Here is a 115,343-nt window from a genome sequence, read left to right on the forward strand (position 1 = left end):
AACGGCGTACCGCCGGGAGGCAGCGGCGTCGGGGGCGCAATTAACCTGGAGCCGAAACACGCCGGCGACGACCCGCTGGTGCGTCTGGGAACGGACTACAGCACCAAATCACGCATCGGGACATCGGTGGATGCCGGGCGCCGCTTTGGCGATAACAACCAGTTTGGCGTACGCGCCAACGTCCTGCAGCGCGAAGGGGAAACGGCGGTGCACGACGCGAAGGAACGCACCACCCTGGCCTCGGTCGGCCTGGATTACCGCGGCGATCGTTTTCGCGCGTCGCTGGACGGGGGTTACCAGAAACAGACCGACCACGGCGGCCGGATGGGATTGAAGCTTGGGCCCAACATGACGGACCTGCCCGCCCTGCCGGATGCTTCCACCAATTACAGCCCGCAGTGGGCCTATTCCGATCTGAAGACCCAATTCGGCATGCTGCGCGGCGAATATGACATCACTGAGAACTGGACGTTTTATTCCGCCATCGGCGCCAGCCGTAACGATGAATTGGGCTCCTATACCGCTGCGACGGTGCTTAACAGCCAGGGCGACGCGAGCATAAGCCGTCTGTCAACCGGTTACAGCAGCGATAATTTCTCCGGCATGACCGGCATCCGCGGGACGTTTCATACCGGCGTGATCAAGCATAACGTGAACGTCGGCTATTCGGGTGTCAATACCCAAACCCGCGCCGGCTATACCCTATCGGGCTCGACATCGCGGACTAACATATACGATCCGGTGCAGGTTGATAATCCGCCGACGCTGTATTCCGCCAGTTCACTGCATCATCCGGTGACCCGCAGCCGCACCAATACCACCGGCGCGTCCGTATCCGATACGCTCTCGGCGCTGGACGATCGGGTACTGCTAACGCTTGGGGCGCGGCGCCAGGAAATTCGCATCCGCAATTACAGCTACACCGGCGTCGAAGACGGCGCCAGTGCCTTTGACGCGATGAAAATCACGCCCGCATATGGCCTGGTGGTCAAACCCTGGGAACATATTTCCCTTTACGCCAACCATATCGAAGCGCTGCAGCCGGGCAAGACCGCGCCTTCGAGAACGGCTAACGCCGGTTATGTTACCGGCACGGTGTTATCCAAACAGAATGAAATGGGGATTAAAGCCGATTTCGGCCGCGTCGCCGGTTCGGTGGCGTTGTTTGAAATTAAACGGCCCAACGGCTTTACCGATCCGACCAGCAATATTTACGGCCTGAACGGCGAACAAAAAAATCGCGGCATAGAGCTCAATGTGTTCGGCGAGCCGCTATACGGCGTGCGCCTGCTTGGCAGCGTCACCTGGATAGACAGCGAACTGTCCCGAACCCTTAATGGGGTCAATGATGGCAACGATGCCGTCGGCGTGCCGAAATACCAAGCGGTGCTGAACGGGGAATGGGATATCCCGGGCGTTGAAGGACTGACCGCCACCGGCACCGTGACTCACGCCGGCTCGCAATATATGAACGAGGCTAATACGGTAAAGCTTGATTCCTGGACCCGCCTGGACCTGGCCGCGCGCTACACCACCAGCCTTAAGGAGCATAACGTGGTCTGGCGCGCCGGTGTCGAAAACGTCACTAATGAAAATTACTGGTCATCGGTGGAAGAAACCGGCACCTATGTTTTCCAGGGCGACCCGCGTGAATTGAAGCTTTCCATGAGCGTCGACTTCTAATAGGTCGACCGCGTGCGGCCAACGCTGCACGCGTGACGCATCTAACGGCGGACATGTCGTCAAAGGCGGCGCAAATACCAGAAAAAAAACCGCAACGGCCGGGGCCGGTGCGGTTTTTTTATGCCCGGCGCGTTATCAGAAGTCGACCGTCATGGACACTTTCGCTTGGCGCGGGTCGCCCTGGGTCAGGTAACCGCCGGTGGCCGAAGCCCAATACTTCTCGTTGGTGACGTTTTCCACGCCGGCACGCCAGATAATATTGTTTTTCGGCAGGTTCATATTGTAGCGCAGGCCCAGGTCCAGGCGGTTCCAGCTATCCACCTTCAGGTTGTTGGCCGAATCGGCATACTGCGAGCCGGTATGAATCACCTTGCCGGTGGCGGTAATGCCGGTCAGGCCGGGAATATCCCATTCGCCGCCCAGCACCATCTGGTAGCGCGGGATACCGATGGCGTCATTGCCGTCGTAAGTGCCGTCCTGGGTCTTGGTCATTTCCGGGTCCATCCAGGCCATGCTGCCGTTTAAGCGCACGCCGTAGATCGGTTCGCCAAAGACGTTCAGCTCCAGGCCGCGGTTACGCACCTCGCCGCTGTTGTTGAACGAATAGCTGTCGGCGCCGTTGCGGGTATACACGCCGACCGGTTTCTTGATTTCAAACAGCGCCACCGAACCGGCGACGCGGCCATAGTCCGCCTTGATCCCCACTTCGTTTTGCTTGGAGGTCTGGATGCCGGCCACCTGCCCGCCGTTGGTTACCAGATCGCCGTTATAGGTCAGGCCCGCGCTATCACCGGCCTGCAACGCTTCGATATGGTTGGCGTACAGCGAAATATGATCCCAGGGTTTAACCACCAGGCCGAAGGCCGGGGTCACCTTGGTTTCATCGAACTGGCTGCTTTGCTCGCCGGTGTAGGCGTAATTGGCCACCACTACGTTTTGGCGCCGGGCGCCGGCGGTCAGCTGCACTTTGTCATCCAGTACCGACATGGTGTCGGCGATGGCGATACCGTTGTTGCGCACCCGGTTGAAGACGCCCGGATCGCCCATATGACCGCCGGTATAGAGGTTTTCCTCCGGCCTGTCGGAATAGTGCGGATCGTAGATATTATTGGTTATCGTCGCGCCTGACATGGTGTAGGCGGTGCTCACCTTACGGTTGAGGGTGGAGAAGCCGACATTGACGTTGTGTTTCACGAAGCCGGTATTGAATTTACCGCGAATCCCCGCCTGGCTGGCAAAACTGTCGGAAAAATACGGTACTGTCAGCCGGCTCATGGTGCCGTTGCCGTTATCATCGCTCAACGTCGGCGACGAGTAATCGCCGTTCTCATGATCGTGATTGGCGCCGACCGCGCCATAGAGGGTCCAGGAATCCGTCAGGTCATATTCTCCGCGCAGCATGCCGAACTCGTTTTCCGTATCGGTATAAGCCCATTTCTGGCTGTAGTTATTCGTCGCGGAAGGCGCGTCGGGAATCTTGGTGGCGTTGCCCAGGTAGACCACCGAACGGCCGCCATGTACCGTCTGTTTACTGGCGCCCAGATCAAGCGAGGTGCGAAAACGATCGCCCCGGTAATCCAGGCCGATGGAGGCCATGGTCAGGCGGCGTTTTTCATCATCAATGGCGCTGCCGCCTTCGCGGTGCGCCGCGTTGATGCGCACGCCGAACTGGTTGTTATCGCCATAACGACGGGCGATATCGACCCCGCCGCCCACCTGGGATTTGGAGGTATAATCCAGGGAAACGCGGTTAAGCGGTTCATCGCCGGCGCGTTTGGGCTCGACGTTTACCGTACCGCCGACCCCGGTGCCGCCGGGCGGCACGCCGTTGAGGAATGCGCTGGATCCCTTCAGTAATTCGATACGTTCGGCAAACTCGGTGGGCAATATCTGGCGCGGCAATATGCCGTACAAACCGCCGTAGGAGATATCGTCGCCATTAAGGGTAAATCCCCGCACCACGAAGTTTTCCGCATAGTTGCCGTACCCGTAGCCGCGTTGCACCGAGGCATCGTTATTCAGCACATCCGCCAGCGTGCGCGCCTGCTGATCCTGGATAAGCTTCGACGTGAACCCGACGACGCTGAAGGGCACATTACTGGCGTCCTGCTGCCCCAAAAATCCCACCCGGCCGCCGTTGGCGATCTGGCCATCCATATACGCCGGCACCAGTTGATCGCCGCCCGGACGGAAGTTGGTCTCCGGCGCGGCCACCACGGTAATGGTATCACCCTTGCCCGCGGCCGTATTGGCGGCAGGCGTGGCGGCGGTAGACGCGGCGGCGTTAGCAGCGCTGGATGCGGCGGCGGCGTTGGCGGGTAACGCCATCGCGCCGCAGCACGCGCCGATAACCACGGCCAGCAGACGTGGAGAGGACGTGATTCGCCCTACGGGAGAAAAATCGGCAGTACGCATGTGCAGAAAACCCTTGCTGAATAATAATGAGAATGATTCTTATGAGAGTTCAGGATTATGCAAGAGGATGCATTATTTGCAAGACAATATTTTAGATATTAGTAATTCTTTTGTCTTAAATTAACAAATCTCATGCGTCGACGGGTATTTGCCCGGTATTCCCCTGTAACACGCGGGGGAATACCGGGCTATGAACCGTTCCGAGGCCAGGCGCACCGGTCTGTTAACCGGTCCGCCGGCGCGGTGTGTAAATAGATTAGCGCGCCTGATGCCAGGGTAATACATCAGCCGGCCTGCCGGCGCAGTAAATAGATAAAATAGGGCGCGCCGAAGAAGGTGGCCAATAGCCCGGCGGGAATTTGATAAGGGAAAATAATAAATCGGCCGCACCAATCGGCGATCATCATCAGCACGCCGCCCAGCAGGCAGGCCGCCAGCATCTGTGGCATGGGACGGCGAAATCCGGTCAGCCGGGCCATATGCGGCGCCATCAGGCCGATAAAACTGAGCGGGCCAACGTTCAGGGTGGCGGTGGCAATCAACCCGGCGGCCAGCAATAGAATGGCCATACGCGCCGGTTTTAACGCCACGCCCGCCGCGCGCGCGGTGGCGCCGCCCAGCGGCAGCAGGTCCAGCCAGCGGCGCAACAGGGGCGCCGCCGCCAGCAGTACCACGGCGATAACGGCGGTGCGTATGGCCTGGGCGCCGCTGACCTTGTAGGTGGAGCCGGATAGCCAGGTCAGCACCGATGACATGCGCGGATCGCCGCTGACCAGCAGCAGGGTAAGCAAGGTGGTGAACAGCGTGCTCAGCGCTATGCCCACCAGCAGCAAACGCCCGCTGGAAAACCCGCCGCGCTGCGAGAGCACTATAATCAGCAGCAGCGTCAGGGCCGCCCCCAGGCTACCGGCCGGCAGCAGCCAGGCAAACGCGTCGTCCGGCACCAGCAGCAACAGCAGCACCACGCCAAAGGCCGCGCCGGAACTGATGCCCAGCACTTCCGGGCTGGCCATCGGGTTGCCGGTCATTTTCTGAATCAGGGTGCCCGCCGCCGCCAGCATCGCGCCGGCCGCGCCGGCCGCCAGCACGCGCGGCCAGCGCCAGCGCCACATCTCCTGTAGCGACCAATACCAGCCGTAATTATCGCGTCCCAGCGTCAGCGCCACGACGGCGACCAGTATCAGCAGCGCAACCCCTGCCAGTACGGCCGGCGGCGTCATCCGCCGCTCCGGCCTGAGCGTCTGGGCGTTATCCGCGGCCATGGCGCGGGTCTCCCTGAGCTTGGGCAACAGCCATAGCAACAGGGGGGCGCCGATCAGGGCGGTGGCGGCGCCGGTGGGGATTTCCCGCCACAGCCGAGCCAGCAGGATCATCAGTTGATCGCTGAGCAACAGCAGCAGCGCGCCCAGCAGGCAGGAAAACCCTAAACGGGGCAGCAGGCGCCGGGCCCCGAGCATACGCGCCAGCAGCGGCGCGAACAGGCCGATAAAACCAATAATGCCGGCGGCGTTGACCAGAAAGGCGCTTAACACGATCGCCACGCCGATGCCGCCGACGCGCGCGGCGATAAGGCCCAGGCCCAGGTTGCGCGCCACGCCGTCATCCAATCCCATCAGCATCAGCGGTCGCAGCATCAGCAATATCAGCAGCAGGCCGACGGCCAGCCGGGGCAGCAGGAACTGTACCCTGCTCCAATCCTGCTGGTTGAGCATGCCGCTGCTCCAGAGAAAAAGGGTTTGCAGCCGCTCATAGTTAAGCAGCGCCAGCAGGCTTTTGGCCGCCCCGCAGTAAAGCCCCAGGACCAATCCCGCCAGAATCAGGGTGACCGGCGACAACCGGCGCCCCCAGGAAACGCCGAACACCAGGCCGCCCACCGCCAGCGCGCCGGCTATCGTCGCCAGTTGGCGGGTCGCCTCGTCGCCCGGCAACGCCAGGAGGGTCGCCACCGTGAGCCCCAGTTGCGCGCCCGCCGACACCCCGAGCGTGGTGGGTTCGGCCAGCGGATTGCGCAGTATTTGCTGGAACACCACCCCCACCAGCCCCAGCCCGGCGCCCACCAGCAGCGAGAGCGCGGTGCGCGGCAGCAGGCTGTAGTGAAACAGCATTTGATCAATACTGCCGGTATCGGGATGGCACGCCGCCCGCCACCATAAACCGGGCGCGAGCTGAAGGGTTAAATTAAATACCGCAAGCGACAGCGCGGCAAGCGACAACGCCAGGACCAATGCGGCGGATAAGCGCGGAACGCGTTTACTCATGCCCGTGGCTCCATCGCCTGCCCGAGCATCCGGCAAAAGCGCATGGCGGCAAGGGTGGCGCCGAAAAACCACACCGCGGGCAGCACCCGCAGCTGTTTTTGCCGGACAAAAGGCAGCGTTTGCCAAAGCGTGGAACCGGCCACTTCCGCCAGGGGATCCTGGGCGCCGCGATGAAAACACAGCGCCCTGACGCCCCGGAACTGCGCCAGCCGCTCAAGGCCCACCGTTGCGCTGCCCCAGACATTTTCCTCGCCGTCCCAGGCGTTCGCCACCCCCACCCGATCCAGCACATCCTGGAGCAGGCTGTTTTTGCCGATAACCATGATGCGGCGGCTGTCGATAAAGGAAAACAGCAAGACGGGGGGAAGCGGAAGGGATCCAGACGCCAGCCGCTGCCGGGTCTGGTCCAGTTGCCGGTCGAGATCGGCCATATGTCGTTGCGCCCGATCCGGCATCCCCAGGCGCCCGGCCAGGGCGACGATATCCTGGCTGGCCACGGCCAAAGGCCGATCGCCTTGCCGGCTAAAACGGAAGGTCATGGTGGGCGCAATGGACGCGACGCTTGCAGGCGCCGGGCCAAAACCCTCCGATAGCAGGATCAGCGAGGGCGCCAGGCGCTGCATCGCTTCCATATTCGGTTCGTTGCGCAGCCCCACGTCCAGCACCGACGGCGGCAGCGCCGGCTCCGCCACCCAGCTGCGGTAATTCGGCGCGTCGGCAATGGCCATCGGCGTCACGCCAAGGGCCAGCAGCAGCTCCGCCGGGCGCCACTCCAGCGCGATAATACGTGCCGCATCGGGTATGGGCGCGGCGGCGGCGCGGCGGGAAAACCACCAGGGCAACACGGCCATCGCCTGTAAAAGACGTCGGCGATAGGCATCATGAGTCTGCATAAATTTTAAATATTAATAGTTATCATTCTGATTTTGATCGCCTATTATGCGCATTCGGAGAGAGACCGCAAGCCGCCCGCCTGCCGGAAGCTCTTTGCCTTGTCCTTAATCAATAGTCCCGATCGATACAGGAAGCGTATGAAGCCTGACGCAGCAGCACCCACCCCCGGATGCGCCATTGATATCAACGGCAGTTTTCTCTTCTCCGTTCCCAGCGGCGGAACGGGCTATTCGGCGGCGGATTTATGCGCGCCGGAAACGGCGCTGGCGCTACTGGAGCCGTTCCTGCGGCTGAACGAAGGGGGCGACCGGGCGGCGGTGATCTCCATGTGGTCGCAGTGGTATTTTGCCCTGCTGCTGGCGCCCTGGACAAGGATCGCGCTGCTGCATGACTGGCGGCTGCCGGCGGATCCGCGCGCGATTCAATTTACCCAGGGAGCGCAATCCGCCGTGCCGGAAAAATTTATCCTGGCCGATCGCGGCGCAAAAATCGCCGGCGGCGTCGCCATCCCCGCGCTGTTCGGGCAGTTGGTGGAGACGCATGTGCTGCCGGTTTGCCGGACCTTCGGCCAGTTGGCCGGCATCAGGCCGGGCCTGTTCTGGAACAACGCCGCCATCCGCGTCGCCCACGGCATCGATATGGCCGCGGAACAAGGCGCCGATACCGGGGAAGCCAGGGCGTTTCTCGCCACCAAAACCCTGACGGACGGCGCGCCCAACCGGCTGTATCAGCCGGTACGGGTGGTGGAGCACGACGCCGGCCCGAAAATCATCCGCCGGCTGTGCTGCCTGCGCTATAAGCTCAGCGGCCTGGAATATTGCCCGAGCTGCCCGCTGTTGGTGGCGCAAGAGCGTAAATGCCGGCATCGGGAACAGCAGGGCTAAGCGTTCGCCACTGCGGGCATGACGCCGGGCAAGACGTATTTCTCCGCGCCCCAGGCCTCGCACCGGCGGCCGCTCGCGCCGCGGGTACTCCCGCCGCATAAACGGCTCCCCGCACGGTGCCTTGCCCGGGCGGCGATCAGAGCAGTTCCATCACGCGCCGGGTTTCTTCGACACCCACCTGCCAGAGGGCCAGCATCTCCTCGTCGGCGCGCTGATAATACCCGCCGTAGTTGCCGTCGCCCAGCATCGCGCGGGCCTTGGCCGGATTGAGCTTGCGAAAGCCGACCAGATCGAGCATCGGTTTTTGCCGGTCCGGCTGGGCGACGCCCGCCAGCCGGGTCCAGGGGAAATTTTCCATCCATGAGGCATGCGAGGCCACCGGATCGGTTTGCTGTACCTTTGCCCAGGTGAGCGGCGCGCACCACCAGTTATGCAGCTGTACCATCACCTCGGGATTGGCCACCATCCATTCGCTGATAATATGCTGCGCCGGCATATTACCGCCGTGGCCGTTAACCAGCAGAACGCGCTTAAAGCCCTGCCGTTTCAGATTATCGAGAATATCGTACAGCAGCCGGAGGTAAGTGCCGACCCGCAGGCTGATGGTGCCGGGAAAATCGCTGAACGCCGGCGTCATGCCGAACGGCATTACCGGGAATACCGGTATGCCCAGCGGCTCGGCCGCCTCGACGGCGACCTTTTCGGCCAGGATGGAATCCACCGACAGGCTGAGAAACGCATGCTGCTCCGTACTGCCCAGCGGCACCACCACCCGATCGTCCCGGCCCAGGTATTCTTCCAACTGCTGCCAATTCATTTCACTGATTTTCATGATATTTCCTTCAATCCGGTCACGGAGGGCACATCCGGCGTCAGCAGCGGCATCACCACACGCCTGATATCGCCGCTGTCAGGAATATGCCGGTATTCAAACGCCTGTTGGCCAGGAGATAAGGCGTCCTGTAACGCCTCGGCGCCGGTGGCGTAGACCAGCACATCGGCATGCGCCAGATAGCGGTTCAGTTCAGGGTCGTCCCGATGCACCACGGTAATGGACTGCACATGCGGGGCGAAGCGCTGCACCCCGGTTTTCATCAGCGCGGTAAACTCCGGGAAGATCGACACCACCAGCACCCTGGCAAGGGGATCAAGCGACGCCAGCGCCCGCCGGGTCTGCTCGGAGGGGATAAAGCTGATATTAATAACCCGCATACCGGGCAGCAGGCTCATCACCTCGCGCCGGCGGTGGGCAAAGGTCAGGATCAGATCGGCGCTGTGCGCCTGCTCGCGCGCGCGGTTATCGGCGGTCAGTATCGACAGCGTCGTCGCGTCCAGCTGCGCGCCGTCGCCCAGGGTGCCGGCGATAATCTGCGCATAATCGCGGGCGGACTCGATAAAATTACCCACCACCAGCACCGTTTTGGTCCTGGCGCGCCGCTGGCGGTGATGGAACCGGTTGGTGACCAGGGCGGCGAGGTCGGCCGCCGATAAAGACAGGTCCTGCGCCCGATCGATCAGGGCGTCGATGTGCTGATGCAGATCGGTCAACCGCTTGTCGCTGTGGCGCAGGACCTGGGCGGCGTCGGCGATAAAGGTACCGGAGCCGGGCTTGCTGTAGATCAGTTCAGCCTGTTTCAACTCGCGATAAACCTGCGCCACGGTCATCGGCGCCACGCCGACCCGCTCGGCCATGTCGCGCACCGAGGGCAATTTATCCCCCGGCTTCAGCGCGCCGAAGGTGATGGCATACTCCACCAGCCCCCGCAACTGCATCCCCAACGGGAGCGACAATGTTCTATCAAGTTGGAAGTCCACAAACCGCCCATTAATGCGTGCTAATTTACTAATACACTATCGTTATAAGCTTAGCTAACGCAAGCACAGCGGGCATATTTTCCTATTCAACGGGCTATAGCATTTTCCTATGACAAAATAATGCCTTTTTTACTGCCTTTTATTGACATTAAACGATCATTGCTTCAAATATCGTACTACTGCATTAGAACAGTGACGCGGGATTTTCCGGCGGGGATCATTTTCCAAGCGATAAGGGGATGGGCACAATGAAGGTTATGCATCGGATAACGTTAATCGCCTTGCTGACGGCGGGCGCGCTACCACTGGCCCACGCCTGGGCGGCGGATACCGTGCAGCGCGGCGGCACGCTGGTCTATGGCCGCTATAGCGATAGTTCGTTCCTGGAACCGGTATTGAATGAAAACAATACCGATATCTGGATCCTGTCGAATCTGTATGACACGCTCCTGTTTCCCACCGCCGACGGCAAAGGCATCGAACCGGGCCTGGCGGACAAATGGAATATCGCCGCCGACGGCAAAAGCGTCAGCCTGACCCTGCGCGATAATATCAAGTTCTCCGATGGATCGCCGATTACCGCAGAAGATGTTAAATGGTCGCTGGAACGCGCCAGCAAGCCCGGCAACGGGGTATGGCAATTTATGGTCGATTCCATCGCCAGCGTCTCCATTGACGGCGCCAACGCCATTACCCTGCATCTGAAACACCCGGACCCGGCCATCCTCAGCGCCCTGACGGCGTTTAATACCTCCATCATGCCGAAAAAGCAGTTCGAGGCGACGCCGGGCGCCACCGACCAGCAAAAAGCGGAAGCTTTCGCCGAGCATCCGGTGGGGTCCGGCCCCTATGTGCTGAAATCCTGGCAGCATAACGCCACCATGACACTGGTGCGCAACCCGTATTACTGGCGCAACGGCGCCGACGGCAAGCCGCTGCCCTATCTCGACGGCATTACCTTCGAGATCGTCCCGGACGACGCCACGCGCATCCTGAAGTTACAGTCGGGCGAGCTGGACGCCACCGAGTTTATCCCGTATTCGCGCGTCAACGAATTGAAGGCCAATCCGGCCATTGATATGAAACTGTTTCCCTCCACCCGGGTGGAATACGTCAGCCTGAACGTGCGCCCGCAGTACCAGGGCGCGGCCAATCCGCTGGCCAATGAAAAGGTGCGCCAGGCGCTGAACTACGCCACCGATAAGCAAGGCATTATCCAACTGGTGACCTATGGCATCGGCACGCCGATGACGTCTTATATTTCCAGCGGCACGCCGGGGCACGTAGGCGACAAACCGCTCTATCCGGTGGATACGGCCAAGGCCAAACAGCTGCTGGATCAGGCCGGTTTCGCCAGCGGTTTCAGCGCCAATATCATGGTGCTGGCCGGCAATGAGGACGAAATCAGCATCGCCACCGCCCTGCAGCAAATGTGGGCGCAGGTGGGCGTTAAACTCACCATCACCCAGGTGGACCACGCCACGGAAACCGACCGCTATCGCAAGGGCGATTTCGGCATGCGCTTATCCACCTGGACCGATGATATTGCCGATCCCAATGAAATCACCTCTTACTTCGCTTATTCGAAAAATATCCAGGCGGTGCATTCGGGCTGGAAAAACGATCGGGTAGACCAGCTGTTTGAGCAATCCCAGCAGGAAATCGATCCGCAAAAACGCGCGGCCGATTATCAACAAATTCAGGCGATCTTTAACGCCCAGGGGCCGATCGTGCCGCTGTATGAAAGCCCTTATCCGGTGGCGTTGAATAAGACGGTGCACGGCTTTGTGCAGATTCCGCTGGGCAATAACCTGTTTGCCGAAACCTACCTGACGCGCAAATAACGTCGACGCAGGTTAACGGCCGGAACCTGGAACAGGAGAAGAGAGGGGTGTCAGAGTTTGCCTATATCGTTAAACGTATTTTGCTGATTATCCCCACGTTGCTGGTGATCCTGGTGGTGACTTTCGCCATTGTACGGCTGCTGCCGGGCGATCCCGCCAGCGCCATGATTGGCGATCGCAGCACCGAGGCCGACGTGGCGAGGATCAACGCACAGCTGGGACTGGACAAACCGCTGCCGGTGCAATTTTTCTTTTTTGCCCGCCAGGTGCTGACCGGCAACCTGGGCGACTCCTATGTGCTGCACAGCCCGGTGACCAGGGTGATTGCCGAGCGCCTGCCGGTCAGCCTGATGCTGACCGCCATGGCCGGCCTGTTCGCGCTGCTGATGGCGATTCCGCTGGCCTTTGTCTCGGCGCTTAAGCGTAATAGCGCCGCCGATATGACTATCCGCGGTTCTTTCCAGGTGACGCTGTCCATGCCGTCGTTTTATATCGGCCTGGTGTTGCTGACGGTGTTTTCCGCCCATCTGCACTGGTTTCCGGTGGGCGGCTACGGCGCCACTTTCACGGATAAGCTGTACCATCTGTTCCTGCCGTCGATGACCCTGGCCCTGAGCCTGGCGGCAGTGCTTATCAATAACCTGCGCACGTCTATTATCGCGGTGCTGGACGCGGAATACATTACCTTTGCCCGCGCCAAGGGGCTGAAAAACCGGGTGATTATGCTGCGCCATGTGATGCGTAATTCGCTTATCCCCACCGTCAGTCTGTTTGCCCTTAATATCGGCACCATTATCGGCAGCGCGGTGATCACCGAAACGGTATTTGCCGTCCCCGGCATCTGCCGCCTGATGGTCGACAGCATCTTCAGCCGCGACTACCCCATGGTCCAGGGACTGGTCATCGTGCTGTCGGTAATGGTGTCGCTTATTTTCCTGGTGACCGATATCGTCCAGGTCATGATCGACCCGAGGAGAGCGCGATGACGGTCCATCCGGCGCCATCAATGCCGGCCCGTACCTGGCGGCGGCATATCCCCTGGCCACTGCTGACCACGGCCATCATCCTGTTGTTCAGCCTGGCCGCCGGTTTTTTCCCGCAGCTGATCGCCCCCTACGATCCGCTGGCGTTCGATTACCGCGCCATCCTGAAACCGCCCGGCCCGCATCACCTGTTCGGCACCGATAATTTTGGCCGCGATATTTTTTCACGTGTTATCTACGCCTATCGGGTGGATTTGCAAATCGCCCTGTTTACCACGCTGTTCCCCATGGTTTTCGGCACGCTGGTCGGGCTATTGGTGGGTTTTTACGGCGGCTGGGCGGAAACGCTGTTCCAGCGGGTGGTGGACGCGGTGATCACGTTCCCGCTGCTGGTGCTGGTGATAGCCATCGTAGCAATCCTCGGCCCGGGCCTGGGCAGCATGTATGTGGCGGTCGGCATTATCTATTGGGTGTTCTATGCCCGGCTGATCGCCGGTGAAGTCAGTATCCAGAAACGCCTGGACTATATTGCCGCCGGCCAGGTGATGGGGTATAGCCGGCCGCGCATTATTTTCCGACATTTGTTGCCCAACGTCATGACCACCACCCTGGTGTACTGGATGACCGATATGGCGCTGGCTATTTTGCTCGGCTCCAGCCTGGGCTATCTCGGCCTGGGGGCGCAGCCGCCCACCGCGGAGTGGGGAGTATTAATCGCCGCCGGCAAGAATTTTATGGATACCGCCTGGTGGATCACTATTTTCCCCGGCCTGGCCATCGTGCTTACCGGACTGGGATTCAGCCTGCTGGGCGATGTGCTGGCCGAACGGCTCCGGCCCGGACACCGCTGATGAGGGAGGTCGAGAATGCATGCCACAACAGCGCCAGGCCCTGAATTACCAGGCAAGGCGCCGGGCGCGCCGGGTGACGATACCCTGCGGGTCAGCAACCTGAACACCGTTATCCATACCCCGCGCGGGATGATAAAGGCCATCCAGGATATCAGTTTTGAACTGCGGCCCGGCGAAATACTCGGGCTGGTGGGCGAATCCGGCTCCGGCAAAAGCGTGACGCTGCGTTCCCTGCTGCGCCTTATGCCCGGATCGGCCCAGGTTAGCGGTTCGGTGACCTGGCGGGGACGGGAACTCATCGACGCCGCGCCGCAAGAATTGCAACGCATCCGCGGCGGCGATATCGCCATGATTTTCCAGGAACCGATGATCGCCCTCAATCCGGTGTTAACGGTACACCGGCAAATTGACGAGACGCTGCGCGCCCATACGCGGCTTAACGGTCGCCAGCGGCTGGCGCGCACCGTTGAACTGCTTAACCAGGTCGGCATTCCCGATGCCCGGCGCCGGCTGGAAAACTACCCCCACGAGTTTTCCGGCGGCATGCGCCAGCGGGTGATGATTGCCATCGCGCTGGCGGGAGAACCCAGCCTGCTGCTGGCGGATGAGCCGACCACCGCGCTGGACGTCACCATCCAGCAGCAAATCCTTAATCTGCTGCTGTCCCTGCGGGACAGGCTGCATATGGGCATTATTTTCGTCACCCACGATCTGGGGGTGGTGGCGCAGCTGTGCGATCGGGTGGCGGTGATGTACGCCGGCCGCATCGTGGAATCGGGCGAGGTGGGCGCGGTATTTGCAACGCCACGCCACCCCTATACCCAGGGTTTGATGGGCTCGGTGCCGCGGGTCGGCGTGGAACGCACGCCGCTGCTCTCCATCGAGGGCACGCCGCCCTCGCTGTTGGACCCGCCGCCGGGCTGCAGCTTTAACCCGCGCTGCGCGTACGCCACGGATCTGTGCCGCCAGCAGGTACCGCCGCTGCTGTCCCTGGCGGACCACCGGGGCGTGGCCTGCCACCATTATCAACATCTGGTCAAAACGCGGAGCCTGTGATGAACGGATTAACCCCGGCGGACGAACAACCGATTATCTGCGTCGAGGACGCACAGGTGCGTTTTGCGGTAAAACAATCGCTTTGGCACCGGTTGCAGGGGCACCCGCCCCAGTTTATCCAGGCGCTTAACGGCGTCAGGCTGGAATTACAGCGGGGTGAAACCCTGGGGGTGGTGGGCGAATCGGGTTGCGGCAAATCAACGCTGGCGCGGGCGCTGGTGGGCCTGCTGGCGGCCGATGACGGCCGTATCCGCTTTAAAGGCCAGGATATCGCCGCGCTGCGCGGCAAGGGAAGGCGCGATTTCAACCGCCAGGTGCAGATGATCTTCCAGGACCCGTATGGTTCGCTTAACCCGCGCATGACGGTGGGACAGGTATTGCGCGAGGCGCTCTCGGTACACAGGATGTGCCCGCGCGCCGCGATCCCGGCGCGCATCATGGCGCTGCTCGAACTGGTACGCCTGCCCGCCGACGCGGTGGATAAGCTGCCCCATGAATTTTCCGGCGGCCAACGCCAGCGCATCGGCATTGCCCGGGCGCTGGCGGTGGCGCCGGAAGTGCTGGTGGCGGACGAACTGGTGTCGGCGCTGGATGTCTCGGTACAGGCGCAAGTGGTGAACCTGCTGCTGGATTTACAGCAAAAGCTGGCGCTGACGGTGCTGTTTGTCGCCCATGACCTGCGGCTGGTACGGCATATTTCCCATCGCGTGGCGGTGATGTATCTGGGTGAAGTCATTGAAACCGGCGCGACGGAGGTCCTGTACCGGCAGCCGCTGCATCCCTATACCCAGGCGCTGCTGCGCGCGGCGCCCGGCATGGATCCGGCCAACCGCGTCGCCACGGTCAGCCTGGCCGGCGAGTTGCCAAGCCCCCTGTCGCCGCCCCCGGGCTGCCGTTTCCATACCCGCTGCCCCTATGTCACGGACCGCTGCCGCGCGGAACATCCCATCCTGCGCGCCAAACCTTCCGGGCAGCAGGTGGCCTGCCATTTGGCCTGAGGAATTTTTTTGTCACTATATAACTGAATTAATTGAAAATATTGGCAATCAGGCGCGGCCATATTGACCACGCCGACCGGCGCGGGCATAAGGCAGCAAGCCATACCGGCTATCTTGCTGGTTAGATGACGGGGACAAAAGCGCGGCGTTTGATATTGGCTGGACAGCTAAAGCCAACTCTGACAGCATGGCGATATCCATAAAATCAGCCGTGCCATTGGCTTAACTGAACGGGCGCTATGAAGGGACAAAGTCGTTTAGATCAGATTATGGAATACCTTAAAAGCCATAATCTGGTCACCGTGGAACAACTGGTCGAGGCGATAACCGCCTCCCCCGCGACCATTCGCCGCGATTTAATCAAACTTGATGAGCAGGGCGTTATCAGCCGTACCCACGGCGGCGTCACGCTCAACCGTTTTATCCCCGCGCAGCCGACCACCAACGAAAAACAGCAGCGCAACCTGCTGGAGAAACAGGCCATCGCCGAACTGGCGGCGCAATGCGTGCGGCCCGGCGACGCCGTCGTGCTGGATGCGGGCACCACCATGCTGGAACTGGCGCGCCATCTGACCCATCTGCCGTTGCGGGTTATCACCTCGGATTTGCATATCGCGCTGTTCTTATCGGAATTCAAGCAAATCGAGGTGACGATTACCGGCGGACGTATTGATGACAGCAGCCAGTCCTGCATCGGCGACCACGGCCGCCAGCTGCTGCAGAAAATCTATCCGGACGTGGCCTTTATCAGTTGCAACTCCTGGAGCCTGGAAAAGGGCGTGACCACGCCGACCGAGGATAAAGCGGCGCTCAAACGGGATCTCGCCGCCCATGCCGGACGGCGTATCCTGCTGGCGGACAGCAGTAAATACGGCGCTTACTCGCTGTTCTGCGCCATGCCCCTGGCGGACTTAACCGACATCATCACCGACGACAAACTCCCGCCGCCGGTCATGGCGGAACTGCGCCGGCAGCCCTGCGCCCTGCAACTGGCGGACAGCGCGGCCCGGCGCGTCAGATAAACATGCCGCCGGAGGCTTCGATACGCTGGCCGGTCATCCAATGAGTACCATCGGCAAGCAGGGCGGCCACCGCGCCGCCGATATCGTCGGGCAGACCCGCCCGGCCCAGGGCGGTGTTGGCGGCGATAAGCTGATTGACCTGCTGGTTATCGCGCACTATCCCACCGCCGAAGTCCGTTTCTATCGCCCCGGGAGCCAGGGCATTTACGCTGATGCCCCTGCCGCCCAATTCTTTGGCCTGATAGCGGGTCAACACCTCAAGGCCGCCTTTCATGGTGGCGTACGCGGCGGCGGCCGTCGAGGCGGTGAAACGCGTCAGGCCGGTGGAAATATTCAGGATGCGCCCGCCGTCGGCTATCAGCGGCAGCAGTTTTTGCGTCAGGAAAAACGGGCCTTTCAAATGAATCCTGAACAGCTCATCAAACTGCTGTTCGGTGGTGTCGGCGATAGCGGCATGCAGCCCAATGCCCGCATTGTTGACCAGATAATCAAACCGATCGCATTGAAACTCCCCGGCCAGGGTGCGGCCGACTTCGGCGGCGAATTCACTGAACCGGCTACTGTCGCCGACGTCCAGCTGCAGCATGACCGCCTTGCTGCCGGCCCGTTGAATCTCCGCCACCAGCGCCTGCGCTTCCTCGGCCCGGCTATGATAGGTGCCGATAATATCCACGCCCTTTGCCGCCAGGTGCAGAGCGGCGTTTTTGCCCAGTCCACGGCTGGCGCCGGTAATTAAAGCAATTTTGTGACTCATCTCGATGTGCTCCTGTGGGTAGGTAAATCTGTCGGTCTACAGCTTATTAGCCGGCGGGGTATAGATAAACCCGCAAAAAGCGGAAATACTGTTCGGTATGACAGGACAATAATCCGGACATACGATGGTCAACAAGCTTGAGCTGCTGCGCAGTTTTATTCGCGTCAGCGAACTGTCCAGTTTTACCCAGGCGGGCGAGAGCCTTGGCCTGCCTAAATCAACGGTATCGGAACATGTCCAGACCCTGGAAGCCCTGGTGGGCGCCAGGCTGCTGCATCGCACGACCCGCCGCGTCACGGCCACCCAGGACGGGCTGGCGCTGTATGAGCGCGGCAAGGATATGCTGGCGAACATGGATGAACTTGAGGGATTATTCCGTCAGGACGGCCTGGTGCTGGCCGGGCGATTGCGGGTGGATATGCCCGCCGGTATTGCCCGCGCCCTGGTATTGCCGCAATTGGGCGAATTTATGCAAAAATATCCCAACCTGCGCATTGAAATCAGCTGCACCGATCGCCGGGTGGATATCGTGCGCGAAGGTTTTGACTGCGTCCTGCGCATCGGCGAACTGACCGAGGCTTCCCTGGTCGCCCGGCGGCTGGGCCGGCTGCCCATGGTGAACTGCGCCAGTCCGTCTTACCTGGCGGCCTATGGCATACCCAGGACGCCGGCGGATCTGGCCGGCCATGTGCTGATCCATTATGTCTCCAGCCTGGGATCGCGCGCGGAGGGATTTGTTTACCGCCATCAGGGCAAGTACCTGAGCCAGGAGCTTCCCTCGCTGGTCACGGTGAACAATGTCGATGCCTATAACGCGGCCTGTCTCGGCGGCCTGGGTATTATCCAGGCGCCGGCCATCGGCCTGGAGGAGCATCTGGCCGCCGGACGACTGGTGGCGATCCTGCCCGACTGCCCCGCGCCGCCTATGGACGTTTCGCTGGTCTATGCCGATCGCCGTTATCTGCCCCAGCGCGCGCGGGTGTTTATGGACTGGCTGGCGGCACAGCTTGCGCCGCATATCAGCGCGCAGCGGCCATAGGCGCCACTGTGATAAACCGCTGGGCGGTGGCGGCCGCACCGCCCCGCCATTATCCCGGGATTTGCGGCGCCGCTCGCTAATCCACTGTTAAATAACCCGTTATACTCTCTTCTTGCGAAAGATTTGTTACTCTCAGCCGGCAGGAGACTGCCATCCATCGTTGACAAGCGTCAACACTTCTAATACATTAACCCAAGCAATAGGGAGGGAGATGAAGGATCATCCCAACAAGCATATTCAGGCGGCGATTGAATATGCTCTCTCCAAAGGCTGGCGATTTCGCCATGGCAAAGGGCATGCGTTTGGCCGCCTGACCTGCGGCGTGCCCGGCCATGAAGAACATCAAATGCGTGTCTGGTCTACGCCCCGCAGCGCGGAAAACCATGCCAGGCAGCTTCGCCGCAAGATCAATCACTGCCGGTAACATGGCCACATGCTTTATTACGCAAAGGCGGATCTCCGCCTTTAATCGAGGTGACAATGGCATTGTACAATTTTGCGCTTACCCTCTCCGGCGTAACCGCAGAGACCAAAGGACTGGAAGACCGACTGTTCGAGAGCGGCTGCGATGACGCCCTGGTGTGTTTTTATGGTAAATCCGTGTACCTGGAATTCGATCGCGACAGCGCGTCTTTCGCCCAGGCGGTGTTAAGCGCCATCGGTGATATCGAATCGGCGGATTTGGGCGCCAGGGTCATCTCGGTGGATGCCAACCTGGTTGGTTTAAGCGATATCGCCGAGCTGTCGGATATGTCGCGGCAGGCGGTTGCCATGCTCAAGGACGGCACCCGCGGCAGCGGCGATTTCCCCTCGCCGGTGCAAAGGATCAAAGGCGTCTCGCCGTTATGGCGCTGGGCCGACGTGGCCGAATGGCTCGCGGCAAAAGGAAAGCTACACCCTGATATCGCCGTCAACGCCCGGCAGCTCGATATTATCAATATGGCCCTGCAACTGCGCGAAACCAAGCAGCGCAAGCAAATCGGCGATTATCTGGCCCTATTGGAAGCGTCCTGATCCATAACCTATCAGGACGCGGCGCAGCCTGCCTATTCACAGGGCCGGGATGGCTTAATCCTGCTGTATAAAGGCCAACAAATCCTGATTCAATCGGTCTTTATGGGTAAAACACAGGGCATGGGGGGCGCCGGGATACACTTTCAGGATGGCCGACGGGATTGCCGCCGCCGCAAGTTTACCCGTCGCCGCAAAAGGCACCACCTGATCGTCATCGCCATGGATGACCAGGGTCGGCAATGAAAATGCCGGCATATCCTGGCGAAAATCCGTTTCCGAGAACGCGGTGACGCAGTCCAGGGTGCCTTTAAGGGAGGCCAGCAGGGCGATATTCAGCGTTTGGGTGAGGATGCCGGCCGAAACCTTGCTATCGGGGCGATTGGTACCGTAGAACACCGTGCTGAAATCGCTTAAAAACTGCGGCCGGTCGGCGGCCAGGCCCGCTTTTATGCCATCGAAGACCGATTTATCCACGCCTTCGGGATGATCGGCGGTTTTGATAAACAACGGGGTTACCGCGCTTATCAGCACCGCCTTTGCCAACCGCCGGGTGCCGTGGCGGGCAATGTAGCGCGCGACTTCGCCGCCACCCATGGAAAACCCCACCAGCACCGCGTGCTGGATCTCCAGCTTTTGCAGCAGTTCCTCCAGATCATCGGCGAAGGTATCATAATCATAACCCTCCCAGGGCTGGCTGGAACGGCCGAAACCACGGCGATCGTAGGCAATCGCGCGATAACCTTTTGCCGCCAGGATCGTCATCTGGTATTCCCACATATCGGCATCCAGCGGCCAGCCGTGGACAAAGATCACCGGCTGTCCCTGCCCCCAGTCCTTGAAATAGATTTCTGTGCCGTCACGGGTCATAAAAGTAGTCATAGGTATACTCCTTACAGGGTGTGTGCGGGAAAACTGAAGGTGTGTACATCCCCGGATTCAGGACGTCATATCTGTTGCCGTAATGCGCTATTCAGGCGCCACCAGATGGCGCACCACCGGCGGCTGCTCGCCATGATGGAATGCGCGCACCCGATCCTGGATGCGTTTATCATTCACCGTGTGACGCTCATGCTGTCGCAGATGTTCAAGCCAGGAACCGACGACAAACACCTCGACACACTTGCCGGGAAACTCGATGTCCTCATACACCGCCCAGGTCAGCGCGCCGCCGCGCCGGCGGACGCGCCGCATTTCCTGGATCGCGCGCATAAAGGCGGGTATTTCCCCGGATTCAACCTGATACTCGACGCTTATCATCACCGGGCCCCGGTCATGCTCTATGGCGGACTCCGGCGCCAGGGGGTGATCCGTGGGTTCAAGGTTTAAATCGGGATCTTGGTTTAACCGCCAGCGCAGGGCGGTGGCGGTGCCCAATACCATGCCGATGGCGGCCACGGCCAGGGAGGTGGATATAGTCAGCTGCGACGCCAGCTTCCCCCAGACAGCGCTGCCGGCGGTCATGGAGCCGAAAAATACCGTCAGGTAAACGGCCAGGGCGCGCGCCTTTACCCAGCGCGCCGCGCTGCGCTGCGCGCCGACATTCAGGGTCGACAGCACGGTTATCCAGGCAAAACCGGTAAAAAACTGGATGCCGGCAAGCCACCAGAAATGGCGGACAAAAGCGAGCGCCAGCATGGTAAGCGCAAACAGCAGGCTGGCCAGTACCGTCAGGCTGTCGGGCGTCAGCTTTTTACGCAGCCCCGGCAGCAGGATGGCGCCGCAAATCGCGCCGATGCCGATGGCCGCCAGCAGCACGCCATATCCGCCTGGCCCCAGGCCCAATTCGCGTTGCGCCACCAGCGGCAATAATGCCCAGCCGGCGCTGCCGAAAAGGAAGAACGCCATGGCCCGCACCAGTACCGTGCGCAACACCGGCGCCGCATGGACATAACGCAGCCCCACGCGCATGGCGGAAAAAAAATGTTCGGGCGGCAGGCGCTGGATGGCGGTGTCGGTTTTCCAGCGGTACAGCACGACGATGACGCCCACCACCGACAGGGCATTCAGCATAAAGACCACCGCCGGACCGGAAAACGATAAAATCAGGCCGCCCAGGGCGGGGCCGATGGCGCGGCTGATATTGATGCCAAGCGAGTTCAGGGCGATGGCGGGCGCCAGATCCGCGCGCGGTATCAGATCCGGCACGATGGCCTGGAACGGCGGCGAGCTCATGGCGGCGCCGGTGCTTAGCAGGAACGCCGCGGCCAGCAGCAGGGGCGGCGTCATCTGGCCTGACAATGCCAGCAGCGCCATGGCCACCGCCACCGCCAGTACCCAGGCCTGCGAAAACAGCAGGTATTTGCGTCTGTCGACGATGTCGGCCATCACCCCCGAGGGCAGCGCAAACAGGAACATGGGCAGGCTGCCGGCGGCCTGGACCATAGCCACCATCAGCGGGTCGGAATTAAGGGTGAGCATCATCCAGCTGGTGCCCACATCACTCATCCAGGAACCGATATTGGAGGCCACCGTGGCAATCCACAACATACGGAAGACGCGCTGGCGCAGCGGGCTCCACGAGGAGGGCGGCGCGGCCGCCGCGCTGTCCCCGCCGGCGGCATCCTGATTGAAAACCTGTTTGTCCGATGTCGTCATAAGATACCTCCCCGCGCCGCCGGCCGCAGGCTCCAGCGGCCGGGACCGCATAACCCGATGGTGGTAAAGATAATCAGCAGCAGCCAGCCGAATTGTCCTTCCGCTACCGACCAGTCCGGATGAACCGCCAGCATGGCGATAAGCAATACCGCGATGATGGGCAGACAGGCCGCCCTGGCGGCCACGCCCAACGCGATAAACACCGGGCAGACCACTTCGGCGAAAATGGCGGCCCACAGGCTCAAGGACGCCCCCAGCCCAAAAGGATCCTCAATCCTGGTGAGCTCATCGGCGTAGTGCAGCACTTTAGGCGCGCCGTGTACGTACAACAGCATAAAACAGCCGGTCAGGCGCAGGAACAGCAGGCCCAGGTCGACCTGCGGGGTGAGGTAAAACCGCCCGGTGGTTTTCATGGTCAAAACGCAAAGCAGCTGCAGCCCAGCGCGCCCCAAAAACCGGCGTGATTGGCGACCGGCACCGAGGAACCGCGCGCGGCGTCATGGGCATGGCCGTGGACGCCGCAGGCACCGGCGCAGGCATGGGGCAACATCGGGGCGCGGGCGGCGGTCAGTTGGCGGTAATGTCCCGGCACCAGGGCGACGGGCGACCAGTCCGGCAGCACCGGAATTGCCGCCGGGCCGTGGGAGGTAAACTCGCCGTCCGCATACACGACTTTACCGCCGACGAGGGTCATCAGCGACGCGATGGATTTGATCTCATCCTCGTGCACGGCAAAAAAATCCGCGGTCAATACCGCCATATCGGCAAGCTGGCCGGCCTTGATCCGCCCTTTTTTATCCTGCTCGCCGGAGAACCAGGCGCTGCCGGCGGTCCACAGCTCAAGGGCAATATCACGGGGCAGACGATCCGCACTATCATAAAGTTTCATACCGCCGACGGTGCGGCCCGATACCAGCCAGTAGAGCGCGGTCCAGGGGTTATAGCTGGCCACGCGGGTGGCATCCGTGCCGCCGCCCACCGGCACGCCCATCGCCAGCATGCGCGCGATGGGCGGCGTATGGCTCGCCGCCGCCGCGCCGTAGCGATCGACAAAATATTCGCCCTGAAAAGCCATGCGGTGCTGGATGGCAATACCGCCGCCCAGGGCGCGCACCCGCTCGATATTGGGCGGCGTAATGGTTTCGCAGTGGTCAAATAACCAATGCAAGCCGTCGAAGGGGATCTCGCGATTCACCTTTTCAAACACGTCCAGCATGCGGCTGATGGATTCGTTATAAGTGGCGTGCAAACGGAAGGGCCAGCGATTGGAGACCAAATGCCGGACTACCTGCTCAAGTTCGTTCTCCATGCCGGCGGCCAAATCCGGCCTCGGCTCCAGGAAGTCCTCGAAATCGGCGGCGGAGAACACCAGCATTTCGCCCGCGCCGTTGTGCCGGTAAAAGTCATCCCCCTGCCCGGGCTTGACCATGGCGGTCCATTTTTGAAAATCCTCCAGCTCCGCGCCTTTGCGCTGGGTAAACAAATTGTAGGCGATGCGCACCGTCAGCTGGCCTTCCCGCGCCAGTTGATCCACCACGTCATAATCCTCGGGGTAGTTCTGGAAACCGCCGCCGGCATCGATGGCGCTGGTGACGCCGAGCCGGTTGAGCTCACGCATAAACTGCCGGGTGGAATTCACCTGGTACTCCAGCGGCAACGTCGGCCCTTTTGCCAGGGTGGCATACAGGATCATGGCGTTCGGGCGGGCTATCAGCATACCGGTGGGATTACCCGCCGCATCGCGCTGGATTTCGCCGCCCGGGGGATTGGGCGTCTCCCTGGTATAGCCGACGACCCGCAGCGCGGCGCGGTTAAGCAGCGCGCGATCGTAAAGATGCAGTACAAAGACCGGCGTATCCGGCGCCGCCGCATTAAGCTCGTCCAGGGTCGGCATCCGGCGCTCCGCAAACTGGAACTCGGTCCACCCGCCCACGACCCTGACCCACTGCGGATGTGGCGTGCGGTCCGCCTGCGCCTTTAACATCGCCAGGGCGTCGGACAATGACGGCACCCCTTCCCAGCGCAGTTCGAGATTATAGTTCAGCCCGCCGCGGATCAGGTGAAGATGGGAGTCGTTCAGACCGGGAACGACGGTTCGCCCCCCCAGATCAATAACCTTGGTCTGCGTACCGCGGTAACGCATCGCCGACGCGGCGTCGCCGACGTCCAGGAATGTCCCCTTGCCGACGGCTACCGCGTCGGCAAGGGGATTTTGCCGGTCCAGGGTATGAAACCTTCCGTTCACCAGGATTAATTCGGCTGTCTCTGCTTTATCGGGCGAAACCATAAAACCTCCGGAACTGTGGGCAGCGCCAGGCTGCGGGCTGAAACGCGCGCCGGGTGGTCAGGCGTGGTCGCGTTGGCAATGGCTGGATTATTATCGCCGGCGCGGATCACCGTCTAGTTATACATAGAGATAATGGTTTCGCTTATTTCCCCGGCCTACCATCTCGGCAGATGGATGTTCCGCTGACTTCCGGCTTCCATCGTCCCAACCGGCGCGCCGCGTAAGCGCGGGCGATCCTTTCCTTCCACCCTCTCGGGATACCATTATGATTGATTCAAAACTTGACGTGCTGACGCCCTCCAACTGCCAAATGATTTTTATCGATCAGCAGCCGCAAATGGCGTTCGGCGTGCAGTCGATAGATCGCCAGGTGTTAAAGAACAATACGGTGGCGCTGGCGAAAGCGGCGAAGGTGTTCGGCATTCCCACCATCATCACTACGGTGGAAACCCTGAGTTTTTCCGGCCATACCTATCCGGAACTGCTGGATGTATTTCCCACCCACGACATCCTTGAACGCTCGTCGATGAACTCCTGGGACGACCAGAAAGTGCGCGATGCGCTGGCCGCCACCGGCAAGAAAAAAGTCGTGGTGTCGGGACTGTGGACCGAGGTATGCAACAACAGTTTTGCCCTGTGCGCCATGGCGGAGGGCGATTATGAAATCTATATGGTGGCCGACGCGTCGGGCGGCACGTCCAGGGAAGCCCATGATTACGCCATGCAGCGCATGATCCAGGCCGGCGTGATCCCGGTGACCTGGCAACAGGTGATGCTGGAGTGGCAGCGGGACTGGGCGCGCAAGGAAACTTACGACGCCGTGATGGCTATCGTGCGGGAGCATTCCGGCGCCTACGGCATGGGCGTGGATTATGCCTATACCATGGTGCATAAGGCGCCGGAAAGGGGCCATGGCGATCACCATACCCTGGCGCCGGTTCCCGCGAAATAACCGCTCTCCCGGCCGGCGTGTCCCCATGGCGCGCCCGGCCGCTTCCCGTTAAAGCAGGGGTGAATATGAATGCTTATTGTATTTCGCTGGGCGCCGGGGTTCTGATCGGCCTGGTCTATGCGCTGTTGAAAGTGCGCTCCCCCGCCCCGCCCGCCATCGCCCTCATCGGCCTGCTGGGGATGCTTATCGGCGAACAGCTGTCGGCGCTGGTGATAAGCCAGGCCTTTGCGGCGCAACCCACGACACGCCACGCGGCAAACGCCGCCCCGGCAAAAAAGACCGTTGCCTCCTTAACGGCGCAAGACGCGGCTCTCACGCCCAATCGATCCCTGCGCGGCGAGTCATCCGCTCCGGGAGGAGGTCTATGAAATCCTACGTTGTTTCCCTGCTGGCCGGGGTGTTAGCCGGCGTGATTTATTCATTGCTGCAGGTACGTTCACCCGCGCCGCCGGTTATTGCCCTGCTGGGCCTGCTCGGTATGCTGATAGGAGAGCAGATTGTGCCGGTCTGCCGGCGCCTGCTGAAGCGGGAGCCGCTGACCCTGGCATGGTTTCGCACGGAGTGTGTCCCCAAGATCAGCGGCGCGCCACCGCCCGATACCCGAAAGCCCCCGCCATCCTAGGGACGACCGTCATGACGCCCTCGTTGCTTATAGCCATTATCGACGACGATCGTTCCGTAAGAAGCGGATTAAGTAATTTATTGCAATCCGCCGGTTATGCGACGATATCTTTTGAATCGGCGGAGCAATTCCTGAATGATGAAGCGCGGGATAGCATCGATTTCGTCATCCTGGATGTCAAATTGAAAGGGATAAACGGGTTTGAACTTATCAGCCGCCTGGGACAATCCCGACCGGGGCTGCCGGTCATGCTGATTTCCGGCCATGGCGACGAGGACATGGCACAAAGGGCGCTAAACGCCGGCGCGGTTTCTTTTATGCGTAAACCTATCGATGTGGATATGCTGTTGGAGCATATCCAGCGGGTATTAGCCCAACGCGGGGGAAGTCCATGATCAATGCAATGCCGCCGGCGCCACGATCGCGCTTAACCGATGACAAGACGCACACTGCCCCCGATCCCTTATCCGCCCCGGCGAATGGCGCCATCGCCGCTTTTCTCTCCCAGGCCCTGAGTATTTGCGCCGCGCTGCGGCTGTTGCATGCCGAGGGGATAATCCATGGCGCGCTGACGCCCGCCGCGCTGTCGATGACCGACGATGGCGCTTGCCGCCTTGATATGGGCGGCCCGGCGACGCGCGCGGCGGCGGCGCCGGCGGGCATGCCGGTCAGCAAGGATATGCTGGCCTATATGTCGCCCGAACATACGGGACGGACCCAATGCGGCGTCGACGCCCGCAGCGATCTGTATTCCCTGGGGATGATTTTTTATGAACGGCTGGCCGGCCGGCCGCCGTTTGTGTTCCCCGGCGGCGGCGGGGTAGCCGAATGGATACATCACCATATCGCCTGCGAGCCGGCGGCGCCCCATACCCTGCGGCCGTCTGTGCCGGAAATGTTATCGCAGGTGGTGATGAAACTGCTGGCTAAATCTGCGCAAAGCCGCTACCAGACCATCGAAGGGTTGATGGCGGATTTCAGGCGATGCCGTTCTGCGCTGGCGGCGTACGGCCATATCCGGCACTTTATGCCGGGGCTGCAGGATGTTTCCCCGTCGTTGCGGCCGTCCGATGGCCGCTTCACGCCGCCCAGCGGTCTCCAGGCTTTTTCCACTGCGTTTACCCGGGTGAAAAGCCAGGGAACCCATGCGCTGGTGGTGGTCGGCGGCCCTCCTGGGATCGGCAGATCATCGCTGATTGCCCGCGCCCTGGCGGGACTGCGGGGAGAAGACGCGCTCCTGGCCGTCGCCCGGGTCTGCCGGTATCGACAGGTACTGCCGTTCGCCGTGCTGTCGGAGGCGTTCAGATCGCTTACCCTGTATATGCTCGGGCAACCGGCGGCGCAAATCGATGCGCTGAAAACACGTCTCGCGTCGTCGCTTGGCGATGATGCGGGGCTGGCCATCAATCTGGTACCGGAACTGGCATTGATATTGGGTAAAAAAAGCCCGCTGTACGCGCTTTCCGCCGAGGCGGGAGAGGCGCGGTTTAACCCTATGATATATGGTCTGGCCAGCGCCTTTGCCTCTTTGGGCCGCCCGCTGGTATTGGCCATCGACGACATTCAGTGGATAGACCCGGCCAGCATGGGCCTGCTGGAGCACCTGATGGCCCATACCGCCATGCTGCCGCTGCTGCTGGTGGTTGCGTTACGCGACGCGACATCCCCCGGGGACCCGTCGCGTCCCGCGCCGCTTGCCACGCTGCGCCATAACGCGGCGCGGGTGGTGGATATCCAGCCCGCGCCCTTAAGCCCCGCCGCCCTGGCCCGATGGCTGGCGCGCGATTTTCGTACCACACCCGCCAATATGGCGGCGCTTGCCGGTTTGGCGCATGCCGAGACCGGCGGCAATCCTTTACTCGCCCGGCAGTTTATCAACGGCGTTATCAATGACGGACTGGCCACCAGGGACAGGCGCAACGGTAAATGGCAATTTTCCCTGGCGGCCATACGGGCGCGCCGGGGCGCTAAAAACGCAGCCGGGCTGATGCGAAAGGAGATGTTCGCTTTACTGGAGAGCCGGGAGAAAAACGGCGATGGCGGCGGTTTCCCCGCGGGGGTTTCCTTTAGGCAGGCCCAGGAAAACCAGGATCTGCAAAGCGTTATCATCGCCTCAAGGGCATTATCCGAGGAAATCGATCTCGGCCGGCTGATTCATATCCTGATGAAAATGACGCTGGAGCACGCGGGCGCCCAGCGCGGCCTGCTGATCAGGGTGATCGCCGGTTCGCCGGTTATCGAGGCGCGGGCCGACACCACCGTCGCCGGCGTAAACGTACAGGTGGTCAAGGCCGCGCCGGTGGCGGCAGATCTGCCGGTATCCATGCTTAACGCCGTCATTCGCACCGGCCAGGAAATCCGCCTGGGCGCGCCGGGGGAGTTCAGCCCGTTCAGCCACGACCCCTACCTGATGGCTTCCGGCGCGGCGGCGCTGTGCGTGCCCATGTTTAAACAGGCCCGGCTGGTGGGGGTGCTCTACCTGGAAAACCGGCTGATACCTGATGCCTTTACCGCCGAACATTCGAAGGTAATTGCGCTGTTGGTGGCGCAGGCCGCCATCTCCATTGAAACCGCCACCCTGTACGCGGAATTGCTCGAGGAGAATATCCAGCGCCGTCGCGTCGAGAACGAGCTGCGCACCAGCCAGACCTCATTAATGCTGGGGGAAAAGATCAGCCACACCGGCAGCTGGCGCTGGGAAACCACCCAGGAAACGCTGGAAATATCGGCCGAATTCGCGCGTATATTCGGTTTGGATGAAGAGCAGCAGGCTATCTCCTATACCGCCTATATCGGTTTTGTCCACCCCGATGACCGAAACCGGATACTCAACCAGATCGACTATTGCCTGGGTAAAGGATTGTCCATGCAAGCCGAGTATCGCATCGTCAGGACTGACGGCACTGTTCGCTACGTGGCGGGAATCGGCGAGCCGATCCCGGCCTGCGGCAATGCCCACGAGTATTTTGGCACCATAACCGATATCACCGCCCGCAAACAGGCCGAGGACGCGGTCAGGGCCGCGCAGGCCGACTTGGCGCGTGTGGCGAGGGCCACGACGGTCGGGCAGCTCACCGCCTCGATTGCCCATGAAATCAACCAGCCGCTGATGTCCATCGTGGCCAACGCCGGCGCCAGCCTGCGCTGGCTGAACCGCGACCCGGCCAGGCTGGATAATGTCCGCACCGGCCTGGAGGATATCATTGCCGAAGGCAAGCGCGCGGGAGAGATGATCCGCAGCCTGCAGGCGCTCACCCGCAACGCGCCGCCCCATTTTGCCCCGGTCGATTTGCACCATACCGCGCATCATATCCTTACCCTTTCCCATAGCGAACTGGAAAGACGCCGGATTGCCATCGAAGATAAGCTATGGGCCGATGCCTTTATCGTCTATGGCGACAGCGTGCAAATCCAGCAGGTGCTGCTTAACCTGGTGATGAACGCCGCGGAAGCCATGGCGGACGTGGATGACCGGCCGCGCATCCTCACCTTGTCCTCCGTCAATCCGGCGCCGGGCAAGATAACCTTCGCCATGGCCGATACCGGTATCGGCCTGAGCGACGAGGTCAGGGCGCGGGTATTCGAGTCTTTTTATACCACCAAGAAGCAGGGCATGGGCATGGGGCTTGCCATCAGCCATGCCATAATCGAAAACCACCGGGGGCAGATGGCGGCGTCACAGCGCCATCCCCACGGCAGCTGTTTTTCGTTCACCCTGCCTGCGCTGCCCACCGGCGCTTAAAGGCAAAACCAGGCCGCGCCGCGGCGGCGTTCGCCCTAATGGCTAAATTCTGAATCCCGCCCCGGCGCCCCGGGAAAGGGTCGCCAGCCGGGTATTCTGTGGTTTACTGTGGGTCTGCAGCGATCCTTGTTGTTGCGTGCGCCGCGTGCGCAGTCTAAGCCGACGACATTCACCGGGAGCGTAAAAAATCGATACTATCACCTCGCCAGTCAACCCGCTGGCCACCGGCGCGGCGCGGCTGGTCGTCAGCCGCCATAGGGAAACCATGCCGCCGGAACACGCGCCGGTTATCGCCATTCCCCATCACGAAGCCTTTTCCGTTATCGTGCAACTGCGGGATTTCGCCTCGCACCGACTCTGGCATGACGGCCGCCTGGTCCACGCGGGCGGACACGCGCAGCAGGCCGTCGCGATTACCAGGCTTACCGAGGACTGGCGTTGCCAGCATTTGAGCGCCTTTGATAACGTACGATTTTTAATTACCCGCCAGGCGCTGGACGAATTCACCTATGACAGCGGACAAAAGCGCATCGGTCATTTTGACTGCGCTCCCGGTGCGCTGGATCCGGTGATTTATCATCTGGCACAGGCGCTGATCCCGTTATTGGGTCAACCCGGCGGCATGCATGATTTTATGTTTGATCATATCTCCCTGGCGCTGTTCGCCCATATTGCCGAAGTCTACGGCAAGGCATCCCAGGACTGGACCCGGCAAAAAGGCCGGCTGGCGCCCTGGCAGGAACAACGGGCCAAGGATTTTATGCTGGAAAACCTGGCGAAGGGCGTTTCGCTTGAATTGATTGCCCGGGAATGCGGCCTGTCCCGCGCGCACTTTGCGCGCAATTTCAAAAATACCACCGGCACTTCCGCCTGTGTCTGGCTGCAAAACATGCGCATCCGGAAAGCGCTGGAACTCCTGGGCGCCAGGCAACAGACGCTGACGGAGATCGCGCTCGAATGCGGTTTTACCGACCAAAGCCATTTTTCACGGGTATTTAAAACCTTTACCGGCACATCGCCGGGTTATTGGCAACGCACCCAGGGCGGCAGCCTGGCCGTACCGACGGCGCCGTGGCCCCCGGCACAGCCCTGAGCCTATGCATCATGCCGGCGCATTACCCGGCGCGCCTGACGTATCATTGGCTAAAAACAGGAGATGACGCAGCGCCCCGTGCGCCATCGCCACCTCGGTGGATTCCTGCAGCGCGGCGATATATTTTTTAGCGAATTCCGTGTCGTTTTCCGGCCCGAGGGCAAGTAAACGCTCAATGACGGTTTTATATGACAGGACCGTTGCGGCATCGATGTCGTCCGGTTCATCCAGCCGTTCGTCCAATTCCACCAAGATCTCCGACAGGCGCCGGATCCAGGCAAACTGCGGATGGCTGCTCACCAGTTGCAAATGCTCAAACGGGCCGCCGATCGGGCCGAAGCGCGCCGTTTCCAGGTCAATCAAGGCCTTATGCAGCTTACGTAATGAGGTTGAAACGGTTTTGAGGCTGGCGCGATAATCGCCATTGACATGCTCCGGCATAATGATGTTCCTCATAAGAAGGGAAGCGTTAACGACTTTGTGATTTAACAATATGCAGCCGTTCCGCCGCCCGCACCAGATCGGCCAGGGAGCGGGTCTGCATTTTTTCCATCACCCGCCGTTTATGGACCTTGGCGGTAATTTCACTGACGCCCAGCGCCGTGGCGATTTGTTTATTCAGCAGGCCGCCGATGGCCAGTCCCAGTACTTCGCGCTCCCGGGGCGTCAGGGTTTGATGCCGTTGGGCCAGGCTCGACTGCTCGCTCACGAACGAGAGGTTTTTTTCCGCCGCCGACAGCCCCTCGCGCACGGCGTTAAGCAGGTCTTCCGCGTCGATCGGTTTGGTTAAAAACTCGCAGGCCCCGGCCTTCATCGCTCGCACCGAAAGAGGAATGGTGCCAAACCCGGTGATAAAAATAATCGGCAATTCCCTGCCCTTTTTTTCCAGCGCGGCCAGAACCTGGAACCCATCCGCCACCGGCATATTCATATCGAGGATCAAGCAACTGGGGAGCGGGCCAAAATGCTGGTTCAGGAACATCTCCGCCGAGGCGAAATCGGCAACGTTAAAGTCTTCCGACTGTAGCAGCCGAACGATGGCTTGTCTTACCGCATCATCATCGTCAACAACATACACAATATGATCCATGGCATGGTCCTATTATTGATACGACGCGTGTCTACGCTTCGATAATCCCTGGAAGGCCGCTGCCGATCTTGTAAAATAGTACGATTTTTTAACGAAACAAGTGATATTAGCCAACAAAAGCCGGACAAGTGAGGGCAATTCAGGGATAGTAGCCCGGGCCATAATGTCATAACACCATGGCCATACCAACTTGGCCGGATAGACTGATAAACATAATTAATTTTAATGTTTAACAATTTATCTTGTAGACATATACATATTGGTGTCATGATTGTTGTAAATAAATATTGATATTAAATTCCGCCACAGGTAGGAGGCTGAGTGATTTAACATGGCCAGAGCGAAACGTCCGACAGATGAAAATATGCAGGCCGCGGCCACGCTATGTGCCCGGGATCGCAGCGCGGTGTATGAGAAATTAATGAATGCCATCTCGGAACACCGCCTGAAGCCCGGCACCAAGCTTACGGAAGAAAAGCTGGCGGCCATTTTCAAGGTCTCCCGCACCGTCGTAAGAGAGGCTTTGCAACAAATGGCTTTCGAGCGCGTGGTGGAAATCCTGCCCAACCGTGGCGCTTTTATTGCCAGCCCCACCATTGCGGAAGCGAAGGAATTTTTCCAGGCCCGGCGCTATGTCGAGATTCCCTTGCTGGAAAATATATGTCAGCGGGTGACCGCGCAGGAAATCACGCTGCTGCGCCAGCACGTTAAACAGGAAGAAAAAGCCAGGCATTCAGGCGATCGCCGCAAGATTGTGCGCTTGTCCGGCGAGTTTCATGTGCTGCTGGCCTCCCTGGCGGGAAATCGTTTTCTTGAAAGAACCGTACGCGGCCTGCAGTTATTGACGTGCTTGACTATCCTGCTGTATGACACCCCCACGGACGTCACCTGCCAGCACAACGAGCATGAACGGCTGGTCGATGCGGTAGAGGCGCGGGACAGCATGCGCGCGCAAAAACTGATGTTGGATCACCTGTTGGGGATCGAAAATTCGCTTCATCTGGAAGAGCCGGAAGAAGAGGAAGACGATCTGGAAGAGATCCTGCTCGGCACGGGAAACTGAATTTCTTATATCTGGCGCATGCGGTCCGGCAGCCTCGATGTCCCCCTATCCTTTACATCCACCGGTTTTCCCCTGTAGAAAGAGCGCTTTAGGCGCTCTTTTTTTCACTTTGTATTTTCCTTTCTTTTTGCCCGCAAAACGCTATATATAAGAAATGCATATCACGAAAATAAAACTGATGAACAATTTAAATAATTATTGACTTCAATTTTGCATGATCTTATTGTCAAATTTAATCCATATCCTCTGCCGCAACGATCCCGACGCTATTTCGCCGCAGATGATTGTTGACAATCTTTAAGCATTTTGTGGAGCACCGCATGTCTGAACTGGTATTGGCTCATGGTGAAGCGCTTTCCAACCTGCCGTTATTTGTGGCGCAGGCATGCGGTTACTTTCGCGAACAGGGATTAACGGTAAGGGTGCCGGAACTCAGCGGCACGGCGTCAACCATCGCCTTGCTCAGAAGCGGCGCGGCGCAGATTGGCACCACGGGATTTACCCAGCCGCTGAGCGATTTCAGCGCGCCGGATCCGCTGCGCATTATCGCCGGAAGCGGCGTTGGCGGCATGGCGGTAATGATCCATCCGGACAGCGTGGCCGCGGCGCCTTCTGCCCTGCGCTTCGGCACCTTCTTCGAGGACCCGATGGAAGTGTTGCTGCACGATACGATCACCCATTACCGCGGCGCCTGGCAACACAGCGATATTCGTTATTTCGACACCTTGCACCAGGCGATTACCGCCATGCAGCGGCGTGAAATAGACGCCTGCACTTTTATCGAGCCGGTGATTAGCCAGCTCGAAATGCTGGGTTTTCAAAAAATGTGCGACGCCGCCGAAGTGTGGGGAACCGGTTACCCCGATACCGTATTGGTCACACGCCAGAGCTTTTTACATCAATACCCGGATGTGGTGGATGCGGTGATAAAGGCCCTGTTGCAGGCGGAAACCACGATAAAGGCGGATCCGCAGGGCGCCCTGGCAAGCGTAACCCGATTTTATCCCGGCGTTCCCCCGGCGACGATGATGCAAGGCTTGGCGCGGCAACCGCCGCAAATCGATATTCGCCCTCTTGCCGGCGCCATTATCAGCCGGTTCCAGGCGCTGGCGGCGATGGGCAGGCTGGCGCCGCCGGAGAATCCGTATTCCGTACTCGATTTCAGCCGGTTATCCGCCCTGCTGGCGCAAACGGAGTATACGCACTAATACGCGGCTTCGCCTACCACCAGGCCGCGACAGCCATCCACTGGACATTATGCCTTGCAGGCAGGGGTTCGTTCGCTCTTTTATCAACACCAGGAGACAAACATCATGTCAACAAAACGGGTTTTTCCGCGGCTTAATGGCTTTGATATCAATCGCCGCCATTTCCTGAAACACAGCGCGCTGGCGGCCGGCGGCCTGGCGTTGGGCAAATACCTTATCAGCACCCCCGCCCTGGCGGCGGATATCACCACCTTTAAGGCCACCCATGGGACGGGCTTATGCAACTGTCCCTTCTTCCTGGTCAAGGAACGCGGGCTGGCGAAAAACGTCGCGCTGGATTTTGTCACCACCCCGACTAACGCCGATATAGCCGCCTTGTTCGGCGCCGGGCTGGTGGATGTGACGGTAGTCCCCTACACCAACTTTATTACGCTTTTCGCCCAGGGCGCGCCAATCAAGATCGTCGCCGGCTCAGGCGTGCAGGGCTGCGTAATCGTCAGCCAGCAGGGCATCGATTCCGCCGAAAAGCTGCGCGGCAAGACGCTGGGCACCTTCCAGGCGGATACGCTGGAAATGCTGCCTTATGACTACCTGAAAAAAGCGGGCATGGGCTTTGCCGACGTCAAAGTGCGCTACTTCGGCACCTCCCCGGAACTGGCCCAGGCGTTTATCAACGGCAATATCGACGCCATGTGCCATATCGAACCTTATGCTACCCAGGCATTGCAGGCGCGCCCTGGCGCAGTACGGCTTTCCGACGGCGTCGACATCTATGGCAAGAACTATAGCGATTGCGTGCTGGCGGTACGCTCCTCCGTGCTGGCGGAAAATCGCGAGGCGGTGAAGGCGCTTATCAAGGGCATGATGATCGGCCAGCATCAGGAAGAGACCGACCGCGCCTCGGCGGTCAAGGATACCGTGGGCAAATATTTCAAGACCAGCTACGAAGCCACCCTGGACGCCGCCGCCAAACAGCCGGCGATGATAGACCAGCGGCAGAACCAGGATTTTATCCTGCAGCGCGCCAATAACCTGAAAGAGCTGCGTTACATCCAGAAGGTACCAGGAACGGATATCTTCGACTGGTCATTGCTCAATGAGGTGATTAAGGAAAATCCCGACTTGTATGGTTCGCTGGAGCTGAAAAGCGCATGAAGGTGAATACCCTGCGAAAGCCGGTAAAAGCCGCCGGTGTTTCACCGGTCGAGATCATTCCTCCGGTCAGGAAAACCCGCCGCCGCGGCTGGCCGGCGTTTTTCTCGCGCCTCGGCTGGGGCGTGGCTTCCGTCGCCCTGTTTGCCGGGATCTGGGAAGCGTGCTGGGCTTTTGGGGGATTAAATCCGCTGTTGTTGCCGCCGCCACATATCTTCCTGGCGAATTTTGCCCAGCAGGCGCAATACTTTATCCCAACCGATGTGATTGGCCAGGTCACCAACGACACCGCCTTATTGTCGTTGGGAAAAACCATTCTCGCCACGGTGGGCCGCGTGATGGCGGGCCTGACTCTTGGTTTCATCCTGAGCCTGGTGTGTGGCCTGGCCATTTGCTATTTCCGTCTGTTTGGCAAGCTGGTATTGCCGACCATCACACTGCTGGCGCCTATTTCGCCTATCGCCTGGCTGCCGGTGGCCATTTTTATTTTCGGCATCGGCAATCCGCCGGCGATTTTCATGGTGTTTATTTCACTGTTTTTCGTCATGACGGTATCCACTATCAGCCAGATTGAGAGCGTGAGCAAAACCCATCTCAACGTGGCGGCGGTTATGGGGGCCACCCGGGCGCAAACCTTCCGTTACGTCATTATCCCCGCCATTCTGCCCGCGTTATTTTTCGTACTGCGCATGAACCTGTTCGGCGCCTGGATGATTGTGCTAGTGGCTGAGGCGACAGGCGTTGGCAGCGGGTTGGGGCAAATCGTCATGCAGGCGCGCAATACCTTCAATTCCAGCCTGTCGTTTTTCACCATGACCATCATCGGCATTACCGGATTTGTTTTCGATCTGCTGTTGCGCTATGTGCAGAAAAAGCTCCTTTACTGGGTACCTGACAACCGCGCCGGAGGCCAGAAATGACGCAAAATACCCTCCCACAGCCGCCGCTGATTGATTGCAATAGCGTGGGCAAAGTTTGGACCGACGCGCAAGGCGGCGCTGTCGTCGCGCTGAAAAATGTCGACTTGCAGGTGGCGCGCGGAGAGTTTGTCGTGCTGCTTGGGCCCAGCGGCTGCGGTAAAAGCACCCTGCTGTATATGATAGCCGGGCTGGAATCGGTCAGCGAAGGCTCAATCCGCTGCGGCGGCGCCGAGGTGTCGCAACCGGGCACCGATCGCGGATTTGTCTTCCAGGAAGCGTCGCTCTATCCCTGGCTTTCGGTTGCGGAAAATGTCGCCTTCGGCCTGAAGATGCAGGGTATGTCGAAAGAACAAAGGCTGAAACGGGCGCAGTCCATCTTGCAAAACGTCGGCCTCGCCGATGCCGCGGAGAAACGGCCCGATCAGTTATCCGGCGGCATGCGCCAGCGGGTGGCGATGGCCAGGGCGCTGGCGCTGAATCCCGAGGCGCTGCTGCTGGATGAACCCTTTGCGGCATTGGATGTGCAAACGCGGGCGAAGATGCAGGACTTTCTTATCCGCATATGGCGTCAAACCGGCGTATCGATGATTTTTGTCACCCATCATATTGATGAAGCCGTGGCGCTGGCCGATCGCGTGGTGGTTTTTACCGCGCGTCCGGGCGGCATCAAAGAAATCATTCCCATCGATCTCCCGCGGCCGCGCGACCCCAAAAGCCCGCTCTTCCACCAGCTCAGCGATCATCTTATCGATTTGCTGCGCGATGAAGTCGATCGCGCCTTTGCCGAACAGGAGGTGGGCTGATGATATCACCCTACCTGCCGGTGGCCGCGCTGCAAATGCCGCCGGGTTGCGAGGATTTGGCGCTTAATCGCCGGCAGCTGGAGGCGGCCATTACCCGCGCCGCTCAAGCCGGCGCACGGCTGGTGGCGCTGCCCGAGCTGGCGCTGACGCCCTATTTTTGCGCCGCGCCGGCGGAAAAATATCGCCACTGGGCCGAATCCGTCCGGGGCGAGAGCGCCGGATGGTGCGCGGCGCTGGCCCAGCGGCTGGGATGCGCTATTTTATTGCCGCTCTATGAGCACGATAGCCAAACCGGCTGTTACCACAACGCCGTTATCGGTTTTGACCGCCTGGGGAAACGGCTGGGCGACGGCGCCCTGGCCAGGAAGCTGCATTTGCCGGCCAGCGACTATCCGCCGCCCGGCTATGACGAGGCCGCGCATTTCACGCCGGGCGACGGACTGCAAAGGTTCGCTATTGAAGGCTGGCGCTGTGCGATTTTGATCTGTTATGACCGCCGCTTTCCTGAATGCTGGCGCGCGCTGCGCCAGGCGGGGGTTGAGGTGGTCATTGTTCCCGTCGCCGGCAGCGGCGGCGATGACGCAGCCTTCTTCCTCGGCGAATTGCGTACCCATGCCAAAGAGAACGGCCTGATAGTCGTTTGCGCCAATAAAGTGGGCGAGGAATGGCTGGACGAAATAGCGACGGATAATTACGGCGAGTCGTGTGTGATCAACGCCGACGGCACGCTGCTGGCGCACCGCCCTCGCCACCTTGGGGCGGGGGAAGTGAACGCAACGCTGGATTACCGGCAATTCAGTCAAATTCGTCAGCAAATGCGCTATTTCAACGATCGGCGCGACGATTTGTTCGGCCCCGTGCCATACGGCTGGGTACGATAAACTCACAGCTACAGGATATCCCTATGTCTGAATCATTGATCTTGGCGGGCACCCTTATCCAGGGGATCGGCGACGATGGTCGCCCGATCGCGGTGGAACGGAGCGCGCTTTACCAAAAAGACGGTGTTATAGAGGACATCGGCAATGCCGATGATTTGATCCATAAATATCCCCAGGTCCGCCGCTACGGGTCCATGCAACACGTGCTGATGCCGGGATTTGTCAACAGCCATCATCATGTGGGCTTAACCCCGCTGCAGTTGGGTTCGCCCGATTATGCGCTGGAACTGTGGTTTGCCAGCCGCATGGGCGCGCGCGAGGTGGATTTGCGGCTGGATACGCTTTATTCCGCTTTTGAGATGATCGCCTCCGGCATCACCACCGTACAGCATATCCACGGCTGGCGCCCCGGCACGCTGGAGACGATACACCAGGCGGCTGGCGCGGTGCTTGCCGCCTACCGTGAGATAGGCATGCGCGCCTCCTACAGCTTCGCGGTGCGTGAGCAGAATCTGCTGGTCTATGAAGCCGATGAACGGTTTGTGGCCCGCGTGCCGGCTGAAATCCAGCCGCAGTTGGCTGCCCATTTGAAAAAACAGCGGCTGCCGCTGGGCGATCACCTCAAACTGTTCCGCATGCTGGCGGCAGATAATAGCGGCCAATCGCTGACCCGTATTCAACTGGCGCCCGCCAACCTGCACTGGTGCAGCGACGAAGGGTTACAGGCGATCAAAGCGGAGGCGGATAACGCCGGCGTGCCGATGCATATGCATCTGGTCGAAACCGCCTACCAGCGGGAATATGCCCGTAGACGCACCGGCACCACGGCACTGGCGCACCTGCACAAGCTGGGCCTGCTGGGACCATCGCTGACCCTGGGACATGGCGTTTGGCTGAACGAGGCCGATATTGAACTGGCGGCGGCGACGGGAACCTGCGTTTGCCATAACTGCAGTTCTAATTTGCGCCTGCGCAGCGGCGTCGCGCCGCTGAACGCCTTCCGCCGCCATGGGCTGACCGTCGGCCTGGGGCTGGATGAGGCGGGAATTAACGAAGATCGCGATATGCTGCAGGAGATGCGTCTGGCGTTGCGGGTGCATCGCGTGCCCGGCATTGAGGACGATGAAGTGCCGTCCTGTGGGGAAATCGTGCGCATGGCCACCGAGGGCGGGGCAAAAACCACCCCCTTTGCCGGACGGATCGGCCGGCTGGAGCCGGGAAAACTGGCGGATGCGGTGCTGTTCGATTGGCAAAGTATCACCTGGCCGTATCAGGATGAGGATATTCCCCTGCTGGATGTGCTGGTGCAGCGGGCGCGCGCCAAGGATATCGAGAGCGTATTCATCCAGGGCGAGGAAGTCTGCCATCGGGGGCGGTTTACCCGGGTCGATCGCGCCGCCGTGCTCAATGATATCGCGCAAAAGCTGGCCGCGCCGCGCAGCGCGGACGAGCAGGCCCGGCGCGAGCTGGGCAAGGCCGTATTCCCGCATGTAAAAGATTTTTACCGCGATTATCTGGCGCAGGAAACGCCGCGCGCACCGTTCTACGCGCCGTCGTCCCGTCGCTAGCAGGATACATTCCGCCGCCACACGTCATGACGGCCAGTGGCGGATTTCATCAGCGGATATCACGTCCCCCGGTTCGGCTTAGCGCTGAGTGACGGCGAAAATACAAAACCCCCGCGATGCGGGGGTTTTAAGCCTGGATGTGGCAAGATGGGCTGGGTAGCTAGTTGGGTAGGGTACGTGCGTCCTGACGGATTAGCCGTTACCCCCCCACCGAACCGGACTTGCACATTTCTATGCATCCGGCTCTCCATTGGATCAAACAAAGCTTCTTCGGTCTGGCAGTGTTCCTCTGTGAAGGTTGACGTGACAGATCCGGCAGATCACTAATGTTTTCCTGTTACGGGCAATCATCAGCGTCTTCCAGTTATCTGTACCCGACTTGATATCCTTAAGTTTCCTCACATGGTGGACTTCAAAAGGGCCGGTTCTGGTACCGCAATATTCACATTGGCATGCAGCCATCCTGTCCAGCAATTCAGTTCTGCCAGAATATTTATACGTATTCGGCAATATATCCGGTGAACTGTGTTTGGGCGCACTCCTGTTTTTGAGTCTAAATACCTCCAACTCATATACCTTTCCATTACGATTTTCCCGATAAACATACCTGTCATCCGCTTGCCTTAACCGCCGCGCGATTTTGGTGCGAGATATCCGATGCTTACCTGCCAGCGTCTTATAAAGACTGTTTTCCCATATCCAATGCAACTTATTGAGATAGAGAACGGGGGCAAGATTGTAGTAATTCGCGTAGCCGCGCATTTCAGCGTTGTACTGACTAATGATTTCATAGTCAGACATGTGCATCATTGCTGGCCGACCAGCACTATTACCATATCCGCCATCGTAATTCCCATAGCCACGTAGAGAGCAGAATTTCAGGATTCTTTCCCTCGGTACACCCAGATGGACGTGTTCCGTTATCGTACGTTTTACCGCATGAGTTTTACTTCCATCTGTATTAAGCCCTACAACACATTTGACCTGTTTTCTTTCACGGCGTGTTTTTATTTCATAACCGAGAAAAGTGAATCCTTTCTTCGGGTCAATAATGCCGGATTTTTCCTTTGATATTTCCAGATGAAGTTCGGATTCAACAAAATAGACAACCTCTTCCATTATCTTTTTTGCCTCACCTTTACTTCCTATCACTCCAATCAGAAAATCATCAGCATATCGAACATACCGCATTCTTTTGAATTCAGTATCATCCATAATAACACTGGATAGTGTGCGCAATTGTTTCTCCAGTTCATCCGCTTCCTGTTTCCACTTTTGGATTTTCTGCTCATCAGCAGGCATTCCTGAAGCGCCGAAACCTTGCCTGATCCATTTAATACGATTTGTCCGGTTTTGTAGTGCTCTTCTGTATATGGGATTGGGTTTCCTCCGTCCTCCTTTGCCGAATTCGGTGATTCTATTTTTCATAAATTCATCAAGCTCGTGGAGAAATACATTGGCAAGAATAGGGGAGATAATGCCACCTTGTGGTGTTCCGCTATGAGTGCCAAAGTAACGCCAGTTGTCCAGATAGCCAGCTTTCAGGAACTTCTTGAGAAGCGCCAGAAATTTGTTATCAGCGATCCGCTTGCTCAGGAATTTCAGCAGCAGATCGTGGTCAATGTTGTCGAAGTAACCTTTGATATCAACATCACATACCCATTTTGTTCCTTTCCAACCGTTTCTGATTTCTTTTAATGCAGAATGACAGGAACGCTTAGGCCTGAATCCATAGCTCCAGTCGCTAAAAACCGGTTCATAGATTTCTTCCAATAACATTCTCATTACTTCCTGTATTAATTTATCGTCTCCGGTTGGAATACCTAATGGACCTTTCTTTCCATTCGGTTTTCGGGCATCTTTGGGTATGTGCGTGCGCTTACAAGGTTTGGGTATGTACGAACCGGACTCTATGAGGTGAATAAGACTAATAATCCTGTCCACACTCATTCCATCCATCGTATTGTTATTTATTCCTCTCGTCATGGCTCCCTGGTTAGAATAAATATTAGCATAGGCCTGTGCCCAAAGATCTTTATTACTGCACATAATTTTATGCAGTTTCTTGATCTTATAACCTTGTATACTGGCTTTGTTTATACCATTTAGAGCATTGAGTGTTCTCTGTGATAGCACTGACTATCGAACCCCGCTTCTATTAGTATAGATCCAACTGACTCCCTTCCCCCTTACGAATATAGTTTCACTGATAATTACTTATCAATTTATATATATTTTTCAGATTGGTTAGCCAATTGCGACTCCATTACAGAGGTACGTTGGGTACTACGGAGTCTCCGTTACCCTATTGGTTAATTACTTAACCAACTTAGGTAATCCCGTATTTCTTTGTAGTCAAGGTGCATCCCACTTAGGTTTCACTTACGTTCAATTACCACTCTCACCGAGCAGGTGCCAACATTGTTGGATATAGTAACCTTCTAAAAATAATTACTATAAATATTGGTATGACTCCTAAATAACCGTGAGCCATCGATATCCCGAAACCCACTATGAACTATGATTCAACCAATCAGGCTTAACCATATGGGATTTGCAATGGCTGGCGCAAAGTAGGTTATTTCCCCGCAACCAGCCTTTTCCTGACATGCTACACTCCCCTCCCTCTTTCGAGGTTCAAACCCATTACTGGGTAAGGATAAGTCAGGCTTGCAATAGGCACTCCAACAGCCTATGATTAATTCAATAACTCGAATTAACCACTTGATTTACAAAGCAAAACGGCACACTTAAAACGGGATATCGTCGTCAAAATCCATCGGCGGCTCATTGCCCGCGGCCGGCGCATTGTTCTGCGCGGCGGGACGACTGGCCGCGGGCGCTGCCGGCGCCGCGCCGCCCGGATTGCCGCTGAACTGCGCGTTGCCGCCCTGCGGCTGCTGCGGCTGGCCCCAGCCCTGCTGGCCGCCGCCCGCGCCCGCGCCGGCACCCGCCGCGCCGCCGCCCTGGCGGCCGCCCAGCATCTGCATGGTGCCGCCGACGTTAACCACGACTTCGGTGGTGTAACGTTCCTGGCCGCCCTGATCGGTCCATTTACGCGTTTGCAACGCGCCTTCGATATAGACCTGCGACCCTTTTTTCAGATATTCGCCGGCCACTTCCGCCAGCTTGCCGAACAGCACCACGCGGTGCCATTCCGTTTTTTCCTTGGTCTCGCCGGTCTGCTTGTCGCGCCAGCTCTCGGAAGTGGCCAGAGTCATGTTGGCCACGGCGCCACCGTTCGGCATGTAGCGGACTTCCGGATCCTGGCCCAGATTTCCGACTAGAATCACTTTATTAACGCCTCTGCTGGCCATGTCGACTCTCCTGATAAGATGTTTTACTTAAACGTTTACGTAAGTGTAATCGGTAAAGTTTACCACGCAAATGCCCAAAGGACACGGGTGAAAATCATTGCGGCTGCGATCGCAGCCCGATGAATGCAGAGTTCAGCGTTACAATCAATACTGGATATTCGTTCAGCTTTTTTTGTGTCATAATTGTCCGTTTCGCGCCAGGTGTGTCGTTGCAGGCATCACCGGCGGCAAATATTCATCCGGTGTCGGGATTAAGTTGAATGGATAAGATCGAAGTTCGGGGTGCGCGTACCCACAATCTGAAAAACATTAGTCTGATTATTCCCCGCGACAAGCTCATAGTGATTACCGGCCTGTCCGGCTCCGGCAAGTCCTCGCTGGCGTTCGACACTCTGTATGCCGAAGGGCAGCGCCGCTACGTCGAATCGCTGTCCGCTTATGCCCGCCAGTTCCTGTCGCTGATGGAAAAACCGGATGTCGACCATATCGAGGGGTTGTCCCCCGCTATTTCCATCGAGCAGAAATCCACCTCGCATAACCCGCGCTCAACCGTCGGGACGATTACCGAAATCCACGACTACCTGCGCCTGCTGTTCGCCCGCGTCGGCGAGCCGCGCTGTCCCGATCACGACGTGCCGCTGGCGGCGCAAACCGTCAGCCAGATGGTGGATAACGTGCTGTCGCAGCCGGAGGGCAAGCGCCTGATGCTACTGGCGCCGATCGTCAAAGACCGCAAAGGCGAGCACAGCAAAACCCTGGAAGGCCTGGCCACCCAGGGCTATATCCGCGCCCGCATCGACGGCGAAGTATGCGATCTCTCCGATCCGCCCAAACTGGAACTGCAAAAGAAACACACCATCGAAGTGGTGGTCGACAGGTTCAAGGTGCGCGAAGATCTGGCTCAGCGCCTGGCGGAATCGTTTGAAACCGCGCTCGGCCTGTCAGGCGGCACGGCGGTGGTGGCCGAGATGGACGGCGGCGATGCCGAGGAGATGCTGTTTTCGGCCAACTTTGCCTGCCCGATCTGCGGTTATAGCATGCCGGAGCTGGAACCCCGGCTGTTCTCATTTAATAACCCGGCCGGCGCCTGCCCCACCTGCGACGGACTGGGCGTGCAGCAATACTTCGATCCGGAACGTGTATTGCAGAACGAGGAAATCTCGCTGGCGGGCGGCGCCATTCGCGGCTGGGATCGGCGCAACTTTTACTATTTCCAAATGCTGCGCTCCCTGGCGGACCATTATAAGTTCGATGTGGAAGCGCCGTTCAATGCGCTGGACGCCTCGGTACAGCAAAAAATCCTGTTCGGCTCCGGCAAGGAAACCATTGAGTTCAGGTATATCAACGATCGCGGCGACAGCTCGGTCAGGCGCCATCCTTTCGAGGGCGTGCTGCCGAACATGGAGCGCCGCTATAAGGAAACCGAATCCTCGGCGGTGCGCGAGGAACTGGCGAAATACATCAGCAACCGGCCCTGCGCCAGCTGCGGCGGCACCCGCCTCAGGCGCGAGGCGCGCCATGTGTTTGTGGAAAACACCACCCTGCCGACCATTTCCGATATGGGCATCGGCAATGCGCTGGGGTTCTTTGATGAGATGAAACTCAGCGGCCAGCGCGCGCAGATTGCGGACAAAATCCTCAAGGAGATCCGCGATCGGCTGAAATTCCTGGTGAACGTGGGCCTGAACTACCTCTCGCTGTCCCGCTCGGCGGAAACCCTGTCCGGCGGCGAGGCGCAGCGCATCCGCCTGGCCAGCCAGATCGGCGCCGGCCTGGTGGGGGTGATGTATGTGCTGGACGAACCGTCCATCGGGCTGCACCAGCGCGATAACGAACGCCTGCTGGAAACGCTTATTCATTTGCGCAACCTCGGCAATACGGTGATTGTGGTCGAACATGACGAAGACGCCATCCGGTCGGCGGATCATATTATCGATATCGGCCCGGGCGCGGGGGTGCACGGCGGCGAAATCGTCGCGGAAGGCACCGCCGAGCAGATCATGGCCAATCCGGCCTCGCTGACCGGCCAGTTCCTAAGCGGCAAGCGGGAAATCGCCATCCCCGAACACCGCATACCGGCCGACCCCACCAAGGTGCTGAAGCTTATCGGCGCCCGGGGCAATAACCTCAAGGATGTTACGCTGACCCTGCCGGTGGGCCTGTTTACCTGCATCACCGGCGTCTCGGGTTCCGGTAAATCGACGCTTATCAATGACACGCTGTTCCCGGTGGCGCAGCGCCAGCTCAACGGCGCCACCACCACCGAGGTCGCCCCTTATCGCGATATCCAGGGCCTGGAACATTTCGATAAGGTCATTGATATCGACCAAAGCCCCATCGGGCGCACGCCGCGCTCCAACCCGGCGACCTATACCGGCGTATTCACGCCGGTGCGTGAACTGTTTGCCGGCGTGCCTGAATCCCGTACCCGCGGTTATACGCCGGGGCGTTTCAGTTTTAACGTGCGCGGCGGACGTTGCGAAGCCTGCCAGGGCGACGGGGTGATAAAAGTGGAAATGCACTTTCTGCCGGATATCTACGTGCCCTGCGATCAGTGCAAAGGGCAGCGTTACAACCGTGAAACCCTGGAAGTGAAGTATAAGGGTAAAAATATCCACGAGGTGCTGGATATGACCATCGAGGACGCCCGCGAGTTTTTTGACGCGGTGCCCGCACTGGCGCGCAAGCTGCAAACCCTGATCGACGTGGGCCTGTCCTATATCCGGCTGGGCCAGTCGGCGACCACGTTGTCCGGCGGCGAGGCGCAGCGCGTGAAGCTGGCGCGCGAACTGTCGAAACGCGGCACCGGGCAGACGCTGTATATCCTTGACGAACCCACCACCGGGTTGCATTTTGCCGATATCGAACAGCTGCTGGCGGTACTGCACCAGCTGCGCGATCAGGGCAATACCATCGTGGTTATCGAGCATAACCTGGACGTGATTAAAACCGCGGACTGGATTGTCGATTTGGGTCCGGAAGGGGGCAACGGCGGCGGCGAAATCCTGATCTCCGGCACGCCGGAAACGGTGGCGGCCTGTGAAACCTCGCATACCGCGCGTTTTCTCAAGCCGATCCTGGCGCGCAAACATCATCCGGTAACCTCCGTCGGGTGATGGCGCAAAGCCGCCCTACCCAACGCCGGGCAACCACCCGGCGTTGTTTCCCTGCCTTATTGGGTATACGCCGCCTCGTGAAAATCAATTTCCCACACCAGCACCTGGCGGTAAAGGGCGGAAAGGCGCCGGCGCTCCGTCTCCGGCAGGGCCGCGGCGAGGGCGTCCAATTCCTCTTTTAACCAGCGCGCCTGGGCAAAAAACGCCTCGGCGGCATGCATCTCCACCCAATGGCGCAAATCGGCGTCCGACTGCGCCGACTCGCTGACGCGCCGACACCAGGCGTAATACATCCACTCGGCGCCGAACATCAGGGTAATAATATCCGCATAGCCCCCCTGCCGCGCCGCCGCCAGCATACCGTCGCGAAAACGGGCGACCGCCGGCACATCGCGCCTGTAGTTGTTAATATCGATGCCGCGCCTTGCCAGCACGTCCTCAAAATAGCCCATCTGCTCGTCCACCAGCGCGTTTAGCACGCCCACCAGCCAGCGCTGCTGGCGGATGCCAGGCGCCTTGCTCACCGCCAGGGCAAAAATGCCGATGGCCGTGGCGACAAAATCGCCTTCAAACACCAGGTACTGGTTAAACACCCGCGCCGGCAGCCGATCCTGCCCGATATCGGTGACAAAACGATGCTGCTGCATGGCCTGCCAGGTGGATTGATGTTCCGCCAGCAATTGTTCGCTAAAACTTATCACGATCACGCCTCCAGCGCGGCCCGCGCCGCGGCCATAAAATGTTTAACCCGCGCCGGCTCCACTTCGTTCCACCATACGCCGCCCACTTTCAGGGTGCTGGCCACGATCACCCCCTGGGTGCGCTGCAGGATCTGTCCTACGTTATCTGGCGTGACGCCCGACCCGACCAGCAACGGCAACGCCGTGGCCGAACGGATTTCGTCAATTTCCTCCAGGGTGGCGCTGTCGCCGGTGCGCTGGCCGGTGGCGATCACCGCGTCGGCCTGGAAAAAATCCACATCGCGGGTCAGTTCCTGGATGGAGCGATCGGCGACAATGGCATGGCTGCCGTGTTTTACATGGCTGTCGGCAAATACCCGGATATGCTCGGCGCGCAGCAGGCTGCGATAACGCAGCGCCCTGGCCGCCGCCCCCTCGATAAAACCTTCGTTGGCGATGTAGGCGTTCGCCCATTGGTTGACCCGGATAAAATCCGCGCCGCCCGCCAACGCCGTGGCCAATGCCGGCAACGCCGCATTGGCCAATACATTGATGCCGAGCGGCACGCCGAATGCCATCTTAATACGATCGGTAATCACCGACATTAACGCCGCCGTTTCCGGGCCGATATCCTCGGGTTTAGAAAAAGGAATATCGCCGTGGTTCTCGACAATTAATCCATGCACACCGCCTTCAATATAACTTTTTGCGTCATAGAGCGCGCGATCAATTATTTTAGCAAAAGACTGGCCTTTATATTGTGGCGAGCCGGGAAAGGCTTCGCAATGGACCACGCCAATAATCGCTTTGTTTATTGAAAATATATCTTGTATTGCGCTTGGTTTTTCTGCTGATATAGATGCCATTATGTTTCACCTTCTAAGGAATAAGTTATGCACGTCTATGTCGTGGGTAATATGGGCGTTGACCAGACCTATCAAATCGATGAACTGCCGGAAAAAGGCGCATCGATCCATGGCCGAAAAATATCGCAGGATCTTGGCGGTAAAGGCGCCAATCAGGCCGTAATATTGGCCCGCTGCGGAATAAGCACCACGTTAATCGCCGCCCGCGGCAACGATCATCAGGGTGACTGGTGTCGCGATAAATTAGCTCAGGAATCATTAACATTATTTCCAGAAGAACCCTTGGATTGTGCGACCGATACCTCGATTATCTTAAACAGCGCCGACGGTGATAACGCCAATATTACCACCACCACCGCCGCCGGGATGTTATCGCTGGCGCAGATAACTTCCGTCCTGGCCGATGCCCGGCCGGGCGATATCGTCTTGCAGCAGGGTAATTTCTCCTTTGATAAAACGCGCGCCATTTTTGAATATTGCCGCAGCCGCCGGTTATACACCGTGTTTAATCCCTCGCCGGTCAAAACGGAATTCGCCCGGCTCTGGCCGCTGGTCGATTTGGCCGTGGTGAACAGCGTCGAGGCCCGTTTGCTCAACGCCGCCCTGGAAAACAGGACCGACGCCGCACGGCGCCTGCTGGCCGGCGGCAACGGCGCCCTGGTCATGACCCTGGGCGCCGACGGCGCGGTATTGTTCAGGGACGGCCGGCAACTGCGGGCCGAAGCCGCGCCCTGCCGGGTCGTCGACACCACCGGCGCGGGCGATACCTTTTTGGCGGCCATGCTGGCCTCCGCGCTGCGGCGCGACCTGCCGGTTGATGCTATCGCCCTGCGGCACGCGGGCCTGGCGGCGGCAGTCACCATCGGCCGCAGCGGTACGCTGCGCGCGTTTCCCACCCGCGCCGAGCTTGACGCCATCCTGGCGTGACCGGACGCGTTCATCCATCCCGGCCCGGGCCGGGATGCCGTACGGGTAATGGCGTTATCACCCATGACCATCAACACCGATCCGATCGGCGTTATTTAAACAATGGCCGATAGGTATCGACGTTGGTTTTGGTCACCACCGCGGCCGGTACCAGGATATTTTTCTCCACGCTGTTGCCGGCGGTTACCGCGTTTAGCGCCTTCAACGCCTCGGCGCCCATTTTCTGCGGATCCTGCTGCAGTACCGCCGCCACATACCCCTGATCGATACCGGCAATCGCCTGGGCGGTCAAATCCCAGCCGAAGACCTTGATATCGCCCTGGCGTCCCTGGTTGACCACCGCCGCCATGGCACCCAGCAGCGCCGGCTCGCCGGTGGCGTAAATCGCGGTCATATCCGGGTTGCCGGTGATCAGGTTTTCCGCCGCGGTCAGGGCATCATCCTGGATATTGCGTCCGTCCACCACATCGGCGACGGTAATCGCCGGATTCTTTTTTAACGCGTCTTCAAAACCTTTCTGCCGGGCATTCTGAATGGCTGAGTTCAGGGCGCCGACAATACCGACCTTCGCTTTGCCGTTCATATTTTTTTGTACATAATCGGTAAAATAATCGCCCAGGATCTGGCCTCCTTTGACATTATCCACGCCCACCTGGGATTTTTGCGGGCCGTCCGGGAGTACCGCGTCGATGGCGATAACCGGTATATGGGCGTCCGCCGCTTCCTTAATGGCGGGCATAATGCCGTTGACATCAATAGCATCCACCAGGATGCCTTTCACTCCCTGCTGGATATAGTTTTCGATGGCGTCATTCTGCGCCACCGGATTGTCGTTGGCATTAAAGATGACCAATGATTTACCGCTCTCTTTCGCGGCTTCCTGCGCGCCTTTATTCATCAGGTTAAAGAACAACGCCTGCTGGTTAATTTGCACCAGCGCGTAGGTGGGCGGCGCGTCCTTGGCCATTGCCCCGGCGGAGAAAACCCCGCCGGCCACGAGCGCGGCGGCGCTTAGCGAGCATGCTACAGTACGGATAATTTTTTTACTGGCATAGAATGACATAACGTTGTCCTCGTCGGAAATAAACGCTCAGGGCATGATGGGAAATGTAAAGCGGCAGCCGCGTTACGCATCAAGGATTATTTTTTGGCGGGACAAATATCTGATAGCGCGAAGAAACATTCCCGGGCTTAAATCGTTTTCGCCGGGTTTGCATACATCGTCACTGCTGAATCCTTACCATAACCTGTCCATGTAGGCTATTTCACGGCAGGAACCAACAGGCTTGGGAATAACTCCCGGTTACTCTTTGGTGCAGGTAAACTGTTAATTACAATTAATCGGCGCCGTTTTTTTGTCAAGCGCTAATTTTTTTATGGCTAGCAGCCGGGAGCCCGCGCCGGCTAAAAAAAGGCTGTAAACGCCTGACCAAAATGTGTTAACAATACCGCTGGATTCACTGACAGCGGTGGGCTGGATGGGTAAAAAAAGGGTCGTACTGTCGGATGTCGCCGCTCTGGCGGGCCTGTCCAAGGCTACCGTTTCGCGCTACCTGAATAACAGCATCGTCCTGCCGCAGGCCACTATAACGCGTATCGAGGATGCCATTGCCAGTCTGGACTATCGGGCCAACAGCCTGGCGCGCCGCCTGAGCAAGGGCGGCAGCGAGACTATCGGCCTGGTGCTGCCGGATATTACCAATCCGTTTTTTGCCGAGCTGGCCGATGCGGCGGAAGAGGCGGCCTCTGAACACCACTACAGCCTGGTGCTGTGCATTACCCGCAATAATCCCGACAAGGAGCGTCAGTTTATCCGCTGGCTGGATACCTGCCAGGTGGACGGCCTGCTGTTCACGACCAACCGGCCCGATAACGGCCTGCTGCGCGAGGAGTTGCTGGGCCATCAGCGCATCGTGCTGATTGACGAGGATATCCCGGGCAGCGCCGTGCCTAAGGTCTTTGTCGATAATGTCCAGGGCGGAATACTGGCCACCCAGCATTTGCTTGATGCCGGACACCGGCGTATCGCCTTTGTCGGCGGTCCCGACGCCCTGATGAGCGTGCGGGAACGGCATGAAGGATTCAGGCAGGCGATGGCGCGCGCCGGTTTGAGCTGCCCGCCGGAATGGGTACTGTATGGCGATTACAGCCGCGAGTTCGGCCAGGCCGCCCTGCACCGGCTGCTGGCGCTGCCGGATGCGCCGAGCGCGGTATTCGCCGCCAGTGATTATCTGGTGCTGGGTCTGCTGGACGGACTGCGCCAACGGGGCCAAAGCGCCCCCGACGCACTATCGCTGGTCGGCTTCGATGACGCCAGCTATGCCGAGCTTATCACCCCGCGGCTGTCCACCATTCGCCAGCCCGCCCGGCTGCTGGGCCGCACCGCCATTGAGATTATGATGAAGCTGCTTGGCGGCGGCCAGGCGGTGGCCCAGGTTACCCGCATCCCGGTGGAATGGATTGGCCGCGATTCGGTTAAACCTTATGCCCCGGTCTAACGCTTTTGCACCATAACGGCGCATGCCTGCACAACCCTGCGTCACGGCGCGGTAATCCGCGCCGGTCCCCCTGACCGGCAAGTCCGGGATCGCAATGTTGCGAATAATTTTTATTATCTTAAAAAACAGTTAAATACCTGTTCATTACACCAATATGTCGCCCCCGCCCCATCCTGAATGGCATGAAAGCTGCTTGATGGCGTATGGCGATACAAATATCCATGAGCAGCGCGTTATTGCGAGTGGAGCGGCGAAAGTGGATTCCCGTTATTTTGGTAAACCGGTTTACAAAGGAATGCAAACCGAAAATAACGGCAATTTCCGACGCCGGCGTGACGGCCCTGCGGGCCGGCATGCCCCCCCTTCGTATTTGTTAACACGAGTGGAGGTTAATCAATGGCTGTAGCACAGAGGGTGCCACCCCGGGTGGAGATGGTGGCCATCACCAAAACCTACGGATCCATACGTTCGCTACGCGGCGTCAATCTCAAGCTGGCGCCGGGCGAGGTGCTGGGACTGGTCGGCGATAACGGCGCGGGCAAATCCACGCTGACCAAGATTTTATCCGGCGCGGTGGTCCCCTCCAGCGGCGCCATCCGCATCGACGGCAGCGAACAGCGATTCGCCACGCCCGCCGATGCCCGCCGCTGCCATATCGAAATGGTCTATCAGGATTTATCGTTGTGCGACACGGTGGATGTGGCCGGTAATTTATTTATGGGCCGGGAGCCGCAGACGCGGCTACTGGGCATGCCGTTCCTGGATGAAAAAAGAATGCATGCCGAGGCGCGGGACATGCTGCAGGGGCTGGGCATTTCCATTCCCGATACCCGTCTGCTGGTGCGCAACCTGTCCGGCGGGCAACGGCAGGCCATCGCCATCGCCCGCGCCGCGGCATTCGAACCCAAGGTGCTGATCATGGATGAGCCGACCGCCGCGCTGGCGGTGGCCGAGGTGGAGGCGGTTCTGGCGTTAATCAAACGCGTCAGCGCCCGCGGGGTCAGCGTGATCCTGATTACCCACCGCTTACAGGATCTGTTCCTGGTATGCGATCGCATTATGGTGATGTACGAGGGCACGAATGTTGCCGACCGCCGGGTGGCCGATACCAGCCTGGCGGAAATCGTTAACCTTATCGTTGGCGAAAAGTTCGAGGCGCATTCCGCCCGCGCCCATTAACGGGGGATCTCCGCATGAGTATGATAAATATGACCAGTACCCGAATGATCCGGCACTCCCTGCCAAGACGCATCCTGCACAATCACTCCGGCGTGGTCAGCATCGCGCTGTTTTGCCTGTTCTGCTGCGTGGTGTTTGCGCTGATTACCGATAACTTCCTCAGCGGCGCCAACTGGCTGAATATTATTCGCCAGAGCGCGCCGCTGCTCATTGTCGCCACGGCCATGACGCTTGTGATCACCACCGGCGGCATCGACCTGTCGGTAGGATCCACCCTGGCCCTGGTGGGCGCGCTGTCCGCCATTGCCCTGAATAACTGGGGATTGCCCTGGCCGGTGGTGCTGCTGGGCGGCCTGGCGCTCGGCGGGATGATAGGCGTGCTTAACGGGTATTTTATCGCCTACGAAGGCATCCCGGCCTTTATCGTCACCCTGGCGACGCTTGCGGTGGTGCGCGGCGTGGCGCTGCTGATAACCCAGGGCTATTCCATTCCCATCCCGGCCGATAGCCCTTTTACCCTGCTGGGACGGGCATGGGTGATAGGGTTGCCCTTGCCGGCCATCCTGGGCGTGCTGGCCCTGCTTTGCGGGCATGTTTTGCTTAATCACACCCGTTTCGGCCGTTATGTCACCGGCATCGGCTCCAACACCGAAGGAGTCAGGCGCGCGGGGGTCAATACCCGCGCCACCACCCTGTGGGTGTATGTGCTAAGCGGCATGAGCGCCGCGCTGGCGGGAATGATTATTACCGCCCGCCTGGGCAGCGGTTCCTCCAACCAGGGCGAGGGATTCGAGCTGCAGGTTATCGCCGCGGTGGTGCTCGGCAGCACCAGCCTGTTCGGCGGATTCGGCACCATTATCGGTACCCTGCTGGGGGCCCTGTCCATTGCCGTAATCCAAAACGGACTGATCCTGTCGCATATATCGCCGTTTTATACCCAAATTGCCACCGGCACCATAATCCTGCTGGCAATCTGGCTCAATACCCGCATTTTTAATCCCGTGCCGACCAAAGGATAGACAGGATGCAAAACTCGATTTTCCGCCATGCCGATCCGCTGCCGCTCGGCGTGGACAGCGGTTATGTGATGACGGTGCTCGGCCCGCTGCCGGTGGCGCGGATGGGGGTGACCCTGATGCATGAGCATATTCTGCTGGATGCTTCCGGCAAATGGGTGCCGCCCTGCTGCTGCAGCGAACGCCACCTGGCCGAAATGCCGGTGCGGATGGAAAACCTCGGCGAACTGGCGCTCAATCCCCTGGCCAGCCGCGATAATTGCCAGCTGTTCGACCCGGAGCTGGCGGTGGCGGAGCTGATGAAATTTCGCGCGCTCGGCGGCGAAACGGTAGTTGATCCCACGAATATCGGCATCGGCCGCGATCCGCTGGCGTTGCAGCGCATTTCGCGCCTTACCGGCCTGAATATCGTGATGGGCACCGGCTTTTACCTGGAACCCTCGCATCCGGCCTACGTCAAGACCCGATCGGTGGAACAGTTAACGGAGCAGCTTATCTACGATGTCGGCGGCGCCGTGGAAAAACCGCTGGTTATCGCCGGGCTTATCGGCGAAATCGGCGTATCCGCCGCGTTTACGCCGGATGAAGAAAAATCGCTGCGCGCCGCCGGACGCGCCAGCGCCGCCACCGGCGTGCCGATGGAAATCCATTTGCCGGGCTGGGAACGCCACGGCCACCGGGTGCTGGACATCCTGGAGCATGAGGGCGCCGACCTGCGCCATGTGGTGCTGTGCCATATGAACCCCAGTTTCCAGGATAAAACCTATCAGCGCGATCTGGCGCGGCGCGGCGCGTTCCTGGAATACGATATGATCGGCATGGGTTATTATTATGCCGATGAAGCCGCGCAATCGCCGTCGGACGAAGAAAACGCCCGCGCCATTCGCGAGCTTATCGACGACGGGTTTATTCAACAGGTGCTGCTGTCCCAGGATGTGTTCCTGAAAACCATGCTGACCCGCTATGGCGGCCATGGCTATGGTTATATTCTCAAGCATTTTGTACCGCGCCTGCGGCGCCACGGCATCAGCGGCGAGCAGTTGGAAACCCTGATGATCGATAATCCCCGGCGTGTCTTTACGCGCTGAATGCCGCGGGGCATCGCCCCCGTGGCGCTGATTGCGGACCAAGCCATGAACCCGAACGATGACGTTATTTCACTCACCCGCGCCCTGGTGCGGTTTAATACCATCAATCCGCCCGGCGACGAGTCTTTATGCATGGCATTCCTGGCGGATTATCTGCGGGAACAGGGATTCAGCATCGATCTCAAGCGGTTCGGCGAGCGGCGGTTTAACCTGGTGGCCCGCCTCGCGGGCCGGCGGGCCGACGAGAAACCGCTGGCGTTCACCGGCCATGTGGATACCGTGCCGCTCGGCAACGCGGAGTGGCGTTTTGACCCCTTTGCGGGCGAAATCAGCGACGGCCGGCTGTACGGGCGCGGCGCCAGCGATATGAAAGCGGCCATCGCCGCCTTTATCGTCGCCTGCCGCCAGTATCGCGATGCCATCCTGGCAGGCCCCGGCGTGGTGCTGGTCTTAACCGGCGGCGAGGAAACCGGCTGCGACGGCGCCCGGGCGTTGATCGACGCGGCGCGCGACACATTGCCGGCGGCAGGCGCGCTGATTGTCGGCGAACCCACCGCCAACTATCCGGTCATCGGCCATAAGGGCGCCTTGTGGCTGCGCTGCGAAACCCGGGGAAAAACCGCCCACGGCGCCATGCCGGAGTTGGGTATCAACGCCATTTACCTGGCCGCCGAGGCAATAGGCAAGATCCGTCATTTCACGCCGGGCGCGCCGCATCCGCTGATGAAACAGCCCACCCTGAACGTCGGCACCATCCGCGGCGGGCTGAATATCAATTCGGTACCGGACCATAGCCAATTTGACGTGGATATCCGCACCGCGCCCAATCTGCGTCATGACGAAATCCGCCAGCGGCTGACCACCGCGCTGGGCGATACCGTGACGGTGACGACGCTTGTGGATCTGCCCGCGATACTGACCGAGCCCCGCAACGCCTGGATCCGCCGGGTATTCGAACGCTGCGCCCCGCTGCATGACGCGCAGCCAGAGCCGCGCGTGGTGCCCTATTTTACCGACGCCTCGCTGCTGCTGGGCGCGCTGGGCGCGCCGCCGTGCATTATCCTCGGCCCCGGTGAACCGACGATGGCGCATCAAACCAACGAATACTGCGCGGTGGATAAACTACGGCAGGCCGTAGCGCTGTATGGCGCTTTAATTAGCGACTGGGGAAAATACGGCGCGGCGTAACGGCACAGGCGCCGCCGCAGGGTGAGCGCGTTTTCGCCCTGTCAGATATTCAGTTCCTGGCGCCGCGCGTCCGGCAGCGATTCCACCGCCAGCTGCCAGGAGGCGTCGGCCAGGTGATAAAACTGCGAATCAGGGATATCCCCGTCCAGGAACAGCGTATTCCAGTGCGTTTTATTCAACAGGCCGCACGGCACGATGGCTTGATATTCCGCGCGCAGCGATGCCGCCATTTCCGGACTGCTTTTCAGTGAAATCACGGGCTTGCCATTCATTTCGTGGGTCATGGCGAACATAACCTCCCCCACTTTTACCTGACTGGCCTGCCATTCTTGCCGCAGGCTCTGTTCCGTGCCCGGCTTATCCATGCAATACGCCAGAAATGTGGATTGATCCATATTTACTCCCCTTGCAGGGTAGCGACGATGCGGCGCTCCCCTCCCCGATTACGATGTTCACCCAGCCAGATGCCCTGCCAGGTCCCCAATAGCAATTTACCCCGACCGATGGGGATCAACAGTGACGCACCCAGTAAAGACGATTTAATGTGCGCGGGCATATCGTCCGCGCCTTCGTAATCATGTTCATAGGGGGCGTCCTCGGGCACCTGGCGCAGGAAATGGCTTTCCATATCGGTTCTGACGCTGGGGTCGCAGTTTTCATTCAGCGTCAGCGAGGCGGAAGTATGCTGCAGCAATAAATGCAGCAGGCCGGTGCGAATATCGGCAAGCGCGGGGAGCTGGCCGGCTATCTCGTCGGTGACCAGGTGAAAACCGCGCGCGCGGGCTTTCAGGATCAGGGTTTGTTGATGCCACATAGTTCAGGCTCCTTTCAGTAAGTTTAAGTATAGCAGCGCGAGCATAGGGGCATACCGGCGTGGAAAGGGGTGATTAATAGAGGGGGAACCGGAGAAAAGCGGGCGTTCATGGCAGGCGCCGGCGGCCCGCCGCCGGCAAAACGCGCGACGGGCCGTCAGGGCATTGCCGGGCACATTACAGCGCGGCGATAGCCCGCGCTACCCGCTGGACGTTATCGGTGTTCAGCCCGGCGAGGCACATCCGGCCGCTGCCAATCAGATAAACGCCAAACTCGTCGCGCAGCCGGTCCACCTGCCGCGGGCTAAGGCCGGTATAGCTGAACATGCCGCGCTGCTCCAGCAAATAGTCAAAACGACGCGCGGGCAACGCGACTTTCAGCGCGCCCACCAGGTCCCGGCGCATCTGCAGGATACGCGCGCGCATGGCGGCGACTTCCTCACGCCACAGCGCGTACAGCGCCGGATCGTTAAGCACCCGCGCCACCACCTGCGCACCAAAATTAGGCGGGCTGGAATAGTTACGGCGCACGGTGGACGTCAGCTGGCCCAGAACGCGCCCGGCTTCTTCCGCGCTGGCGCAGACCACGGACAACGTTCCCACCCGCTCGGCATAGAGCGAGAAAATTTTCGAGAACGACTGGCTTACCAGGCAGGGCAGTCCCAGCCGCGCCATTTCGCGCACCGCATAGGCATCCTCATCTAATCCTTCGCCAAAGCCCTGGTAGGCAATATCCAGGAACGGGATGAGTTCCCGCTCCGCCACCACGCTGATAACCCGGTCCCATTGTTCGCGGGTGAGATCGGAACCGGTGGGGTTGTGGCAGCACGGATGCAGCAGCACGATGCTCTGGGCCGGCAACTGGCGCAGGCATTCCAGCATGGCGCTGACATTGACCGTCAGCGTTTCGCCGTCAAAATAGGGATAACGGTTGACCTTAAACCCTGCGCCGGAAAAAATGGCCACATGATTTTCCCAAGTCGGATCGCTGACCCAGACTTCGGACTGCGGGAAATAATCCCTGAGGAAATCCGCGCCAATCCTTAACCCTCCCGAGCCGCCCAGGGTCTGGATGGTGGCGATGCGCAACGCCGCGCGCATCGGATGATGCTCACCGAACAGCAGCGACTGGCTGGCGGAACGGTACGAGGCCAGTCCCGCCATCGGCAGGTAGGATGATGCCTGCGTCGGGCTGACTTCTAGCAGGGATTCGGCTTGCGCCACCGATTTCAATTGCGGAATAATCGCCTGCTCATTGTAATACAGCCCTATGCTCAGGTTGACTTTGTCCGGTCGCGGGTCCTGTTTGTAGGTTTCCATCAGCGACAGGATTGGATCCCCCGCATAAGCATCAACATTCTGGAACACAGTGCAGCTCTCCTGGGTTGTCGGGTTCAAATATGAAACCTCGCCACTACATTACCAAATAAATATAATTATTTGTCATAACCCTAATTAAAATTTAACGGATGTCGCCGCCATCCACATACTCGCGCGCGACCCGCGAGGTGACCTTGGTGATAAGCTCATAGGCGCTGATGCCGCTGGCGGCGGCAATGCGTTCCACCGGAAGCCGCGGCCCCCACAGCTCGACGCGGTCGCCCACGCGCTCACGCCCGTCCGGCCCGAGATCGACGGTCAGCATATCCATGGACACCCTCCCCGCCAGCGGCACTTCGCGGCCATTAACCAGCACCGGGGTGCCGTTCGGCGCGCTGCGCGGATAACCGTCGCCGTAGCCGAACGCCACCACGCCGAGGCGGGTATCGCGCGGGCTGACCCAGGTGCCGCCGTAACCGCAGGCTTCGCCGGCACGATGGCGGCGCACCGCAATCAGCACGGAGGCGAGGGTCATCGCCGGGCGAAAACCGTCGTTCGCCGCCGTGTTGTTATCAAGCGGCGAGACGCCGTAGAGCAGGATGCCGGGGCGCACCATATCGCGGTGGGATTGCGGCCACAGCAGGATGCCGCCGGAAGCGGCAATGGATTGTTTGCCCGGCCTGCCCTGCGCGAAGGCGTCGAAAACGGCCAGTTGCCGGCGGGTGGTATCCAGCTCCGGCTCGTCGGCGCGGGCAAAGTGGCTCATGATATTTACCGGCCCGGCGACATTCCGACTGGCCGCCAGCCGGGTATAGAACGCCTCGGCCTGGGACGGACGTACGCCCAGGCGGTGCATGCCGGTATCCAGCTTCAGCCAGACCTCGAGGGGATGCGCCAGCGTAGCCTGTTCCAGCGCCTGCAGCTCCTCGGGGCTGTGCACCGCGGTGGCGAGACGGTATTCGGCCAGGAGCGGCAGCTCATCGGCGCTGAAAAATCCCTCCAACAGCAAAATCGGCTTGGTGATGCCGGCTTTGCGCAGCTGAAGCGCCTCGTCAAGGCGCGCAACGCCAAAATAATCGGCCTCATCCTGCACGGCGAACGCGGTTTCCAGCAGCCCATGACCATATGCCTGCGCTTTTACCACCGCCACCACGCGGCTATGCGGCGCCAACCGGCGAACCTGCCGCAGGTTATGGCGCAACGCATCACGGTCAATAACGGCGATTGCCGTTTTCATTATCCTTGTCCTGGTTGTTAATCATCATCATATTGCGGCCCGGCGTAACTATCGAACCGCGACCACTGTCCGTTAAAGGTCAGCCGTACCGTCCCGATCGGGCCGTTACGTTGCTTGCCGAGAATAATTTCCGCGATACCTTTCATATCGCTGTTTTCGTGATAGACCTCGTCACGATAGATAAACATGATCAGATCGGCATCCTGCTCGATGGAGCCGGATTCACGCAGATCGGAGTTGATCGGACGTTTATCGGCGCGCTGCTCCAGGCCGCGATTGAGCTGGGACAGCGCCACTACCGGTACCTGCAATTCTTTTGCCAACGCTTTCAGCGAACGGGAAATTTCGGCGATTTCCAGGGTACGGTTTTCCGACAACTGCGGCACGCGCATCAGCTGCAGGTAGTCGATCATGATAAGGCTCAGGCCGTCGTGCTCGCGAAAAACCCGCCGGGCGCGCGAGCGTACATCGGTCGGCGTCAGCCCCGACGAGTCATCGATATACATATTGCGTTTTTCCAGCAGGATGCCCATGGTGCTGGAAATTCGCGCCCAGTCCTCATCGTCCAGCTGGCCGGTGCGGATACGCGTCTGATCGACGCGGGACAGTGACGCCAGCATACGCATCATGATTTGCTCGCCGGGCATTTCCAGGCTGAAAATCAGCACCGGTTTATCCTCGGTCATAGCGGCGTTTTCACACAGGTTCATGGCGAACGTGGTTTTACCCATCGACGGGCGCGCCGCGATGATAATCAAATCGGATTTCTGCAGGCCGGCGGTTTTTTTATCCAGATCGGAATAACCGCTTGAGACGCCGGTAACGCCGTCATGCGGTTTTTGGTACAACTGCTCGATGCGCGCCACGGTGTCTTCCAGGATGCGGTCGATGCTCTTGGGACCTTCATCCTTGCTGGCGCGGTTTTCGGCAATCTGGAATACCCTGGATTCCGCCAGATCGAGCAAATCCTCGCTGCTGCGCCCCTGGGGATCGTAACCGGCGTCGGCGATTTCGTGGGCGACGGCGATCATTTCACGCACCACCGCCCGTTCCCGCACGATATCGGCATAGGCCGAGATATTGGCCGCGCTGGGCGTGTTTTTGGATAATTCCGCCAGGTAGGCGAACCCGCCCACCGAATCCAAATCGCCTTTCTGCTCCAGCGACTCGGAAAGGGTGATTAGATCGATCGGCTTGTTCAGCTCCAGCAAACGCTGCATCTCGCCAAAAATCAGGCGGTGGGGACGATTGAAGAAGTCCTTGGCGGTGACGCGTTCCGCGACGTTATCCCAACGTTCATTATCCAGCATCAATCCGCCCAATACCGACTGCTCCGCTTCCAGCGAATGGGGAGGAAGTTTCAGACCCTCGACCTGGCGGTCACGGGAAAATTGTGTTTTGGCGGCTGGTTTTTTTTCTGACATGGAATAATGGTTTTGCCTGATAGATGCGACATTGGGTAAAACAGCATTGTAGCGTTGATTGTCGCCAAATCCTATGCGGCTTTGCAAACCGGTATTAAGCGCTTATGGTTAAATAAAGGGTAAATAACATTGTCCAAGCGAGGAACAGACATGGCCAAGCGCATTCAGTTTGCCGCCAACGGCGGACCGGAAGTGATGCAATACGTGGAGTTTAACCCGGCGGATCCGGCGGCGGGCGAGGTGCAGGTTGCGAATAAAGCCATAGGCATCAATTACATCGATACCTATGTACGCAGCGGGTTATACCCGACGCCCGCCAAGCCGTCGGGCCTGGGGACCGAGGCCGCCGGCATTATCATCAAGGTGGGCGCCGGTGTCTCCGGGCTGAAGGCGGGCGATCGGGTGGTGTATGCGCAGTCGCCCCTGGGCGCCTATAGCGACGTGCATAACGTGCCGGAAAAAAATATCGCCCTCCTGCCCGACGCCATTTCGTTTGAGCAGGCCGCAGCGTCATTTTTGAAAGGCCTGACCGTCTTTTACCTGCTGCGCCAGACCTACGAAATCAAACCGAATGAAATTTTCCTGTTTCACGCCGCCGCCGGAGGTGTCGGCCGCATTGCCTGCCAGTGGGCCAAGGCGCTGGGCGCCAAGATGATTGGCACCGTCGGCTCGCAGGAAAAAGCCGCCCTGGCCAAAGAGGCCGGCGCCTGGGAAATCATCAACTACCGGGAAGAAAACGTGCCGGAACGCGTTGCGGCGCTGACCCAGGGGAACAAGGTGAGCGTGGTGTATGATTCAGTGGGTAAAAACACCTGGGAAGCTTCGCTGGACAGCCTGCGCCGGCGCGGCCTGATGGTCAGCTTCGGCAACTCGTCCGGCCCGGTGACCGGCGTTAACCTGGCCATCCTGAACCAAAAAGGCTCGCTGTACGTTACCCGTCCCTCGCTTAACGGATATGTCACCAATCGCGAAGAGCTGAAATTTGCCAGTAACGAATTGTTCTCGATGATTGCCAGCGGCGCCATCAAGATCACGGTACCGGAGCGGCAAAAATACCCCCTGGGCGAGGCACGGCGGGCGCATGAGGCACTGGAAAACCGTGAAACCAACGGCTCCTCATTATTAATACCCTGATTAAGTTCGGCCACATTATCCCTTCCCTTCTCCGACCGCGGGGATAATCCATGGCCAAAGCATGCCTTGCGCCATGCAAAAAAACGGGCCTTCTCACGAAGGCCCGTCGATTACAACGAACTGCAAAACGCGTGTGTAGGTAGGACAGTGGCTTAAACAACGGTGTATGCTGCTTATACAGCTATTATTCACCGATGCCGATGAAACGCTTATGCTAAAACCGAGGTATTATTCTAACAGGATAGATAAGTAAAATGCATACTTTGCCGCTGACTGACGTCGGCAAAACATCAAAGTGTGATCCATCGCCCACATTTCCCTTCCTTACTTATACGCATACGCCGCGCGCCTCATTTTTTGATAGTGGCATCCGGCCATGCGGTGCGAGGAAAAGCGCCTTGGGTGTAATAAGGCGAAAAAGGCAATGGACTTCCGATTATTGCCGCGCTTAATATTGAATTAGCCGATTTCATTGATGCTGATAAACATATGCTTTATCTATGCTGATTTATTTCCGCATTGCCCATGTGTGTGCAACAAATCCGATTGGGAATGAACAAACAAAAGATAATTTTGCCGGTATTTGTGCCGGCAATTTTAGCGTAATTTCTTAGAGGGGTGCTTATGTCTGACACATTTTATCAACCTGATTATGCACCAGAGCACAATTCGGTATGCCCGGTAAATCCGCTGGCGGTAGAGATATCCTTGACCTCTGAGACCTATTATATTAACCCACAAGTCATCCCGGATGTAACGCTGAGCCTTTTCGCCAGTTCGGCGGGGGTGCCCCATAGAGACGCGTTGGTAACCTGGAGTTCTTCTTTTGGTGAAATTACACAGGTCACTGAGACGGACAATAATGGGATCACCACTAATACGCTGATGAATTCAGTGGCAAATCCTCAATTCGGCACCGCGACGGTAACAGCTTCTGTCGGCGGTAATAGCGCATCCATTAATATAATCTATTTTAATGCCAGTTTGCTGCCGGTGCGCGTGAATGGTCTGACGACACAAAATGTCTTGCCCGGTAGCGTTATCAAACAAGGCGTCCAGGCACTCATATATCGCCCGGTTGTGCTGGCAATTGGCGACGTATTCACTTTTTACTGGGGGTCTTTTAAAACGCAAAGATTCTATGATGGTACGAATATCCCTTGGGTCATAGATATTTCCGGTCTAGTGGATGCAGGAGTCGACCTCGTTGACGGAACCTACCTTGTTTATTATGAAGTAGAAAGTCAGAACGGCTTTTTTCCCTCCACGCCATTGCTTCTTGCTATTGAAGGAAGCCCCTATAGTCTTCCAACTCTGGCCGCGCCAACATTACCCTACATATCCGATTATCGTATAACTTATAATGCCGCGGTCCAGGGCGTCATAGTGCAAATTCCCGGTGGCCAGCCGAATGTCTCCAACGGGGACCATTACAGAATAACGTTAGCACTCAGCACCTACGCCGGCGTACCTATCCGTAGTACGGTGGTAGCGGAGGGTGACGTGACCAACTCAACGGTGGGCACAAACGCCACTATAAATTATTTCAATCTCCGGGAACTCAGTGGCGTAAACGGCAGTATTTCTTATAGCATTATCAATCGTATTACAAATGCAGTTAGTGTTTCCAATATTACAAGAGTATTGATCAATACAGTGTTACCCGGATAGACGTATTACCAAAATATCCCGAGCCAGAACATAACCCTGGCTCTCATCGTCCGTAATAGTGAATTATGGACAAAAAGGGGAAACGCTATGGCATTGCCTGAACCTACAGTTCCTCAAAAAAAAGAGGGTGTCGTTACCGGAAACGATTTGGCGGTGGCGGGGGGACTGATTGTAATTGTTCCCCGCTATGTGACCGCAGGGCTGGGCGATTATATTGATCTCGTATTTAATGGAACATCAGTACTCCAGCGCATTATTATGGATTTAGCCAATGAACCGCCATTTTCTACAATTATCCCGGCGTATAATGTTCCGAACGGAAATAACACGCTATTCTATACGGTCACAGATACGTTTAATCAAACGAGTACATCGCCGGCGGCGGAGGTCTTTATAACCGGCAATAGCCAGGCGCCTTCACCCCCGTTGGCTATGGCGGTTTCAACCAATGCCGCCAGTATTGATTACGACGCTATTAATGTAGAACCCTTTAATCAAGGGGCATTGGTGGGGAGGCCAACTGCCCAGGTTAATGTCACTGTTAGCGAACCTGCTTTTATTTATGAGTCGCACAGTCAGAAATATAGCTTTTTTTTAGACCAAAATGGGCTTGGATTTTTTAAGGTGTATTCGCCAAGACAAGTAATGATATATTTAACAGCCTATGAAACCGACAGGCCCGATCGCGTATTGCACGACACCATGATTTTTGGTCCTTATAAAATTGGCAATGAAAATATCGAAGCCATAAACTTTACCACTCATGCTCCGGCGAATGGCCGCACGCAGAATTCTATTTACCTGCAAACCCGCCCCCAGGCCGGGGGCATATATATCACCGAAATCGACGTTAGGGTAAACGGGCATGCCGTTATTGCCGGCTACAACGCGCAAGCCGCCACCATCGCGTTGAACAGCGACAATTCGGTCGCTATCAATATCACTGATACCTATGTCGAGAGGGTGACGGTGATCCTGCGGCTGCCGCAGGTTGCCGGTGGGGCATTCACGCTGAATACCGATTTCGTCGCGCAACCGGTCCCCGGCATTGCGGCACCCGGTTATGTCAGGGATAGATAGGAGAATCGCCTATGTATTATCTTGCAAACATGCGCCAGGAATTTTCAGTATCGCTATCCGCCACCTCATCCGCAACCGCAGACGGGCAGGATACCAATAGCGCGACGGCAACAGCCTTACGGGATAACGACATTTTGCTGGCAAATGAAGATACCCTGTTTACCTTATCCGGCAACGCGCGATTTACCAATGGCTTAGCAACACAGCAACTTCGTACCGGCGTAACGGGCAGGGCCCAGGTTTTTTTCACTAATCAAAGTGCGGAAACTGTTATCGTACAGGCCATTCTCATTAACCGACCCGGCGCCATCGATACCGTTACATCGCAATTCCACCCGCCGGGGACGCCGGGCATGATACCCTGGGTCATGGGGCGGCGATCCCAGCAAACGGCGAGATACACGGGGAATCCCACGCTGTTAACCGCGCTTAACCGTATGGATCGCACATTACTTAACGCCCATTGGCAATATGAAGGTGAATCGATTAGCGTCAGCGGCGCGTATTTTATTGATACCAAGCCTGAAAAAATTTTGCGGGTCACGGCCGGCGGTGCGACGGCGCGGATACGACCGTTGAACGTAATAATCAATGACAATCATTTCGGTGCGGTGGCCGCCTGCCTTAATAATGGCAGCGTTGTAGCATGGGGGAATGCTGAAGCAACGGTGCCGGGGGCAATAGCCGGCCTGCGCGATATCGTGACGCTTTGCGCCACGCTTAACGCCTTTGCCGGCCTGAGGCAAAATGGCGGCGTGATCGGCTGGGGGATCGCGGGCCGGGGCGGGGAGGTACCTGCCGACATAGGTAATTTACGTGACATTATAAGCCTGTGCGCCTGTGATTTTGCTTTTGCCGCCATTCGGCAAAACGGCGGGGTGGTGGCCTGGGGTTCGCCGTCCGAAGGCGGGTCGGTGCCCTACAACATCAGCCAACTTCGCGATATCGTCAGCCTGCGGGCAACGGCTAATGCCTTTAGCGCGTTGCGCCAGGACGGTAGCGTGGTGGCCTGGGGCACAGTTTCAGGCGGTGGCATCGTGCCACCGGAAGCCGAAGTATTACGCGATATCATAAGCGTAAGCGCATCAAACCTTACCTTCACCCTACTCAGGCGCAATGGCAGCGTATTGTCCTGGGGAGGGGGGCAGCAACTCCCGCCGGAAATCGGCGCGCTAACCGATATTATCAGCGTAGTGTCGGCAAACTATGCATTTGCGGCCTTACGCAGAGGCGGAGGCGTCGTCGCATGGGGTACCGCGCAGTATGGCGGGTCTGTGCCTATGGCAATCGCCACGTTACGGGATATCATCGCCCTGTGCGGCAACGGAGGCGCGTTTGCCGCTCTACGCCAAAATGGCAGTGTCGTAGCATGGGGTCATGAATACTTTGGCGGCCCCCTGCCGGGCGTCATCGGCAGTTTAAGGGATATTGTCTCTCTGAGCAGTACGGAAACAGCCTTTGCCGCCCTGCGCGCCGATGGTAGCGTGGCGGCATGGGGCTCGTCATTCGCAGGGGGAAACCCTCCATTAAATATCACATACTTACGTAATATACGCGCTATCTATGGCGGTAGAAGGTCTTTCGCCGCGCTACAGGATGACTCACGGGTCAGCGTATGGGGCGGCGGCGAAGCCGCGCAACAAGCCAATGTTCCCGCCGTGCTGGCCGGCAATATTTCCTATACCCTGCCGGTGTAACGACGGATCCGCTTGTCAATTATCCGCGGTTATAGTCACCGTTTATTTTATAGAAAATTCATATAATTACCTGTACTGTTTATTTGCATGCCCAGGTTATAAGCGGCTAATGCCCCCAGGACCACCACATTTGCTTCCGCCGAGCCATTGGTTGCTTCAAGGGTGGCGATACCGTCAGCACCGGTAAAAACAGGGTTGACGACGGCCGCGGCAGTTGACGGCAGCTGGACACCAGACTGTACCCGGACAAAGGTGATATCTATTCTTGCGTTAGGCACCGGTTCGCCTCGCGGCGAAAGAAGGTCTATTTCGATTCTATTACGTGAAAAGCCGTCAGCGGGCTGATTATTGGTGATAACACGCCAGGTAGCGGTAGGCGACGCGAAACGGCCGCCGGTGCTGGAGTAGTTTTGCCCATTTCCCAATGCGGCGGTGAGAACCACGCTGCCATTGCTGGTACTGGTATAACGCACCTCCGCCCTGCCATTGCCATCTGTCACCGGGTTGGTTGACGAATCAATGGTTAAGGTCCCCGGGTTTGAAGGCAGGGTATAGGTGGCGCTTAACGCAAGCTGGACATTTGGCAAAGGAATGCCGTTAACATCTTTGGCAATAATTTCAGCGACATTTTGCTGGAGGCCGTTGCTTAAACCATCATTTGCCGTAACGGCGATACTCAGCATCACCACCTGCTCGATAAAATGCATTTCCCCGGAGGTTTTGCTGATACCTTCGACCGCCGCCGTCACCTTGACCGGCCCCGGCCGATCGGTGGTGACGCTTGCCATCAAGGTACCGTCATCACGCGTGCGTCCGCTGGCAGGATTCACCCTGGCGTCATTATCCGCCGAGAAGGTCACCGGCAGATCGGCCAGGGGCTGATTGTTTATATCCCTTACCGTAAGTTTAATCTGGTGGGCGTCAATATTGTCGGCCACTTTATCGCCGCTGGTTAAAATCTCAAGCGTCGTGTTGGCTTCGTCCGGCGCGGCGACAGCAGCAAAATGCACATCCACCGCGCGGCTGCTGCCCGCGACCGTCGCCCTCACCTGGCTGGTACCGCCTTTCAACGAGGTAATCCGGGCGGTGGCGATACCAAAGCGGTCCGTGACCACTGGACTTGGCACCGTGGCCTCATTGGTGGCGCTAAAGTTGACCGCCTGCCCGGCGACCGCCCGCCCGGCCAGGGTGACGGTGGCCTGAACCTCATTAGCCGCGGCGCCGTTCGCTTCGGCGTTATCCACCGTCACCGCAAGCCCACTTATCACTAGCTGTTCGGCGGGGGCCACGATGTTGATGACCACCTGTGCCTGGTTTGACCCATTGCCCTGTTGGTCGATGGCGCGCGCGCGCAGATGATAGCGGTTGGCCGAAGCTCCTCCCTGCCGGAACGGCGGCAGCACGATGTCGATGGCATCCGTGGCAGGAAGGGTTACCGCGCCCCCCGCCCCCACAAGCTCCGCGGCATCCCAATCAATCCTTGCCAGCCCATATTTTGCCATAACCTGCGCGCTGATATGCATTGTCTCACCGGCGGTTCCGGTCAACTGCTCTGGTAAAATCAGGCGGATTAATTCTTGCTTCTGGTATTCGAGAACAATATCGTTGTTACGTTCGACCAGATCATAACGGCTTACGGCCAGAGTACGCATAACGGCAACGTCCGCGGGGTCGATTTGTTTTTGCCACGTCTCGCCGATGCGATAGTTTAGCTGCAGGTTGATAGAGGTATCCTCATTATTACCTTTTCCGATGCGGTAATTTGCGCCCAGGGTTAATAACGGGAAAGGGGTATAATTCACCCCCAGCGTCACGGCATAAGGATTTTGCACCCGGGTTCCCCTGCCGAACAAGGCCACATCATCTCCGCGGTATTTTTCATAGATGAGTTTCCCGCCTAATTGCGGCCAGGCCGGTAGCCAGGCTTGTGCGCGCACATCATAGCCGTCCGCCGGCCGTTCATTATAATCGGCATAATCCCGCGACTGATGCCAGCCGGACAAAGCAAAGTAGTTGTTGGCGGATAATTTCAGGTAATCGGTCCAGGCCTCCGCGCCTACGCCTGCCCGACGATTGTTGCCGGTCAGGTCGTTATCGTAGAAAAAATTCATCCCGTACAGCCAGGCATCATGATAGGTTCTTATTCCCCATCCCATATTAAGGGTGTTCCTATCGTCGTTATTCCGCCCGCCCAATTGCACAAATAACATAGCAGAGTCGTCGTCATACAGAGGTAATAAAAAATCCAGCGAGCTATTTACGAAGCGGAAACGATTATCGGTATTGATCTTCACCCTGGCGGTACCATAGTGATTTAACCATTTCTGCATGGCCGCGCCTGCCTCGCCGGTCACCAGCGAGCCAACCCTTGCTCCCATCTCCCCATCGGATTGATCGGCGGACATCATCGTGCCAAGCGTGGTAAACCTATTGATGAACCGCTGATCATCGTCGGTCGCCACGGCTATGGGCAAACCAGGCTTACTCAAGGTGTCGCCAGCCGGCACGTCAATTTCATCCCCTGCCGTCAATGAAGCGAAAGGTTTCGAAAAAGTACGGAATTTATTCAAATTTTTTAAATTTTCCGCTGTAATATGATATTTCCTTGCTACAGAATCAACCGTTTCCCCTTCCCCTAAAATATAAGTCCGACTCATAAATACAGCGGCACCTGGCGTCTCAGCAGCATGCACATCAATGATAACAGAGTGCAACATCAGGATTATAAAAACAAAAAGCCAAATAAAACACTTAAAAAAAGCTAATCGATAAAATAACGATTTATGTATTTTAACTTTAGTTAGCTGCATGATATACCACGCATTATAAATAATATATATTAAAAATGCACACCAGCTTCAATGAAATGCAGCTCTCATTTATATAGCGATGTGAGTGGACGCATAGCTTTAAATAACGAGAGCTACTATAGCAATCTATAAATAAGCAATATCGAGATATTCGCTGGGTTTTTGAAAAGCTTATGGGATACTAATATTATTATATCAAAAATAACGTTTTGGCACCTTGCCCTTGTCAGGTAAGGCGCCAGCTGGAAGACTTCGGATTAGATATAACACCTATGCCGCCCATCCCGGGCGGGTAGCTTAATAGCGGGGAAAACGGGGCGGGTTAACCGTACGCCAGATCCAGGCCACCACCAGCGCGAGTAACAGCCAGGGGAGCAGTTTCAACGCCATGACCAGCACGCCGGCAAACATCATGACCAGGAAACCCACCGCCAGCGCCGCCAGTACGCCCAGGAATGAGATACCGGTCAACAGCAGCATGAAAAAGAATGCGATGACAAAGACGAATTCCACCATTACAGGCTCCTGAAATCGGGGTGACACAGCAGGCTGGACCTTCTGCGCCTATTGCGATGATAATAAACATATTACAAAAATCGTGCCAATAAAGTAGCGCGCCAGGCCATTGAAAAATAATGAAAAATAGTGTTGTGCTCAAAGCAGGAATGGTATTTTTGACTAATTAATAGTTATTATCGCCGCTATCAGCAGCCTCAATCCCGCGCCATGGCCGCAATAGCCCTCATGACGCGCTTTCGCCCCCGGCGGCGCATGGCGGTACCCATTGGCTGGGGGCAGCCGGCAAAAGTTATTCGGCAACGCACCGCATCGGTTCAGCTTTTGCCACTTTGGCCAATGCCTGACGTACCACCTCAATACCGGCGCCGGGCTTGTGGGCGTTTTCGCTCAGATGACGTCGCCATTGCCGCGCGCCCGGCACGCCCTGGAATATCCCAAGCATATGGCGGGTGATATGGCCGAGGTAAGTGCCGTTCGCCAGCTCGCGTTCCATATAAGGAAACATGGCTTCCACCACCGCTGTCATGGTGTCATGGGGATCAACGACACCAAATAACCGGCTGTCCACCTGGCACAGCATACCGGGATTCTGGTAGGCCTCGCGTCCTATCATCACGCCATCCAGGCAGCTCAGATGCCGCTGGGCGTCGTCAAGCGTCGTGATGCCGCCATTAATGGCAAACGTCAAGGAAGGAAAATCGCGTTTTAGCTGATAGACGCGTTCATAATCCAGCGGCGGTATCTCGCGATTTTCCTTCGGGCTCAGCCCCGATAGCCACGCCTTACGCGCATGGATAATAAAGGTCTCGCAGCCGCCCTGCTCAGCCACAGTCTGGATAAACTCGCACAAGAATTCATAACTATCCTGTTCGTCTATACCAATACGGGTTTTCACTGTCACCGGAATCGACACCGCCGAGCGCATAGCGGCGATACAATGGGCCACCCGCTCGCGCTCAGCCATCAGGCAGGCGCCGAAGCGGCCGTTTTGTACCCGGTCGGAAGGGCAGCCGACATTAAGATTAATTTCGTCATAACCGCGCAGCGCGCCCATGCGCGCGCATTGCGCCAATGCATCCGGCTCGCTGCCGCCCAATTGCAACGCCACCGGATGCTCGGCCTCGTTATAGGCCAGGTAGTCGCCCTTGCCGTATAGCAATGCGCCGGTGGTCACCATCTCCGTATACAGCAATGCATGACGGGTCAGCTGGCGCAGAAAATAGCGGCAGTGACGATCGGTCCAGTCCAGCATCGGCGCGACGGAAAAGCGCTGCGGGGAAAATGGCGCTACGGCCAGCCGGCTGTTAGCCTCGGTTGAAAATGTCATAACGTCATATGCAGGCATAAAAATGGGTTTAAGGAATACAGGGAGATTATCTGTGTAGTGTATCACAGAAACCCTATTAGGTAGCGAACACCCAATGCGGCGATTCATCAAACATGTTAATGTTTAATGCTTACTAAACATAGGTAAATGTTTAAAGATTGTTAAATAATCATGCTTCCAGAATGCGCGAAAAGGCCACGGCGTCTCAAATAAGCACCATTTCATCCCAATACCTCCCCAAGTGATTTACAAAGCGATCATAATCATTTATCACATGATCTTAATTCAAATTTATCCAGCCATGCTGATAAAAGGTTGAAAAATGATAAATCGATATAGACAGTAATTTTTATATTTTAATATTCCCCTATGTCATTTTTTATCCGAATCCTTTTTATTTCAGGATGAATCTAATTGCAGATATTATTATGACAGTATTTATACTCGATCCTTGCACTTATACTAAATGCGCGCTTAAAAGCTCATTGTCGGCAAGCGGTATCAAAGGCGCCATTCGCGATGTGGACAATATCAGCACGTTGCGAATGAGATGCAAAAACGCCAATCCTTCGATAGTTTTTATTAATCAAAACTCTTATCAGTATCAAGGGGATGGAGAAGGATTAAAATCCATTATTGACGAACGGCCTTTGACGCTTTTTTTTATTTTCATTGGTAATGAGAATATTAAGTTCCATGATTTCGTGCCAATCAGGGACAATGTGATTATTTTATCAAAATTTATAAAGATCAGCACATTGTTAATGATAATCCGTTACTTTATGGACACCAAAGCCTGGCGCAATGACGATTCCGCCATCGGGTTCTCTCCGCTGCGTTTTAGCAAGACCGAAGTAGAAATTTTAACCATGTGGATGTCAGGTTATGACACCATGTATATCTGTACCCAATTGCACATTAAAGAAAAAACGCTTTCTTCTCACAAAATAAATATTAAGCGGAAAACCAAGGCCAGTAATAAACAGGTGATATACCATTTAATTGCTATTGCCAACAGCGTCACAGATAGTATCAATATCCGTTATCCCGTTTGATGAAAACCAGCGGCTCCGTTCGAACGCCACAGCTAAAGAAACCTGCCCCCGATCCCCGTCCCCTCACCCTTTTGCCGGTGACAATATGGGTTAAAACACGCCAATATTCGGCGTTTTTCCGCCTTCATGATAAGATAGAGGGCGGAAATCAGCAGTGGGGGAAACGCTATGAATACCACCGATCAGTCTCAATTGCTCAGCCAGGCTGAACAATTATGTGAGCAACGCAACGTGCGCCTGACGCCACAGCGACTGGAAGTGTTGCGCCTGATGACACAGCAGGATGGCGCGATCAGTGCTTACGACCTGCTTGATCTGCTGCGGGCGACGGAACCGCAGGCAAAGCCGCCGACAATTTACCGCGCGCTGGATTTCCTTCTGGAACAAGGTTTTATCCATAGAGTGGAATCCACTAACAGCTTTGTTCTTTGCCACCATTTTGAGCAGCCCAGTCACACCTCCGCCTTCTTTATCTGCGATCGCTGCGGCCAGGTGACTGAACAATCAACCGAAGGCATTGAAGATATTTTGCAAAAAATGGCGCAAGCCACGGGTTTCGCCATGCGCCATAATGTCGTCGAGGCACACGGGTTTTGTACCTTATGCGCCGAAGTGCAAGCTTGTGACAATCCCCAGGACTGCGGACACGATCATAGCGTAGCGATAAAGAAACGCTAGCGTCCCATTTTGGCTTTTACAAGAACCCGGGAGCAAATGACGTTTATTATGGCTGAAGTGAGATAACGCGTTTGGTTAATACATTGGAGAGGCCGCAAAACAGAGGAATGCTGATAGGATCATATTAAATAGGTGGTACGTCCTTGTACCTTTGGGTAGGAACACTTAAGGAAGCCATAACCGCACAGTGAATATGCATTAGTCATCATTAGTCATGATTTCCAAAAATCATTACCAACGATATTTGTTACGTGTTTCCCAGTCCTTTACTTCCGTTTCCGCGGCTTCTTTACCGTAACCGTAACGTTCCTGGATCTTACCGATTAACTGATCGCGTTTACCTTCAACTACCGTCAGATCATCGTCAGTAAGCTTACCCCATTGTTCTTTCATTTTACCTTTGAACTGTTTCCAATTACCGCTGGCTTGATCTTTGTTCATCGGAGTTCTCCTTGGTTATCGGTTTCTCAGTCAACATCTGCCACTCCAGGTTTTGTTAGCGCATAGCGAGGACACGTATTGCGTCCCAAAACCTGCATGTCATAAGTTAACCCTATGTCTAAAGTATAGCAGGGGATTTGGCATAAGGTTTATTCAGCAGATGATTAGACCATATTGGCAGGGTTATAAACGCCGTATGGGCTATAAGGTGAAATAAAACAGTAGGTAGAAGGTATCAGCCCGTACACCGCTAATTGTAACTAAATATAAATACCGCTAGCGGCAGCGGCCGCGCCGCAGCACTTTTATGGCGGCGAACCCGCATTCCGCGTCGCCGGTTATCCGCCATAAAATCCTCGCTGACGCGGGATAAGGGATATTCAGGATGCCATGGAGCACCGTGAGTTAAATCCAGTTGCCGTTGCGGATAACGCCGACCGCTAAACCTTCGATGGACATTTCCTGCTCGCGCAAATCGACAATAATGGGCGAAAACTCGCTGTTTTCCGGTAGCAACTCAACGATGTTACCGTGTCTTTTCAGGCGTTTTACCGTGACCTCGTCATTGATTCGCGCCACCACGACCTGACCGTTATGGGCATCCTGGGTTTTATGCACCGCCAGCAGATCGCCGTCCATGATGCCGATATCCTTCATGGACATGCCGCTGACACGCAGCAGGAAATCCGCGTGGGGCTTAAACAGATCGGGATCGATCTGGTAATGGCTTTCGATATGCTGTTCGGCCAGCAGGGGTTCTCCGGCGGCCACGCGGCCGATCAGCGGCAGGCCGGTTTCTTCTTCTATCAATAACCGGATGCCGCGCGAGGCGCCGGAAACGATTTCAATGGCGCCCTTGCGCGCCAGCGCCTTAAGGTGCTCTTCGGCGGCGTTAGGGGATTTAAATCCCAGACGATGCGCGATCTCCGCCCGGGTCGGCGGCATGCCGGTTTGCGCAAGATGATCGCGGATGAGGTCAAATACCTCTTGTTGTCTGGCGGTTAATGCTTTCATTCCGTCCCCTGTTTGTTTATACAGTCTTTCTGTGAGTATATACAGGTCCGCAGCAATTGAAAACCACAAGCGTTGCAAAATGTGATAAAACCCTGCCGACGACCGGCCGCGCCGGCCATTTTAAGGAATATACCGCCATAACAGCGTTATCCACACGAACAGCGCCAAAACAATGGCCAGGGTCACCGCCGCCGAGCCCAGGTCCTTCGCCCGGCCAGAAAGTGGATGCAGCTCCGGCCCGATGCGATCCACCACCGCTTCAATAGCACTATTCACGATCTCAACGATCAGCACCAGCCATACCGAACCGATCAATAAAATCCGCGCCACGGGTTCTGGCTCCAGGTAACAGGCAAGGGCAACCGCCACCACGGCAACCACCACTTCCTGGCGAAAAGCGGCTTCATGCCGCCAGGCGGCGCGATATCCTTTTATGGAATAGCCCATGGCGTTAAAGATGCGCCGAAGTCCGTTGGTTTGGTTTGCCATAATTTTGCGCGCTAAAGAAAAATTGTGCCTATATTACCGTTTCTTCTCGTTCGCATCACCACAGATCTGTCGCGCGGTTTCTGGTATTCTTGTGGCGCAATGCTAACAAGAGGCTTCACGAAGATATGTCAGGCTGGCGTACTATTTATTATACGTTGTTGAATTTACCGCTCAGGCTACTGGTGCGGAGTAAAGCCATTCCCGCCAATCCCCGGCAAGAAGCCGGCTTGGACCCGCTGCGGCCAATGATGTATGTTTTGCCCTATAACTCCAAGACGGACCTGCTCACCCTGCGCGCGCAATGTCTGCAACTGGGGTTGTCCGATCCGCTGATACCGATAGAGATCGATGGCGTCGTCTTGCCGCGCTACGTCTTTATCCACGATGGCCCCCGTATTTTTCGCTATTTTTCCGAAAAACTGGAATCCGTGAAGCTGTTTCACGATTATCTGGATTTACATCGCAATAATCCGCAGCTTGATGTCCAGATGGTGCCGGTATCCGTTATGTTCGGACGATCGCCCGGCCGTGAAGCGCAGCTGAACCAGCCGGCGCCCCAGTTGCGCCTCCTCAATGGTTTCCAGAAGTTTATCGCCGTCTTGTGGTTGGGGCGCGACAGCTTTGTGCGTTTTTCCCGTCCGCTGTCCATGCGCTATATGGCGACCGAGCATGGCACCGATAAAACCATCGCGCAGAAGCTGGCACGCGTCGCCATGATTCATTTTGCCCGCCAACGCCTGGTGGCTGTGGGGCCGCGACTGCCTGTCCGTCAGGATTTATTTAATAAGCTGCTGGCGTCCAAGGCGATTGAAAAAGCCGTGGAGGACGAAGCCCGCGCCAAAAAAATCTCGACGGATAAAGCGCAGCAAAACGCCATCGAGCTGATGGAAGAAATTGCGGCGGATTTTTCCTATGAAGCCGTGCGCTTGTCGGATCGGGTATTAAGCTGGACCTGGAACCGGCTATACCAGGGCCTGCACGTGCGCAATGCCGAACGCGTCCGGCAACTGGCCGAGGACGGCCATGAGATTGTCTATGTGCCCTGTCACCGCAGCCATATGGATTATCTGCTGCTGTCCTATGTCCTGTATCATCAGGGGCTGGTGCCGCCGCATATCGCCGCCGGCATTAACCTGAACTTCTGGCCGGCGGGTCCGATTTTTCGTCGGCTGGGCGCGTTTTTTATCCGGCGTACCTTCAAGGGCAATAAACTTTACTCCACCATATTCCGCGAATATCTGGGTGAGTTATTTACCCGGGGTTATTCGGTGGAATATTTTATGGAAGGCGGGCGGTCGCGTACCGGGCGCCTGCTCGATCCCAAGACCGGCACATTGACCATGACCATCCAGGCGATGCTGCGCGGCGGCAACCGGCCTATTACGCTGGTGCCCATCTATGTCGGCTATGAACATGTTATGGAAGTGGCGACCTACGCCAAGGAATTACGGGGCGCCACCAAGGAAAAAGAAGGCTTTGTGCAGATGGTGCGCGGTTTACGTAAGTTACGCAACCTGGGACAGGGTTATGTCAATTTTGGCGAGCCGCTGTCGTTAAGCGCCTATCTTAACCAGCAGGTACCGCACTGGCGTGATTCCATCGACCCCATCGAAGCCCAGCGTCCCGGCTGGCTGGCGCCGGCGGTGGATGACATCGCCGCGAAAATCATGGTGCGCATTAATAACGCCGCGGCGGCAAACGCCATCAACCTGTGTTCCACGGTGTTGCTGGCCTCCCGCCAGCGTTCGTTAACCCGCGAGCAGCTTTTGCAGCAGTTGGCCTGCTATCTGGAACTGATGCGCAATGTGCCCTACGCCGATGACGTCACGGTGCCGGACACCACGGCGCAGGACCTATTGGAGCATGCCCTGGCGATGAACAAATTCAGCGTCGAGCAGGATACCATTGGCGATATCATCTACCTGTCCCGCGAGCAGGCGGTACTGATGACCTATTACCGCAATAATATCCAGCATCTGTTTATCCTGCCCGCGTTGGTCGCCAGTATCATTATCGGCCATCCCGGCATCGATCGCGCGCAGCTGGCACGCCGTATCGATTTGCTTTACCCACTGATGAAAGCCGAGCTGTTCATGCGCTACGAGACGTCGCAGCTCGGCCCGGTCATCGACGCGCTCATCGGGGAACTGTCGCGCCAGGAGCTGATTGCCGAGCGCGAGGGGCGGTTGTTCTTGAACCCTCCGCAATCATTTACCTTGCAACTGCTGGCGGCGGGCGTGCGCGAGACATTGCAACGGTATGCCATTACCTTTTCATTGCTGCGTTTTAATCCCCGGATCAATCGCGGCACATTGGAGAAGGAAAGCCGGATTATGGCCCAGCGACTTTCGGTGTTGCATGGCATCAACGCGCCGGAGTTTTTTGATAAAGCGGTATTCTCCACCCTGGTGGCGACGCTGCGGGATGAACATTATATTAGCGACACCGGCGATGCCATCGGCGAGAAGGTCAATGAGATGAGCGAAATCCTGAGCGAACTGATGACGCCGGAGGTACAGCTGACCATTAACAGCGCCAGCCTGCTGGCCGCAACGCCGGAAGACGCCTCCCCGTCCACGGTGTAAGAAAGCAACGGGCGTATGCCGACGCATCGCCCGTCTTTACCGCGCTGCTATAAACGGCCCTGGCCGAAAAAACTCAGGGCAATACCGATAAAAATCAGCATGCCCACCAGGTTATTGTTTAAAAAAGCTTTAAAACAGGCATCCCGTTCCCGCCGCGCGATCAGTTTTTGCTGATAGACAAATAACGCCCCCGCCAGCGCCAGGGACGTATAGAACATCACCCCCAGCGCAGACCGTATTCCCAGCCAGACCAGCAACAGCAGCGTCGCCGCTTGCAGCAGGCCGATAATCAGTTTGTCATGGCGCCCAAAAAGGATGGCGGTGGATTTGACGCCGATACGGATATCGTCATCGCGATCCACCATGGCGTACTGCGTATCGTACGCCACCGTCCAGAGGATATTGGCGGCAAACAGCAGCCAGCAGGAAAGAGGTAAGGACTCACTGACCGCCGCGTAGCCCATCGGTATCGACCAGCCGAACGCCGCGCCCAGCACCAGTTGCGGCAGATGGGTTACCCGCTTCATAAAGGGGTACGCCCAGGCCAGCGCCAGTCCCGCCACCGATAGCGCAATGGTCATGGTATTAAGCGTCAGCACCAGCCCAAACGACACCCCCACCAGGACCACAAAGATGATCTTGGCTTCTTTTTCGCTGATAAGACCGCTGGGCAAAGGGCGGGATGCCGTACGCTTGACGTGGCCGTCTATCTTGCGATCGGCATAATCATTGACGACACACCCCGCGGCGCGCATGAAAAACACCCCGAGGACAAATACCACCAGCGTGCCGAAAGCGGGCGTGCCGCTTCCCGCCAGCCATAAAGCCCACAGGGTCGGCCAAAGCAATAACAGAGAACCAATGGGTTTATCAATGCGCATCAGGCGGCACCAGGCCTGCCATTTGCCCATCGTGGCGCTTTGTTCCACTTATTTCTCCTTTACTTCATCATTCTCGCACGGCGCTTAACAATACAGCGGGGCTTGGGGTAAAAACAGTTCGGTCAGCAATAACGGCTTACCGTCCGGCCGCAGGCAGGAGCGCCGCGCCCACAGGCCGTCAGCGCGGCCCAGTTGGATAAAGTCCCGCTCCGGCGCCCGGCCGCGGAACAGCCAGCGGCCCAGGGGGATATCTCCCAGCGTGGTGAGCGCCCACTCCGCTCCGTTCATGGCGTTTTCGGGCACCAAGGTGCGGCCGGCCAGCCAGGGCCGTTCATCGCCGCATAAGACGATTTCGCGCAGCCAGTAGCGATCGCTTGGCGGCAACAGAGCGATATCGTCTCCCAGCGCCTGGGCCGGGAAATAACCTTCGCGGCCGCGGCGGATGGTAACCCGCCGGCAATGGCGCTCGAGGCGCCGGGTCATCGACCCTTGTTCCATCAACCAGTCCGCCAGGGCGGGCGATGGCGGCGGATCCTGGTCAGTCAGCCAGGTGATGGATGCCAATAAGGCGATAGAGGGATCGTCCGTCATCCTGTTCCCCATGGTTTCAGGTGGTCAGCTCCGATATTGTAGCTCAGAACGCCATTTTATTAACCTGCCGATGCGGGAAGAATGCGTTTCTTCAGGCGGCAATATACCGGTCGCCGGGCGCTAAGGCGCCGGCGGCAAAAAAAAGGCCTCCGCAGGGAGGCCGTTAAAATCAGATCTGCCCGCCGCTATTCCAGCGCCGGCGAACGTTCTTCGGTTAGACCGTACAGATAGTATTTCCGGCCGACCATCTGGCCGCCGTCACGCGTCAGCGGGATCCAGTTCAGCTGCGCCCGGCTGCGGTTCGGCGTCGGCGTCAGCAGATCCAACGGAATCGAGAGATAGAATCCTTTGGTAAACGACCCTTCGCCATAGTCCTCTTTGGAGACATTGGTAAAGGTGGCAAAGGCGCCGGCGGTGACCCCGCTGTCGAAGCGGCGCGAGACATCGAAGGTGACGCCCTTATCCTTGGCCAGGTATCGTCCGACGCTGGCTTTAACCAGTACGCCGTCCAAAAAGCCGGGCTGCCAGTAGCCGGTCAGGTTGCCGGTCGCCACGGTATAGTCGGCGAACTGCATCATATTGTCCCAGTCGCGCTGCTTGACGTAGTTACCGTCAAGACCCACCGCCCAGTTCTTGTCCAGCGGGCGATACAGTACTTCACCGCCGACGCCGCCGTACATCATTTCCAGGTAGCCGCCGTAGAGCTGGCCGTACCAGCCGTCGCCCAGGCGATCCATATAGGTGGTTTGCAGGTTGCTGATATAAACATCGTTCTGCACATATTCCCGAATCCGGGTACGGACGCGCGGCAAATGCGAGTCGCTCGGCGGCGCGGTGAACTTAAACCGGTCATAGTTATTGGTGATATTGCCGAACAGGGTACCGGAAGTCACCCAGTGGTCGGTCAGCCAATAATTGGCCGAGCCTTCGACGCCGATTTGATACATATAAAACGATTCCGGCCCGCCGAACGATTGGTTAAGCACCGGCGCCCAGCCAAGCTGCAGGCGGTCCCGTTCGATATAGTAACCCTGTTCGGCGTTTTTCGGCACATCCGGCTCGGTGCGGCGCTGCTTGAGCGGCTGCTCATGCCCCAGGGGGTAGCCCGCCAGCGTGTCTTGCAAACTCTTCACGTCGGTTTCCGTGGTCACCAGCGGCAGGTTCTGCCGGGTCTGGGTCACCTTCAGCTTATCGATATTCTCCGGCAGGTTATTGACCAGGATCCGATTGGCGCGATCGACACCCTCTGCATTATCCCGGTACTTATACTGCTCGCCGGTCATATACAAGGTGCGATCTTTAACCTGGATATGCGGGCCGGCAAAACCGGCGTTGCTGTCCATATCGGTCAGCTGCTGCGCCACCACCTGATGCTGGAGCATGTCGGTCTGCGGCTGCGGCGCATATGCCGGTTTTTCGCTGTCGCGGTGCTGCTGGGTCAGGTCGTTAAAGTTGGTGCGAAGCGTCACGCCGAACATCACGGTATTGCCGCGTTCATAGCTCAGGTTAAGATCCGTCCATTTGCCAAGCCGGTATATGGCGCCGACATTGACCGGCGAGTCCTGCTTCAGCCGGCCGGCAAAATCCCCTTCGTAATCATTGCCTTCATATTCCAGCTTAAGGCGCAGCGGCTGCCACGGCGTTTGGTATTCCACGCCGCCAAACAGCGAGGCCGGGCCATGGAAGAAGTCGCCGCCGTTAAATGAACCGGCGCTGCGGTGGGCATTATTGCGGGTACAGTAGCCATCGGAAACTTCGCAGAACGGGTTTTTCACATTGCCGCTATTGCCCAGGTAGCCCCAACCAAGCCCCAGGGTGAAGTCCAGGGGGCCCCAGGCTTTGCTGGCGGCGATAAACTCGCTGTCAAACAGGCCGGTACCGCCAAAATCACGGATACCCACCGATGTCTCGGGCAGCCAGTATCCTTCCTCCCATAACCGCAGCTTGAAATCGATGCCCTTATCTTTATAGGTTTGATCGCCGCTGAAGTTCTCATTGCCGCTGTATTGCCGGGTACGGACGTCGGTATAGCGGATAGTACTTTCAAGCCAGGGGAACAGCTGCACGTTGATGGAATAAAAGCGGTACTGATCGTTATCCCGGTAGTTCAGGCTGAATTCACCGTCCTTCGCCATGCGCCCGGAGGGGGTTTGCAATAATCCGGCGCCGCCCATATCCATCTGCGATGGCCCCAGCGGCTCGGTATAGGAGGCCGCCTGGCAAGCGGAGGCCACTGACAGCGCGATGAGACTTAATAGATATTGTGTTTTCATCAGTCAGGGATCCGGTGTGTCAGCAAGGAAACAATTTTTTCGTTTACGTCCTGATAGGCCCGCGGCAATGACCACGAGGAAAAACCCACGTAAATCGCACTGCCCGGCGCCACTTCATTGTGGCGCCGGTTCCAGTAGGCCACCGGCACCGATTTGGCCTGCCCATCCGGCAGGATTATCCAGGCATAACTTCTTTCGGCTCCGCTCAGGCGCTGGTGGGTCTGCAGATAATCATCCGCATCGCGACCCACCTGAAACGGCTGTGAACCGGTGGGCGTCACCGCGCCGAACACATAAACGCTGGTCGGCTTAGCCAGCGTATACAGGCTGTAGTCGCCCACGAGCCTGCGGTTGGCGCCGGTCTGCAGGCGAATCACGTCCGCGTCCAGCGAGACGAACTGACGCCCGGTCACCTTCAGGGCGGCGATCTGGCCGCGCACCCGATCAACGGCATCGGCCAGATCCAAGTCGTTGTCCTGGCGGAAATCGGCGCTCAGGGCGCTCAGGCGCGCCAGCAATTGCCGCTGTTGCTCCTGCTGGACGGCGGTGGCCAGGTTTTCCGCGATAACGGTGCCGGGCCACCAGGTACGCCCGGCCAGTTTCGGATCCAGGGTCAGCTGCTGGAGGGTATTAATCCCCGTCAGGACCACGGGCTGCGATTGACCTGGAGAATAAACCGCCACACGACTGTCGGCTGCGGCGGAGGCAATAAAACCAGCACATAAACTCACTACGAGTAAGAGTTGTTTTTTCATGGCTTATAAGGATTTAAAGTGATGGTTTCAATCGGGAAATTACCCGGCCCGACATATTGTTGGGCTTTGCGCACGGCGCCGGTGCCTGGTTCGATCCAAAAGCGGTTTTGATAATGCGTGTTGAGCTCGGCCACCGTAACATCCTCATTGATGACGCGGTAGGCGTGCGGCGCATTCAATACGGTAATAGTCTCGGTGCCCGCCAGGGTGAAACGGGAGGTCAGGGTTGCCGAACGTAGTTGTTTATCTTCCGTCCAGGACTGGATGCGGGTCCATTCAGTGCCGTCGGTAATCCTTTGAGCGTGGGCCAGCGGATCGGAGGCCAGGTTGGTGACTTCGAGGAGATTATCGGGCAGGCCCAGGGTTTTGATCAGGCGACCATTGCGGGTCACCAGCATGGCTTTATCGCGCGAAACCCATTTTAAATCGCCGTTTTCGGCATAAGCCAAGACCATGAAGATCTGCGCGCCGTCATTGATGCGCGCGTAAATACTGGCGTAGGGAATGTCATGGACCTGCTCCGGCGTTAACTCAACGTCCGGCGTGCCGAACAGCGCCAGTTTGAATGTTTCACCAATACCTTGTTGCGACTGACTGCAAGCGGCCACCAGAAAGCACACCACCACCATAAATAAATAGCGCACGTCGTTTATCCCAAACGAAAGGAGACCAAAAAATAACCACACTTGCGTGTGGTTATCGAATAGTTATTATTACTGCACCGTTGAGGTGGTGGTGCCGGTACCGGTATTGCCATTACCGTCACCGTTATCGTCATTATGAGCGCCGATTAAGGCCACTCCAGCTAACAGTGCGACCGCACCAACGCCGACTGCCGTGGCAGCCCCGGCGCTCAGACCAGAAGCAGTCTCGGTGTTACCGCTACTGTTACCCGGCGTGGCAGCTAACGCATAAGAACCACTAGCCATCAACATTGCAGCCATTACTACACTAAACAGTTTATTCATATTTATTACCTTTGATTCATGAGGATGATGACTATAAAGCAATGAAATGATGATTTGCCTTATATAAGCATCATAAAGGAATATAATGCAATAAAATATATCTTGCATTCATCATCCCTGATTTAGCCGAAAAAATGCGCGACACCGCATTGGTACGCGGCAAAGTAGTGAAATGCCCTCTTTTGTTGCATGAAAGCAAAATTAATCACCAGTAATGCGATTTAGGGCACAATTTTTCGGTGAATGAGAAGTTCACGCCAAGGGGCAAAATCAGATAATTCCGCTGTCAGTACCTCAATGAGGAGGCTTATACGCCCAAAAGTATATAAGCCGTCTGCGTGTTTTAAAATAAGGCCTTAGAGCCGGTTTTTATATTCCCTGCCCGCAACGATGCGCCTTATTCTGAAAACTAGCGCCATGGGTTTTTAGGAAAATCCTTAAAGAGTGCCAAAAAGCCGCCAAGTAACAAACAGTTAACACCACGGCTGTTTTCTGCAACACCCGGCGCAAGCAGCGCAACCGCCGGGGACGCCGGCCCCCCGGCGGCCGTTCCCTGGCCGTCCTGCAAGGCCTTCGGCGCGTATCAGCCGCGCCAGTTTTTAAAGCGGTTAATCAGGCCATTGGTGGAGCTGTCATGGCTGGTGACCCGGTCATCGGCCGCCAGTTCCGGCAGGATCCGGTTCGCCAGCTGTTTACCCAGTTCCACGCCCCATTGGTCAAAGGTGTAGATGTTCAGGATAACGCCCTGGGTGAAGATTTTATGTTCATACAGCGCAATCAGCGCGCCCAGGCTGTAAGGGGTGATTTCCCTGAGCAGTATGGAATTGGTCGGCCGATTGCCGGCGAAGACTTTGAAAGGCGCCACGTGCCCGACCTGATCCGGGGTTTTACCCGCCGCCGCGAATTCGTCCTCGACCACCTGCAAAGATTTACCAAACGCCAGGGCCTCAGTTTGCGCAAAGAAGTTCGACAGCAGCTTGGCGTGATGATCGCTGAGCGGATTATGGCTTATCGCCGGGGCGATAAAATCGCAGGGGACCACTTTGGTGCCCTGGTGAATCAGCTGGTAAAAGGCATGCTGGCCGTTGGTGCCCGGTTCACCCCAAATAATCGGGCCGGTTTGGTAATCCACCGGATGGCCGTTGCGATCCACGTACTTGCCGTTGGACTCCATATTACCCTGCTGGAAATACGCGGGGAAACGGTGCATATACTGATCGTAGGGCAGGATGGCTTCTGTTTCCATGCCGTAGAAATTGTTATACCAAATGCCGATCAAGGCCAGCAGCACCGGCAGGTTTTGTTCCGCCGGGGTGTCCCGGAAATGACGATCCATGGCATGGGCGCCGCTGAGCAGCTGTTCAAAATTGTCAAAACCCACGGACAAGGCAATGGACAGGCCGATGGCCGACCACAGGGAATAACGGCCGCCGACCCAGTCCCAGAACTCAAACATATTGTCGGTATCGATGCCGAATTCACCCACGGCCTTGGCATTGGTGGACAGGGCGGCAAAGTGCCTGGCGACGTGTTTTTCATCGCCGGCGGTCTGCAGGAACCAATCGCGCGCGCTGTGGGCGTTGGTCATGGTTTCCTGGGTGGTAAAGGTTTTCGACGCCACCAGGAACAGGGTGGTGGCCGGGTCGAGGTGCTTGACCGTTTCGGCGATATGGGTGCCGTCGACATTGGATACGAAGTGCATGGTCAGGTGGTTTTTAAACGGGCGCAGCGCTTCGGTCGCCATATAAGGCCCGAGATCCGAGCCGCCGATACCGATATTCACCACGTCGGTGATCGCTTTGCCGGTATAGCCTTTCCATTCACCGCCGATGACCCGGTGGCAGAATTGCTTGATCTTGGCCAATACCGCGTTCACATCCGGCATCACGTCTTTGCCGTCCACCAGGATCGGCGTGTTGCTGCGGTTACGCAGGGCCACGTGCAACACCGCGCGATCTTCGGTGCGGTTGATCTTTTCACCGGAGAACATCGACTTGATGGCCCCGTCGAGATCGCACTCCCGGGCCAGGGCCTGCAATTTTTCCAGCGTTTCATGGGTAATGCGATTTTTGGAATAATCGACCAGCATCTGGTCGTCAAAGGTGGCGGAGAAGGTGTCGAAACGGGAGTTGTCCCTGGCGAACAGTTCGCTGATGGTAACATCCTTCATGTGTTCAAAATGCTGCTGCAGCGCTTTCCAGGCCGCGGTGTGGCTAGGGTTTATGTTTTTCATAGGCAACGCTCTTATTGAGAATAAAAAGACGTGATGACAATGATTGTATCGCGTAGCTCACGAGTTGCGACCCCTTTTCTTGCGATTGCCCTCTTTTCAGGATAAATGCGTTTGCATCATGCGCTGCCCGTTGACACCGGGGTAATTACCCGCTATTTGTAAGGTCCTAGTAGCGCACCCGTTGCGTGAACCAGAAGAGGCGCGTCGCCCAGGCAAGGTTTCGGAGGATCCGTTTTCCGCTGATGAAACCCAAGGGGGAGCGACGCCGAGGCAGCGTACGGCAAACGGGCCGGCGTTACCGGCCGCATGGGCTGAATCCCATGGGTTGTCACCGGCATTTTCGCCATTGGCGATAGGCACGGTGGGGCGCTTCTGGGTGTACCGTAGTCTTCTACGCCTGCTCCCTGTTTCCCGCCCCTGACTCGTGCCAAAAGCTTAATATGTTGTCATCAAGGATGGCATCCTGACACGAGGCATTAGAGGCATTAATAGCATGGCAGAATCAATACAGTCCCCTATCGTGGCGAAGTTCGGCGGCACCAGCGTCGCCGATTACGACGCGATGAACCGCAGCGCGGATATCGTGCTGTCCAATGCCGCCGTCCGTCTGGTGGTGTTGTCCGCCTCGGCGGGCGTCACCAATTTGCTGGTGGCGCTGGCTGAAGGCAAAGAACCCGAGCGCCGCGCCTTTCATCTGGATGAAATCCGCCGCATCCAGTATGCCATTATCGACCGGCTGGCCGATTCGCGGGTGATTCGCGAGGAAATTGACCGCATGCTCGATAATATCGCCATGCTGTCCGAGGCGGCGGGCCTCGCCACATCCCATGCCCTGACCGATGAGCTGGTCAGCCACGGCGAACTGATGTCGACGCTGCTGTTCGTTGAGGTGCTGCGCCAGCGCCAGGCGCAGGCCAAATGGTTCGATATTCGCAAGGTGATGCGTACCAATGACCGTTTCGGCCATGCCGAGCCGGAGATCGCCGTCCTGAAGGAATTAACCCAAAGCCTGCTGCTGCCGCGCATCGACGCGGCGCTGATCATTACCCAGGGCTTTATCGGCAGTGAGGCCAAAGGGCGCACCACCACGTTGGGACGGGGCGGCAGCGATTATACCGCCGCCCTGCTGGGCGAAGCGCTGCAGGCCCAGCGCATCGACATCTGGACCGATGTGCCCGGTATCTATACCACCGACCCGCGCGTCGTGCCCGAGGCCAAGCGCATTGATGAAATCAGTTTCGAGGAGGCGGCGGAAATGGCCACCTTCGGCGCCAAAATCCTGCATCCCGCCACCTTGTTGCCGGCGGTGCGCAGCGATATTCCGGTTTTTGTCGGGTCCAGTAAGGACCCTCATGCCGGCGGCACCCTGGTGTGCAATAAAACGCTCAATCCACCGCTGTTCCGCGCCATTGCCCTGCGCCGCCGGCAAACGCTGCTGACCCTGCACAGTCTGAATATGCTGCAGGCGCGCGGATTCCTGGCCGAAGTGTTCAATATCCTGGCGCGCCATTATATTTCCGTGGATTTGATTACCACGTCCGAGGTGAGCGTGGCGCTGACCATGGACACCACGGGATCGACTTCGTCCAGCGCCAGCCTGTTGACCACGTCCCTGCTGACGGAACTCTCATCCCTGTGCCGGGTGGAGGTTGAAGAGAACCTGGCGCTGATCGCCCTGATCGGCAATAAGCTCTCCCAGGCCTGCGGGGTGGGTAAAGATGTATTTGGCGTACTGGACCCGTTTAATATCCGGCTGATCTGCTATGGCGCCAGCAGCCATAACCTGTGCCTGCTGGTGCCGGGACAGGACGCGGAACAAGTGGTCAAGACCCTGCACCACAACCTGTTTGGTTGACGTTATCCCCGCACGGGCGCCTGGGCGCCCGGACCAACCAGGGATGACGGGCCTTTAGAGCGGGGTGGATGCTTTGTCGCGCCGCTCCTCATTCTCTTCCGCCTCGTCCTCTTCATTGAGTTCCAACGCGTTATAGGCCACCGAACAGAATAGGGAGTTCATCCGCTTCATATCCCCGAGCAGCCCAAGGTGCAGCGAACTGGTTTCCAGGCTCTGCACATTTTGCTGGTGGAGGCGATCCACATGGGCATGGGCATAGCGCCGGTCGGTAATGCGAAACCGATGTTTGGCGCGGCGCAGGCGCCGCGCGCTGGTGATATCGCCGGTCAGGAACACCGACAGGCTCAGGCGCAGGTTGGACATCAGCTGTTCGTGCAGCGTATCAAGCTCCTGCAGCCCCTCGGTGGAAAAGGCCCGGCGCGTGGCCAGAGACTTGGCGGCCACATCCCCGGCCATGCGCTCGATAATATCCCCGGCCTGTTCCAGGTTGAGCGCCATTTCGATAATCTCGGCCCAGCGGCGGGAATCCGCTTCCTCCAGATCCTCTTTCGGCATCTGGGCCAGGTAGAGTTTGATGGCGGTGTAGAGCACGTCGACATCATCATCCAGCCGGCGTATTTCCCGGTCTTTATTCGGCTGGCCGTGCAGCACTTCACGAAGCAGCAGCAGCATGCTTTCCACCACATCGCCCATGCGCAGTGTTTCCCGTGAGGCATTGGCCAGCGCCAGCGCGGGCGTATCCAGGGCGCTGGTATCCAGATGACGCGGGCGCACGCCCACGTCGCCGACCGCCGTATCGCCGATCCATTGTGTACATAAGCGCGCCATCGGCCCGGCGAACGGCACCAGGAGCAGGCAGCGAATCAGGTTATAAAAAACATGGAAATAGATCACCAGCTCCGAGGCGCTGACCGGCAGGCGCCCAAGCAGGCCGGCCAGGAATGAGATGGCCGGCAATACCACCAGGCCGCCCACCAGCTTGAACAGCAGGCTGCCCAGCGCCACGCGTTTGCCTTCCGCGTTTTGCCCGCTGGCGTTGATCATCGCCAGGATGCCGCTGCCCAGGTTGGCGCCGATAACCAGGCACAGGGCCACCTTAAAGGAAATCACATCGGTGGCGGTCAGCGTCGCGGTCAGCAGCACCGCCGCCAGGCTTGAGTAGCTGATAATGGCGAACAGCGCGCCGAGCAGGGCGTCGAGCACCACATCGCCGGTCAGTGATGAGAACAGCACCTTGACGCCGTTGGCCTGGGTAATGGGGGTCGAGGCGGCGACAATCAGCTCCAGCGCCAGCAGGATCAGGCCCAGGCCGATACACACCCGGCCTATCTGGCCGACGCGCGATTGCTTACGGCTCAGGAACAGGCAGACGCCGATAAAGATCAGCAGGGGGGAGAGCCAGGATAAGTCAAACGTCAGCACCCGGGCCATCAGCGCGGTACCGACATCGGCGCCCAGGATAATCACCAGGGCCGGCGTCAGCGCCACCAGGCCCTGGGCGACAAACGAGGTGACCAGCATTGCCGTGGCGTTACTGCTTTGGACCAGCGCCGTAACGCCGATGCCCGCCATGAACGCCATCGGTTTTTTTTCTACGCTTCTGCTCAGCACCTGCCGCAGGCGGGCACCGTAGACACGCATGATCCCGGTACGGACAATATGCGTCCCCCAAACCAGCAGCGCTACCGCGGAAAGCAGATGCAACAATGTTAACACGCTTCTTACAACTCCTTGATGACCCACTGTTTACCATTGCAAAACCGGCCATCCAGCCTGTTGTGCATGCCGAAGCAGGATACCGTCGGGATTAACGGCATAAGGATAACCCACCTGACTTAATAACGGCAGGTCATTACACGAGTCGGAATAAAAGCTGGCCTGCGCCAACATTGACTCCTTGCCCTCGATCAGGTCCAGCAGCCTGGACACTTTCCCCTCCCGATAAGTTAATACGCCACAGGTTTTACCGGTATAAGAATCGTCATAAACTTCAAGTTGTATCGACAAGGTTTCAGCGACGCCGAAGCGGCGCGCAATCGGCGTCACCAAATGTTCGCCGGACGCCGAAATAATAACGTTCCGATCCCCGCGGCGTTGATGTTCGGCGATACAGCGCCGGGCGGGCTCACGTATGCAGGGAACGATCGCCTCGTCGATAAAGGCCTCCACGCACTGCGCCACTTCATCCGTAGAACGGCCGATCAGCGGCTCCAGGGTAAACGACATATATTCTTCCATGGATAATGTCCCCTGCCGGTACTGTAGCATTAATGCCTGTTCCCGTTGCACAAATCCGTCGCGTTGCGCCCAGCCCAGCGTCAGCATGTACTGGCTCCACAGGCTGGCGCAGTCTCCATCAATCAGTGTGTCATCCAAATCAAATAACGCCAGGCTCATGCCACCTCACATAATGTCGTTATATCTAACTGTAGACCAACCGGCGTGCCATTTGGGTGCAGATCGGCCACCGATCGGTTCAACACATCCACCAGCAGTTCGACCCCCTGCGCCGACACGCGATAACGGATCACATTACCCAACAGGCTGTGGCCGTCGACGCGCGCGCTAATGCCCTGCCCGGCCGGCAACAGCATAATAGACTCAGGCCGCACGGCGACCCGGCCCCGCCAGCCGCGCCCGGTCAACAGCGCGGCCTGATCCGGGCTTAACAGGTTATAACTGCCGATAAACCCGGCGGCAAAGGCGTCCACCGGCTGGGTATAAAGCGTTTCGGCGCTGCCGTTTTGCACGATTTTACCTTTATTCATCAGCACCACGCGGTCGGATAAGGTCAGCGCTTCTTCCTGATCGTGCGTAACAAAAATGGCGGTCAGCCGCAATTCTTGCTGAATACGCCGGATTTGGTCGCGCAAATGCTTGCGGATGCGGGCATCCAGGGCCGATAGCGGCTCATCCAGCAGCAGCAGCCGGGGACGGGTGACGAGCGAACGCGCCAGAGCCACCCGCTGGCATTGGCCGCCGGAGAGCTGATGCGGATACCGGTGGGCGAACTCATGCAGTTCCACCAGTTCCAGCACCTCGTTGACGCGGCGCGTGATCTCGGTCGCCGCCAGCTTTTGCATTTTCAGGCCAAAGGCCACGTTGCCGGTGACCGTCATATTCGGGAACAACGCATAGCTCTGGAATACCATGCCGATACCGCGGTCCTGGGGCGACAACGGCACTAAATCCGCGCCTTGCAACAAGATTTGCCCACTGTCCACCGGCGTCAGGCCCGCCAGGCAACGCAACAGGGTAGACTTGCCGCAGCCGCTCGGCCCGAGCAGGGTAACAAATTCGCCTTCCGCAGCATCGAAATCGATATTTTCGAACACCTGGGTCGGACCATAATGTTTATTAAGCTGTTTTACCGCCAGATAAGACATGATTATTCCTTGCCCTTATTCACGGAATTCGCCACCAGCGTCAGCAGCAAGACCACCAGGAAATAGGAGATCACCAGGGCGCTGGTGAAATGGCCGCTGCCGTTGCGGCTATTATAAAGATAGACCTGCAGCGTCTCGAAACGGTTGCCCACCAGCAGGTTGGCAAAGACAAACTCGCCGATAAGGAACGAGAACGACAGCAATACGGCAATCATGCAGCCCTTGCGCAGGTTGGGCAGCACCACCAGCAGCGCCGCCCGCCAGGTACTGGCGCCGAGCAATTGGGCGGCATCCATCAAATCACGCAGGTGGATGGCCTGCATATTGTTGGTGATCGCCCGATAGATAAACGGCAGCGCGATGGTGAAATAACAGCCGATTAAAATCCACGGCGTGCCGGTCATGGCCAGCGGACCGTCGGAATACAGCTGCAGCAGGCCCACCGACGACACTACCGGCGGCACGGCGAACGGCAGCAGGATCAGAATATTCATCAGGGCATCAAGCTGCGGGAAATAGTAAGCAATCACAAACATTAATGGCAATACCAGTACAACGGCAAGGGCCAGCGCGCCAAAACAAATCAGCAGCGAATGCCACAGCGCCGTCAGGAAACGCGGATCCTGCCAGAGCTGGGCCATCCATTTTAAGGTGAACCCTTCCGGCAACACCGTCGACCCCCACTGGCTGGAAAAAGCGTAAACCAGCGTCGCCACCAAAGGCAGCAGCAGGATAAACAGCAGCACCGCGACCACGGCGCGGTGATAAATGTTTTCAGCACGCGTCATCAACCCCCTCCCGTTTTGCCGCCAACTAACTTATCAGGATCGTACATGGGTATAGCTCCTGCGCATCACCCAGCGATGAACCAGGGTGATAAACACCATCAGCAGTACCAGGAACATGCCCAGCGCGCTGGCCATATTCGGGTCAAGTTCCAGATCGCCCGCCACCAGGGCGGCGATACGGATTGGGATAACGTTGAAATTGCCGCTGGTCAGGGCAAAAATCGTGGCGTAGGCGCCCAGGGCGTTAGCCAACAGGATAACAAAGGTGCCCAGCAGGGCCGGCGCCAGCACCGGCAGGCCGATATGCCGCCAGTAACGCACCTTGCCCGCGCCCAGCAACGCGGCGGATTCGCGCCAGTCCTCGCGCAGGCCGTCAAAGGCCGGATACAGCAACAGCACCCCGAGCGGGATCTGGAAGTAGGTGTACAGCACCATCAGGCCGGTTTTGGAATAGATGCTGAAGTCCCCGAGCCAGCCATAACGGCGCAGAATAAGCGTAACGCAGCCGTTGGTGCCGAGCAGGATGACAAAAGCGAACGCCAGCGGGACGCCGGTAAAATTGCTGGTCATATTGGTAAAGGACATCACGGCGGTGCGCAGGCGCGTCACCCCGAGCTGGCGCAGCGAGTAACTGCCCACCAGGGCGATCAGCAACCCGAATACGCTGGACCAGAAGGTGATTTGCAGGGAGAAGTAGATCGCCTGCCGGTAAAACGGCGAGCCGAGGATTTGCCGATAGTTATCCATCCCCCAGCCTTCGATGTCGCTGTTGAAGCTATGCACCGCCATCCACGCCAGCGGCGCGATTTGGAAAGCACAGAACACCAGCGCAAAAGGCAGCATGACCAATACCGCCAGCCATTTGGCCTTCATTTCAACAGCTCCGCGCAGGCCGGCCGATCGTGTTCAACCCCCAGCAGGCTGCAAAGGGTGCCGCACAGTTCCGTCTGGCGCGGCGCGGCGGGCGCCTGGCTAAAAGCCGCGCCGAACACAAATAACGGCACCTGGCGCTCTTCGGGCAGGATGCCGCCATGGCTGCGATCGTCGTTCATGCCGTGATCCGCCGTGACGATCACCTGATAACCGGCTGCCAGCCACGCGGGCATATATTGCGACAACAGGCCGTCCGCGGTGCGGGCCATATTACGGTATTGCGGCGACGACAGGCCGAAGCGATGGCCCGCGTCGTCGATATTCATGGGATGAAGCAGCAGGAAATCCGGTTGGTGGCGCTGGCGCAGGCTTTCCGCATCTTCAAACAGATGGGAGTCGGGATAATGGTCCGCATGATAAAAATGCCCGTACTGGATAGCCGCCTCCGGCGCGACGGTATGGCGATCGCGCACGGCATCGAAGGGGGCGCGGTTATACAGTTCGCTCACCCAATAATAGGCCGCCGCCGCGGTGGTAAGGCCGGCGGCGCGGGCAAAATGAAAAATGCTGCGATGATGCGAAAGCCTCACCACGTTATTATGCACGACGCCGCTCGCCACCGGCGGCACGCCGGTAAGGATACACTCATAGAGCGGTCGCGATAATGACGGCAGCTCGCAGTCCAGTTGATAGAGGCATCCATGCCCCGCCGCGCACTCAGCGTGCAGATATCCCATGGCGTCGTAGGCCACCGGATAGCTTAGTCCGTCCAGTATCACCAGCAGGGTTTTCATCACGCCTCCTTTACTGCGGCATGACCATCATGACATTCTCCTGCCACAGGCGCGGCAGTTCCTTGGCGCTCTTTTCCCAGGCAACCGGATCGGCGATGGGATGGGCGTTTTTATACTGTTCGATAGGCAGCAGCTTGGCTTTCACGTCATCCGGCAGCGTCAGCTTTTCCACGCGGATCGGGCGGGCATAGCCCCGGGCCAGGTTGATCTGTCCGGCATCGGAAAAAATATATTCGCGCGCAAACTTGGCCGCATTGGGATGTTTGGCATATTTATTTATAATCGTGGTATAGCCGGAGGTAATGGAGCCATCGGAGGGGATCAATACATCAAAACGGGTCTTGTCGATGGTGTCGCGGTAATTAAGGCCGTTGAAATCCCAGACGATGCCCACATCCACTTCGCCTTTTTCCAGCGACGCTATAGTCGGGTTGTTCAGTCCCAGGCGTCCCGCCTTGGCCAGCTTGGCAAAAAATTCCAGGCCCGGCTTCAGATTCTTTTCATCGCCGCCCATGGCATAGCTCGCCGCCAGCACGCCGTTGGTCGCTTGCGCCGCGGTACTGACATCGCCGACGGTCACCTTATAATCGCCTTTCAGCAAATCGGCCCAGCTATGCGGCGTTTCTTTTACCGTTTGCTTGTTCACGATAAAAGCGATGGTGCCGGTATACGCCAGCGCCCAATGGCCGTCTTTGTCCTTCGCCCAGTCGGGAACCTGATCCCAGGTACTGGGTTTGTAAGGCAGCGTTACGCCTTTTTGTACCGCCACCGGCCCAAAGGACGATCCCACATCGCCGATATCCGCGCTGGCGTTGCCTTTCTCAGCCAGGAATTTGGCAATCTCCTGCGCTGAACTCATATCGGTATCGCTATGCTTCAGGCCATATTTGCCGGCCAAATCCGCCCAGGTATCCTTCCAGTTTGCCCAGCTGTCAGGCATGCCGACACTATTGACCTCGCCTTCCTGGCGCGCCGCTTTCTCCAGGGCCGCGACATCCGCGGGCGCGGCGAAACCGGCCGGGCTTGCCATCAGGATGGCGGTGGTTAACACAGAAGCGAACAGAAGTTTCATAAATGATGCTCCGGGTGAAGGAATGAAGGTGACGAACTCTACTGGTCTAGTCCAGCAAGAACCAAGCCAATCTACCGAAGTAAGATGAATATTTGATGTCAGTAATTCTTTTAGCCGATTTTTTGTTATGGTTTTACCACCCCATCCGCAAAGGCAGAAAAATGTGCACTATGAACAGGCAGGCCGGTAAAAAAAATGCTGCATAATGGCGCTTCTTTCAGCGCCAGCCTGTCCCGGCAAAAAACCGTTACCGCGATTTGCCAGGCGATCGCCGGCTGGATTGCACAAGGGGACTTGACGCACAACGATCGCTTGCCCGCCGAGAGGATGCTAAGCGAACAATTTGCCACGACCCGCATTACCCTGCGGGAAGCGTTGGGGCAGTTGGAAGCCCAGGGGCTGATTTACCGCGAGGAACGCCGCGGCTGGTTTGTCAGCCCGCCGCGTATTATCTATAACCCGCTGACGCGCAGCCATTTCCATGCCATGGTGCGCGAGCAGGGACGTAAACCCGCCACCGAGGTATTGGATGCCAGCGAAATGACGACGCCGGCGGCGATATGCGCACATTTGGCATTGCCGTCCGGTTCACGGGTATATTGCATACGCCGGGTCAGGCGCATTGACGGGCGTGCGGTGCTTTACGTGGAACATTACCTGAATCCGGCGTATTTTCCGGCGATTTTGCATGAGGATCTGACATCCTCGCTTACGGAACTGTATGCCAACCAGTATGGCATCCGTTACGGCAAAGTACGTTTCGCCATGCTGCCCACCACCTTTCCGCAGGCGGCGTCGCAGGCGCTGAAATTGGCGGATAACAGCCCGGCGCTGTTTATTACCCGTATCAATCGCGATCAGTATGGCCGCATTATTGACTGCGACCTGGAGTACTGGCGCTACGATACCCTGCATATCGACGTAGAGGCGCAGTAGCGCCGGGGGTCATTCACAATGCGTTTTCATGTCCCCACAGATCAAACACCAGCACGGACCCCGCGCCGTCCGCCAGTACCGGGAACAGGATATTTTCACACACGTAAAGATGATGGCGATGGGCCAGATACTGGTCCAGGGCTGCGCTGTCGGCAAAAAAAAGCCGGAGCAGATGCCTGAAGCCCTTATCCCGTTGTTCCCGGCTGGCATTGTCATGCCACGATGCCTTCAGGATGCCGGGAATATACCGATCCATCGCCAGCAGCGTCGCGGCGACCTGCTGGATCTCCGCCGGCGCCAATGCCGGCCTGAACCGGAACAGAACATTATGTTCAATCATCTTTCTCTCCGATTTTTCATCCCTTGAAGCACGCCGCCTTTCAGGGGGAAGGAGGGCTTTTCGCCCCGCTCTTGCCATAAGGATAATTGCGCTTCATATAACGATGTGTCGATCTGAAGGCCGCCACCAGCGTCGTCAGAAATATTTTTTGTTCATGTTGATTCATCAGTTACCCTCTTACCGCTTATTATTTTGTCATGCTAAGTCCGCCATCCCGTCTGTGCGCGCGGTCCTGTACGCCAGGGTGCCTTTTCATGAAGGGTGTCCACAGAGTTGCCTCAATAATAGGGATTGATTACACTCATCCTTGCGTTGCCAGCGGAAAGTGGCGCTAAGTATTTTAAAAAAAATTAATATAATTAAAATAATATAAAACTTTTCTTTCTCAGCTTGTCCTTGAGTACGATTAAATTTAACCCGTCCATCCCAATAGGTAAAATAATTATATTATTAGCTATAATTAATTAGCGTTAAATCATTTAAAACAAAAATTGAATATTGCTAATAGATTCAATATTAAGCATATCGATATTTTTTTCTTATGAAACCGCGCGGGGGGAATGGGGAAAGCACAATGAAGCAGCGCGGCGCGTCAACGCCGGGCCGCCCCGCTATTTTACCGCTGTGACATCTGTGACCGATCAGTCCGCATCGTAGCCCAGGTTCGGCGCCAGCCAGCGTTCAACTTCAGCGATAGGCATATTTTTACGCCGGGCATAATCTTCCACCTGATCCCGCTGGATCTGCGCCACGGCATAATATTTACTGTCGGGATGGCTGAAATACCAGCCGGAGACCGACGCGCCGGGCCACATGGCATAGGACTCCGTCAGGCGCATCCCGGCGGTGTCGTCCACATTCAGCAATTGCCAGATAGCCGCTTTCTCGGTGTGGTCGGGACAGGCCGGATAGCCGGGCGCCGGGCGGATGCCCTGGTAGTTTTCCCGAATCAATTCGTCATTGCTCAGGTTCTCGTTGGGCGCGTAGCCCCAGTAGACTTTACGCACCCGCTCATGGAGATATTCGGCAAAGGCTTCAGCCAGACGGTCGCAAAGGGCTTTGACCATGATTTTATTATAATCGTCCTGTTGGGCGTCAAAGGCCGCCGCCAGCGCATCTTCCTCCAGACCGCCGGTGACGGCGAACGCGCCCAGGTAGTCCGCCTTGCCACTGTCTTTCGGCGCCACAAAATCCGCCAGGCAATAATTGGCGAATTCGCTTTTCTCCGTCTGCTGACGCAGATGATGGCTGACCACCAGGACTTCGCGCCGGCTTTCATCGCGATAGATTTCGATGTCGTCGCCCACCCGGTTGGCGGGAAAAATACCCACCACCCCGCGCGGGTTAAGGGATTTTTGCGCGGAAAGCTGGTCCAGCAGGGCATTGGCGTCGTCAAACACGCGTTTCGCCTCGGCGCCGACCACTTCATCCTCCAGGATGCGGGGGTATTTACCCGCCAGCGACCAGGTCATAAAAAACGGCGTCCAGTCAATATAGTTGCGCAATGTCTCGATAGAGGCGCTGACGGACTGAATGCCCAGGCGATGGGCCACCGGGGGAATATAGCTATCCCAATCGATGGCCAGGTCGTTATCGCGCGCGGCCTGCAGCGAGACCGGCGGCGTACGGGGCTTTTTGCGGCCATGCTGGATGCGCACCGTGTCATACTCCTTACGGGTACGCAGTATAAATTCATCCCGCTGCTCGTCCGACAGCAGGGCCGACACCACCCCCACGCTGCGCGAGGCATTCTGCACATACACCGTCGGCCCGCTGTAGTTTTTCTCGATTTTAACCGCGGTGTGCGCCTTCGAGGTGGTGGCGCCGCCAATCAGCAACGGCAGGGTAAATCCCTGGCGTTCCATCTCTTTGGCGACGTTGACCATCTCATCGAGCGAGGGCGTGATCAAGCCCGACAGGCCGATAATATCCACGTTGAATTCCCGCGCCGCTTTCAGGATCTTATCCATCGAGACCATCACACCCAGGTCGATGATTTCGTAGTTATTGCATTGCAGCACCACGCCGACGATATTTTTGCCGATATCATGCACATCGCCTTTCACCGTCGCCAGCAGAATCTTGCCGGCCGCCTTTTGCTTTTCTTTTCCCGCCTTGATAAAGGGTTCCAGATAGGCAACCGCCTGCTTCATGACCCGCGCCGACTTGACCACCTGCGGCAGGAACATCTTCCCGGCGCCGAACAGGTCGCCCACCACGTTCATGCCGGCCATCAGCGGCCCTTCAATCACCTCAATGGGCCGCGCCGCCTGTTGCCGCGATTCTTCGGTATCCGCTTCGATGTATTCGGTAATGCCTTTTACCAGCGCGTACTCCAGCCGTTTATTGACCGGCCAGCCGCGCCATTCCGCCTGCTGTTGTTTCGTATCGTCGTCGTTTTTGCCAACGCGGTATTTCTCCGCCAGATCCAGGAGTCTTTCGGTGCCGTCGGCGCGCCGGTTGAGCACCACGTCCTCTACCGCCTCGCGCAGCTCATCGGACAGGTCGTCATAGATGGCCAGCTGGCCGGCGTTGACGATCCCCATATCCAGGCCGTTCTTGATGGCGTAATAAAGGAACACCGCGTGTATGGCCTCGCGTACCGGCTCGTTGCCGCGAAACGAAAACGACACGTTGGATACCCCGCCGGAAATCAGCGCATGGGGCAGCTCGGCCTTGATATCGGCACAGGCGCCGATAAAGTCCTGGGCATAGTTATTGTGTTCTTCAATCCCTGTGGCGATGGCAAAAATATTGGGGTCGAAGATAATATCTTCCGGCGGGAAACCCACGGTTTCGGTCAGGATGCGGTAAGCGCGGCGGCAAATGTCTATCTTGCGCTGCCGGGTATCCGCCTGGCCCTCTTCATCAAACGCCATCACTACGACCGCGGCGCCGTAACGGCGCACCAAACGGGCATGGTGGATAAAGGCGGCCTCGCCTTCCTTCATCGAGATGGAATTAACGATGCCCTTACCCTGGATGCACTTCAGCCCTTGCTCGATGACGTCCCATTTCGACGAATCGATCATAATCGGCACCCGGGATATATCCGGTTCGCCGGCGATCAAATGCAGAAAACGCACCATGGCGGCGGCGGAATCCAGCATGCCTTCATCCATGTTGATATCAATGATCTGCGCGCCGCTTTCCACCTGCTGCAACGCCACCGCCAGCGCCTCATTATATTTTTCTTCTTTGATCAGGCGCTTGAAGCGCGCCGAACCGGTAACGTTGGTGCGCTCGCCCACGTTGACGAACAGCGTATCCTTGGCGATATTCAGCGGTTCCAGGCCCGCCAGACGGCAAGCTATGGGCCGTTCCGGCAGGACGCGCGGCGCTATGCCCTCGACGGCGCGCGCCATGGCGGCGATGTGCGCGGGCGTGGTGCCGCAGCAGCCGCCGACGATATTCAGGAAACCGGAAACGGCCCATTCCTTGATCTGCCCGGCCATTTCATCCGGGCCGAGATCGTATTCGCCAAAGGCGTTCGGCAATCCGGCGTTGGGATGGGCGCTGACATAACAATCGGCAATGCGCGACAGCTCGGCCACATACTGGCGCAGCTCATCGGGGCCTAAGGCGCAGTTCAGGCCAAAGGACAGGGGCTTGACGTGGCGCAGGGAATTATAGAAGGCCTCGGTGGTCTGGCCGGAAAGGGTGCGCCCCGAGGCATCGGTAATAGTGCCGGAAATCATCACCGGCAACTGCACGCCCATGGCCTCGAATTCGGTTTCGATGGCGAATATCGCGGCCTTGGCGTTAAGGGTATCGAAAATGGTTTCCACCATAATCAAGTCCACGCCGCCCGTCACCAGAGCGTGAACCGCCTCACGGTAAGCGCTCACTAACTGATCAAAACTGACGTTGCGGAACGCCGGATCGTTAACGTCCGGCGAAATGGAGGCGGTGCGGTTGGTGGGGCCGAGGACGCCGGCCACATAGCGGGGTTTCTCCGGCGTGCGCGCCGTCCATTCGTCGGCGCTGCGCCGGGCCAGCCGGGCGGCCTCGGTATTCAGCTCGCCGACCAGCGACTCCATATGGTAGTCGGCCATGGCGATGGCGGTAGAGTTAAAGGTGTTGGTCTCAAGGATATCGGCGCCCGCCGCCAGATAGTCGTGATGGATGGCGGCGATCACCTCGGGCTTGCTCAGCACCAGCAGATCGTTATTGCCTTTCAGATCGCTCGGCCAGTCGGCGAAACGCGCCCCCCGGTAGTCCTCTTCCTCAAGCCGGTAACTCTGGATCATGGTGCCCATGCCACCGTCCAGCACCATGATGCGCTGTGCTAATTGCCTGCGCAGTCCGTCCACTCGATTGTTCACCATTACCCCATCCACCGCTGAAAAAATCATCTTTTATGAAGCCAAAACAGGCAGAACATCCTAGCATAAATTACAGGCAATCGACGCCGAAGGCGCATGAGACTTTTTCAAATCCCACCGGTCCGGCCCGAAACGATGCTGTACGATGTAAAAAGAATGTTTCAGATTACATTTTTAATTTGAAGCAGATCACAATTAGCGCGAAAAAACGACAAAGCATCTGGAAACCGCAGCAAAAATCGGGATAATGTTACCGGTAACATCACTACACTCTTTTCTGGCCACGGAGCCTTACGATGACAACAACAGCTAACCATATCTTCGTTTTAATGGGCGTTTCAGGCAGCGGCAAGTCCGTGGTGGCCAACGCCCTGGCCCGTGAGCTATCGGCCGCGTTCCTTGACGGCGACTTTTTGCATCCGCGCGCCAACATCAACAAGATGGCGGCGGGACAGGCGCTTAACGACGACGATCGCGCGCCCTGGCTGGCGGCAATCAATGATGCCGCGTTTGCGATGCAACGTACCAACGCCATTTCCATTATCGTCTGTTCGGCGCTGAAAAAACATTATCGCGATCGACTGCGGGAAGGCAACGCCAACCTGTCCTTCCTGTATCTCAAGGGCGAATTCGATGTGATAGAAGCCCGGATGAAAGCGCGCAAAGGTCATTTCTTCAAGACCCAAATGCTGGTCACTCAATTCGATACCCTGGAAGAACCGGGCGCCGATGAAAAGGACGTCCTGGTGGTGGATATCAACCAGCCGGTGGACGGGGTCATCAACGATGCCCTGCGCTGCATCAAGGAACAGATCGCGCGCAACGGCGGCTAACCTCCTGTGCGCTAAAGCAGCGACAGGCACAGCAACTATGCTTGTTATGCCAGGGATAATCATTGTCATACCCGGCCGGTAATCTCCAGAGGGTGCATCCGGCTGTTTAAGCATTTTTAGCTGAAACGATTCAATTTCACAATATCGCTGTAATAGCCGGCAGGCCGCTTCGCTACTAATAGGTTGTCATTATAAAAAAAAGCGATTCGACGGTTTGTCCGGCGGCTGGGACACCAATTCCGTTGTTGAGCCAGGCTTCGCCGACGGCAAGAGCCAGGCTTGACCATTCAATCTTAAGTGTGAGGCAGATATGAATCCTACCGTAGCCCGGGTGACACAACGCGTTATCGACCGTTCTTTACCCACCCGCACCGCTTATCTGGCGCGCATCGACGCCGCACGCGTCAAAACGGTTCACCGGTCGCAGCTGGCCTGCGGCAACCTGGCCCACGGCTTCGCCGCCTGCCAGCCCGATGATAAGCTGGCGCTGAAAAGCATGACCCGCAATGATATCGCCATTATCAATTCATACAACGATATGCTGTCCGCCCACCAGCCTTACGAGCATTACCCGCAACGCCTGAAGGACGCCCTGCACAGCGTCGGCGCGGTAGGCCAGGTAGCCGCCGGGGTACCGGCGATGTGCGACGGCGTGACCCAGGGACAGGACGGCATGGAGCTGTCGCTGATGAGCCGGGAGATCATCGCCATGTCCGCCGCCATTGGTTTATCCCATAATATGTTCGACGGCGCCTTATACCTCGGGATTTGCGACAAGATCGTCCCCGGGCTGGTGATGGCGGCGCTGTCCTTTGGACATCTGCCGGCGGTATTCGTCCCCGCCGGACCGATGGCCAGCGGTTTGCCGAATAAAGAAAAAGTACGCGTACGCCAGCTCTATGCCGAGGGCAAGATAGACCGCGCGGCCATGCTGGATGCCGAAGCGGCGTCATATCACAGCGCCGGCACCTGCACCTTTTACGGCACCGCCAACTCCAACCAGATGGTCATGGAAATGATGGGCCTGCATTTACCCGGCTCATCGTTTATCCAGCCCAATACCCCGCTGCGCGACGCCCTGACCGATGCCGCCGCCGTACAGGTTACGCGCCTGACGGAAAACAGCGGCAACTATCTGCCGATTGGCCGGCTGGTGGACGAGAAGGTGATCGTCAACGGCATTATCGCCCTGCTGACCACCGGCGGTTCCACCAACCACACCATGCATTTGGTCGCCATGGCCCGCGCCGCCGGCATTATCATTAACTGGGACGACTTCTCCGAATTGTCGGACGTCGTGCCGTTGCTGTCGCGCATTTACCCCAACGGACCGGCGGATATTAATCAATTCCACGATGCCGGCGGCGTCCAGCTTGTGATACGCGAATTGCTAAAAGGCGGCCTGCTGAATGAAGAGGTCAATACCGTCGCCGGTTTCGGTTTAAGCCGTTACACCATGGAACCCTGGCTGGATCAAGGAGTGCTGGCCTGGCGCGAAAGCACCGAAATCTCGCTCGATCCCAAGGTGATAGCCAGCATCGATAATCCGTTTGAACATCACGGCGGCACCAAGGTTCTGGACGGCAATCTGGGGCGCGCGGTGATGAAAACCTCAGCCGTACCCGTGGCCAACCAGGTTATCGAGGGGCCGGCGATGGTGTTTGAAAGCCAGCATGACGTGGGTCCGGCCTTTGATGCCGGCGAATTGAACAAAGACTGCGTGATCGTGGTGCGCTACCAGGGACCGCGCGCCAACGGCATGCCGGAGCTGCATAAACTGATGCCACCGCTGGGCGTGCTGCTGGATCGCGGCTACAAGGTCGCCCTGGTCACCGACGGACGTTTATCCGGCGCGTCAGGCAAGGTGCCAGCGGCCATCCATGTCACGCCGGAGGCCTATAACGGCGGATTGCTGGCGAAAATCCAGACGGGCGATCGGGTGCGGGTGAACGGCGTTACCGGCGAGCTGTCGTTGCTGGTGGACGCCGACGAACTGGCGCGGCGGATCGTGGCGCGGCCTGATTTAAGCGCGGAGCATATCGGCTGCGGCCGCGAACTGTTCGGCGCGCTGCGCGGGCAACTCTCCGGCGCGGAACAGGGTGCGAGCTGCATTCCCTTTTAATCCAGGGTGGGATTCATTTTTTTCAGATCGTATGGCGTAATCTGGTAAACGTAGTAGTTCAGCCAGTTGGCGAACAATAAATGCCCATGGCTGCGCCAGCTGGCCCTGGGCGGCAGGTCTGGATTATTATCCGGGAAATAGTTAACCGGGATGGCGGGATTCAGGCCGGCCGCCAGATCGCGATGATATTCGCCGGCCAGGGTTAAGGCGTCGTATTCCGGATGACCGGTGACGAAGGCCAGGCGTTTATCGGGACTGGCGAATAGATAGGCGCCGGTTTGCTCCGATTCCGCCAGGATCTCCAGGTCGGTATATTGACGGATAACGTCGGAGGGGAAGTCGGCATAGCGGGAATGCGGCGCCAGAAACGTCTCGTCAAACCCCCGGGTCAGCAAGGCATGCGGCTTAAGGGTGTTATGCTGATATACGCCGGCCAGCTTCTCCCGCCGGGTCATTTTGGGAATGTCGTATAAAATATTCAGCGCCGCCTGTACCGCCCAACAGACGAACAGGGTCGAGGTGACATGCCCTTTAGCCCATTGCAACACCCGGTCTATCTGCGGCCAGAAAATCACGTCCTGAAAGTCCACCAGCCCCAGCGGCGCGCCGGTCACCACCAGACCATCGTAGTTTTCATCCTGGATATCCTCAAAATCACAGTAAAAGGTGTTGAGGTGTTCCGCCGGGGTGTTTTTCGACTCATGATTGTCAATACGCAACAGCTGAATATCAATTTGCAGCGGCGAGTTGGACAGCAGTCTCAGGAACTGATTTTCCGTCTCGATTTTTTTCGGCATCAGATTAAGGATCAGCACCTTTAGCGGACGTATTTCCTGGGTGCGCGCGCGGGAAGTGGTCATAACAAACACGTTTTCGTTACGCAGGAAATTCACTGCTGGCAACTCATCAAGAACCCGAATCGGCATAACTATAGAACCTCAAAGCATACGTATAAACGTTTAGACATCCAGATGCCCACGATAGCGTTTTTAGTAAATGATGTCGAGTGTTCAACCATTAGTTGAAAATGTTTCATCTTTAGCGAAACATTTTCTTTATTATTTCCAGCTTGCCGAACCGCTGATTATTACCGGACGGGGGGCAGGCCCGCGGCATCGGCCAGCATCTGGATAAAGGGCAGCGTCAGGGCGGAGGTATCGCAGGCCTGACGGTGGAGCAGCCAGGTTCTGTTCTTAACCGCCTGGCCGTCCACAGTGATGGGTAGACGGAACAGCGAATCCGGCAACGGCAAATAGCTGGAGATAATGGCGTAACCTAAGCCATGGTTCACCATGGCCAGGCAAACCTCCAGTTTGTCCACCGTCATGGCGATACGCGGCGCCAGGGAAAAATTGGCATTCCACCAGCGCTCAATCAGTTGGGTAATATGCGGCCCATGATTAATTTTAATCTGCGGCAAATGAGGCAGCAGGCTGAAATTAAGCTCATGCTGGCTTATCAGGTAATAACAATCCTCATCGATCAGCCGCTTGCCCTCTTTCCAGTTAAAATCATCTTTCACCAGCGCCAGATGAATCTCATCCCGTTGCAGGCGCTGGAAAATTTCTTCGCTGTAACCACTGGTAAGGCTAATGCTGACGCCGGGATATTGCCGGCGAAAACGTTCCAGCAAGGCGGGCAGGCGGTAGGCGGCATAATTACTCGACACCCCGATGCGGATCTCCCCTTGCTGTTGCTCATCCAGGCTATGCAGGTTGATTTTCAGCTGCTGCATGTCCCTAAGCACCTTATCGGCATGGCTGGCCAGAAATTCCCCCTGCGCGCTGAACGCCAGGCCTTTGCTGTTCTCGTCAAATAACTGGATCGCCAGTTTGCGCTCGATTTGTTTTAAGCGATAACTCAGCGCGGGCTGGGAGGTATATAACTGTTCCGCGGCGCGGGTGATATTTTTATGCTGGTAAACGGCCCGGATAATGAGCCAGTCTTTTTCATTCACGGCCGGTGTCCATGGGAAATTATCTTCCACTATAAAATATTTTTTGGCTTAAGGATGCAAGTCATAAAAACGCTCGATTGGGCTTAGCAGGGAAAATCGCCTATATCTGCGGTATAAGATATTGATGCTGCGCTGAAAACGCACCAAAACAGGGAGACACCATGGCGATTGGCACCATAAGCGAGCAAAAGAATAAAATTATTTATGCTGTTGATGACATGGCTGCGCAGTTAGAACAGCTGGCGTTGCAGATCCATGGCAATCCGGAGCTGAGCTTTAACGAAACGCAGTCCGCCGCCGCGCTGATCGCGCCACTGAGGAGCGCGGGTTTTGTCATTGAACAACCGCTGGGCGGCCTTCCTACCGCCTTTCGCGCCACTTTTGACAGCGGCAAACCCGGACCGGTGGTGGCGCTGCTTGCGGAATACGACGCGCTGCCAGAACTGGGGCATGCCTGCGGCCATAATCTTATCGGCACCGCCGCGGTGGGCGCCGCGCTGGCGTTAAAGGCCGCCTGCCCTGAATTAGGCGGGCGCCTGCTGGTGATCGGTACCCCGGCGGAGGAAGAAGGCGGCGGTAAAATCATTCTCGCCGATCTGGGCATATTCGATGCAGTGGATGCGGTGATGATGGTCCACCCGCGCGAGAAAACCATGGTGGTGCGCGGCGGACTGGCGTGCGTGGATGCGGTATTTAAATTTTACGGCAAGGCGGCGCATGCCTCGTCGGCACCGCAGAAAGGCATTAGCGCCCTGGACGCGGTCATCCATACGTTTGTCGGCATTAATGCCCTGCGCCAGTTCTTCACCGACGATGTGCGGGTACATGGGATTATTACCGATGGCGGCAGCGCCACTAATATCGTGCCGGCCTATGCCGAGGCAAAATTCCTGATGCGCGCGGCGACGGTTAACGGGTTACGGCTGGTGCGGGATAAAGTGTTCGCCGCAGCGCAAGGCGCCGCAGCGATAAGCGGCGCCAGGCTGGAAATCGAGCCGGGCCTGACCTATGCCGAACGCAACAACAACCGGGCCCTGGCCATGGGTTTTCAACGCAACCTTGAGCTGTTGGGCATCGACGTGTTCGATCCGCCGGTAACCGGTGGTATCGGCTCGTCCGATATCGGTAATGTCAGCCAGGTCACCGCGGCCATCCATCCTTATATCCGCATTGGCGACGTTTTCCCGCATACCCCTGAGTTTGCCCAGGCGGCGGCTTCGCCCGCCGGCCTGGACGGCATGCTGCAGGCCGCCAAGGCGCTGGCGATGACCGCCTTTGACCTGAATCAGGATCGCTCGCTATTGCAGGCGGTAAGAGATGAATTTTCGCGCTGGAAGCTCGCCAACCAGGCCGGGCAGGAGGAATAAAATGAAAAACAGAGGGGTACTCGCGTTACTCGGCATGGTTATGGGCGCAACGGCGGCACAGGCGGCCGGTGAAACGGTGCGTATCGGCGCCGATCTGACCTATCCCCCGTTTCAGTACCGGGAAGCGGACGGTACGCCGCGGGGCTTTGAAATCGATATTACCCATGCCGTCTGCCGGGCAATGGCGGTGCAATGTCAATTCGTGGTCAGTAGCTTTGACGCGGAGATTCCCTCGCTGCTGGCTAAAAAAGTCGATGTTATTTCGCCGCTGGGAGCGACCGAAAAACGCAGGAAAGCCATCGACTTCAGTGATTTCGTTTACCATATCCCCACCCGGCTGGTGGCGCGCAAGGGCAGCAACCTGCAGCCGGACGTGGCATCGCTGCAGGGCAAGCATATCGCCGTCCAGCAGGGCACCATCCAGGAGATGTATGCCAACCAGTTCTGGGCCGCCAAGGGCATCGATATCGTCCCTTACGCCGATCAGGATATGATTTATCAGGATTTGGCGGCGGGACGGCTGGACGGCGCATTAAGCCCGGCGGTAGCGGTCACCTATGGTTTCCTGAATAAACCCGAAGGCAAGGATTTCGCCCTGACCGGACCCGAAGTACGCGATGATAAACTCTTCAGCATCGGTTCGGCCTATGGTTTTCGCAAAGATGACGAAAAGATCAGGGCATTGCTAAACGAAGGTTTGGCTAAAATCAAGGCCGACGGCACGTGGGAAAAGATCAAACAGCAGTACTTTGGTGATATCGATTTGTCGGTTCATCAACCGGAGCAGGCCGATGCCAGTCACTGAGCCGCACGCAGGGACGCTATTGCCGCTGATGGACAGCCTGTTGCGGCAGTTCTCGCAGTTGCACCGGTTATCCGGCAGCGACGACGCCGAACGCTCGGCCGGCTATCTGGCAGAGGTGCTGAGCCGTCATGGCCTGTCGCCGCGCATTGAGCAATGTTCATTGTTGTTAAGCAATCCCCTTTCCGGCAGTCTGCAACTGCCGGACTACCCGGCATGGCGCTGCGCGGCCAAGACTCGCTCTTTCTCGGCCAGTTGCCCGCTGGGCGTGGACGCTGCGCTGTTTTACGACGCGCGCTCCACGGACCCGATACCGGATAATCAGATGGCGCAATGGTCCGCCCAGGTGAAAGGTAAGATTGTCATTGCCGATCAGGGTTTTGAAGATTATGTACAGCGGCTTGATGCCGCCGGCGCGTTGGGTCTCATCCATATCTGGTGGTCGGGCGAAACGGCGTTGCATGAGGAAACCGTCGGGCCGATCTGGGGCACCCCGGTGCCCGACGATCGCCATCGTTATCCGCGCCTGCCGGTCATCTCGATCAACCAGCAGCAGGGGCGCGAGCTGCTGGCGCTTTATCAACGGCACCCCGCCCCGCTTACCGCGCGTCTGCGCACCGAGCTGCAGGTGGCGGTTTCCACATGCAGCCTGCCGGTGGTGGAGATAGCGGGAGAATCTCCCGAGTTTGTCCTGTTATCTTCCCATTATGATTCCTGGCATGAAGGCGTTACCGACAATGCCACCGGCAATGCGTTATGTCTGGCGATGGCCGTTCATTTTCATCAGCATCGCCACGAGTTAACACGGGGTCTGCGGATTGCCTGGTGGCCGGGCCATTCGAATGCCCGCTATGGGGGGTCGACCTGGTATGCCGACCGGTTTCGTCATCCGTTGGCTCAACATTGCGTGGCGCATATTAACGTTGATTCCCCCGGCTGTATGGAAGCATTGCAGGTAGTGATCAACGCCAGTGGGGCCGAACAGCCTGATTTCCTTAACCGCGCGGTGCGTCGGGTAACCGGTAGTGCGGCACAACGCATTACGCCGTTGGGCAAAGGAGGCGACCAGTCTTTTTGGGGCAGCGGTTTGCCGCTGCATTTCGCCCTGCGCGAAGAGCCGGTAAATAAGAATACGCTGTCGCCGGGCAGCGGCGGCGGCTGGTGGTGGCATACCGAAGCGGATACCTATGATAAGGTCGATCTGGCTATTTTATGGCGTGACAGCCGGATCCATGGTTACTGGCTGGCGGAGCTTCTAACCGCTACGGCGTTGCCGCTGGATCCGCTGGGCTATCGGGATCGGCTGTATAAAGAAATGGCGGCGTTGCAAGATCAGCTGGATCCTGCGTTTGACCTGAGTCCGGCGCTTGACGCCATGGTGGGTCTGCTGGACGATTTGCAGCGGGTGGTAGCATGTTGGCAATACGATACTCAGGCATGGCAGCCGGCAATAATCAAGGTGCTGGCCTTATGGCACCGCCTGCGCTATAGCTCGGTCGATGATTTTCATTACGACCTGAGTTATCACGGCGGCGCATTTCCCGGGCTGCGGATCCTTAAAGATCAGGCCGCCCAGGCCACGCCTGAAACCTTTTTGATGATGACCACCCAGTTCCATCGCCAGCGGGATCGGGCGCTGGATCTGCTGGAGCGCAGCGCGCAAGTCCTGCGTACGGCATTATCGCGGGATCGGCCATAGCGCCCGGGTAGCGAACCGCCAGGGTCACGCACATGAAAAAGCCCTCTGTTTTCTTTGAGGGCTTCGCCAATTGGATGCCTGGCAGTGGATGCCTGACTGCGTCAGGCACCCTGCGGGCCGTCGCCTGCGGCTCCGTTCCACCGGCGTTGCCGGGGGTCCTACTCTCTTACTCGAGTAGCGAACCGCCAGGGTTACGCACATGAAAAAGCCCTCTGTTTGCACAGAGGGCTCCGTCAATTGGATGCCTGGCAGTTGATGCCTGACTGCGTCAGGCCCCCTGCGGGCCGTCGCCTGCGGCTCCGTTCCACCGGCGTTGCCGGTGGTCCTACTCTCTTACTCGAGTAGCGAACCGCCAGGGTTACGCACATGAAAAAGCCCTCTGTTCTCACAGAGGGCTTCGTCAATTGGATGCCTGGCAGTTCCCTACTCTCGCATGGGGAGACCCCACACTACCATCGGCGCTACGGCGTTTCACTGCTGAGTTCGGCATGGGGTCAGGTGGGACCACCGCGCTAGTGCCGCCAGGCAAATTTCTCGTCTCATCCTGAGACTCGCCCTGCGGGCCAGCGCTGTGCGCTGTACAAAATCGCTCCCGGCGATTTTGTCATTTCCCCTGTGCAAGGCCAACGCTCCGCGTTGTTGACAACCCGTCAATATCTCGACCGGCTGTATTTAATACTTTCCGTTACAAGCTGAAAATTCTCTCGCCACCCCTCGGGGCGACGCTCTCTTTGCGTCAAACACTTTAGGTGTTGTAAGGTTAAGCCTCACGGGTCATTAGTATCGGTTAGCTCAACGCATCGCTGCGCTTACACACCCGACCTATCAACGTCATCGTCTTTAACGTCCCTTCAGGTGGCTTAAAGCCACAGGGAAGACTCATCTCGAGGCAAGTTTCCCGCTTAGATGCTTTCAGCGGTTATCTCTTCCGCACGTAGCTACCGGGCAATGCCATTGGCATGACAACCCGAACACCAGTGGTGCGTCCACTCCGGTCCTCTCGTACTAGGAGCAGCCCCTCTCAATCTTCCAACGCCCACGGCAGATAGGGACCGAACTGTCTCACGACGTTCTAAACCCAGCTCGCGTACCACTTTAAATGGCGAACAGCCATACCCTTGGGACCTACTTCAGCCCCAGGATGTGATGAGCCGACATCGAGGTGCCAAACACCGCCGTCGATATGAACTCTTGGGCGGTATCAGCCTGTTATCCCCGGAGTACCTTTTATCCGTTGAGCGATGGCCCTTCCATTCAGAACCACCGGATCACTAAGACCTGCTTTCGCACCTGCTCGAGCCGTCACTCTCGCAGTCAAGCTAGCTTATGCCTTTGCACTAACCTCACGATGTCCGACCGTGATTAGCTAACCTTCGTGCTCCTCCGTTACTCTTTAGGAGGAGACCGCCCCAGTCAAACTACCCACCAGACACTGTCCTCGACCCAGATTATGGGCCGGAGTTAGAACATCAAACATTAAAGGGTGGTATTTCAAGGTTGGCTCCATGCAGACTGGCGTCCACACTTCAAAGCCTCCCACCTATCCTACACATCAAGGCTCAATGTTCAGTGTCAAGCTATAGTAAAGGTTCACGGGGTCTTTCCGTCTTGCCGCGGGTACACTGCATCTTCACAGCGAGTTCAATTTCACTGAGTCTCGGGTGGAGACAGCCTGGCCATCATTACGCCATTCGTGCAGGTCGGAACTTACCCGACAAGGAATTTCGCTACCTTAGGACCGTTATAGTTACGGCCGCCGTTTACCGGGGCTTCGATCAAGAGCTTCTCCTTACGGATAACCCCATCAATTAACCTTCCGGCACCGGGCAGGCGTCACACCGTATACGTCCACTTTCGTGTTTGCACAGTGCTGTGTTTTTAATAAACAGTTGCAGCCAGCTGGTATCTGCGACTGGCTTCAGCTCGGGGAGCAAGTCCCTCCACCTAATGCCAGCGTGCCTTCTCCCGAAGTTACGGCACCATTTTGCCTAGTTCCTTCACCCGAGTTCTCTCAAGCGCCTTGGTATTCTCTACCTGACCACCTGTGTCGGTTTGGGGTACGATTCGATGTGACCTGGAGCTTAGAGGCTTTTCCTGGAAGCGTAGCATCAATTCCTTCACCACCGTAGTGGCTCGTTATCACGCCTCAGTGTTGAATGAAAGAGCGGATTTACCTGCTCTTTCCACCTTCACGCTTAAACCGGGACAACCGTCGCCCGGCGAACCTAGCTTTCTCCGTCCCCCCTTCGCAGTCACACCCAGTACAGGAATATTAACCTGTTTCCCATCGACTACGCCTTTCGGCCTCGCCTTAGGGGTCGACTCACCCTGCCCCGATTAACGTTGGACAGGAACCCTTGGTCTTCCGGCGAGCGGGCTTTTCACCCGCTTTATCGTTACTTATGTCAGCATTCGCACTTCTGATACCTCCAGCAACCCTCACAGGCCACCTTCGCAGGCTTACAGAACGCTCCCCTACCCAACAATACCCGAAGGTATCGCTGCCGCAGCTTCGGTGCATGGTTTAGCCCCGTTACATCTTCCGCGCAGGCCGACTCGACCAGTGAGCTATTACGCTTTCTTTAAATGATGGCTGCTTCTAAGCCAACATCCTGGCTGTCTGTGCCTTCCCACATCGTTTCCCACTTAACCATGACTTTGGGACCTTAGCTGGCGGTCTGGGTTGTTTCCCTCTTCACGACGGACGTTAGCACCCGCCGTGTGTCTCCCGTGGTAACATTCTTCGGTATTCGCAGTTTGCATCGGGTTGGTAATCCGGGGTGGACCCCTAGCCGAAACAGTGCTCTACCCCCGAAGATGAATTCACGAGGCGCTACCTAAATAGCTTTCGGGGAGAACCAGCTATCTCCCGGTTTGATTGGCCTTTCACCCCCAGCCACAAGTCATCCGCTAATTTTTCAACATTAGTCGGTTCGGTCCTCCAGTTAGTGTTACCCAACCTTCAACCTGCCCATGGCTAGATCACCGGGTTTCGGGTCTATACCCTGCAACTTAACGCCCAGTTAAGACTCGGTTTCCCTACGGCTCCCCTATTCGGTTAACCTTGCTACAGAATATAAGTCGCTGACCCATTATACAAAAGGTACGCAGTCACCCTGATAAATCAAGGCTCCCACTGCTTGTACGTACACGGTTTCAGGTTCTATTTCACTCCCCTCGCCGGGGTTCTTTTCGCCTTTCCCTCACGGTACTGGTTCACTATCGGTCAGTCAGGAGTATTTAGCCTTGGAGGATGGTCCCCCCATCTTCAGACAGGATATCACGTGTCCCGCCCTACTCATCGAGCTCACAGCACTTGTACCTTCGGATACGGGGCTATCACCCTGTGTTGCCGGACTTTCCAGACCGTTCTCCTGATACAAACGCTGATGGTGACTCTGGGCTGTTCCCCGTTCGCTCGCCGCTACTAGGGGAATCTCGGTTGATTTCTTTTCCTCGGGGTACTGAGATGTTTCAGTTCCCCCGGTTCGCCTCAATACGCTATGGATTCACGTAATGATAGTGCAACGAATTGCACTGGGTTTCCCCATTCGGACATCGCCGGCTGATAGCGCTTCATATCAGCTCACCGGCGCATTTCGCGGATTAGCACGTCCTTCATCGCCTCTGACTGCCTAGGCATCCACCGTGTACGCTTATTCACTTAACCTCACAACCCTAAAGTGTCTGTGTTGCGACTGGCTGCACACTGCCATGGCATCGTTGCGCGGTGCTCGCCATGCTCATGGACATTGAGTCCACTCCGCTGGCTGCGCGCCGTGCGCCTTGCCCTGACACTGTTCGCACAGTCTCACCCTGGTGAGAGTAAACCCTCGCCTGGGCTACAGAGATTGCCATCGACACGGCAATCATTAGGTTTGCTTGCTTTGAGAGAATCGCATACTGATTTTGCTCAGCATGTTTTTTTTCAAATTTTCAGCTTGTTCCGGATTGTTAAAGAGCATGTATTTCGCAGCATACTCATAAGAGTGTGCTCTGAAATAGACAGCGGGATATGGCGTCCCCTAGGGGGTTCGAACCCCTGTTACCGCCGTGAAAGGGCAGTGTCCTAGGCCACTAGACGAAGGGGACAAAGATAGGATCACGAAGCAGTGCTGCTTCGCAAAAAAACCATACGAGCTGTTTGCTCATTACAGTTATCAGACAATCTGTGTGGACACTACACAATTAGTATCTATTTCGGTAAGGAGGTGATCCAACCGCAGGTTCCCCTACGGTTACCTTGTTACGACTTCACCCCAGTCATGAATCACAAAGTGGTAAGCGCCCTCCCGAAGGTTAAGCTACCTACTTCTTTTGCAACCCACTCCCATGGTGTGACGGGCGGTGTGTACAAGGCCCGGGAACGTATTCACCGTGGCATTCTGATCCACGATTACTAGCGATTCCGACTTCATGGAGTCGAGTTGCAGACTCCAATCCGGACTACGACGCACTTTGTGAGGTCCGCTTACTCTCGCGAGTTCGCTTCTCTTTGTATGCGCCATTGTAGCACGTGTGTAGCCCTACTCGTAAGGGCCATGATGACTTGACGTCATCCCCACCTTCCTCCGGTTTGTCACCGGCAGTCTCCTTTGAGTTCCCGACATTACTCGCTGGCAACAAAGGATAAGGGTTGCGCTCGTTGCGGGACTTAACCCAACATTTCACAACACGAGCTGACGACAGCCATGCAGCACCTGTCTCAGAGCTCCCGAAGGCACGTTCGCATCTCTGCAAACTTCTCTGGATGTCAAGAGTAGGTAAGGTTCTTCGCGTTGCATCGAATTAAACCACATGCTCCACCGCTTGTGCGGGCCCCCGTCAATTCATTTGAGTTTTAACCTTGCGGCCGTACTCCCCAGGCGGTCGATTTAACGCGTTAGCTCCGAAAGCCACGGCTCAAGGCCACAACCTTCAAATCGACATCGTTTACAGCGTGGACTACCAGGGTATCTAATCCTGTTTGCTCCCCACGCTTTCGTACCTGAGCGTCAGTCTTCGTCCAGGGGGCCGCCTTCGCCACCGGTATTCCTCCAGATCTCTACGCATTTCACCGCTACACCTGGAATTCTACCCCCCTCTACGAGACTCTAGCCTGCCAGTTTCAAATGCAGTTCCCGGGTTAAGCCCGGGGATTTCACATCTGACTTAACAGACCGCCTGCGTACGCTTTACGCCCAGTAATTCCGATTAACGCTCGCACCCTCCGTATTACCGCGGCTGCTGGCACGGAGTTAGCCGGTGCTTCTTCTGCGGGTAACGTCAATCAACAAGGTTATTAACCTTGTCGCCTTCCTCCCCGCTGAAAGTGCTTTACAACCCGAAGGCCTTCTTCACACACGCGGCATGGCTGCATCAGGCTTGCGCCCATTGTGCAATATTCCCCACTGCTGCCTCCCGTAGGAGTCTGGACCGTGTCTCAGTTCCAGTGTGGCTGGTCATCCTCTCAGACCAGCTAGGGATCGTCGCCTAGGTGAGCCATTACCTCACCTACTAGCTAATCCCATCTGGGTTCATCCGATGGCGTGAGGCCCGAAGGTCCCCCACTTTGGTCTTGCGACGTTATGCGGTATTAGCTACCGTTTCCAGTAGTTATCCCCCACCATCAGGCAGATCCCCAGACATTACTCACCCGTCCGCCGCTCGCCGGCAAAGTAGCAAGCTACTTTCCGCTGCCGCTCGACTTGCATGTGTTAGGCCTGCCGCCAGCGTTCAATCTGAGCCATGATCAAACTCTTCAATTAAAAGCTTGATGCTCAAAGATTGTCATACTGTTAATCTTATGAATTAACTGTTTGTTCACTCTTCAAGACTTGGTATTTTGTGTTTCGATACGGTCTTGTGAGTGCCCACACAGATTGTCTGATAAATTGTTAAAGAGCAGTGCGCCGCTGTAATCAGTCTGGCGCGAGGTGGCGTATGTTACGCTTTCCTCTTTCAGTGTCAAGCCCGTTCGGCCTGTCTTCTGACTCGTTTCCGCTACCCTGCGATGTGCTGCACGGTGCCGGTCGATGGAGGCGCATTATAGGGATTTCAACCGAAGCCGCAACAGCTAATTTGCCCAATCCGAACTGTTTGCTGCATTCCACAGCAATACCGGGGTTTATACCCTCTTTTGCACAAACTTATCCACAGATGATTGCCGCAGGCAAAAATTGCCGAGCATCGCGCAATCGTTTTCGCTACAATTCACGCAAATTTTATCGGCTCGCGTATTTTATCAAGCGGCGGCTTTTTTCAGTAAAAAACCGCCGCTTGATACCAGTTTTTTATTAAAGCTATCCAATCAAGGGATAAATTGACCATGCAACAACCACGTCCTGTTCGCCGCGCCTTGCTCAGTGTGTCTGACAAAGCCGGTATCGTAGAATTCGCTCAGTCATTATCGCAACGCGGCATCACGCTGCTCTCCACCGGCGGCACCGCGCGGCTGCTGGCGGAGGCAGGGCTGCCGGTGACCGAGGTTTCCGATTACACCGGTTTTCCAGAAATGATGGATGGACGGGTGAAAACCCTGCATCCCAAGGTCCATGGCGGCATTCTGGGGCGACGCGGCCAGGACGATGCAATTATGCAACAGCACCATATCGACCCCATCGATATGGTGGTGGTTAATCTTTATCCGTTTGCCAGCACAGTGGCGCGTGAAGGCTGTACCCGCGAGGAAGCGGTGGAGAATATCGATATCGGCGGGCCTACCATGGTGCGCTCCGCCGCCAAGAATCATAAAGACGTGGCGATCGTGGTTAACAGCGGCGATTACGCCGGGATCATTGCCGAGCTGGATGCGCATAACGGCTCGCTGACGCTGGCGACCCGTTTTGATCTGGCCATCAAGGCCTTTGAGCATACCGCCGCCTACGACAGCATGATCGCCAACTACTTCGGCAGCCAGGTACCGGCCTATCACGGCGATACCACCGTACCCGCCGGACGTTTCCCACGCACCCTTAACCTGAACTTTATCAAAAAACAGGATATGCGCTACGGAGAAAACAGCCATCAGCTGGCCGCCTTCTATATAGAAGAGCCGGTGCGGGAAGCCTCGGTCGCCACCGCGCGGCAGTTGCAGGGCAAGGCGCTATCCTATAACAATATCGCCGATACCGACGCCGCCCTGGAGTGCGTAAAGGAATTCGCCGAGCCGGCCTGCGTGATTGTCAAGCATGCCAATCCTTGCGGCGTGGCCACCGGCGGCGCGTTGCTCGAGGCATATGAGCGCGCCTATAAAACCGATCCCACCTCGGCGTTTGGCGGCATTATCGCCTTTAACCGCCCTCTTGACGCCGCCGCCGCGCAAGCCATTATCAGCCGCCAGTTCGTGGAAGTGATTATCGCGCCGTCCGTTAACGACGACGCCCTGGCCATCCTTGCCGCCAAGCAAAATGTCCGTGTACTGGCCAGCGGCGTCTGGTCGTCCCGGGTGCCGGCGCTGGACTTCAAGCGGGTTAACGGCGGCCTGTTGATACAGGATCGCGACTTAGGCATGGTCGGCGAGGCGGATCTGCGCATCGTCACCGAACGCCGGCCGACCGCAAGCGAGCTGCGCGACGCGCTTTTTTGCTGGAAAGTGGCTAAATTCGTTAAATCCAACGCCATCGTTTATGCCCGCGATAACATGACCATTGGTATCGGGGCGGGCCAGATGAGCCGCGTTTATTCGGCGAAAATCGCCGGCATCAAGGCGGCGGACGAAGGGCTGGACGTGCGCGGCTCGGCCATGGCCTCCGATGCGTTTTTCCCGTTTCGCGACGGAATTGACGCGGCGGCGGTCGGCATCAGCTGCGTGATCCAACCCGGCGGTTCCATTCGCGATGACGAAGTCATTGCCGCGGC

93 protein-coding genes, 1 tRNA gene, 3 rRNA genes, 2 pseudogenes and 1 riboswitch (2 of these 100 running past the window's edge) are annotated in these 115,343 nt (G+C 57.5%); of the genes and pseudogenes, 48 read left to right on the forward strand and 51 right to left on the reverse strand.

Features of this window, described 5'->3' with window-relative positions; all coding sequences use genetic code 11:
* Positions 1-1,683, forward strand: partial view of a TonB-dependent receptor gene (locus tag ACL2XM_RS19995; RefSeq protein WP_413731500.1) — the 3' portion only. The gene continues 540 nt to the left of window position 1, outside the view; only the last 1,683 of its 2,223 coding nucleotides appear in the window; its start codon lies off the left edge, out of view; the stop codon is at positions 1,681-1,683.
* Between the two features lie 135 nt (positions 1,684-1,818).
* On the opposite strand, the gene ACL2XM_RS20000 is transcribed toward ACL2XM_RS19995, so the two are convergent.
* From ACL2XM_RS20000 to fhuD, 3 genes are all read right to left on the reverse strand, one after another.
* Entirely contained in the window at positions 1,819-4,098 is a 2,280-nt protein-coding gene (locus tag ACL2XM_RS20000) for a TonB-dependent receptor (RefSeq protein WP_413721876.1), read from the reverse strand.
* A gap of 284 nt (positions 4,099-4,382) precedes the next feature.
* The gene (gene fhuB, locus ACL2XM_RS20005; RefSeq protein ID WP_413721875.1) at positions 4,383-6,356 is read right to left on the reverse strand and encodes a Fe(3+)-hydroxamate ABC transporter permease FhuB; all 1,974 of its coding nucleotides are present in this window, start codon (positions 6,354-6,356) and stop codon (positions 4,383-4,385) included.
* A complete protein-coding gene (gene fhuD / locus ACL2XM_RS20010) occupies positions 6,353-7,249 on the reverse strand; it encodes a Fe(3+)-hydroxamate ABC transporter substrate-binding protein FhuD (RefSeq protein ID WP_413721874.1) in 897 nt (298 codons plus the stop codon). Before fhuD ends, fhuB begins: the two co-directional genes overlap by 4 nt.
* 138 nt (positions 7,250-7,387) lie before the next feature.
* Here fhuD and fhuF point away from each other — a divergent pair, with 138 nt between their 5' ends.
* Positions 7,388-8,134: a siderophore-iron reductase FhuF gene (fhuF, locus tag ACL2XM_RS20015; protein ID WP_413731502.1), complete on the forward strand. Its 747-nt coding sequence runs from the start codon at positions 7,388-7,390 to the stop codon at positions 8,132-8,134.
* Positions 8,135-8,270: 136 nt separating this feature from the next.
* Here fhuF and ACL2XM_RS20020 read toward each other — a convergent pair whose 3' ends face one another.
* Positions 8,271-8,966 (reverse strand): creatininase family protein, encoded by a 696-nt coding sequence (locus ACL2XM_RS20020; protein ID WP_410012569.1) that lies wholly within the window; start codon positions 8,964-8,966, stop codon positions 8,271-8,273.
* Positions 8,963-9,949, reverse strand: a complete 987-nt coding sequence (locus tag ACL2XM_RS20025; RefSeq protein WP_410012570.1) for a GntR family transcriptional regulator — start codon at positions 9,947-9,949, stop codon at positions 8,963-8,965. The genes ACL2XM_RS20020 and ACL2XM_RS20025 overlap by 4 nt, the downstream gene beginning before the upstream one ends.
* 248 nt (positions 9,950-10,197) lie before the next feature.
* Here ACL2XM_RS20025 and ACL2XM_RS20030 point away from each other — a divergent pair, with 248 nt between their 5' ends.
* The 6 genes from ACL2XM_RS20030 (at position 10,198) to ACL2XM_RS20055 (ending at position 16,703) form a co-directional block, all read left to right on the forward strand.
* A complete protein-coding gene (locus ACL2XM_RS20030) occupies positions 10,198-11,793 on the forward strand; it encodes an ABC transporter substrate-binding protein (RefSeq protein ID WP_413729069.1) in 1,596 nt (531 codons plus the stop codon).
* Between the two features lie 47 nt (positions 11,794-11,840).
* A complete protein-coding gene (locus ACL2XM_RS20035) occupies positions 11,841-12,779 on the forward strand; it encodes an ABC transporter permease (protein ID WP_410012572.1) in 939 nt (312 codons plus the stop codon).
* Positions 12,776-13,627 (forward strand): ABC transporter permease, encoded by an 852-nt coding sequence (locus tag ACL2XM_RS20040; RefSeq protein WP_413721870.1) that lies wholly within the window; start codon positions 12,776-12,778, stop codon positions 13,625-13,627. Before ACL2XM_RS20035 ends, ACL2XM_RS20040 begins: the two co-directional genes overlap by 4 nt.
* 15 nt (positions 13,628-13,642) lie before the next feature.
* Complete coding sequence (locus tag ACL2XM_RS20045) at positions 13,643-14,683, forward strand: ABC transporter ATP-binding protein (RefSeq protein WP_410012574.1); 1,041 nt, start codon at positions 13,643-13,645, stop codon at positions 14,681-14,683.
* Complete coding sequence (locus ACL2XM_RS20050) at positions 14,683-15,681, forward strand: ABC transporter ATP-binding protein (RefSeq protein WP_413727357.1); 999 nt, start codon at positions 14,683-14,685, stop codon at positions 15,679-15,681. Before ACL2XM_RS20045 ends, ACL2XM_RS20050 begins: the two co-directional genes overlap by 1 nt.
* A gap of 239 nt (positions 15,682-15,920) precedes the next feature.
* Positions 15,921-16,703: a DeoR/GlpR family DNA-binding transcription regulator gene (locus ACL2XM_RS20055; RefSeq protein WP_410012576.1), complete on the forward strand. Its 783-nt coding sequence runs from the start codon at positions 15,921-15,923 to the stop codon at positions 16,701-16,703.
* Here the strand turns inward: ACL2XM_RS20055 and ACL2XM_RS20060 are convergent.
* A complete protein-coding gene (locus tag ACL2XM_RS20060; protein ID WP_413731504.1) occupies positions 16,696-17,457 on the reverse strand; it encodes an SDR family NAD(P)-dependent oxidoreductase in 762 nt (253 codons plus the stop codon). The two genes, ACL2XM_RS20055 and ACL2XM_RS20060, sit on opposite strands and share 8 nt — an antisense overlap.
* A gap of 124 nt (positions 17,458-17,581) precedes the next feature.
* Between ACL2XM_RS20060 and ACL2XM_RS20065 the strand changes: the two genes are divergently transcribed.
* From ACL2XM_RS20065 to ACL2XM_RS20075, 3 genes are all read left to right on the forward strand, one after another.
* Positions 17,582-18,496: a LysR family transcriptional regulator gene (locus ACL2XM_RS20065; RefSeq protein WP_410012578.1), complete on the forward strand. Its 915-nt coding sequence runs from the start codon at positions 17,582-17,584 to the stop codon at positions 18,494-18,496.
* A gap of 211 nt (positions 18,497-18,707) precedes the next feature.
* Positions 18,708-18,920 carry a hypothetical protein gene (locus ACL2XM_RS20070; protein WP_410012579.1) on the forward strand — a complete coding sequence of 71 codons (213 nt, stop codon included), beginning with the start codon at positions 18,708-18,710 and terminating at the stop codon, positions 18,918-18,920.
* A 56-nt stretch (positions 18,921-18,976) separates the two neighbouring features.
* Positions 18,977-19,510, forward strand: a complete 534-nt coding sequence (locus ACL2XM_RS20075) for a helix-turn-helix transcriptional regulator (RefSeq protein ID WP_410012580.1) — start codon at positions 18,977-18,979, stop codon at positions 19,508-19,510.
* Between the two features lie 54 nt (positions 19,511-19,564).
* Here ACL2XM_RS20075 and ACL2XM_RS20080 read toward each other — a convergent pair whose 3' ends face one another.
* The 4 genes from ACL2XM_RS20080 to ACL2XM_RS20095 all read right to left on the reverse strand — a co-directional run bounded on the left by ACL2XM_RS20080 (position 19,565) and on the right by ACL2XM_RS20095 (position 24,392).
* Positions 19,565-20,389, reverse strand: coding sequence for an alpha/beta fold hydrolase (locus ACL2XM_RS20080; protein ID WP_413731506.1), 825 nt, complete (start codon positions 20,387-20,389; stop codon positions 19,565-19,567).
* An 87-nt stretch (positions 20,390-20,476) separates the two neighbouring features.
* The gene (locus tag ACL2XM_RS20085) at positions 20,477-22,105 is read right to left on the reverse strand and encodes an MFS transporter (RefSeq protein ID WP_413721866.1); all 1,629 of its coding nucleotides are present in this window, start codon (positions 22,103-22,105) and stop codon (positions 20,477-20,479) included.
* The gene (locus ACL2XM_RS20090) at positions 22,102-22,518 is read right to left on the reverse strand and encodes a DoxX family protein (RefSeq protein ID WP_410012583.1); all 417 of its coding nucleotides are present in this window, start codon (positions 22,516-22,518) and stop codon (positions 22,102-22,104) included. Before ACL2XM_RS20090 ends, ACL2XM_RS20085 begins: the two co-directional genes overlap by 4 nt.
* Before the next feature lie 2 nt (positions 22,519-22,520).
* A complete protein-coding gene (locus ACL2XM_RS20095) occupies positions 22,521-24,392 on the reverse strand; it encodes an amidohydrolase (RefSeq protein ID WP_413721865.1) in 1,872 nt (623 codons plus the stop codon).
* 265 nt (positions 24,393-24,657) lie between these two features.
* On the opposite strand from ACL2XM_RS20095, the gene ACL2XM_RS20100 reads away from it, so the two are divergent.
* The 7 genes and pseudogenes from ACL2XM_RS20100 (at position 24,658) to ACL2XM_RS20130 (ending at position 30,801) form a co-directional block, all read left to right on the forward strand.
* Positions 24,658-25,344: a hydrolase gene (locus tag ACL2XM_RS20100; RefSeq protein ID WP_410012585.1), complete on the forward strand. Its 687-nt coding sequence runs from the start codon at positions 24,658-24,660 to the stop codon at positions 25,342-25,344.
* Between the two features lie 65 nt (positions 25,345-25,409).
* On the forward strand, positions 25,410-25,712 hold the full coding sequence (locus ACL2XM_RS20105; protein ID WP_413721864.1) for a DUF1427 family protein: 303 nt from the start codon (positions 25,410-25,412) through the stop codon (positions 25,710-25,712).
* Positions 25,709-25,966, forward strand: coding sequence for a DUF1427 family protein (locus ACL2XM_RS20110; protein ID WP_410012587.1), 258 nt, complete (start codon positions 25,709-25,711; stop codon positions 25,964-25,966). The genes ACL2XM_RS20105 and ACL2XM_RS20110 overlap by 4 nt, the downstream gene beginning before the upstream one ends.
* Before the next feature lie 11 nt (positions 25,967-25,977).
* Positions 25,978-26,361 carry a response regulator transcription factor gene (locus ACL2XM_RS20115; protein ID WP_413721863.1) on the forward strand — a complete coding sequence of 128 codons (384 nt, stop codon included), beginning with the start codon at positions 25,978-25,980 and terminating at the stop codon, positions 26,359-26,361.
* Between the two features lie 8 nt (positions 26,362-26,369).
* A pseudogene (locus ACL2XM_RS20120) lies at positions 26,370-27,596 on the forward strand (serine/threonine protein kinase); the annotation flags it as partial.
* A gap of 429 nt (positions 27,597-28,025) precedes the next feature.
* Positions 28,026-29,708 (forward strand): annotated as a pseudogene (locus tag ACL2XM_RS20125) (ATP-binding protein); the annotation flags it as partial.
* Positions 29,709-29,973: 265 nt separating this feature from the next.
* Positions 29,974-30,801, forward strand: coding sequence for a helix-turn-helix domain-containing protein (locus ACL2XM_RS20130; protein ID WP_413721862.1), 828 nt, complete (start codon positions 29,974-29,976; stop codon positions 30,799-30,801).
* A 9-nt stretch (positions 30,802-30,810) separates the two neighbouring features.
* Here the strand turns inward: ACL2XM_RS20130 and ACL2XM_RS20135 are convergent, their stop codons facing one another.
* Together ACL2XM_RS20135 and ACL2XM_RS20140 are read right to left on the reverse strand one after the other, a co-directional pair.
* Positions 30,811-31,242 carry a hypothetical protein gene (locus ACL2XM_RS20135; protein ID WP_413721861.1) on the reverse strand — a complete coding sequence of 144 codons (432 nt, stop codon included), beginning with the start codon at positions 31,240-31,242 and terminating at the stop codon, positions 30,811-30,813.
* A gap of 28 nt (positions 31,243-31,270) precedes the next feature.
* Entirely contained in the window at positions 31,271-31,891 is a 621-nt protein-coding gene (locus ACL2XM_RS20140) for a response regulator transcription factor (protein ID WP_413721860.1), read from the reverse strand.
* 331 nt (positions 31,892-32,222) lie between these two features.
* Between ACL2XM_RS20140 and ACL2XM_RS20145 the strand changes: the two genes are divergently transcribed.
* From ACL2XM_RS20145 to ACL2XM_RS20175, 7 genes are all read left to right on the forward strand, one after another.
* A complete protein-coding gene (locus ACL2XM_RS20145) occupies positions 32,223-32,954 on the forward strand; it encodes a GntR family transcriptional regulator (protein ID WP_413721859.1) in 732 nt (243 codons plus the stop codon).
* 320 nt (positions 32,955-33,274) lie between these two features.
* Entirely contained in the window at positions 33,275-34,162 is an 888-nt protein-coding gene (locus ACL2XM_RS20150; RefSeq protein WP_413721858.1) for an ABC transporter substrate-binding protein, read from the forward strand.
* Between the two features lie 105 nt (positions 34,163-34,267).
* Positions 34,268-35,317, forward strand: coding sequence for an ABC transporter substrate-binding protein (locus ACL2XM_RS20155; RefSeq protein ID WP_410012594.1), 1,050 nt, complete (start codon positions 34,268-34,270; stop codon positions 35,315-35,317).
* The gene (locus ACL2XM_RS20160) at positions 35,314-36,234 is read left to right on the forward strand and encodes an ABC transporter permease (protein ID WP_413721857.1); all 921 of its coding nucleotides are present in this window, start codon (positions 35,314-35,316) and stop codon (positions 36,232-36,234) included. The genes ACL2XM_RS20155 and ACL2XM_RS20160 overlap by 4 nt, the downstream gene beginning before the upstream one ends.
* Positions 36,231-37,037, forward strand: a complete 807-nt coding sequence (locus ACL2XM_RS20165; RefSeq protein WP_413721856.1) for an ABC transporter ATP-binding protein — start codon at positions 36,231-36,233, stop codon at positions 37,035-37,037. Before ACL2XM_RS20160 ends, ACL2XM_RS20165 begins: the two co-directional genes overlap by 4 nt.
* Positions 37,037-37,918 carry a carbon-nitrogen hydrolase family protein gene (locus tag ACL2XM_RS20170; protein WP_413721855.1) on the forward strand — a complete coding sequence of 294 codons (882 nt, stop codon included), beginning with the start codon at positions 37,037-37,039 and terminating at the stop codon, positions 37,916-37,918. The genes ACL2XM_RS20165 and ACL2XM_RS20170 overlap by 1 nt, the downstream gene beginning before the upstream one ends.
* Before the next feature lie 23 nt (positions 37,919-37,941).
* Positions 37,942-39,486: an amidohydrolase family protein gene (locus tag ACL2XM_RS20175; protein ID WP_413721854.1), complete on the forward strand. Its 1,545-nt coding sequence runs from the start codon at positions 37,942-37,944 to the stop codon at positions 39,484-39,486.
* Positions 39,487-39,741: 255 nt separating this feature from the next.
* Here ACL2XM_RS20175 and ACL2XM_RS20180 read toward each other — a convergent pair whose 3' ends face one another.
* Both ACL2XM_RS20180 and ACL2XM_RS20185 read right to left on the reverse strand, forming a co-directional pair.
* Positions 39,742-41,622, reverse strand: a complete 1,881-nt coding sequence (locus ACL2XM_RS20180; RefSeq protein ID WP_413721853.1) for a group II intron reverse transcriptase — start codon at positions 41,620-41,622, stop codon at positions 39,742-39,744.
* Between the two features lie 614 nt (positions 41,623-42,236).
* Positions 42,237-42,803 (reverse strand): single-stranded DNA-binding protein, encoded by a 567-nt coding sequence (locus ACL2XM_RS20185; protein WP_413727367.1) that lies wholly within the window; start codon positions 42,801-42,803, stop codon positions 42,237-42,239.
* Between the two features lie 260 nt (positions 42,804-43,063).
* Here ACL2XM_RS20185 and uvrA point away from each other — a divergent pair, with 260 nt between their 5' ends.
* Positions 43,064-45,919 carry an excinuclease ABC subunit UvrA gene (gene uvrA / locus ACL2XM_RS20190; RefSeq protein ID WP_410012601.1) on the forward strand — a complete coding sequence of 952 codons (2,856 nt, stop codon included), beginning with the start codon at positions 43,064-43,066 and terminating at the stop codon, positions 45,917-45,919.
* 56 nt (positions 45,920-45,975) lie between these two features.
* Here uvrA and ACL2XM_RS20195 read toward each other — a convergent pair whose 3' ends face one another.
* Together ACL2XM_RS20195 and ACL2XM_RS20200 are read right to left on the reverse strand one after the other, a co-directional pair.
* Positions 45,976-46,620, reverse strand: coding sequence for a TenA family protein (locus ACL2XM_RS20195; protein ID WP_413721852.1), 645 nt, complete (start codon positions 46,618-46,620; stop codon positions 45,976-45,978).
* Between the two features lie 2 nt (positions 46,621-46,622).
* Positions 46,623-47,465 carry a BtpA/SgcQ family protein gene (locus ACL2XM_RS20200; RefSeq protein WP_413731507.1) on the reverse strand — a complete coding sequence of 281 codons (843 nt, stop codon included), beginning with the start codon at positions 47,463-47,465 and terminating at the stop codon, positions 46,623-46,625.
* A 27-nt stretch (positions 47,466-47,492) separates the two neighbouring features.
* On the opposite strand from ACL2XM_RS20200, the gene ACL2XM_RS20205 reads away from it, so the two are divergent.
* A complete protein-coding gene (locus ACL2XM_RS20205) occupies positions 47,493-48,392 on the forward strand; it encodes a ribokinase (RefSeq protein WP_413721851.1) in 900 nt (299 codons plus the stop codon).
* 91 nt (positions 48,393-48,483) lie between these two features.
* Here the strand turns inward: ACL2XM_RS20205 and ACL2XM_RS20210 are convergent, their stop codons facing one another.
* Complete coding sequence (locus tag ACL2XM_RS20210) at positions 48,484-49,455, reverse strand: substrate-binding domain-containing protein (RefSeq protein WP_413721850.1); 972 nt, start codon at positions 49,453-49,455, stop codon at positions 48,484-48,486.
* Positions 49,456-49,870: 415 nt separating this feature from the next.
* On the opposite strand from ACL2XM_RS20210, the gene ACL2XM_RS20215 reads away from it, so the two are divergent.
* From ACL2XM_RS20215 to ACL2XM_RS20235, 5 genes are all read left to right on the forward strand, one after another.
* Positions 49,871-50,890 (forward strand): LacI family DNA-binding transcriptional regulator, encoded by a 1,020-nt coding sequence (locus tag ACL2XM_RS20215; protein WP_413721849.1) that lies wholly within the window; start codon positions 49,871-49,873, stop codon positions 50,888-50,890.
* A gap of 432 nt (positions 50,891-51,322) precedes the next feature.
* Complete coding sequence (locus ACL2XM_RS20220; RefSeq protein WP_410016658.1) at positions 51,323-52,069, forward strand: ATP-binding cassette domain-containing protein; 747 nt, start codon at positions 51,323-51,325, stop codon at positions 52,067-52,069.
* Positions 52,070-52,092: 23 nt separating this feature from the next.
* Positions 52,093-53,088, forward strand: coding sequence for an ABC transporter permease (locus tag ACL2XM_RS20225; RefSeq protein ID WP_410016659.1), 996 nt, complete (start codon positions 52,093-52,095; stop codon positions 53,086-53,088).
* A 5-nt stretch (positions 53,089-53,093) separates the two neighbouring features.
* Positions 53,094-54,173: a phosphotriesterase gene (locus ACL2XM_RS20230; protein ID WP_410012607.1), complete on the forward strand. Its 1,080-nt coding sequence runs from the start codon at positions 53,094-53,096 to the stop codon at positions 54,171-54,173.
* Positions 54,174-54,218: 45 nt separating this feature from the next.
* Complete coding sequence (locus ACL2XM_RS20235) at positions 54,219-55,361, forward strand: M20 family metallopeptidase (protein ID WP_413721848.1); 1,143 nt, start codon at positions 54,219-54,221, stop codon at positions 55,359-55,361.
* 41 nt (positions 55,362-55,402) lie between these two features.
* Here the strand turns inward: ACL2XM_RS20235 and ACL2XM_RS20240 are convergent, their stop codons facing one another.
* From ACL2XM_RS20240 to dnaB, 5 genes are all read right to left on the reverse strand, one after another.
* Positions 55,403-55,756, reverse strand: coding sequence for an MmcQ/YjbR family DNA-binding protein (locus ACL2XM_RS20240; protein WP_410012609.1), 354 nt, complete (start codon positions 55,754-55,756; stop codon positions 55,403-55,405).
* A 2-nt stretch (positions 55,757-55,758) separates the two neighbouring features.
* The gene (locus ACL2XM_RS20245; RefSeq protein ID WP_410012610.1) at positions 55,759-56,175 is read right to left on the reverse strand and encodes a secondary thiamine-phosphate synthase enzyme YjbQ; all 417 of its coding nucleotides are present in this window, start codon (positions 56,173-56,175) and stop codon (positions 55,759-55,761) included.
* 175 nt (positions 56,176-56,350) lie between these two features.
* Positions 56,351-57,541, reverse strand: a complete 1,191-nt coding sequence (locus ACL2XM_RS20250) for an aromatic amino acid transaminase (protein WP_410012611.1) — start codon at positions 57,539-57,541, stop codon at positions 56,351-56,353.
* A 94-nt stretch (positions 57,542-57,635) separates the two neighbouring features.
* Positions 57,636-58,730 carry an alanine racemase gene (gene alr, locus ACL2XM_RS20255; protein ID WP_410012612.1) on the reverse strand — a complete coding sequence of 365 codons (1,095 nt, stop codon included), beginning with the start codon at positions 58,728-58,730 and terminating at the stop codon, positions 57,636-57,638.
* A gap of 17 nt (positions 58,731-58,747) precedes the next feature.
* A complete protein-coding gene (gene dnaB / locus ACL2XM_RS20260) occupies positions 58,748-60,154 on the reverse strand; it encodes a replicative DNA helicase (RefSeq protein ID WP_410012613.1) in 1,407 nt (468 codons plus the stop codon).
* A gap of 150 nt (positions 60,155-60,304) precedes the next feature.
* Between dnaB and ACL2XM_RS20265 the strand changes: the two genes are divergently transcribed.
* The 4 genes from ACL2XM_RS20265 to ACL2XM_RS20280 all read left to right on the forward strand — a co-directional run bounded on the left by ACL2XM_RS20265 (position 60,305) and on the right by ACL2XM_RS20280 (position 65,736).
* Complete coding sequence (locus ACL2XM_RS20265; RefSeq protein ID WP_413721845.1) at positions 60,305-61,288, forward strand: quinone oxidoreductase; 984 nt, start codon at positions 60,305-60,307, stop codon at positions 61,286-61,288.
* 624 nt (positions 61,289-61,912) lie between these two features.
* Positions 61,913-62,959, forward strand: coding sequence for a hypothetical protein (locus tag ACL2XM_RS20270; protein ID WP_410012615.1), 1,047 nt, complete (start codon positions 61,913-61,915; stop codon positions 62,957-62,959).
* Positions 62,960-63,046: 87 nt separating this feature from the next.
* Positions 63,047-64,039, forward strand: a complete 993-nt coding sequence (locus ACL2XM_RS20275; RefSeq protein ID WP_413731509.1) for a hypothetical protein — start codon at positions 63,047-63,049, stop codon at positions 64,037-64,039.
* An 11-nt stretch (positions 64,040-64,050) separates the two neighbouring features.
* Entirely contained in the window at positions 64,051-65,736 is a 1,686-nt protein-coding gene (locus tag ACL2XM_RS20280; RefSeq protein WP_413721843.1) for a hypothetical protein, read from the forward strand.
* Between the two features lie 47 nt (positions 65,737-65,783).
* Here the strand turns inward: ACL2XM_RS20280 and ACL2XM_RS20285 are convergent, their stop codons facing one another.
* From ACL2XM_RS20285 to dusA, 3 genes are all read right to left on the reverse strand, one after another.
* Positions 65,784-68,546, reverse strand: coding sequence for an inverse autotransporter beta domain-containing protein (locus tag ACL2XM_RS20285; RefSeq protein WP_413731510.1), 2,763 nt, complete (start codon positions 68,544-68,546; stop codon positions 65,784-65,786).
* A 297-nt stretch (positions 68,547-68,843) separates the two neighbouring features.
* Entirely contained in the window at positions 68,844-69,062 is a 219-nt protein-coding gene (pspG, locus tag ACL2XM_RS20290) for an envelope stress response protein PspG (protein WP_410012619.1), read from the reverse strand.
* Positions 69,063-69,354: 292 nt separating this feature from the next.
* Complete coding sequence (gene dusA / locus ACL2XM_RS20295; protein WP_410012620.1) at positions 69,355-70,392, reverse strand: tRNA dihydrouridine(20/20a) synthase DusA; 1,038 nt, start codon at positions 70,390-70,392, stop codon at positions 69,355-69,357.
* Between the two features lie 428 nt (positions 70,393-70,820).
* Here dusA and rcsA point away from each other — a divergent pair, with 428 nt between their 5' ends.
* Both rcsA and zur read left to right on the forward strand, forming a co-directional pair.
* Positions 70,821-71,447 carry a transcriptional regulator RcsA gene (rcsA, locus tag ACL2XM_RS20300; protein ID WP_413731512.1) on the forward strand — a complete coding sequence of 209 codons (627 nt, stop codon included), beginning with the start codon at positions 70,821-70,823 and terminating at the stop codon, positions 71,445-71,447.
* A 168-nt stretch (positions 71,448-71,615) separates the two neighbouring features.
* Positions 71,616-72,125 (forward strand): zinc uptake transcriptional repressor Zur, encoded by a 510-nt coding sequence (zur, locus tag ACL2XM_RS20305; protein ID WP_410012622.1) that lies wholly within the window; start codon positions 71,616-71,618, stop codon positions 72,123-72,125.
* Positions 72,126-72,356: 231 nt separating this feature from the next.
* On the opposite strand, the gene ACL2XM_RS20310 is transcribed toward zur, so the two are convergent.
* From ACL2XM_RS20310 to ACL2XM_RS20320, 3 genes are all read right to left on the reverse strand, one after another.
* Positions 72,357-72,566: a CsbD family protein gene (locus ACL2XM_RS20310; RefSeq protein ID WP_413721840.1), complete on the reverse strand. Its 210-nt coding sequence runs from the start codon at positions 72,564-72,566 to the stop codon at positions 72,357-72,359.
* A gap of 405 nt (positions 72,567-72,971) precedes the next feature.
* A complete protein-coding gene (lexA, locus tag ACL2XM_RS20315; RefSeq protein WP_410012624.1) occupies positions 72,972-73,580 on the reverse strand; it encodes a transcriptional repressor LexA in 609 nt (202 codons plus the stop codon).
* A gap of 120 nt (positions 73,581-73,700) precedes the next feature.
* Positions 73,701-74,069 carry a diacylglycerol kinase gene (locus ACL2XM_RS20320; protein WP_413721839.1) on the reverse strand — a complete coding sequence of 123 codons (369 nt, stop codon included), beginning with the start codon at positions 74,067-74,069 and terminating at the stop codon, positions 73,701-73,703.
* Between the two features lie 125 nt (positions 74,070-74,194).
* On the opposite strand from ACL2XM_RS20320, the gene plsB reads away from it, so the two are divergent.
* Positions 74,195-76,654, forward strand: a complete 2,460-nt coding sequence (plsB, locus tag ACL2XM_RS20325; RefSeq protein ID WP_413731513.1) for a glycerol-3-phosphate 1-O-acyltransferase PlsB — start codon at positions 74,195-74,197, stop codon at positions 76,652-76,654.
* A gap of 47 nt (positions 76,655-76,701) precedes the next feature.
* Here the strand turns inward: plsB and ubiA are convergent, their stop codons facing one another.
* The 7 genes from ubiA to pgi form a co-directional block, all read right to left on the reverse strand.
* Positions 76,702-77,565, reverse strand: a complete 864-nt coding sequence (ubiA, locus tag ACL2XM_RS20330) for a 4-hydroxybenzoate octaprenyltransferase (protein WP_410016660.1) — start codon at positions 77,563-77,565, stop codon at positions 76,702-76,704.
* Positions 77,566-77,619: 54 nt separating this feature from the next.
* Entirely contained in the window at positions 77,620-78,126 is a 507-nt protein-coding gene (gene ubiC / locus ACL2XM_RS20335; protein WP_413727379.1) for a chorismate lyase, read from the reverse strand.
* A gap of 185 nt (positions 78,127-78,311) precedes the next feature.
* Entirely contained in the window at positions 78,312-80,399 is a 2,088-nt protein-coding gene (locus ACL2XM_RS20340; RefSeq protein WP_413729089.1) for a YjbH domain-containing protein, read from the reverse strand.
* A complete protein-coding gene (locus tag ACL2XM_RS20345; protein ID WP_410012629.1) occupies positions 80,399-81,154 on the reverse strand; it encodes a capsule biosynthesis GfcC D2 domain-containing protein in 756 nt (251 codons plus the stop codon). Before ACL2XM_RS20345 ends, ACL2XM_RS20340 begins: the two co-directional genes overlap by 1 nt.
* The gene (locus ACL2XM_RS20350; protein ID WP_410012630.1) at positions 81,151-81,798 is read right to left on the reverse strand and encodes a YjbF family lipoprotein; all 648 of its coding nucleotides are present in this window, start codon (positions 81,796-81,798) and stop codon (positions 81,151-81,153) included. The genes ACL2XM_RS20345 and ACL2XM_RS20350 overlap by 4 nt, the downstream gene beginning before the upstream one ends.
* A 69-nt stretch (positions 81,799-81,867) precedes the next feature.
* On the reverse strand, positions 81,868-82,230 hold the full coding sequence (yjbE, locus tag ACL2XM_RS20355; protein ID WP_410012631.1) for an exopolysaccharide production protein YjbE: 363 nt from the start codon (positions 82,228-82,230) through the stop codon (positions 81,868-81,870).
* 475 nt (positions 82,231-82,705) lie between these two features.
* On the reverse strand, positions 82,706-84,355 hold the full coding sequence (gene pgi / locus ACL2XM_RS20360) for a glucose-6-phosphate isomerase (RefSeq protein WP_410012632.1): 1,650 nt from the start codon (positions 84,353-84,355) through the stop codon (positions 82,706-82,708).
* A 186-nt stretch (positions 84,356-84,541) separates the two neighbouring features.
* A riboswitch (Lysine riboswitch) is annotated at positions 84,542-84,735 on the forward strand.
* Positions 84,736-84,848: 113 nt separating this feature from the next.
* Between pgi and lysC the strand changes: the two genes are divergently transcribed.
* Entirely contained in the window at positions 84,849-86,210 is a 1,362-nt protein-coding gene (gene lysC, locus ACL2XM_RS20365; protein ID WP_413731516.1) for a lysine-sensitive aspartokinase 3, read from the forward strand.
* 54 nt (positions 86,211-86,264) lie between these two features.
* Here lysC and ACL2XM_RS20370 read toward each other — a convergent pair whose 3' ends face one another.
* Genes ACL2XM_RS20370 through ACL2XM_RS20400 form a run of 7 tightly spaced genes read right to left on the reverse strand, consistent with a single transcriptional unit; the run spans position 86,265 to position 93,123 of the window.
* On the reverse strand, positions 86,265-87,926 hold the full coding sequence (locus tag ACL2XM_RS20370; RefSeq protein WP_410012634.1) for a Na/Pi cotransporter family protein: 1,662 nt from the start codon (positions 87,924-87,926) through the stop codon (positions 86,265-86,267).
* Positions 87,927-87,956: 30 nt separating this feature from the next.
* The gene (locus ACL2XM_RS20375) at positions 87,957-88,607 is read right to left on the reverse strand and encodes an HAD family hydrolase (protein ID WP_410012635.1); all 651 of its coding nucleotides are present in this window, start codon (positions 88,605-88,607) and stop codon (positions 87,957-87,959) included.
* Entirely contained in the window at positions 88,604-89,596 is a 993-nt protein-coding gene (locus ACL2XM_RS20380; RefSeq protein ID WP_410012636.1) for an ABC transporter ATP-binding protein, read from the reverse strand. The genes ACL2XM_RS20375 and ACL2XM_RS20380 overlap by 4 nt, the downstream gene beginning before the upstream one ends.
* Positions 89,597-89,598: 2 nt before the next feature.
* The gene (locus ACL2XM_RS20385) at positions 89,599-90,384 is read right to left on the reverse strand and encodes an ABC transporter permease (RefSeq protein ID WP_410012637.1); all 786 of its coding nucleotides are present in this window, start codon (positions 90,382-90,384) and stop codon (positions 89,599-89,601) included.
* A 33-nt stretch (positions 90,385-90,417) separates the two neighbouring features.
* Positions 90,418-91,257 carry an ABC transporter permease gene (locus ACL2XM_RS20390; RefSeq protein ID WP_410012638.1) on the reverse strand — a complete coding sequence of 280 codons (840 nt, stop codon included), beginning with the start codon at positions 91,255-91,257 and terminating at the stop codon, positions 90,418-90,420.
* Positions 91,254-92,051, reverse strand: a complete 798-nt coding sequence (locus tag ACL2XM_RS20395) for an alkaline phosphatase family protein (RefSeq protein ID WP_410012639.1) — start codon at positions 92,049-92,051, stop codon at positions 91,254-91,256. Before ACL2XM_RS20395 ends, ACL2XM_RS20390 begins: the two co-directional genes overlap by 4 nt.
* A gap of 10 nt (positions 92,052-92,061) precedes the next feature.
* A complete protein-coding gene (locus ACL2XM_RS20400) occupies positions 92,062-93,123 on the reverse strand; it encodes an ABC transporter substrate-binding protein (RefSeq protein ID WP_413721832.1) in 1,062 nt (353 codons plus the stop codon).
* A gap of 195 nt (positions 93,124-93,318) precedes the next feature.
* On the opposite strand from ACL2XM_RS20400, the gene ACL2XM_RS20405 reads away from it, so the two are divergent.
* The gene (locus tag ACL2XM_RS20405) at positions 93,319-94,059 is read left to right on the forward strand and encodes a UTRA domain-containing protein (protein ID WP_410012641.1); all 741 of its coding nucleotides are present in this window, start codon (positions 93,319-93,321) and stop codon (positions 94,057-94,059) included.
* A gap of 13 nt (positions 94,060-94,072) precedes the next feature.
* Here the strand turns inward: ACL2XM_RS20405 and ACL2XM_RS20410 are convergent, their stop codons facing one another.
* The 3 genes from ACL2XM_RS20410 to metH all read right to left on the reverse strand — a co-directional run bounded on the left by ACL2XM_RS20410 (position 94,073) and on the right by metH (position 98,727).
* Complete coding sequence (locus tag ACL2XM_RS20410) at positions 94,073-94,399, reverse strand: Dabb family protein (RefSeq protein ID WP_410012642.1); 327 nt, start codon at positions 94,397-94,399, stop codon at positions 94,073-94,075.
* 40 nt (positions 94,400-94,439) lie between these two features.
* Complete coding sequence (locus ACL2XM_RS20415) at positions 94,440-94,565, reverse strand: hypothetical protein (protein WP_413731518.1); 126 nt, start codon at positions 94,563-94,565, stop codon at positions 94,440-94,442.
* Between the two features lie 475 nt (positions 94,566-95,040).
* Entirely contained in the window at positions 95,041-98,727 is a 3,687-nt protein-coding gene (metH, locus tag ACL2XM_RS20420) for a methionine synthase (protein ID WP_413731520.1), read from the reverse strand.
* A gap of 293 nt (positions 98,728-99,020) precedes the next feature.
* Here metH and gntK point away from each other — a divergent pair, with 293 nt between their 5' ends.
* Positions 99,021-99,557 (forward strand): gluconokinase, encoded by a 537-nt coding sequence (gntK, locus tag ACL2XM_RS20425; protein ID WP_413727382.1) that lies wholly within the window; start codon positions 99,021-99,023, stop codon positions 99,555-99,557.
* Positions 99,558-99,867: 310 nt separating this feature from the next.
* Positions 99,868-101,679 (forward strand): phosphogluconate dehydratase, encoded by a 1,812-nt coding sequence (gene edd, locus ACL2XM_RS20430; protein WP_413729092.1) that lies wholly within the window; start codon positions 99,868-99,870, stop codon positions 101,677-101,679.
* Here the strand turns inward: edd and metA are convergent.
* Together metA and ACL2XM_RS20440 are read right to left on the reverse strand one after the other, a co-directional pair.
* On the reverse strand, positions 101,676-102,605 hold the full coding sequence (gene metA / locus ACL2XM_RS20435) for a homoserine O-acetyltransferase MetA (protein WP_410012646.1): 930 nt from the start codon (positions 102,603-102,605) through the stop codon (positions 101,676-101,678). The two genes, edd and metA, sit on opposite strands and share 4 nt — an antisense overlap.
* A 161-nt stretch (positions 102,606-102,766) precedes the next feature.
* Positions 102,767-103,636 (reverse strand): LysR family transcriptional regulator, encoded by an 870-nt coding sequence (locus ACL2XM_RS20440; protein WP_413727384.1) that lies wholly within the window; start codon positions 103,634-103,636, stop codon positions 102,767-102,769.
* 161 nt (positions 103,637-103,797) lie between these two features.
* On the opposite strand from ACL2XM_RS20440, the gene ACL2XM_RS20445 reads away from it, so the two are divergent.
* From ACL2XM_RS20445 to ACL2XM_RS20455, 3 genes are read left to right on the forward strand one after another with little or no spacing between them, the layout of a single operon-like run.
* Complete coding sequence (locus ACL2XM_RS20445) at positions 103,798-105,003, forward strand: M20 family metallopeptidase (protein ID WP_413731521.1); 1,206 nt, start codon at positions 103,798-103,800, stop codon at positions 105,001-105,003.
* Position 105,004: 1 nt separating this feature from the next.
* Positions 105,005-105,808: a transporter substrate-binding domain-containing protein gene (locus ACL2XM_RS20450; protein ID WP_413721826.1), complete on the forward strand. Its 804-nt coding sequence runs from the start codon at positions 105,005-105,007 to the stop codon at positions 105,806-105,808.
* The gene (locus ACL2XM_RS20455) at positions 105,795-107,504 is read left to right on the forward strand and encodes a M28 family peptidase (protein WP_413731522.1); all 1,710 of its coding nucleotides are present in this window, start codon (positions 105,795-105,797) and stop codon (positions 107,502-107,504) included. The genes ACL2XM_RS20450 and ACL2XM_RS20455 overlap by 14 nt, the downstream gene beginning before the upstream one ends.
* A gap of 410 nt (positions 107,505-107,914) precedes the next feature.
* On the opposite strand, the gene rrf is transcribed toward ACL2XM_RS20455, so the two are convergent.
* From rrf to ACL2XM_RS20475, 4 genes are all read right to left on the reverse strand, one after another.
* Positions 107,915-108,030 (reverse strand): 5S ribosomal RNA (rrf, locus tag ACL2XM_RS20460).
* Positions 108,031-108,260: 230 nt separating this feature from the next.
* Positions 108,261-111,174, reverse strand: a 23S ribosomal RNA gene (locus tag ACL2XM_RS20465).
* Between the two features lie 346 nt (positions 111,175-111,520).
* Positions 111,521-111,596, reverse strand: a tRNA-Glu gene (locus ACL2XM_RS20470).
* A 112-nt stretch (positions 111,597-111,708) separates the two neighbouring features.
* Positions 111,709-113,251: ribosomal RNA gene (locus ACL2XM_RS20475) — 16S ribosomal RNA — on the reverse strand.
* The 16S, 23S and 5S rRNA genes sit together here with 1 tRNA gene alongside, the layout of an rRNA operon.
* A 175-nt stretch (positions 113,252-113,426) precedes the next feature.
* Here ACL2XM_RS20475 and ACL2XM_RS20480 point away from each other — a divergent pair.
* Both ACL2XM_RS20480 and purH read left to right on the forward strand, forming a co-directional pair.
* Positions 113,427-113,783, forward strand: a complete 357-nt coding sequence (locus ACL2XM_RS20480) for a hypothetical protein (RefSeq protein ID WP_410012652.1) — start codon at positions 113,427-113,429, stop codon at positions 113,781-113,783.
* Between the two features lie 28 nt (positions 113,784-113,811).
* Positions 113,812-115,343 carry the 5' portion of a bifunctional phosphoribosylaminoimidazolecarboxamide formyltransferase/IMP cyclohydrolase gene (purH, locus tag ACL2XM_RS20485; protein ID WP_413731523.1) on the forward strand. The gene runs 55 nt beyond the window's last position, so 1,532 of the gene's 1,587 nt are visible here — the first part of the coding sequence; the start codon lies at positions 113,812-113,814; its stop codon lies off the right edge, out of view.

Origin of the sequence: Sodalis sp. RH20, from assembly GCF_047324205.1 — a bacterium.
In the GTDB taxonomy this organism is placed as follows: domain Bacteria; phylum Pseudomonadota; class Gammaproteobacteria; order Enterobacterales; family Enterobacteriaceae; genus Acerihabitans.

What these genes read in the sequence shown, in the direction of transcription:
- ACL2XM_RS20100 (WP_410012585.1), top strand. Translation starts at nt 24,658, where the DNA reads ATGATTGATTCAAAACTTGACGTGCTGACGCCCTCCAACTGCCAAATG.
- metH (WP_413731520.1), bottom strand. Translation starts at nt 98,727, where the DNA reads ATGGTGAACAATCGAGTGGACGGACTGCGCAGGCAATTAGCACAGCGC.
- uvrA (WP_410012601.1), top strand. Translation starts at nt 43,064, where the DNA reads ATGGATAAGATCGAAGTTCGGGGTGCGCGTACCCACAATCTGAAAAAC.
- ACL2XM_RS20060 (WP_413731504.1), bottom strand. Translation starts at nt 17,457, where the DNA reads ATGAGTCACAAAATTGCTTTAATTACCGGCGCCAGCCGTGGACTGGGC.
- ACL2XM_RS20085 (WP_413721866.1), bottom strand. Translation starts at nt 22,105, where the DNA reads ATGACGACATCGGACAAACAGGTTTTCAATCAGGATGCCGCCGGCGGG.
- alr (WP_410012612.1), bottom strand. Translation starts at nt 58,730, where the DNA reads ATGAAAACGGCAATCGCCGTTATTGACCGTGATGCGTTGCGCCATAAC.
- ACL2XM_RS20080 (WP_413731506.1), bottom strand. Translation starts at nt 20,389, where the DNA reads ATGACTACTTTTATGACCCGTGACGGCACAGAAATCTATTTCAAGGAC.
- ACL2XM_RS20220 (WP_410016658.1), top strand. Translation starts at nt 51,323, where the DNA reads ATGGTGGCCATCACCAAAACCTACGGATCCATACGTTCGCTACGCGGC.
- ACL2XM_RS20200 (WP_413731507.1), bottom strand. Translation starts at nt 47,465, where the DNA reads ATGGCATCTATATCAGCAGAAAAACCAAGCGCAATACAAGATATATTT.
- ACL2XM_RS20450 (WP_413721826.1), top strand. Translation starts at nt 105,005, where the DNA reads ATGAAAAACAGAGGGGTACTCGCGTTACTCGGCATGGTTATGGGCGCA.
- ACL2XM_RS20185 (WP_413727367.1), bottom strand. Translation starts at nt 42,803, where the DNA reads ATGGCCAGCAGAGGCGTTAATAAAGTGATTCTAGTCGGAAATCTGGGC.
- ACL2XM_RS20065 (WP_410012578.1), top strand. Translation starts at nt 17,582, where the DNA reads ATGGTCAACAAGCTTGAGCTGCTGCGCAGTTTTATTCGCGTCAGCGAA.
- ACL2XM_RS20155 (WP_410012594.1), top strand. Translation starts at nt 34,268, where the DNA reads ATGTCAACAAAACGGGTTTTTCCGCGGCTTAATGGCTTTGATATCAAT.
- ACL2XM_RS20170 (WP_413721855.1), top strand. Translation starts at nt 37,037, where the DNA reads ATGATATCACCCTACCTGCCGGTGGCCGCGCTGCAAATGCCGCCGGGT.
- ACL2XM_RS20275 (WP_413731509.1), top strand. Translation starts at nt 63,047, where the DNA reads ATGGCATTGCCTGAACCTACAGTTCCTCAAAAAAAAGAGGGTGTCGTT.
- gntK (WP_413727382.1), top strand. Translation starts at nt 99,021, where the DNA reads ATGACAACAACAGCTAACCATATCTTCGTTTTAATGGGCGTTTCAGGC.
- ACL2XM_RS20105 (WP_413721864.1), top strand. Translation starts at nt 25,410, where the DNA reads ATGAATGCTTATTGTATTTCGCTGGGCGCCGGGGTTCTGATCGGCCTG.
- ACL2XM_RS20135 (WP_413721861.1), bottom strand. Translation starts at nt 31,242, where the DNA reads ATGCCGGAGCATGTCAATGGCGATTATCGCGCCAGCCTCAAAACCGTT.
- ACL2XM_RS20030 (WP_413729069.1), top strand. Translation starts at nt 10,198, where the DNA reads ATGAAGGTTATGCATCGGATAACGTTAATCGCCTTGCTGACGGCGGGC.
- ACL2XM_RS20175 (WP_413721854.1), top strand. Translation starts at nt 37,942, where the DNA reads ATGTCTGAATCATTGATCTTGGCGGGCACCCTTATCCAGGGGATCGGC.
- ACL2XM_RS20395 (WP_410012639.1), bottom strand. Translation starts at nt 92,051, where the DNA reads ATGAAAACCCTGCTGGTGATACTGGACGGACTAAGCTATCCGGTGGCC.
- ACL2XM_RS20090 (WP_410012583.1), bottom strand. Translation starts at nt 22,518, where the DNA reads ATGAAAACCACCGGGCGGTTTTACCTCACCCCGCAGGTCGACCTGGGC.
- pgi (WP_410012632.1), bottom strand. Translation starts at nt 84,355, where the DNA reads ATGAAAAACATAAACCCTAGCCACACCGCGGCCTGGAAAGCGCTGCAG.
- fhuB (WP_413721875.1), bottom strand. Translation starts at nt 6,356, where the DNA reads ATGAGTAAACGCGTTCCGCGCTTATCCGCCGCATTGGTCCTGGCGTTG.
- ACL2XM_RS20205 (WP_413721851.1), top strand. Translation starts at nt 47,493, where the DNA reads ATGCACGTCTATGTCGTGGGTAATATGGGCGTTGACCAGACCTATCAA.
- ubiA (WP_410016660.1), bottom strand. Translation starts at nt 77,565, where the DNA reads ATGGGCAAATGGCAGGCCTGGTGCCGCCTGATGCGCATTGATAAACCC.
- ACL2XM_RS20405 (WP_410012641.1), top strand. Translation starts at nt 93,319, where the DNA reads ATGCTGCATAATGGCGCTTCTTTCAGCGCCAGCCTGTCCCGGCAAAAA.
- dusA (WP_410012620.1), bottom strand. Translation starts at nt 70,392, where the DNA reads ATGACATTTTCAACCGAGGCTAACAGCCGGCTGGCCGTAGCGCCATTT.
- ACL2XM_RS20210 (WP_413721850.1), bottom strand. Translation starts at nt 49,455, where the DNA reads ATGTCATTCTATGCCAGTAAAAAAATTATCCGTACTGTAGCATGCTCG.
- rcsA (WP_413731512.1), top strand. Translation starts at nt 70,821, where the DNA reads ATGACAGTATTTATACTCGATCCTTGCACTTATACTAAATGCGCGCTT.
- ACL2XM_RS20455 (WP_413731522.1), top strand. Translation starts at nt 105,795, where the DNA reads ATGCCAGTCACTGAGCCGCACGCAGGGACGCTATTGCCGCTGATGGAC.
- ACL2XM_RS20445 (WP_413731521.1), top strand. Translation starts at nt 103,798, where the DNA reads ATGGCGATTGGCACCATAAGCGAGCAAAAGAATAAAATTATTTATGCT.
- edd (WP_413729092.1), top strand. Translation starts at nt 99,868, where the DNA reads ATGAATCCTACCGTAGCCCGGGTGACACAACGCGTTATCGACCGTTCT.
- ACL2XM_RS20320 (WP_413721839.1), bottom strand. Translation starts at nt 74,069, where the DNA reads ATGGCAAACCAAACCAACGGACTTCGGCGCATCTTTAACGCCATGGGC.
- ACL2XM_RS20045 (WP_410012574.1), top strand. Translation starts at nt 13,643, where the DNA reads ATGCATGCCACAACAGCGCCAGGCCCTGAATTACCAGGCAAGGCGCCG.
- dnaB (WP_410012613.1), bottom strand. Translation starts at nt 60,154, where the DNA reads ATGTCAGAAAAAAAACCAGCCGCCAAAACACAATTTTCCCGTGACCGC.
- ACL2XM_RS20130 (WP_413721862.1), top strand. Translation starts at nt 29,974, where the DNA reads ATGCCGCCGGAACACGCGCCGGTTATCGCCATTCCCCATCACGAAGCC.
- ACL2XM_RS20240 (WP_410012609.1), bottom strand. Translation starts at nt 55,756, where the DNA reads ATGGATCAATCCACATTTCTGGCGTATTGCATGGATAAGCCGGGCACG.
- ACL2XM_RS20020 (WP_410012569.1), bottom strand. Translation starts at nt 8,966, where the DNA reads ATGAAAATCAGTGAAATGAATTGGCAGCAGTTGGAAGAATACCTGGGC.
- pspG (WP_410012619.1), bottom strand. Translation starts at nt 69,062, where the DNA reads ATGGTGGAATTCGTCTTTGTCATCGCATTCTTTTTCATGCTGCTGTTG.
- lysC (WP_413731516.1), top strand. Translation starts at nt 84,849, where the DNA reads ATGGCAGAATCAATACAGTCCCCTATCGTGGCGAAGTTCGGCGGCACC.
- ACL2XM_RS20385 (WP_410012637.1), bottom strand. Translation starts at nt 90,384, where the DNA reads ATGACGCGTGCTGAAAACATTTATCACCGCGCCGTGGTCGCGGTGCTG.
- ACL2XM_RS20235 (WP_413721848.1), top strand. Translation starts at nt 54,219, where the DNA reads ATGAACCCGAACGATGACGTTATTTCACTCACCCGCGCCCTGGTGCGG.
- yjbE (WP_410012631.1), bottom strand. Translation starts at nt 82,230, where the DNA reads ATGCAAGATATATTTTATTGCATTATATTCCTTTATGATGCTTATATA.
- ACL2XM_RS20070 (WP_410012579.1), top strand. Translation starts at nt 18,708, where the DNA reads ATGAAGGATCATCCCAACAAGCATATTCAGGCGGCGATTGAATATGCT.
- ACL2XM_RS20310 (WP_413721840.1), bottom strand. Translation starts at nt 72,566, where the DNA reads ATGAACAAAGATCAAGCCAGCGGTAATTGGAAACAGTTCAAAGGTAAA.
- ACL2XM_RS20160 (WP_413721857.1), top strand. Translation starts at nt 35,314, where the DNA reads ATGAAGGTGAATACCCTGCGAAAGCCGGTAAAAGCCGCCGGTGTTTCA.
- ACL2XM_RS20165 (WP_413721856.1), top strand. Translation starts at nt 36,231, where the DNA reads ATGACGCAAAATACCCTCCCACAGCCGCCGCTGATTGATTGCAATAGC.
- ACL2XM_RS20400 (WP_413721832.1), bottom strand. Translation starts at nt 93,123, where the DNA reads ATGAAACTTCTGTTCGCTTCTGTGTTAACCACCGCCATCCTGATGGCA.
- ACL2XM_RS20050 (WP_413727357.1), top strand. Translation starts at nt 14,683, where the DNA reads ATGAACGGATTAACCCCGGCGGACGAACAACCGATTATCTGCGTCGAG.
- ACL2XM_RS20415 (WP_413731518.1), bottom strand. Translation starts at nt 94,565, where the DNA reads ATGAATCAACATGAACAAAAAATATTTCTGACGACGCTGGTGGCGGCC.
- ACL2XM_RS20215 (WP_413721849.1), top strand. Translation starts at nt 49,871, where the DNA reads ATGGGTAAAAAAAGGGTCGTACTGTCGGATGTCGCCGCTCTGGCGGGC.
- ACL2XM_RS20095 (WP_413721865.1), bottom strand. Translation starts at nt 24,392, where the DNA reads ATGGTTTCGCCCGATAAAGCAGAGACAGCCGAATTAATCCTGGTGAAC.
- ACL2XM_RS20150 (WP_413721858.1), top strand. Translation starts at nt 33,275, where the DNA reads ATGTCTGAACTGGTATTGGCTCATGGTGAAGCGCTTTCCAACCTGCCG.
- ACL2XM_RS20390 (WP_410012638.1), bottom strand. Translation starts at nt 91,257, where the DNA reads ATGAAGGCCAAATGGCTGGCGGTATTGGTCATGCTGCCTTTTGCGCTG.
- ACL2XM_RS20345 (WP_410012629.1), bottom strand. Translation starts at nt 81,154, where the DNA reads ATGAAAAAACAACTCTTACTCGTAGTGAGTTTATGTGCTGGTTTTATT.
- ACL2XM_RS20075 (WP_410012580.1), top strand. Translation starts at nt 18,977, where the DNA reads ATGGCATTGTACAATTTTGCGCTTACCCTCTCCGGCGTAACCGCAGAG.
- ACL2XM_RS20000 (WP_413721876.1), bottom strand. Translation starts at nt 4,098, where the DNA reads ATGCGTACTGCCGATTTTTCTCCCGTAGGGCGAATCACGTCCTCTCCA.
- metA (WP_410012646.1), bottom strand. Translation starts at nt 102,605, where the DNA reads ATGCCGATTCGGGTTCTTGATGAGTTGCCAGCAGTGAATTTCCTGCGT.
- ACL2XM_RS20375 (WP_410012635.1), bottom strand. Translation starts at nt 88,607, where the DNA reads ATGAGCCTGGCGTTATTTGATTTGGATGACACACTGATTGATGGAGAC.
- ACL2XM_RS20040 (WP_413721870.1), top strand. Translation starts at nt 12,776, where the DNA reads ATGACGGTCCATCCGGCGCCATCAATGCCGGCCCGTACCTGGCGGCGG.
- ACL2XM_RS20055 (WP_410012576.1), top strand. Translation starts at nt 15,921, where the DNA reads ATGAAGGGACAAAGTCGTTTAGATCAGATTATGGAATACCTTAAAAGC.
- ACL2XM_RS20110 (WP_410012587.1), top strand. Translation starts at nt 25,709, where the DNA reads ATGAAATCCTACGTTGTTTCCCTGCTGGCCGGGGTGTTAGCCGGCGTG.
- ACL2XM_RS20145 (WP_413721859.1), top strand. Translation starts at nt 32,223, where the DNA reads ATGGCCAGAGCGAAACGTCCGACAGATGAAAATATGCAGGCCGCGGCC.
- plsB (WP_413731513.1), top strand. Translation starts at nt 74,195, where the DNA reads ATGTCAGGCTGGCGTACTATTTATTATACGTTGTTGAATTTACCGCTC.
- ACL2XM_RS20410 (WP_410012642.1), bottom strand. Translation starts at nt 94,399, where the DNA reads ATGATTGAACATAATGTTCTGTTCCGGTTCAGGCCGGCATTGGCGCCG.
- ACL2XM_RS20280 (WP_413721843.1), top strand. Translation starts at nt 64,051, where the DNA reads ATGTATTATCTTGCAAACATGCGCCAGGAATTTTCAGTATCGCTATCC.
- ACL2XM_RS20115 (WP_413721863.1), top strand. Translation starts at nt 25,978, where the DNA reads ATGACGCCCTCGTTGCTTATAGCCATTATCGACGACGATCGTTCCGTA.
- ACL2XM_RS20340 (WP_413729089.1), bottom strand. Translation starts at nt 80,399, where the DNA reads ATGAAAACACAATATCTATTAAGTCTCATCGCGCTGTCAGTGGCCTCC.
- ACL2XM_RS20480 (WP_410012652.1), top strand. Translation starts at nt 113,427, where the DNA reads ATGTTACGCTTTCCTCTTTCAGTGTCAAGCCCGTTCGGCCTGTCTTCT.
- ACL2XM_RS20285 (WP_413731510.1), bottom strand. Translation starts at nt 68,546, where the DNA reads ATGCAGCTAACTAAAGTTAAAATACATAAATCGTTATTTTATCGATTA.
- ACL2XM_RS20245 (WP_410012610.1), bottom strand. Translation starts at nt 56,175, where the DNA reads ATGTGGCATCAACAAACCCTGATCCTGAAAGCCCGCGCGCGCGGTTTT.
- ACL2XM_RS20265 (WP_413721845.1), top strand. Translation starts at nt 60,305, where the DNA reads ATGGCCAAGCGCATTCAGTTTGCCGCCAACGGCGGACCGGAAGTGATG.
- ubiC (WP_413727379.1), bottom strand. Translation starts at nt 78,126, where the DNA reads ATGACGGACGATCCCTCTATCGCCTTATTGGCATCCATCACCTGGCTG.
- ACL2XM_RS20230 (WP_410012607.1), top strand. Translation starts at nt 53,094, where the DNA reads ATGCAAAACTCGATTTTCCGCCATGCCGATCCGCTGCCGCTCGGCGTG.
- ACL2XM_RS20270 (WP_410012615.1), top strand. Translation starts at nt 61,913, where the DNA reads ATGTCTGACACATTTTATCAACCTGATTATGCACCAGAGCACAATTCG.
- zur (WP_410012622.1), top strand. Translation starts at nt 71,616, where the DNA reads ATGAATACCACCGATCAGTCTCAATTGCTCAGCCAGGCTGAACAATTA.
- lexA (WP_410012624.1), bottom strand. Translation starts at nt 73,580, where the DNA reads ATGAAAGCATTAACCGCCAGACAACAAGAGGTATTTGACCTCATCCGC.
- ACL2XM_RS20140 (WP_413721860.1), bottom strand. Translation starts at nt 31,891, where the DNA reads ATGGATCATATTGTGTATGTTGTTGACGATGATGATGCGGTAAGACAA.
- fhuF (WP_413731502.1), top strand. Translation starts at nt 7,388, where the DNA reads ATGAAGCCTGACGCAGCAGCACCCACCCCCGGATGCGCCATTGATATC.
- fhuD (WP_413721874.1), bottom strand. Translation starts at nt 7,249, where the DNA reads ATGCAGACTCATGATGCCTATCGCCGACGTCTTTTACAGGCGATGGCC.
- ACL2XM_RS20380 (WP_410012636.1), bottom strand. Translation starts at nt 89,596, where the DNA reads ATGTCTTATCTGGCGGTAAAACAGCTTAATAAACATTATGGTCCGACC.